The organism is Devosia sp. Z6_126 (assembly GCF_058133495.1).
The window spans coordinates 780,463-895,805 of record NZ_JBYUNO010000002.1; the positions used below are offsets into that span (position 1 = coordinate 780,463).

At 63.2% G+C, this 115,343-nt stretch carries 96 protein-coding genes (2 of these 96 only partly in view); 40 read left to right on the top strand and 56 right to left on the bottom strand.

Translation table 11 applies throughout. From position 1 onward, the window contains the following. Positions 1-726: the 3' portion of an FAD/NAD(P)-binding protein gene (locus AC3YOG_RS10905; RefSeq protein ID WP_489935073.1), read on the top strand. Its footprint begins 615 nt before the window's first position; the window shows 726 of its 1,341 coding nt (coding positions 616-1,341); its start codon lies beyond the left edge, outside the window; its stop codon occupies positions 724-726. A 16-nt stretch (positions 727-742) separates the two neighbouring features. Here the strand turns inward: AC3YOG_RS10905 and AC3YOG_RS10910 are convergent, their stop codons facing one another. Beyond that, positions 743-1,759, bottom strand: coding sequence for an ABC transporter permease (locus AC3YOG_RS10910; protein ID WP_127752476.1), 1,017 nt, complete (start codon positions 1,757-1,759; stop codon positions 743-745). A 12-nt stretch (positions 1,760-1,771) separates the two neighbouring features. Continuing rightward, positions 1,772-2,503 (bottom strand): ATP-binding cassette domain-containing protein, encoded by a 732-nt coding sequence (locus AC3YOG_RS10915; protein ID WP_172122859.1) that lies wholly within the window; start codon positions 2,501-2,503, stop codon positions 1,772-1,774. 291 nt (positions 2,504-2,794) lie between these two features. Between AC3YOG_RS10915 and AC3YOG_RS10920 the strand changes: the two genes are divergently transcribed. Beyond that, a complete protein-coding gene (locus AC3YOG_RS10920; RefSeq protein ID WP_127752474.1) occupies positions 2,795-3,781 on the top strand; it encodes a substrate-binding domain-containing protein in 987 nt (328 codons plus the stop codon). 135 nt (positions 3,782-3,916) lie between these two features. After that, on the top strand, positions 3,917-4,948 hold the full coding sequence (locus AC3YOG_RS10925) for a hydroxyacid dehydrogenase (RefSeq protein ID WP_489935074.1): 1,032 nt from the start codon (positions 3,917-3,919) through the stop codon (positions 4,946-4,948). A gap of 4 nt (positions 4,949-4,952) precedes the next feature. On the opposite strand, the gene scpA is transcribed toward AC3YOG_RS10925, so the two are convergent. From scpA to AC3YOG_RS10960, 7 genes are all read right to left on the bottom strand, one after another. Further along, on the bottom strand, positions 4,953-7,088 hold the full coding sequence (gene scpA / locus AC3YOG_RS10930) for a methylmalonyl-CoA mutase (RefSeq protein ID WP_489935075.1): 2,136 nt from the start codon (positions 7,086-7,088) through the stop codon (positions 4,953-4,955). A gap of 234 nt (positions 7,089-7,322) precedes the next feature. Then, positions 7,323-9,341 (bottom strand): acetyl-CoA carboxylase biotin carboxylase subunit, encoded by a 2,019-nt coding sequence (locus AC3YOG_RS10935; protein WP_489935076.1) that lies wholly within the window; start codon positions 9,339-9,341, stop codon positions 7,323-7,325. Beyond that, a complete protein-coding gene (locus AC3YOG_RS10940; protein WP_489935077.1) occupies positions 9,338-9,772 on the bottom strand; it encodes an endonuclease domain-containing protein in 435 nt (144 codons plus the stop codon). The genes AC3YOG_RS10935 and AC3YOG_RS10940 overlap by 4 nt, the downstream gene beginning before the upstream one ends. Positions 9,773-9,831: 59 nt before the next feature. Then, positions 9,832-11,364, bottom strand: coding sequence for an acyl-CoA carboxylase subunit beta (locus AC3YOG_RS10945; protein WP_489935078.1), 1,533 nt, complete (start codon positions 11,362-11,364; stop codon positions 9,832-9,834). Positions 11,365-11,367: 3 nt separating this feature from the next. Next, a complete protein-coding gene (gene hisD, locus AC3YOG_RS10950; protein WP_489935079.1) occupies positions 11,368-12,696 on the bottom strand; it encodes a histidinol dehydrogenase in 1,329 nt (442 codons plus the stop codon). Between the two features lie 44 nt (positions 12,697-12,740). Next, on the bottom strand, positions 12,741-13,694 hold the full coding sequence (locus AC3YOG_RS10955) for an NAD(P)-dependent oxidoreductase (protein WP_489935080.1): 954 nt from the start codon (positions 13,692-13,694) through the stop codon (positions 12,741-12,743). Between the two features lie 3 nt (positions 13,695-13,697). After that, on the bottom strand, positions 13,698-14,687 hold the full coding sequence (locus tag AC3YOG_RS10960; RefSeq protein WP_489935081.1) for an oxidoreductase: 990 nt from the start codon (positions 14,685-14,687) through the stop codon (positions 13,698-13,700). A gap of 431 nt (positions 14,688-15,118) precedes the next feature. Here AC3YOG_RS10960 and AC3YOG_RS10965 point away from each other — a divergent pair, with 431 nt between their 5' ends. Beyond that, a complete protein-coding gene (locus AC3YOG_RS10965; RefSeq protein ID WP_489890373.1) occupies positions 15,119-15,676 on the top strand; it encodes a hypothetical protein in 558 nt (185 codons plus the stop codon). A gap of 67 nt (positions 15,677-15,743) precedes the next feature. On the opposite strand, the gene AC3YOG_RS10970 is transcribed toward AC3YOG_RS10965, so the two are convergent. Then, positions 15,744-16,847, bottom strand: coding sequence for a M24 family metallopeptidase (locus tag AC3YOG_RS10970; RefSeq protein ID WP_489935082.1), 1,104 nt, complete (start codon positions 16,845-16,847; stop codon positions 15,744-15,746). Positions 16,848-17,145: 298 nt separating this feature from the next. On the opposite strand from AC3YOG_RS10970, the gene AC3YOG_RS10975 reads away from it, so the two are divergent. From AC3YOG_RS10975 to AC3YOG_RS10990, 4 genes are all read left to right on the top strand, one after another. Next, positions 17,146-17,337, top strand: coding sequence for a hypothetical protein (locus tag AC3YOG_RS10975; RefSeq protein WP_127752452.1), 192 nt, complete (start codon positions 17,146-17,148; stop codon positions 17,335-17,337). Positions 17,338-17,410: 73 nt separating this feature from the next. Continuing rightward, positions 17,411-18,145 carry a DUF4336 domain-containing protein gene (locus tag AC3YOG_RS10980; protein ID WP_489935083.1) on the top strand — a complete coding sequence of 245 codons (735 nt, stop codon included), beginning with the start codon at positions 17,411-17,413 and terminating at the stop codon, positions 18,143-18,145. A gap of 492 nt (positions 18,146-18,637) precedes the next feature. Further along, the gene (locus AC3YOG_RS10985; protein WP_489935084.1) at positions 18,638-19,384 is read left to right on the top strand and encodes an SDR family NAD(P)-dependent oxidoreductase; all 747 of its coding nucleotides are present in this window, start codon (positions 18,638-18,640) and stop codon (positions 19,382-19,384) included. A gap of 26 nt (positions 19,385-19,410) precedes the next feature. Then, a complete protein-coding gene (locus AC3YOG_RS10990) occupies positions 19,411-20,202 on the top strand; it encodes a DUF2243 domain-containing protein (protein ID WP_489935085.1) in 792 nt (263 codons plus the stop codon). 501 nt (positions 20,203-20,703) lie between these two features. Here the strand turns inward: AC3YOG_RS10990 and AC3YOG_RS10995 are convergent. After that, a complete protein-coding gene (locus AC3YOG_RS10995) occupies positions 20,704-22,170 on the bottom strand; it encodes a xylulokinase (protein WP_489935086.1) in 1,467 nt (488 codons plus the stop codon). Between the two features lie 112 nt (positions 22,171-22,282). On the opposite strand from AC3YOG_RS10995, the gene AC3YOG_RS11000 reads away from it, so the two are divergent. From AC3YOG_RS11000 to AC3YOG_RS11015, 4 genes are all read left to right on the top strand, one after another. Beyond that, the gene (locus AC3YOG_RS11000; protein WP_489935087.1) at positions 22,283-23,224 is read left to right on the top strand and encodes a substrate-binding domain-containing protein; all 942 of its coding nucleotides are present in this window, start codon (positions 22,283-22,285) and stop codon (positions 23,222-23,224) included. Positions 23,225-23,284: 60 nt separating this feature from the next. Next, a complete protein-coding gene (locus AC3YOG_RS11005) occupies positions 23,285-24,787 on the top strand; it encodes a sugar ABC transporter ATP-binding protein (RefSeq protein WP_489935088.1) in 1,503 nt (500 codons plus the stop codon). A 4-nt stretch (positions 24,788-24,791) separates the two neighbouring features. Next, positions 24,792-25,757: an ABC transporter permease gene (locus AC3YOG_RS11010; protein WP_489935089.1), complete on the top strand. Its 966-nt coding sequence runs from the start codon at positions 24,792-24,794 to the stop codon at positions 25,755-25,757. A 94-nt stretch (positions 25,758-25,851) separates the two neighbouring features. Continuing rightward, positions 25,852-26,811 (top strand): UDP-glucuronic acid decarboxylase family protein, encoded by a 960-nt coding sequence (locus AC3YOG_RS11015; protein ID WP_489935090.1) that lies wholly within the window; start codon positions 25,852-25,854, stop codon positions 26,809-26,811. A 16-nt stretch (positions 26,812-26,827) separates the two neighbouring features. Here the strand turns inward: AC3YOG_RS11015 and AC3YOG_RS11020 are convergent, their stop codons facing one another. The 3 genes from AC3YOG_RS11020 to AC3YOG_RS11030 all read right to left on the bottom strand — a co-directional run bounded on the left by AC3YOG_RS11020 (position 26,828) and on the right by AC3YOG_RS11030 (position 30,841). After that, positions 26,828-28,132: a UDP-glucose dehydrogenase family protein gene (locus tag AC3YOG_RS11020; RefSeq protein WP_489935091.1), complete on the bottom strand. Its 1,305-nt coding sequence runs from the start codon at positions 28,130-28,132 to the stop codon at positions 26,828-26,830. A 130-nt stretch (positions 28,133-28,262) separates the two neighbouring features. Next, positions 28,263-28,403, bottom strand: coding sequence for a hypothetical protein (locus AC3YOG_RS11025; RefSeq protein ID WP_164854759.1), 141 nt, complete (start codon positions 28,401-28,403; stop codon positions 28,263-28,265). A gap of 290 nt (positions 28,404-28,693) precedes the next feature. Further along, positions 28,694-30,841 (bottom strand): GumC family protein, encoded by a 2,148-nt coding sequence (locus AC3YOG_RS11030; protein WP_489935092.1) that lies wholly within the window; start codon positions 30,839-30,841, stop codon positions 28,694-28,696. Positions 30,842-31,087: 246 nt separating this feature from the next. Here AC3YOG_RS11030 and rfbA point away from each other — a divergent pair, with 246 nt between their 5' ends. The 7 genes from rfbA to cysN all read left to right on the top strand — a co-directional run bounded on the left by rfbA (position 31,088) and on the right by cysN (position 38,484). Further along, positions 31,088-31,960 carry a glucose-1-phosphate thymidylyltransferase RfbA gene (gene rfbA, locus AC3YOG_RS11035; protein ID WP_489935093.1) on the top strand — a complete coding sequence of 291 codons (873 nt, stop codon included), beginning with the start codon at positions 31,088-31,090 and terminating at the stop codon, positions 31,958-31,960. Positions 31,961-31,971: 11 nt separating this feature from the next. Then, positions 31,972-32,523: a dTDP-4-dehydrorhamnose 3,5-epimerase gene (gene rfbC, locus AC3YOG_RS11040; RefSeq protein ID WP_489935094.1), complete on the top strand. Its 552-nt coding sequence runs from the start codon at positions 31,972-31,974 to the stop codon at positions 32,521-32,523. 29 nt (positions 32,524-32,552) lie between these two features. Beyond that, positions 32,553-33,611 (top strand): dTDP-glucose 4,6-dehydratase, encoded by a 1,059-nt coding sequence (gene rfbB, locus AC3YOG_RS11045; RefSeq protein ID WP_489935095.1) that lies wholly within the window; start codon positions 32,553-32,555, stop codon positions 33,609-33,611. 3 nt (positions 33,612-33,614) lie between these two features. Beyond that, positions 33,615-34,496, top strand: coding sequence for a dTDP-4-dehydrorhamnose reductase (gene rfbD, locus AC3YOG_RS11050; protein WP_489935096.1), 882 nt, complete (start codon positions 33,615-33,617; stop codon positions 34,494-34,496). 325 nt (positions 34,497-34,821) lie between these two features. Beyond that, complete coding sequence (gene cysQ, locus AC3YOG_RS11055) at positions 34,822-35,646, top strand: 3'(2'),5'-bisphosphate nucleotidase CysQ (protein ID WP_489935097.1); 825 nt, start codon at positions 34,822-34,824, stop codon at positions 35,644-35,646. 88 nt (positions 35,647-35,734) lie between these two features. Next, entirely contained in the window at positions 35,735-36,586 is an 852-nt protein-coding gene (gene cysD, locus AC3YOG_RS11060; RefSeq protein ID WP_489935274.1) for a sulfate adenylyltransferase subunit CysD, read from the top strand. Further along, positions 36,586-38,484, top strand: coding sequence for a sulfate adenylyltransferase subunit CysN (cysN, locus tag AC3YOG_RS11065; protein ID WP_489935098.1), 1,899 nt, complete (start codon positions 36,586-36,588; stop codon positions 38,482-38,484). The genes cysD and cysN overlap by 1 nt, the downstream gene beginning before the upstream one ends. A 61-nt stretch (positions 38,485-38,545) precedes the next feature. On the opposite strand, the gene AC3YOG_RS11070 is transcribed toward cysN, so the two are convergent. From AC3YOG_RS11070 to AC3YOG_RS11100, 7 genes are all read right to left on the bottom strand, one after another. Next, positions 38,546-39,322 carry an L-fucose dehydrogenase gene (locus AC3YOG_RS11070; RefSeq protein ID WP_489935099.1) on the bottom strand — a complete coding sequence of 259 codons (777 nt, stop codon included), beginning with the start codon at positions 39,320-39,322 and terminating at the stop codon, positions 38,546-38,548. Positions 39,323-39,324: 2 nt separating this feature from the next. After that, positions 39,325-40,602, bottom strand: coding sequence for an L-fuconate dehydratase (locus AC3YOG_RS11075; RefSeq protein ID WP_489935100.1), 1,278 nt, complete (start codon positions 40,600-40,602; stop codon positions 39,325-39,327). Between the two features lie 84 nt (positions 40,603-40,686). Next, the gene (locus AC3YOG_RS11080) at positions 40,687-41,631 is read right to left on the bottom strand and encodes an ABC transporter substrate-binding protein (protein ID WP_489935101.1); all 945 of its coding nucleotides are present in this window, start codon (positions 41,629-41,631) and stop codon (positions 40,687-40,689) included. A 96-nt stretch (positions 41,632-41,727) separates the two neighbouring features. After that, positions 41,728-42,732, bottom strand: a complete 1,005-nt coding sequence (locus AC3YOG_RS11085; RefSeq protein ID WP_489935102.1) for an ABC transporter permease — start codon at positions 42,730-42,732, stop codon at positions 41,728-41,730. Continuing rightward, on the bottom strand, positions 42,729-44,258 hold the full coding sequence (locus AC3YOG_RS11090; RefSeq protein WP_489935103.1) for a sugar ABC transporter ATP-binding protein: 1,530 nt from the start codon (positions 44,256-44,258) through the stop codon (positions 42,729-42,731). Before AC3YOG_RS11090 ends, AC3YOG_RS11085 begins: the two co-directional genes overlap by 4 nt. Then, positions 44,255-45,142 carry an amidohydrolase family protein gene (locus AC3YOG_RS11095; protein WP_489935104.1) on the bottom strand — a complete coding sequence of 296 codons (888 nt, stop codon included), beginning with the start codon at positions 45,140-45,142 and terminating at the stop codon, positions 44,255-44,257. Before AC3YOG_RS11095 ends, AC3YOG_RS11090 begins: the two co-directional genes overlap by 4 nt. A 12-nt stretch (positions 45,143-45,154) precedes the next feature. Further along, on the bottom strand, positions 45,155-45,904 hold the full coding sequence (locus AC3YOG_RS11100) for an SDR family oxidoreductase (protein ID WP_489890357.1): 750 nt from the start codon (positions 45,902-45,904) through the stop codon (positions 45,155-45,157). 110 nt (positions 45,905-46,014) lie between these two features. On the opposite strand from AC3YOG_RS11100, the gene AC3YOG_RS11105 reads away from it, so the two are divergent. Continuing rightward, a complete protein-coding gene (locus tag AC3YOG_RS11105; RefSeq protein WP_172122816.1) occupies positions 46,015-46,791 on the top strand; it encodes an IclR family transcriptional regulator in 777 nt (258 codons plus the stop codon). Between the two features lie 5 nt (positions 46,792-46,796). Here AC3YOG_RS11105 and AC3YOG_RS11110 read toward each other — a convergent pair whose 3' ends face one another. After that, positions 46,797-47,252, bottom strand: a complete 456-nt coding sequence (locus AC3YOG_RS11110) for an RbsD/FucU family protein (protein WP_489935105.1) — start codon at positions 47,250-47,252, stop codon at positions 46,797-46,799. Between the two features lie 232 nt (positions 47,253-47,484). Between AC3YOG_RS11110 and AC3YOG_RS11115 the strand changes: the two genes are divergently transcribed. The 3 genes from AC3YOG_RS11115 to cydB all read left to right on the top strand — a co-directional run bounded on the left by AC3YOG_RS11115 (position 47,485) and on the right by cydB (position 50,619). Then, a complete protein-coding gene (locus AC3YOG_RS11115) occupies positions 47,485-47,922 on the top strand; it encodes a DUF1236 domain-containing protein (protein ID WP_489935106.1) in 438 nt (145 codons plus the stop codon). Positions 47,923-48,194: 272 nt separating this feature from the next. Then, positions 48,195-49,619, top strand: coding sequence for a cytochrome ubiquinol oxidase subunit I (locus AC3YOG_RS11120; RefSeq protein WP_489935107.1), 1,425 nt, complete (start codon positions 48,195-48,197; stop codon positions 49,617-49,619). Beyond that, entirely contained in the window at positions 49,615-50,619 is a 1,005-nt protein-coding gene (cydB, locus tag AC3YOG_RS11125; protein ID WP_172124891.1) for a cytochrome d ubiquinol oxidase subunit II, read from the top strand. Before AC3YOG_RS11120 ends, cydB begins: the two co-directional genes overlap by 5 nt. A gap of 109 nt (positions 50,620-50,728) precedes the next feature. On the opposite strand, the gene AC3YOG_RS11130 is transcribed toward cydB, so the two are convergent. The 6 genes from AC3YOG_RS11130 to AC3YOG_RS11155 all read right to left on the bottom strand — a co-directional run bounded on the left by AC3YOG_RS11130 (position 50,729) and on the right by AC3YOG_RS11155 (position 58,192). Continuing rightward, on the bottom strand, positions 50,729-53,728 hold the full coding sequence (locus AC3YOG_RS11130) for a DEAD/DEAH box helicase (protein ID WP_489935108.1): 3,000 nt from the start codon (positions 53,726-53,728) through the stop codon (positions 50,729-50,731). A 397-nt stretch (positions 53,729-54,125) separates the two neighbouring features. After that, the gene (locus AC3YOG_RS11135) at positions 54,126-55,163 is read right to left on the bottom strand and encodes a sulfate/molybdate ABC transporter ATP-binding protein (protein ID WP_172122812.1); all 1,038 of its coding nucleotides are present in this window, start codon (positions 55,161-55,163) and stop codon (positions 54,126-54,128) included. 17 nt (positions 55,164-55,180) lie between these two features. After that, the gene (gene cysW, locus AC3YOG_RS11140; protein ID WP_172122811.1) at positions 55,181-56,035 is read right to left on the bottom strand and encodes a sulfate ABC transporter permease subunit CysW; all 855 of its coding nucleotides are present in this window, start codon (positions 56,033-56,035) and stop codon (positions 55,181-55,183) included. Then, positions 56,019-56,882, bottom strand: a complete 864-nt coding sequence (cysT, locus tag AC3YOG_RS11145) for a sulfate ABC transporter permease subunit CysT (RefSeq protein ID WP_172124889.1) — start codon at positions 56,880-56,882, stop codon at positions 56,019-56,021. The genes cysW and cysT overlap by 17 nt, the downstream gene beginning before the upstream one ends. Positions 56,883-57,123: 241 nt before the next feature. Beyond that, positions 57,124-57,591, bottom strand: coding sequence for a group III truncated hemoglobin (locus AC3YOG_RS11150; protein WP_348983130.1), 468 nt, complete (start codon positions 57,589-57,591; stop codon positions 57,124-57,126). Beyond that, positions 57,584-58,192, bottom strand: a complete 609-nt coding sequence (locus AC3YOG_RS11155; RefSeq protein WP_489935109.1) for a helix-turn-helix transcriptional regulator — start codon at positions 58,190-58,192, stop codon at positions 57,584-57,586. Before AC3YOG_RS11155 ends, AC3YOG_RS11150 begins: the two co-directional genes overlap by 8 nt. A gap of 242 nt (positions 58,193-58,434) precedes the next feature. Between AC3YOG_RS11155 and AC3YOG_RS11160 the strand changes: the two genes are divergently transcribed. The 8 genes from AC3YOG_RS11160 (at position 58,435) to AC3YOG_RS11195 (ending at position 67,965) form a co-directional block, all read left to right on the top strand. Continuing rightward, positions 58,435-58,974 (top strand): flavin reductase family protein, encoded by a 540-nt coding sequence (locus tag AC3YOG_RS11160; protein ID WP_489935110.1) that lies wholly within the window; start codon positions 58,435-58,437, stop codon positions 58,972-58,974. Positions 58,975-59,048: 74 nt separating this feature from the next. Continuing rightward, positions 59,049-59,324, top strand: coding sequence for a DUF6894 family protein (locus AC3YOG_RS11165; protein WP_127752425.1), 276 nt, complete (start codon positions 59,049-59,051; stop codon positions 59,322-59,324). An 87-nt stretch (positions 59,325-59,411) separates the two neighbouring features. Further along, positions 59,412-60,371 carry a class 1 fructose-bisphosphatase gene (locus AC3YOG_RS11170; protein WP_127752424.1) on the top strand — a complete coding sequence of 320 codons (960 nt, stop codon included), beginning with the start codon at positions 59,412-59,414 and terminating at the stop codon, positions 60,369-60,371. A gap of 159 nt (positions 60,372-60,530) precedes the next feature. After that, a complete protein-coding gene (locus AC3YOG_RS11175; RefSeq protein ID WP_489935111.1) occupies positions 60,531-61,721 on the top strand; it encodes an AGE family epimerase/isomerase in 1,191 nt (396 codons plus the stop codon). A 66-nt stretch (positions 61,722-61,787) separates the two neighbouring features. After that, positions 61,788-62,576 (top strand): SDR family oxidoreductase, encoded by a 789-nt coding sequence (locus tag AC3YOG_RS11180; protein WP_127752422.1) that lies wholly within the window; start codon positions 61,788-61,790, stop codon positions 62,574-62,576. 241 nt (positions 62,577-62,817) lie between these two features. After that, positions 62,818-63,366 carry a PadR family transcriptional regulator gene (locus AC3YOG_RS11185; RefSeq protein ID WP_127752421.1) on the top strand — a complete coding sequence of 183 codons (549 nt, stop codon included), beginning with the start codon at positions 62,818-62,820 and terminating at the stop codon, positions 63,364-63,366. A gap of 13 nt (positions 63,367-63,379) precedes the next feature. Continuing rightward, complete coding sequence (locus AC3YOG_RS11190) at positions 63,380-64,648, top strand: efflux RND transporter periplasmic adaptor subunit (RefSeq protein ID WP_489935112.1); 1,269 nt, start codon at positions 63,380-63,382, stop codon at positions 64,646-64,648. A gap of 11 nt (positions 64,649-64,659) precedes the next feature. Further along, positions 64,660-67,965, top strand: coding sequence for an efflux RND transporter permease subunit (locus AC3YOG_RS11195; RefSeq protein ID WP_489935113.1), 3,306 nt, complete (start codon positions 64,660-64,662; stop codon positions 67,963-67,965). 95 nt (positions 67,966-68,060) lie between these two features. Here the strand turns inward: AC3YOG_RS11195 and AC3YOG_RS11200 are convergent, their stop codons facing one another. From AC3YOG_RS11200 to AC3YOG_RS11235, 8 genes are all read right to left on the bottom strand, one after another. Further along, on the bottom strand, positions 68,061-69,959 hold the full coding sequence (locus tag AC3YOG_RS11200) for an ABCB family ABC transporter ATP-binding protein/permease (RefSeq protein ID WP_489935114.1): 1,899 nt from the start codon (positions 69,957-69,959) through the stop codon (positions 68,061-68,063). Further along, positions 69,959-70,282: an ArsR/SmtB family transcription factor gene (locus tag AC3YOG_RS11205; protein WP_127752417.1), complete on the bottom strand. Its 324-nt coding sequence runs from the start codon at positions 70,280-70,282 to the stop codon at positions 69,959-69,961. Before AC3YOG_RS11205 ends, AC3YOG_RS11200 begins: the two co-directional genes overlap by 1 nt. A 99-nt stretch (positions 70,283-70,381) precedes the next feature. Beyond that, entirely contained in the window at positions 70,382-72,427 is a 2,046-nt protein-coding gene (locus AC3YOG_RS11210) for a LysM peptidoglycan-binding domain-containing protein (RefSeq protein WP_489935115.1), read from the bottom strand. A gap of 174 nt (positions 72,428-72,601) precedes the next feature. After that, entirely contained in the window at positions 72,602-74,218 is a 1,617-nt protein-coding gene (gene cimA, locus AC3YOG_RS11215; protein ID WP_489935116.1) for a citramalate synthase, read from the bottom strand. A 6-nt stretch (positions 74,219-74,224) separates the two neighbouring features. Then, a complete protein-coding gene (locus AC3YOG_RS11220) occupies positions 74,225-74,707 on the bottom strand; it encodes a GFA family protein (RefSeq protein WP_489935117.1) in 483 nt (160 codons plus the stop codon). Next, positions 74,700-75,191 carry a GFA family protein gene (locus AC3YOG_RS11225; RefSeq protein ID WP_489935118.1) on the bottom strand — a complete coding sequence of 164 codons (492 nt, stop codon included), beginning with the start codon at positions 75,189-75,191 and terminating at the stop codon, positions 74,700-74,702. Before AC3YOG_RS11225 ends, AC3YOG_RS11220 begins: the two co-directional genes overlap by 8 nt. Continuing rightward, a complete protein-coding gene (gene cysS / locus AC3YOG_RS11230) occupies positions 75,188-76,627 on the bottom strand; it encodes a cysteine--tRNA ligase (protein WP_489935119.1) in 1,440 nt (479 codons plus the stop codon). The genes AC3YOG_RS11225 and cysS overlap by 4 nt, the downstream gene beginning before the upstream one ends. A 194-nt stretch (positions 76,628-76,821) precedes the next feature. Further along, complete coding sequence (locus tag AC3YOG_RS11235; protein ID WP_127752412.1) at positions 76,822-77,835, bottom strand: fumarylacetoacetate hydrolase family protein; 1,014 nt, start codon at positions 77,833-77,835, stop codon at positions 76,822-76,824. 147 nt (positions 77,836-77,982) lie between these two features. On the opposite strand from AC3YOG_RS11235, the gene AC3YOG_RS11240 reads away from it, so the two are divergent. Beyond that, positions 77,983-79,134, top strand: a complete 1,152-nt coding sequence (locus AC3YOG_RS11240; protein WP_489935120.1) for a DUF2865 domain-containing protein — start codon at positions 77,983-77,985, stop codon at positions 79,132-79,134. Here AC3YOG_RS11240 and gltX read toward each other — a convergent pair. From gltX to AC3YOG_RS11255, 3 genes are all read right to left on the bottom strand, one after another. Then, positions 79,079-80,410 (bottom strand): glutamate--tRNA ligase, encoded by a 1,332-nt coding sequence (gltX, locus tag AC3YOG_RS11245; RefSeq protein ID WP_489935121.1) that lies wholly within the window; start codon positions 80,408-80,410, stop codon positions 79,079-79,081. The two genes, AC3YOG_RS11240 and gltX, sit on opposite strands and share 56 nt — an antisense overlap. Beyond that, positions 80,407-82,074, bottom strand: a complete 1,668-nt coding sequence (locus AC3YOG_RS11250) for an NAD+ synthase (RefSeq protein WP_489935122.1) — start codon at positions 82,072-82,074, stop codon at positions 80,407-80,409. Before AC3YOG_RS11250 ends, gltX begins: the two co-directional genes overlap by 4 nt. Before the next feature lie 117 nt (positions 82,075-82,191). Further along, complete coding sequence (locus AC3YOG_RS11255; protein WP_489935123.1) at positions 82,192-83,229, bottom strand: hypothetical protein; 1,038 nt, start codon at positions 83,227-83,229, stop codon at positions 82,192-82,194. 137 nt (positions 83,230-83,366) lie between these two features. On the opposite strand from AC3YOG_RS11255, the gene AC3YOG_RS11260 reads away from it, so the two are divergent. Then, positions 83,367-83,861: a response regulator gene (locus AC3YOG_RS11260; protein ID WP_489890541.1), complete on the top strand. Its 495-nt coding sequence runs from the start codon at positions 83,367-83,369 to the stop codon at positions 83,859-83,861. A gap of 13 nt (positions 83,862-83,874) precedes the next feature. Here the strand turns inward: AC3YOG_RS11260 and AC3YOG_RS11265 are convergent, their stop codons facing one another. The 5 genes from AC3YOG_RS11265 to rpiA all read right to left on the bottom strand — a co-directional run bounded on the left by AC3YOG_RS11265 (position 83,875) and on the right by rpiA (position 90,043). Next, positions 83,875-85,776, bottom strand: coding sequence for a PAS domain-containing protein (locus tag AC3YOG_RS11265; protein ID WP_489935124.1), 1,902 nt, complete (start codon positions 85,774-85,776; stop codon positions 83,875-83,877). A 102-nt stretch (positions 85,777-85,878) separates the two neighbouring features. Next, the gene (locus AC3YOG_RS11270; RefSeq protein WP_489935125.1) at positions 85,879-87,255 is read right to left on the bottom strand and encodes a class II 3-deoxy-7-phosphoheptulonate synthase; all 1,377 of its coding nucleotides are present in this window, start codon (positions 87,253-87,255) and stop codon (positions 85,879-85,881) included. A gap of 75 nt (positions 87,256-87,330) precedes the next feature. Further along, positions 87,331-88,704, bottom strand: a complete 1,374-nt coding sequence (gorA, locus tag AC3YOG_RS11275; protein WP_489935126.1) for a glutathione-disulfide reductase — start codon at positions 88,702-88,704, stop codon at positions 87,331-87,333. 90 nt (positions 88,705-88,794) lie between these two features. Then, entirely contained in the window at positions 88,795-89,298 is a 504-nt protein-coding gene (locus tag AC3YOG_RS11280; RefSeq protein ID WP_164854754.1) for a DUF2059 domain-containing protein, read from the bottom strand. A 46-nt stretch (positions 89,299-89,344) separates the two neighbouring features. Beyond that, positions 89,345-90,043, bottom strand: a complete 699-nt coding sequence (rpiA, locus tag AC3YOG_RS11285) for a ribose-5-phosphate isomerase RpiA (protein WP_489935127.1) — start codon at positions 90,041-90,043, stop codon at positions 89,345-89,347. A 155-nt stretch (positions 90,044-90,198) separates the two neighbouring features. Between rpiA and moaA the strand changes: the two genes are divergently transcribed. Beyond that, on the top strand, positions 90,199-91,212 hold the full coding sequence (moaA, locus tag AC3YOG_RS11290) for a GTP 3',8-cyclase MoaA (RefSeq protein WP_489935128.1): 1,014 nt from the start codon (positions 90,199-90,201) through the stop codon (positions 91,210-91,212). Here the strand turns inward: moaA and AC3YOG_RS11295 are convergent. The 3 genes from AC3YOG_RS11295 to AC3YOG_RS11305 all read right to left on the bottom strand — a co-directional run bounded on the left by AC3YOG_RS11295 (position 91,199) and on the right by AC3YOG_RS11305 (position 92,733). Next, positions 91,199-91,603, bottom strand: coding sequence for a VOC family protein (locus AC3YOG_RS11295; RefSeq protein ID WP_489935129.1), 405 nt, complete (start codon positions 91,601-91,603; stop codon positions 91,199-91,201). The genes moaA and AC3YOG_RS11295 overlap by 14 nt on opposite strands. Positions 91,604-91,605: 2 nt before the next feature. Next, a complete protein-coding gene (locus AC3YOG_RS11300; protein ID WP_489935275.1) occupies positions 91,606-92,085 on the bottom strand; it encodes an Lrp/AsnC family transcriptional regulator in 480 nt (159 codons plus the stop codon). A gap of 126 nt (positions 92,086-92,211) precedes the next feature. Then, positions 92,212-92,733 (bottom strand): thermonuclease family protein, encoded by a 522-nt coding sequence (locus tag AC3YOG_RS11305; RefSeq protein WP_489935130.1) that lies wholly within the window; start codon positions 92,731-92,733, stop codon positions 92,212-92,214. A 125-nt stretch (positions 92,734-92,858) separates the two neighbouring features. On the opposite strand from AC3YOG_RS11305, the gene AC3YOG_RS11310 reads away from it, so the two are divergent. Further along, positions 92,859-94,385: a sensor histidine kinase gene (locus AC3YOG_RS11310; protein WP_248306941.1), complete on the top strand. Its 1,527-nt coding sequence runs from the start codon at positions 92,859-92,861 to the stop codon at positions 94,383-94,385. A gap of 22 nt (positions 94,386-94,407) precedes the next feature. Here the strand turns inward: AC3YOG_RS11310 and cobT are convergent, their stop codons facing one another. Then, positions 94,408-95,424: a nicotinate-nucleotide--dimethylbenzimidazole phosphoribosyltransferase gene (gene cobT, locus AC3YOG_RS11315; RefSeq protein ID WP_489935131.1), complete on the bottom strand. Its 1,017-nt coding sequence runs from the start codon at positions 95,422-95,424 to the stop codon at positions 94,408-94,410. A gap of 59 nt (positions 95,425-95,483) precedes the next feature. Between cobT and AC3YOG_RS11320 the strand changes: the two genes are divergently transcribed. Together AC3YOG_RS11320 and AC3YOG_RS11325 are read left to right on the top strand one after the other, a co-directional pair. After that, positions 95,484-96,290: an adenosylcobinamide-GDP ribazoletransferase gene (locus tag AC3YOG_RS11320; RefSeq protein ID WP_489935132.1), complete on the top strand. Its 807-nt coding sequence runs from the start codon at positions 95,484-95,486 to the stop codon at positions 96,288-96,290. A 64-nt stretch (positions 96,291-96,354) separates the two neighbouring features. Continuing rightward, positions 96,355-97,041 (top strand): retropepsin-like aspartic protease family protein, encoded by a 687-nt coding sequence (locus tag AC3YOG_RS11325; RefSeq protein ID WP_489935133.1) that lies wholly within the window; start codon positions 96,355-96,357, stop codon positions 97,039-97,041. Here the strand turns inward: AC3YOG_RS11325 and dusA are convergent. Then, positions 97,038-98,075: a tRNA dihydrouridine(20/20a) synthase DusA gene (dusA, locus tag AC3YOG_RS11330; RefSeq protein ID WP_489935134.1), complete on the bottom strand. Its 1,038-nt coding sequence runs from the start codon at positions 98,073-98,075 to the stop codon at positions 97,038-97,040. The genes AC3YOG_RS11325 and dusA overlap by 4 nt on opposite strands. 139 nt (positions 98,076-98,214) lie before the next feature. Between dusA and AC3YOG_RS11335 the strand changes: the two genes are divergently transcribed. Beyond that, positions 98,215-99,606, top strand: coding sequence for an FGGY-family carbohydrate kinase (locus tag AC3YOG_RS11335; RefSeq protein ID WP_489935135.1), 1,392 nt, complete (start codon positions 98,215-98,217; stop codon positions 99,604-99,606). On the opposite strand, the gene AC3YOG_RS11340 is transcribed toward AC3YOG_RS11335, so the two are convergent. From AC3YOG_RS11340 to AC3YOG_RS11350, 3 genes are all read right to left on the bottom strand, one after another. Then, the gene (locus AC3YOG_RS11340) at positions 99,590-100,504 is read right to left on the bottom strand and encodes a DMT family transporter (protein WP_489890328.1); all 915 of its coding nucleotides are present in this window, start codon (positions 100,502-100,504) and stop codon (positions 99,590-99,592) included. The genes AC3YOG_RS11335 and AC3YOG_RS11340 overlap by 17 nt on opposite strands. 138 nt (positions 100,505-100,642) lie before the next feature. Further along, complete coding sequence (locus AC3YOG_RS11345; protein WP_489935136.1) at positions 100,643-103,162, bottom strand: beta-mannosidase; 2,520 nt, start codon at positions 103,160-103,162, stop codon at positions 100,643-100,645. Between the two features lie 181 nt (positions 103,163-103,343). Continuing rightward, on the bottom strand, positions 103,344-105,194 hold the full coding sequence (locus tag AC3YOG_RS11350) for an ABC transporter ATP-binding protein (RefSeq protein ID WP_489935137.1): 1,851 nt from the start codon (positions 105,192-105,194) through the stop codon (positions 103,344-103,346). A gap of 269 nt (positions 105,195-105,463) precedes the next feature. Here AC3YOG_RS11350 and pepN point away from each other — a divergent pair, with 269 nt between their 5' ends. Beyond that, a complete protein-coding gene (pepN, locus tag AC3YOG_RS11355; protein ID WP_489935138.1) occupies positions 105,464-108,100 on the top strand; it encodes an aminopeptidase N in 2,637 nt (878 codons plus the stop codon). Between the two features lie 301 nt (positions 108,101-108,401). Next, on the top strand, positions 108,402-109,925 hold the full coding sequence (locus tag AC3YOG_RS11360) for a sensor histidine kinase (RefSeq protein WP_489935139.1): 1,524 nt from the start codon (positions 108,402-108,404) through the stop codon (positions 109,923-109,925). Between the two features lie 4 nt (positions 109,926-109,929). Here the strand turns inward: AC3YOG_RS11360 and AC3YOG_RS11365 are convergent, their stop codons facing one another. From AC3YOG_RS11365 to AC3YOG_RS11380, 4 genes are all read right to left on the bottom strand, one after another. Further along, on the bottom strand, positions 109,930-112,812 hold the full coding sequence (locus AC3YOG_RS11365; protein ID WP_489935140.1) for a bifunctional [glutamine synthetase] adenylyltransferase/[glutamine synthetase]-adenylyl-L-tyrosine phosphorylase: 2,883 nt from the start codon (positions 112,810-112,812) through the stop codon (positions 109,930-109,932). A 48-nt stretch (positions 112,813-112,860) separates the two neighbouring features. Then, positions 112,861-114,267 (bottom strand): HAMP domain-containing sensor histidine kinase, encoded by a 1,407-nt coding sequence (locus tag AC3YOG_RS11370; RefSeq protein ID WP_127752388.1) that lies wholly within the window; start codon positions 114,265-114,267, stop codon positions 112,861-112,863. 3 nt (positions 114,268-114,270) lie between these two features. Continuing rightward, positions 114,271-114,942 (bottom strand): response regulator transcription factor, encoded by a 672-nt coding sequence (locus tag AC3YOG_RS11375; protein ID WP_127752387.1) that lies wholly within the window; start codon positions 114,940-114,942, stop codon positions 114,271-114,273. A gap of 66 nt (positions 114,943-115,008) precedes the next feature. Further along, positions 115,009-115,343, bottom strand: partial view of a Do family serine endopeptidase gene (locus AC3YOG_RS11380; RefSeq protein WP_489935141.1) — the end only. It continues 1,201 nt past the right edge of the window; only the last 335 of its 1,536 coding nucleotides appear in the window; its start codon lies beyond the right edge, outside the window; its stop codon occupies positions 115,009-115,011.

The following is a 115,343-nucleotide window of genomic DNA, read 5'->3' on the forward strand; positions in this document are numbered from 1 at the left end:
CGCGGCCCAACGCTCGTCGTGTCGCGCAATGGGCTGCTGCCCAAGGGGCACAGCGATATTCCCCCGCTCAGCATCGCGGAGGCCGATGTGCCCTTTGGCGCGTCCCTGCCCGAATTCATGGGCTGGTTCCGGGGCCTTGTGGCGCAGACCGAAGCGAATGGTGGCGACTGGCGCAGCGTCGTTGATGGCCTTCGCCCTTATAACCAGCGCATCTGGCAGAGCTGGTCCGATCACACGCGTCGCCAGGCGCTGCGCCATTTGCGGCCGTGGTGGAACATTCACCGCCACCGGCTGCCACCTGAGCTGCATCAGCGTCTCGAGGAAGCGGTCACCGAGGGTCAGGTGAGCCTCGTCGCGGCCGAGTTTGTCGGCATCGACCGCGCTCCAGAAGGGGTCCGTGCCACCATCCGCCGCCGGGGCACGCAGGAGCGCGAAACGCTCGATATCGCCCGGGTCTATGATTGCGGCGGGGTGAGCGTCGATGTGCTTTCGAGCTCCAATCCGGTGATCCGGGACCTGGTAGCAAGCGGCGCCGCCCGTCCGGATCCGCTCCATATCGGGCTTGATGTCAGCCCCGACTGCTTTGTGGTCAATGCCGAAGGGCAGCCCTCGCGGCACCTGCTGGCGCTCGGTCCGCTGACGCGCGGGCGGTTCTTCGAGATCGAGGCCGTGCCCGATATCCGGGTGCAAGCCGCCGCGATCGCGCGCAAGATCCTCGAGAGTTAGGGGCTTCCCTGCCCCGCTACTCGCTGGTGTCCTTGTCGCGCAGCTTGTTGAAGGCGACGGCGAGCACGATGGCCGAGCCCACAAAGGTGCCCTGCCAGAACGTGCTGATCCCCAGGAGGATCAGGCTGTTGCGGATCACCTCGATCAGTGCCGCGCCCATCACCGCCCCGAGCGCCGAGCCGCTGCCGCCCGAAAGATTGGCGCCCCCGATCACCGCGGCAGCGATCACCGTCAGCTCCATGCCGGTGCCCAGCCCGGTGCTGACGCCGCCGAGCCAGCCCACTTCGAGAAAGCCCGTGAGGCCCGCGGTGAAGGCGGCGAACATATAAACCGAAACCTTGACGGCGCGGACCGGAATGCCGGTGAGAACAGCGGCATGTTCATTGCCGCCGATGGCCAGCACATGGCGGCCCCATTTGGTCCAGCGAAAGGCAAAGCCGGTGACCAGCGCCAGGGCAATCATCACCAGCAGCGGATTGGGCACGGGGAGCCCAAAGAACACCACCGAGCCGCCGCCAATGGCAAACAGCAGCCCCTGGTCGGGCCCGAATTCGTAGATCAGCTTGTTGTTGGACAGCACCATGCCCAGCGAGCGGGCGATCGACATCATGCCCAGCGTCACCACGAAAGGCGGCATGCCCAGAACCGCGACAAAGACCCCGTTGACGAGGCCGATCAGCAGCGCTGCCCCCAAAGCTGCCGGCATGGCGATACCCAATGGCAGCCCGCTGGCCATCAGCGTGCTGGTGACAATGGCGGCGACCAGCACGGTCGAGCCCACCGAAAGATCGATCCCTCCCGTCATGATCACCGCCGTCATGCCCAGCGCGATGATGCCGACAAACGCAAAATTGCGGGTGACGTTAAAGAGGTTCTGCGCCGTGCCAAAAGTCGAGGTGTAGAGCGACAGGAAGAGGCAGGCCCCGAGGGTAGCGACCACCACCCAGAACACTTGCCGGCTAAGCAGCCAGGGCAGGAAACCGCGATGGGTTTGCTGGTCGATCGCGCTCGAAAGGGATGAATCGGCGGCCATCTCTGTTGCTCCCTAGACCTGTTCGATGGCGCCGGTGATGAGGCCGGTGACCTCCTGGGGCGAGGAGTCGGCGACGCGCTTGTCGCCAACCTTACGCCCCCGCCGCAGCACGATCAGCCGGTCGCAAACTTCGAAAATATCGGGGATGCGGTGGCTGATCAGCACTACGGCCATGCCCTGGTCCTTGAGGCGCCGGATGAGGTTGAGCACTTCGGCCACCTGGCGCACGCTGATGGCCGCCGTCGGCTCGTCCATCAGCACGATCTTGGGGTTGGATAGCCGCGTTCGCGCAATCGCCACGGCCTGGCGCTGCCCGCCCGACATACGCCGCACCACATCGCGCGGCCGGGTTTCGGACTTCAGCTCGGCAAACAGCTCCCCTGCCCGCCTGTACATGCCGCGATAATCGAGAATGCCAAAGCCATTGGTGAGCTCGCGGCCCATGAAGATATTGGCGGCCGCGGTCAGATTGTCGGCCAGCGCCAGGTCCTGGTAGACGATCTCGATTCCCTTGGTGCGCGCGTCCTTAGGGCTATGCAGATCGGTCTTTTGCCCATCGATCCGGATTTCGCCGCTGCTCGGGTGGAAGTTACCGGCGATGATCTTGACCAGCGTCGACTTGCCCGCGCCATTGTCGCCCACCAGCCCCACGCATTCCCCTGCATTGAGCGTGAGGGAAACATCACTCAGGGCCTGGATCGCACCATAGTGCTTGGACACGTGGTCCAGCTCCAACACGCTCATGCCATCGCTCCTCGCCCCGGCGGTTTGCCCGCCTCCTTTGCCGGCAAGCTTAGGTTGGCCCAGTCGGGCACGTCAATGCTCCTGCTCGGCTGAGCCAAGCACAACCGCTCGAACTAGCCAGTTGACTTCGCGCTTGCGGGTACTAAGCATTGTATTGTGAGGAGGCTGGCGGCTTTTCAGCCAGTTGAAGACCCCGACTTTATTGAAGCCGACTGAGGAGCGGGCGTGTTGCCCGTGTCTGCTTATTGTTGCGGGCCAACGAGCCCGAGCTGAGAATATGGGAGTGAGACAATGAACACCAAACTGTGGCTGCTGCTCGCCGGCAGCGCCCTCGTCATGGCCTGCAATCCGGTCATGGCGCAGGACAAGAAAGAACTCGCCATCGTCGTCAAGGGCCTCGACAATCCCTATTTCGAGGAGATGCACCAGGGCTGCGAGTTGTGGAACGAGGAAAACCCGGATTCCGAATATATCTGCACCTATACCGGCCCGGCCCTGTCATCGGATGAGGCGGGCGAGGTCCAGATCGTGGACGATCTGCTGACCCGTGGGGTGGCTGCGATGGCGATCTCGCCCTCCAATGCACCCGCCATGGCGAACTTGCTGAAACAGCGTGCCCCCACGATCCCGATCATGACCATCGATGCCGATCTGCTGGAAGCCGATGCATCGCTGCGCAAGGGCTTCATTGGGCACTCCAATTATCTGCTGGGCGAGGAAATCGCCAAGGAGCTGATGGCGCTCAAGCCCGAGGGCGGCACGGTCTGCTTCCAGCTCGGCAATGTGGCGGCGGCCAACATCAATGAGCGCGTCGCCGGCGCGCGCGACACGCTCGCGGGCGCCGAAAACACCGACCGCCTCACCGGCCAGGGTGGCTGGACCGAAGTGGAAGGCTGCCCCGTCTACACCAATGACGACTCGGCGCTGGCCAATACCCAGCTCACCGACGTGCTGACCGCCAATCCCGATATCGACGCCCTCTTCCTCGTTGGCGGCTGGGCCCAGTTCAGCCCGCAGGCCTATACCCAGGTCACCGACCCGATCATGGACAAGCTCCAATCCAAGGAGATCGTGATCGTATCCTCCGACTTGCTCGACACCCAGGTCCAGGCGTTCAAGCAAGGCCGTTCGCACGCCAATGTGGCCCAGCAGCCCTTCGAGATGGGCCACCAAGCCCCTGACCTGATGATCAAGCTGATCGAAGGCGAGCCGGTGGAAGAATTCACCTATCTCGAATTCAACAAGTGCACCCAGGCCGATCCCGGCGCCTGCCAATAGTTCAGCCCAGTGATCGCCGTGGCGGGGCGCTCCCGGAGCGTTCCGCCGCCTGCCTTTCTCTCAACAACCGGCAGACCGGGTGTGACCGTGGCGGCGAGCGCGCCCCGGCACGCCTTTGCCTCGCCATGGTGCCCTATGCCCTCCCACGCCAAACCCCTCATCATCAGCGCGCCCCATCCCCGCAGCATCGATCTCATCTTCACGCCCGAAGCGCGCGCCGCGCTGTTGGCCCGCTATCGGGTGCTCGAGATCGAGCCAACCGCGCTCGATGCCGTCCCCGGAGAAAGTCTCGCCGCGGCGCGTTATATTCTGGGTCAGCCGCCCATCTCCCCGGCGGTTCTCGACCAGCTCACCAATCTGCGCTGCGTCTTTAATGTCGAAAGCAATCTCATCAACAACATGCCCTACGACACGTTGTTCGAGCGGGGCATCCATGTGGTCACCACCGGAGCGGTGTTTGCCGAGCCGGTAGCGGAGCTGGGCCTCGGCCTGGCGCTCGATCTGGCGCGCGGGATCAGCGGCAATGATGCGGCCTTCGGCACCGGCACCGAGCTTTGGGGTGGCGACGGCAACCGGAGCGCCCGGCTGCTGAGCGGCTCGGAGATCGGCATTATCGGCTTTGGCGATCTGGGCCGCACGCTCAACCGGCTCCTCGCCGGCTTTCGCGCCCGGGTTCGCGTGTTCGACCCGTGGCTGCCACCATCGCTGCTCGAAGAGCATGGCGTCGTGCCGGCGACGCTCGACGACGTGCTGACGCAAAGCGACTTCGTGTTCGTCGTCGCTGCCGTAACCTCGGAAAACAAGGCGTTCCTTGGCGCCGAGGCCTTCAACAGCATGCGCCCGGGTGCCGCGTTCATCCTTCTCAGCCGCGCCGACGTGGTGGATTTCGAGGCGCTGATGGAGGCGGTGCGCAGCGGTCATATCCGGGCGGCAACCGATGTCTTCCCCGAAGAGCCGCTGCCCCTCGATCATCCCGCCCGCAGTCTTGAGGGACTGTTGCGCTCGGCGCATCGGGCGGGGGCCCTCGATATCGCCTTCAAGCGCATGGGCGACATGGTGCTCGAGGATATGGCGCTGCTCGATCGCGGCCTGCCGCCGCTGCGCGGCAAGCGGGCGGAGCGCGAAACGGTGTCCCGCATGCGCTCGAGGCCCGTCGACAAGAACTGACCGGTTAGCGGTTGCTGAGCCGGCCCTCGATCTGGTCCAGGAGGGCAAAGGCAGCGGACAGCACATTGGTGCCGGGGCCAAAAATGGCCGCCACGCCAGCATCCAGCAAGAAGGCGTAATCCCCTTCCGGGATCACGCCACCCACGATCACGGTGGTGTCGCCAAGTGCCCGCTCGCGCAGGGCCGCAATCAATTCAGGCACCAGCGTCAGGTGCCCGGCCGCCAGCGACGATACGCCAACGGCATCGACATCGAGCCTGGCGGCATCATCGGCCACCTCCTGCGCCGTCTGGAACAATTGCCCCAGATGCACCGCGAAGCCCAGATCGGCGAAAGCCGAAGCGATGATCTTGGCGCCGCGATCGTGCCCGTCCTGCCCCATCTTGGCCACCAGCAGCGAGGGCGCCCGGCCCCGGCTCGCCTTGAACGCAGAAACGCGCTCGGCGACGGTGCTGTATTCGGGGTCGCCCTCGTAGCTGGCGGCATAGATGCCTGAAATCACCCGGTTGGTGGCGGAGTGGCGGCCAAACACGTCCTCCAGCGCAGCGCTGATTTCCCCGAGGGTCGCGCGGGCGCGCGCCGCGGCAATGGCGGCCTCGAGCAGATTGCCTTCATCCATGGCCGCCATCTCCCGCAGGGCCGCGAGCATGGATTGGCACAGGGCCTCGTCACGGGTGCGGCGCACCTGCTCCAGGGCCGCGACCTGTTCGTCACGAACCTTGGCATTGTCGATCTGGCGGGTGGCGAGCGGCTCTTCGGCATCAAGCCGGAAGCGGTTGACGCCCACGATCACGTCCTCGCCGCGGTCAATGCGGGCCTGGCGCTGCGCGGCCGCCGTTTCGATGGCGAGCTTGGGGCCACCGCTTTGTACGGCCGCGGTCATGCCGTCCATGGCTTCCACTTCCCCGATCAGCGCCTTGGCGCCGACCACGAGTTCGGCCGTCAGCGCCTCGATATAAAACGAGCCGCCCAGCGGGTCGACCACATCGGTGATGCGGGTTTCGTGCTGGAGGATCAGCTGGGTGTTGCGCGCGATCCGGCTGGAAAACTCGGTCGGCAGGGCAATGGCTTCATCAAAGGAATTGGTGTGGAGCGATTGCGTGCCGCCCAGCGTGGCCGCCAGCGCCTCGATCGTGGTGCGGATGATATTGTTGTGCGGGTCCTGCTCGGTCAGCGACACGCCCGACGTCTGGCAATGGGTGCGCAGCATCTTGGAGCGCGGGTCCTTGGCCCCCAGCCCCGTCATGATCTCGCTCCAGAGCTGGCGCGCCGCCCGGAGCTTGGCGATCTCGAGAAAGAAGTTCATGCCGATGCCGAAGAAAAAGCTCAGCCGCCCGGCAAAGGCGTCAATATCGAGCCCGCGCCCCTGCGCCGCCCGCACATATTCGATGCCGTCGGCCAGCGTATAGGCGAGCTCCTGCACCGCCGTCGCCCCGGCCTCGTGCATGTGGTAGCCCGAAATCGAGATCGAGTTGAAGCGCGGCATGTGCCGGGCGGTATAGGCGATGATGTCGCCCACGATCCGCATGGAGGGCTCGGGCGGATAGATATAGGTGTTGCGGACCATGAACTCCTTGAGAATGTCGTTCTGGATGGTCCCTTCGAGTTTTTCCTGCGGCACGCCCTGCTCTTCGGCCGCCACGATAAACATCGCCAGCACCGGGATCACCGCGCCATTCATGGTCATCGACACGCTCATCTGATCGAGCGGAATGCCGTTGAAAAGCGTCTTCATGTCCTCGACGCTGTCGATGGCCACCCCCGCCTTGCCGACATCGCCGATCACGCGAGGATGATCGCTGTCATAGCCGCGATGGGTCGCGAGATCGAACGCCACCGACAGCCCCTTTTGCCCGCGCTCCAGCGCCTGCCGGTAAAACTCGTTGGACTCCCGGGCGGTGGAAAAGCCCGCATATTGTCGGATCGTCCAAGGCCGGTTGGCATACATGGTCGCCCGAATGCCGCGCGTAAACGGCTCGGCGCCCGGCACCTCGTCCATTTGAGGCGCGTCCTCGGCGAAATACACGGGCTTGACCGGCGTGCCGCCATAATCCCGGTTAAGCGCCGCAACAGGCGTGTCGCGCAGTTCCTTTTGGGCCAGGGTAGCCCAGTGGGTGAAGTTAGCTTTGGCGTCAGACATGATTACCCCCAATACGTGCCCACTCCGTCTCCAGGACAGGAAGACGAGGGAGCCGCAGGCGGAGTGCGCGTGATAACCGGATGATGGAGAGGGCCTCCCTCCCCCTTGAGGGGAGGGTCGGGGTGGGGGTCCTTCGGTTCACCACGGAGCGCCCCCCTCCCTCATTCCCTCCCCTCAAGGGGGAGGGAGGCGGCGGCAATTGCGGCAGCGGTGCAGTCCAGACCTGCATGTGCATCACACCGCCTCGAATTCCATGATCACCGCGTCCACTGCCAGCACCGCGCCGGGAGCGGCGTGGATTTTGCTGACCCGGGCGCGCTTTTCGGCCCGAAGCACGTTTTCCATCTTCATCGCCTCGACGATGGCCAGAGTTTGGCCGTCTTCCACCACCTCGCCCTCGGCCACGTCGATGCGCACGACTTGGCCGGGCATGGGGCAGAGCAGATAGCGGCTCATATCGGGCGGCGTCTTGACCGGCATGTATTTGAGCAGGGCCGCGACATGGGGCGGCAGCACCAAAAGCTTGAGGTCGGCCCCCCGATAGCGGATGCGGCAGCCCGATGTGGTCGGCTCGACCTTCAGCACTGCCGTTTCGCCGGTCGGCCACTCGATGGTGGCGAGGCTGTCGCCGGGCTGCCAGGCAAAGCTTGCGGCGGTCAGCGCCGTATCAAAGAGGTTAAGCTCCCAGCTGCCGGCCGGATCGAGCCGGTGCAGCTTGACTGGCACCTGTTCGCCCTCGATCACCACCACCCATTCGCCATAGACTTCCACCGCCCCGCCAATGGGGGAATGGGACACGAGCCCCTTGCGGTCCTCCTCGGTCAGCCGCAGCATGGCCGCCGCTGCCGCCACCTCGATCAGCCGGCCGCGTGGCAATTGCGCACCGGTAAAACCGTCGGGAAATTCCTCGGCAATATAGCCGGTGGTCAGCCGCCCCTCGCGAAAGCGCTCCTGGTCCATGACGGCGGAAAGGAAGGGCAAATTGTTGCCCACCCCTTCGACCTCGAAACTGTCGAGCGCCACCGCCATGGCTTCCACGGCCTGCAGGCGTGTGGGCGCCCAGGTACAGAGCTTGGCGATCATGGGATCGTAGAAGGTCGAGATTTCCCCGCCTTCGAACACGCCCGTATCGTTGCGCACCACCAACTCGTGGGTGTGGCTTTGCGCGGGCGGGCGATAGCGCGTCAGCCGCCCGGTCGAAGGCAGGAAGCTGCGGTAGGGATCTTCGGCATAAAGGCGTGATTCGATGGCCCAGCCATCCCGTCGCACCTCGTCCTGCGTCAGGGGCAGCGCTTCACCATCGGCGACCCGCAGCATCAACTCCACCAGATCCAGACCCGTGATGAGCTCGGTGACGGGATGTTCCACCTGCAGGCGGGTGTTCATCTCGAGAAAATAGAAGTTGCGCTCGGCATCGACGATGAACTCCACCGTGCCCGCGCTCGTATAGCCCACCGCCTTGGCCAGCGCGACCGACTGCTCGCCCATGGCCCGGCGCGTCGCCTCATCGAGAAAGGGCGACGGCGCTTCCTCGATTACCTTCTGGTTGCGCCGCTGAATCGAGCATTCCCGCTCGTTGAGATAAAGCACATTGCCGTGGCTGTCGCCGATCAGCTGGATTTCGATGTGGCGCGGTTCGGTGACGAATTTCTCGATGAAGATGCGATCATCGCCAAAGGACGACGCCGCTTCCGACTTGGAGCGCTCAAAGCCCTCGCGCGCTTCGGCATCGGTCCAGGCAATGCGCATGCCCTTGCCGCCACCGCCCGCCGAAGCCTTGATCATCACGGGGTAGCCGATGGATTGGCTGATCGACACCGCCTCCTCGGCATCCTCGATCAGCCCCATATGCCCGGGCACGGTTGACACCCCTGCCTCGGCTGCGAGCTTCTTGGACGTGATCTTGTCACCCATCGCCTCGATCGCGCGGACTGGCGGGCCGACAAAGATGATGCCTGCGGCCTCGAGGGCCTCGGCAAAGCGCGGATTTTCCGACAAGAACCCATAGCCAGGATGCACCGCCTGCGCGCCCGTCTGCTGGCAGGCCGCGATGATCTTGTCGATCTGGAGATAAGAGTCCCGCGCCGGCGACGGCCCGATATGCACGGCCTCATCGGCCATCTGCACATGTAGGGCATCACGGTCCGCATCGGAATAAACCGCAACCGTCGCTATCCCCATGCGCTTGGCTGTTTTGATGACGCGGCAAGCAATCTCGCCCCGATTGGCGATGAGGAGTTTGGTGATGGTCATTGCTGGTCCTCATCAGAAGTCATGTGGGAGCTGTCCAGTGCACCGGCGCGGCTCCCTCCCCCACGCGGGGAGGGCTGGGGTGGGGGGCTGGATGGCAAGGTTTCGAGAAAAGAACTCAGGACCTGGAACACACCATCGGGATTGCTGGTCACCTCATCGTTGGTAAACCGCAGAACCGTAAAACCCCGGCCCCGTAGATAGTCATCGCGCACCGCGTCCTTTGCCTGCGCCCGGTCGGATCCATGGGTGTCGCCATCGATCTCCACGACCAAACCGGCTTTGAGGCAGGCGAAGTCAACATAGTAGCTGCCCAGCAATTGCTGGCGTCGAAATGGCCAGCCGGCCTGCCGCAGCGACCAGGTCAGTTGCCAAAAATCCTGCTCGGCATAAGTGGCGTTGCGCCGGAGCTTCCTTGCGAGATGCTTGGCCATCCATCCCCCCACCCCGTCCCTCCCCGCGAGGGGGAGGGAGCCGCGCCGGTGTTCCCCCCTCACAGCGGAATATTCCCATGCTTTTTCCGCGGCGCATGGCTTTGCTTGTGCCTCAATGTCGAAAACGCCCGGATCACCCGCCGCCGGGTGCCGTGGGGCATGATGACGTCGTCGATGAAGCCGCGTTCGGCGGCGACGAACGGGTTGGCGAAGCGCGCTTCGTAGTCCGCCGTGCGCTGGGCGATCTTGTTCTTGTCCCCCAGCTCCGAGCGATAAAGGATTTCCGTGGCGCCCTTGGCGCCCATCACCGCTATTTCCGCCGAGGGCCAGGCATAGTTCACATCGGCCTTGATGTGCTTGCTCGCCATCACGTCATAGGCCCCGCCATAGGCCTTGCGGGTGATGACGGTGACCAGCGGCACCGTGGCTTCGGCATAGGCGAAAAGGAGCTTGGCGCCATGCTTGATGATGCCGCCATATTCCTGCGCCACGCCCGGCAAGAAGCCGGGCACATCGACAAAGGTCAGCACGGGGATTTCAAAGCAGTCGCAAAAGCGGATGAACCGGGCGGCCTTCTTGCTGGCCGAAATATCGAGGCACCCCGCGAGCACCAGCGGCTGGTTGGCCACCACCCCCACCGGATGGCCATCGAGCCGGATAAAGCCGCAGAGGATATTGCCGGCGTGATCCTTGCCGATCTCGAGGAAATCGCCCTCATCGGCAACCTTCTCGATCACTTCGCGCATGTCATAGGGCTGGTTGGCGCTGTCTGGAATGATCGTATCGAGCGAAGGATCATCGCGGTTGAGCGGATCCTGGGTCGGGCGGCGCGGCGGCTTCTGCCCGGCCGCGAGCGGCAGAAAGCGGAAGAGGCGTCGCACTTCGAGCAGGGTTTCGATGTCGTTCTCGAAGGCCGCATCGGCCACCGAGGAAATCCTGGTATGGGTGGAAGCGCCGCCCAGTTCCTCTTGGGTCACGCTTTCATTGGTGACGGTCTTGACCACGTCGGGGCCGGTCACGAACATATAGCTGGTGTCCTTGACCATATAGATGAAGTCGGTCATCGCCGGGGAATAGACCGCTCCGCCCGCGCAGGGCCCCATGATCACCGAGATCTGGGGAATGGCGCCCGAAGCCTGCACATTGCGCCAGAACACATCGGCATAACCGCCCAGCGAAGCCACGCCTTCCTGGATGCGGGCGCCGCCGCTGTCGTTGAGCCCGATTACCGGCGCGCCATTCTGCATCGCCAGATCCATGATCTTGCAGATCTTTTCGGCATGGGTTTCCGACAGGGAGCCGCCAAAGACGGTGAAATCCTGGGAAAACACATAAACGAGGCGCCCCTCGATCGTGCCCCAGCCCGTCACCACACCATCGCCGGGGATCACCGTTTCACCGATGCCGAATTCGGTCGCGCGATGGGTGACGAACATGTCGTATTCTTCGAAACTGCCGGGATCGAGCAGCACATCGAGCCGTTCGCGCGCCGTCAGCTTGCCCTTGCCGTGCTGGGTGTCGATGCGCTTTTGCCCGCCTCCCAGTCTGGCTCCGGCCCGCTTGTGTTCAAGTTCGGCAATAACGGCTTTCATGGCTTACTCGGCTGCTTGAGTGCGCGGCGCTGCGGCAGTGCCGTAGGGCAGATTGCGGCCACCATAGCGCCTCACGCGCAGATTGGCTTGCTCGGCGTGACCCACAAAACCTTCCAGCATGGACAAGCGCGAGCCATATTCGCCGATGGCTGCCGAGGCCTCGTCCGTGGTGACCTCCTGCCAGGTGCAGGTCTTGAGGAACTTGCCCACCCATAGCCCTCCGGTGTAGCGCGCCGCCTTCTGGGTCGGCAGGGTGTGGTTGGTGCCGATCACCTTGTCGCCATAGGCGACATTGGTGCGCGGGCCCAGGAACAAGGCGCCATAATTGCTCATATGGTCGCGGAACCAGAGGTCACGATCGGTCATCACCTGAACGTGCTCGGAGGCGATGCGGTCGGCCTCGGCCAACATCTCCTCGTAGCTATCGCAAACGATTACCTCGCCGAAATCCTCCCAGGCCTGCCGGGCCACCGGGCCGGTGGGCAGGATGCCCAGCAGGCGCTCGATCTCGCGCATCGTCTCGTGGGCAAGTGCCAGCGAATTGGTCAACAGGATCGCCGGCGAGGTCGGACCATGCTCGGCCTGGCCCAAGAGGTCAGTGGCGCAGATTTCGCCATCCACCGTGTCGTCGGCGATGACCAGGGTTTCGGTCGGTCCGGCAAACAGATCGATCCCCACGCGGCCATAAAGCTGGCGCTTGGCTTCAGCGACAAAGGCATTGCCGGGGCCGACCAGCATGTCGACGGGATCGATGCTTTGCGTGCCGATGGCCATGGCGCCGATCGCCTGGATGCCGCCCAGCACATAGATTTCGTCGGCACCGGCCATGTGCTGGGCGGCAACGATCGCCGGGGCGGGCTTGCCGTTGAAGGGCGGCGCACAGGTGATGACGCGCGCGCAGCCTGCCACCTTGGCCGTTATCACCGACATATGCGCGGAAGCCAGCAGCGGATATTTGCCGCCCGGCACATAGCAGCCCACCGCGTTGATGGGCACATGCCGATGCCCCAGCGTCACGCCCGGCAGGGTTTCCACTTCGAGATCTTGCAGGGTCGCGCGCTGCTTTTGGGCGAAGTTGCGCACCTGGGTTTGAGCAAATTCGATGTCGTGCAGGTCCTGCGGCGTCAGCTGGGCGAGGCAGGCGTCGATCTCGGCCGGGGTCAGGCGGAAATCGGGCCGATCCCAGTTGTCGAAGCGCGCCGACAGTTCCCGCACGGCAGCATCGCCGCGCTGTTCAATATCGGCCAGGATGGTTTCGACCGTGCTGCGCACCTGCCGATCGGCGGCGGCGCGCTCCTCGAGGTTTTTTCCGCGCTTGAGCCATTGGGGCATGGTGCATCCTTGTGGAGGGAGAAAGGGAATAAGCGGGCTGGCGCTCAGTAGCGCTCGGACGGGTCGACCAGACCTTCGAGCTCCTGCCCGCGCATGAACCGCTCCAGATTGGCGATGAAGAACGCCGTGGTGCGGCGATTACTCTCGGGCGAGCTGCCCGAAATGTGCGGAGACAGGCGCACCCGGGGATGGGTGTAGAGCCAGTGGCCTTCCGGTGGCGGCTCGGGATCGGTGACATCGAGGGTGGCGCAGGCCAGCGGCCCATCGAGCGCGGCGCGCAGCGCCTCGGTGTCGATCACCGCGCCCCGGCCGATATTGATGAGATGGGCGCCGGACTTGAGCGCGGCAAAGGCGTCTGCATCGAGCATGCCGCGGGTTTGCGGCGTCAGCGGCGCGCAAAGGGCAATATGGTCAGCGCGGCCAAGGAGATCTGGAAGCGAAACGATCTCGACACCGTCCATGCCGCTGGGGCCGGGCGAGCGGCGGGTCGCCAGCACCGTCATGCCAAAAGGCAGCGCACGCTCGGCAACGGCCCGGCCGATCTCGCCAAAGCCGATGATCCCGAGCGTGCTGCCATGCAACTCGCCGAGCTGGTGGTGCCGCCAGACACTGCGCGCATCGGTCCAGATCTCGGGAGTGCGCTTGGCGACGCTCAGCATGGCGGCCAGCACATATTCCGAGATCGGCACAGCCGAAGTGCCCCGGCTCACCGTCACCTTTGGCACGGCAAACACCCAGGCCGGGTATTTGTCGATGCCGGTGGAGCGCAGATGCACCCAGCGCAAATTGAACGGCCAGCCGGCGGGCTCAGGCATGTCGGGATGGAGGCCTACCGCGGCGCTGTCCTGGCTGACCAGCAGCACGTCAGCCCTAGGCGGCACCTGCCAAGCGGTGTGCGGCGTCGGCTCGAGGGCGTCAAAGCGCACGCCTTGGGGCAGTTCGGCGGCCACCGAAACGGCCAGCCGCTCGCCGTATTGGTGGGCGATAACCAGGGTCATCGATCAGCGGTTCCGCACCAGAACGCGGCCCTTGACCTGGCCGGCGAGGATCCGCCCGGCCGCATCGGGCAGCCCGTCAAGCCCGATCTCCTCGACCATGGCCCCATACGCGGCCAGATCCAGCGTTTGGGCGATGCGGGACCAGGCCGCGATGCGCGCCTCATAGGGCTGCATGACGCTGTCGATGCCCAGCAACGAGACTGCACGCAGGATGAAGGGCAGCACATTGGTGTTGAGCTCGATGCCGGCCGCATTGCCGATCGCGGCAACCGCGCCACCATATTTGACCTGCTTGAGCAGCTTGCCGAGGATGGGGCCGCCGACATTGTCGATGGCCGCTGCCCAACGCGCCGATTCCAGCGGTTTGTCGGGCTGGGCGAGGAATTCGTCGCGCGCCAGGATGCTGGCAGCGCCCAGCGCCTTGAGGCTGTCGCCATGCTCGGGCCGGCCCGACAGCGCCACGGCGGTGTAGCCCAACTTACCCAGCAGCGACAGCGCCACGGTCCCCACGCCACCGGCCGCGCCGGTGACCAGAACTTCGCCGGCGTCCGGCTTTAGCCCCGCCGCTTCCAGCCGGTTGATGGCGAGCATGGCGGTGAGCCCGGCCGTGCCCACGATCATGGCGTCGCGCGTCGTCAGTCCTTTGGGTAGCGGCACCAGCCAATCGGCATTGACGCGGGCGCGCTGGGCATAGCCGCCCCAATGGGCTTCGCCCACGCGCCAGCCGGTCAGCACCACGGGGTCGCCCGCCTTGTAGCGGCTGTCTTCGCTGTCGCGCACGGTACCGGCAAAATCGATACCCGCGACATGGGGATAGTTGCGCACCAGCCCCCCTGCCCCGGTCAGGCACAGCCCGTCCTTGTAGTTGAGCCCGGCCCAATCGACATCCACAGTGACATTGCCTTGGGGCAAGCGATCGTCGGTGAGCGTCTGGAGCGCCGAGGAAACCTTCCCATCAGCGCTGCGGTCAGTGACGAGGGCCTGAAAACTCATGAAAACATCCTTGTTGTTCGGTGCGCATCGTCAAGGAATTTCGGCCTGAGCTCCTGCGCCAGACAGGATAGGTCAGGATTGCTGCAGACAACGACTATAGCCTTGCGTCAGCAGCAGGCCAGCGGGGCGGCGTATTTTATTGTCCACTCACCATCGGGCATTAGACCGGTGGCTCCAAGGCCGTAACACCCGCCTCCATTGGTCGGCAGCGGCCTGTGCCGTGGCGGCCGCATCAACCCTGCCGGGGTGTGTAACGGTATGGCAACGGGACGCCAGGCAAAGACCTTGGCAGCATGCCGGTGGGGGTAATTTGCCTTGGTTTTGACCGAACCATCTGAGATGCTGGGTGAGCCAGGCTTGCAGTAAGGAGTTTTCGTTTGGGACGCGTGATCAGCTTTGCGGTTTGCAGCTTGCTTGTGGGGGCTTTGGCGATGCCGGCTCTTGCCCAGGAAGTGGAGGTTCCCGCTCTCGACAAGAACGGCAATGTGTTCCTGTTCGGTGGCGTTTATTCCAGCGAATCGGTCGGCGAAACCTTCAACTTCATCGCCACCGATTATCAGGACGCCTATATGCTGGGCGCCGGCTATCAGCACTTCTTCCTTGGGCAGGAAAACGGCTTCCGCCTCGGACTCGAGGGCGGCGCGGCCGTGCGCAAGGGCCCCGATTTTGCCGGCGAAGTGTGGGCAGGCGTCGTGGCGCGCTCGGACGGGTTCATCAACACCGACAAGATCAAGATCTCGGCCAGCATCACCGGCGGGCTGTCCCTGATCACCAATCCGCTCGATGTCGAAGTGGTGCGCGAGCTAAAGCGCGATGGCGACAGCACGTTCCTGTTCTACATGGCCCCGGAGCTCAGCATCTCCACCCACGACAATCCGGATATGGAATTTTTCTGGCGCCTGCAGCACCGCTCGGGCGGCTGGAATACGCTTGGGCATATGGGCGAAGGCGCCAATGCCAATACGTTAGGCGTGCGCTGGTCCTTCTAGGCGCGCCGTCAGTGCCGACCAAATGGGGAGAGCGCCCGGCGCCCTCCCCTTTTCTTTGCCCCTTCGCTCAGGCGCCGCCGGCAATCGCCGTGCGCGGCAGATCCGACAAGATCTCCGCCACGCCATTGCGGATGATGACGATCTCTTCGAGCCGCAGCCCGAACCGGCCCTGCAGATAGATTCCGGGCTCGATGGAAAACACCATCCCCTTTTCCAGCACCGTGTCGGAGGTTGCGGTGATGTAGGGCGTTTCGTGGATGTCGATCCCCAGCCCATGCCCAGTGCGGTGCAGGAAATTGGGGCCGTAGCCAGCCGCGGTGATCACATCGCGGGCCGCCTTGTCGACCTCCCGCGCCAGGACGCCCGGCGTGGCCGCGGCAATCGCCGCCTCCACCGCCCGGTCGAGCACGGCATGGATCTCGTCAAACCCGTCGGGCGCCGTCCCGAGGTAACCCACTCGCGTCATGTCTGAGGGATAGCCGCCGATGCGGGCGCCGGTATCGATCAGCACCGCATCGCCCGCCTTGAACTGGGTGTCGCCGGTGTGGTGATGAGGGAAAGCGCCATTGGGGCCAAAGCAGATGCTGGTGAATTCGCGCGCCGCGCCATGGTCCTTGTAGAACTGCCCGATCACATCGGCCACTTCGCGCTCGGTGATCCCGGGCCGCAGCGCGGCAAAGCCCGCGAGCATGGCGGCGTCGTTGAGCACGGCGCTGGCTTTGAGCGCGGCATATTCCGCCTCGTCCTTGCGCGAGCGCAGATAGCTTACCGTATCGCCGGTGAAGCGGCGCTGGGCGCCCGGCAGCGCATCGAGCACCAGCAGCGCGAAATCGGCGCGCATGGTTTCATCGAGCACGACCGAAGCGCCGCTGCGCGGCACGCCCGTCGCCGCCAGCAGCTGCTGCAGTGCAGCGTCGGGGCCTTCCGCATCGGCCCAAGGGAAGAACGGCAGCTCGGTATGCTGGCGGGCGCTGTCGACATTGAGAGCCGGCATCAGAAAGCCAGCAAAGCTCTGGCTGACCATCAGCAGCACCGGGCGCTCGTCGCCATGGGGCGACAGATCGGCCAGATACAGCATGTGGCTGGAGGGGCCGATCACCACAAGATCGGTGCCGGTCGCAGCCATCCGCTCGCGCAGCCTGGCCATACGGGTGGAAAGAACGGGATTCATCGAGGGCGATACTCGTTTGCGGGAGAAACCTGGCTCCAAAAGGAGCGCGATGGGAATGGCTACTACACCGCTGCGCGCGTGGCCACCACCCGTCACGTCCTGGCTAGCGGCCGCGCTGGTCACCTCATCGCCACCCCAATGTTGTGATTTTCCAATGGCATAGAAAAAACGAGGCTGGGCGGCGGTTCCCGGGTTGTCAACACTCTCGCCCGGCAAACTTTCTCGATTTCCCAAGAAACCGGCCGAAACCACCAGCCACCCTCTGCGTTGTCGGGCGCAATGTTCAAGGGTCGGGTTCTTGCTGGTTTACTACAAAAGGCACGTCATCGTGGTTCTAGCAGACAAGATCCTGACAGCAGAAGTGACCGAACAGGCCACCCGCGCCTTGCTGCCCACCAAGGTTTCCGCTTCCTATGAAGAAGGGCTCGACCTCGTGGTCGAGCGTGCCAAGGCGCTGGTTGATCTTTACACCTCGCCCGCGCCGCGCTGAGGTGCTCCAGGTAAAGCGGCGCGACCTTTGCGGCGCGGGGGCGTTCTCCCACCTCACCACTCCGGAGGTCCGCATGACGAGCGTTGCTTATCTGCCCATCAACGAGCCCAAGCCCGTCGCCCCAGATCTCTGGATCGTCGATAGTGGCCCCATGCATCTGGCCGGCATGCCCATTCCCCTGCGCATGACGGTGATCCGGCTTGGCAATGGGGAGCTGGTGCTCCATTCACCCACCCAGTTCAGCTTTGAGCTGCGCGCCCGGCTGGAGACAATCGGCCGCATTGGGCATCTGGTGGCGCCAAACACCGTGCATTGGTCATTCATGAAGGAATGGCAGGAGCATTATCCCGGCGTCGTTTCCTGGGGTGCCCCGACCCTCAAAGAGCGGCCGGCGGTGCAAAAGGCCGATCTAAAGCTCGATCGGGTTCTGGAAGACGGGGCGCCTGGCGAATGGAACGGCGAGATTGAAGTGGTGGTGGTGCGCGGCGGCGCGATTGCGGAAGCCGCCCTGTTCCACCGCGCCTCGCACAGCCTGGTGCTCACCGATCTGGTGGTCAATGTGGAGCCCGAAAAGCTGCCCCCGTTGATGAAGATCGGCGCCAAGCTGGTGGGTTCGGCCGCGCCCGACGGCAAGGCGCCGGTTTATGCGCGTGCCGCCTTCAAGGCCGGTGGTGCGGCGGCATCGGCGGCCGCGGCGCGGCTGGTCGCGCTGGATCCGGAACGGGTGATCTTTGCCCATGGCCGCTGGTTCGAGCAGAACGGCAAGCAGCAATTGCAGCAATCGTTGCGCTGGCTGCTGCCCGCCTGACGCCTAAGCGCATGATGGTGCGGTCGGCGCCCACGGGCCAGCGCCGTCGCGCAAGGCCCTTCCGCCCGAAGATGCCGGCTTCCGCCTGCTGCCCCGCGGGGGAAGTTGCTAGGATAGAGCCTAGGCTGCGCTCCACGAAATACACGTGGTCCACCGGCTGGTCGGGCTCGGCTAGAACCGCGCGCAGCGGTAGTTGAACCGGCTCGAGCATGGGGCGCAATCACCGCAAACTCGGCGACCGGAAGCAGGGCGAGCAGACGGTTGAGGATGGTGGACTGCTGCAGTTTCATTGGCTCTCATCCTGGGTCAAGAGCAAACGACGTCTCTCAACCATTCACGCGGACTGACAGACGAAGGGTTATCCCCTCCACCCCATCCGCCGCCCCTTCCCGTTGCGTACGCCAGCAGACAGTGGACGGCCCCTGCCGGGTGTTGACAGCCAGTGCCGCAAGGAGGGAATTGGGAGGGTCAAACAAGCCGGAGGAGCAAGGCATGAACCAGATCGATTTGCGCGAACGCGTGGCTGTGGTGACGGGCGGGGCGCAAGGGTTGGGCTTTGCCATTGCCCAGCGGCTGGTCGCCTCGGGCGCCCGCGTGTGGTTGTGGGACATGAACAGCGAACTGCTGGAAGCGGCGCGCACCGCATTGGGCGGCGCCACCTCCACCATCACCCTCAACATCACCGACTACGACGCCGTGGCCGCTGCCGTCGCCCAGGTCGAGCGGGACGCTGGCAGCCTTGATATTGTCGTGCATTCCGCCGGCATTGCCGGCAAGAACGCCCCGCTCGACGAATACGAGCTCGATGAATGGCGCCGGGTGATCGATATCGATCTCAACGGGGCCTTCCACGTCAATCGCGCGGTGCTGCCGGGCATGAAGGCGCGCAATTACGGGCGCATCGTCAACATCGCCTCCATCGCCGGCAAGGAAGGCAATCCCAATGCCGCCGCCTATGCCGCTGCCAAGGCTGGTGTCATCGGCATGACCAAGGCCGTGGGCAAGGAAGTGGCCAAATACAATATCGCAGTTAATGCCATCACCCCCGCAACGGCCAAAACCCGCATCCTCGATGAACTCAAGCCCGAGTTCATCGATTACATGCTCAGCCGCATTCCGCGCGGCCGGTTCCTCGAGGTCGAGGAAGCCGCCAATATGGTGGCCTGGCTGGTGTCGGCGGAAAACAGTTTCACCACGGCGGCGGTGTTTGATCTGTCGGGTGGCCGCGCAACTTACTGAGCCACTCTCAAATCCGGAGGCAAGGAATGGCACAGGCGATGGCGGCAACCGAAGGCAGGAACCTGGGTGGGCGCCTCGGCTGGGCCGGCTTTGCCATCGGCTTCGGGCTCGGCGGGTTCTTTGACGGCATCCTGCTGCATCAGGTGCTGCAATGGCACCATCTGCTGAGCGGGCTCAAACAGGCCCGCCAGGACCTGCGCGTGTTGGTGATGACCGACGGGCTGTTCCACCTGCTCATGTATATCGTGACCGCCATTGGCCTATGGCTGCTGTGGCGCTCGCGCCAGGCCTTTGCCGAACCGGGCGCCGACCGGCTGCTGCTTGCCATGGCCCTCCTCGGCTTTGGCACCTGGCATATCATCGATGCCGTCCTCTCCCATTGGCTCTTGGGCATTCACCGCATCCGCATGGATGTGGACAATCCCCTGTTCTGGGACCTGCTCTGGCTCGCGCTCTTCGGCATCATTCCCTTTGTCGCCGGCCTGTTTCTGCGTCGCCGTCCCACCGGCGGGCGCCGGGTGATGAGCTCGCCCCTGGCCCTGGTTCTCGCCGTCGTCGTCGCCGCTCCCCTCGCCGCCCTTCCGGCGCCGGGTCAGGACAGCGTCATGGTAATGTTCCGCCCCGGCGTTACTCCCGGAGAGGCGCTCACCGCCATCCAGCAATCAGGCGCCCGGCTCCTTTGGAGCGATCCTAACAACCAGCTCTGGGCCGTCGACCTCTCCCAGGGCGGCAACACCACCGCCCTCTACCAAAACGGCGCGCTCCTCGTCAGCAACTCCATCCTGCCCCTGGGGTGCCTGGACTGGTTCCGGGTTTAGGCGGGCAATTGCACAGATAGAGGTGCTCATGCCGGGGGTGGGGGCCCATCAGTGATCACCAGAAACACCCCCTCCCCAGCCCTCCCCTCAAGGGGGAGGGAGGCTAGACTGCCGACATTGAGACTGAAGAACAAAAGAGTTCAGGGCTGCAAACACACACCGGCCCCTTCACAAACGCGAACCGTCCCCTCCCCCTTGAGGGGAGGGCTAGGGTGGGGGTGCAGGCGTCGGGGCGCGAGTGGAGTTTTGTGTGGAGCGCCCCCGATTTCGAGGGCTTAAGCAACCACCCACCTCGTGGACGGGCCTGAACCCCCACCCCATCCCTCCCCTCAAGGGGGAGGGTGTGCATCGGGGCACTCGGTCTGGGTACCACCCCCGCGCTTTAAGGCTGTTCCACAAGAACAATCCTCCTGGCTCATGCCTCCCCTCCCCCTTGAGGGGAGGGGCCGGGGGTGGGGGTCCATCAGTGACCCACCGCACCACCCCACCCCGTCACTGAGACTACGAAACCGGGGCACGCCCCTCAAACCCGCTATTGAACCCGCGTAAATCCTCATAAAGCCGCCGGTACTGCCCCAGGCGCGCAGCATGGTAATCCGCCATCCCCCGATCCGGCTCGAACACCCGGTCGAACCGCACCAGCCGACGCACGACTTCGGCGAGCGGCGTGCTCGCGTCCTGCGATTGCCCCGCCAGAATCGCGGCGCCCAGCGCTGCCGATTCGGGCGCCACGCAGCGGCGCAGGGGCGTTTCCAGCACATCGGCACGGATTTGGCACCAAAGGTCCGATTGGGCGCCGCCCCCGCCAATATTGATGACCTCGGGCTCCACGGCGCTCGATTGGCGCAGCGCATCAAAAGCCAGCCGCACCGCATAGGCCACACCTTCAAGCACGCCGCGCGCCATTTCGGGCGCACCTGCACTCGGATCGAGCCGGGCAAAGACGCCCCGGGTTTGCCCGTCCCAAAGCGGCGCCCGTTCCCCCTGCAGATGCGGCAAAAACAGCGGCACCGTTCCCTTCGCACTTTCTGCCAGCGCCGCGGTCTCGGCCGGGCTGCGCCCCAGCACTCCGGCAAACCACCCCAGCGCCGCGCCGCCCATTTGCGTGGGCGCGGCATGCATGACGATCCCCTCATAGGGCGGAAACAGGATCACCCCGGGGGTAGGCACCACGGTTGCGGACACGATCCCGGCAATCTCGCTGGTGCCACTTTGATACATCGCATCGCCATTGCCCACGACCCCGACGCCGAACATGCCGCCCCAGGCATCCATGGCGCCCACGACCACCGGGGTGCCCGCACAGGGCAGCCCGGCCCGCACCCGTCCGGCTACGGTGGTAAAGCTCGCCAGCGGCGGCAGCTTGGCAGCGGCGCCGGGCACGAGATCGAGCAGATCAGCGACATAGCCCTGCTCATTGACCATGCCCACGGCCGAAACGGGATCGCTCACCACGGCTCCAGTCAGCTGCAGCACGCAGAAATCCTTGGGCAGCAGCACATGCGCTGTCCGGGCATAAAGCGCGGGATCGACGCGCCGGACATAGGCCATGCGTGACAGAGCATGGCTGGCATCGATCGGCACCGGGCCGCCAAACCAGGCGAGCTTCTGCTCTGGCGTTACCTGCGCCTCGAGCGCGGCCGCATCGGGGGCGGTGCGCGTATCCTGCCAGGTGATCGCGGGCAGGAGCGGCTCTCCTGCGCCATCGACGAAGACGTGGGTGTTGACCTGGCTGCAGATGCCGATCGCCTGCAACCCGCTCAAATCATGTTCGGCGGCAAAGCGCTCGAGCGCGGCAAGCACGCCGGCCATCCAGTCGCGCGGGTCCTGCTCGGCATGGCCTGGTTGCGGGCGGTGGGTCGGGTGCGCCTGCGAAAACGCCGCCAGCCGCTCGCCCCCTTGCCCGATCAGCACGGCCTTGGTGGCGGTTGTCCCCACATCCACGCCGATAAGTGTGCTTTTCGCCACGCGCCGGTCCTCAAAACTCTAGCCGATCTCTGGGCTCTCCCATATGGTGCCGGCGAGAAAAAGGAAACACGCGCGGGCCCTTGCGGCCCGCCGCATTGGGGGACACCAGCACATGACCATTACCCGGGCCACGACGCGGCGCCTGCTCGCCGGCACTGTTTTGCTTGCCGCCAGCCTTGGCGCGGGCGCTGCCCTCGCCCAATCCAAGATCGCGGTGATCACCCCCTATCTCGCCCAGCCCGGCACGCAGTTCTATGTGGAAGCCTTTGAGGCGGCCGCAGAAGGCAAGGATTGGGACGTCAATGTGATCGACACCGCCGGCGACGTCGCGGCCGTGATCAGCCGCATGGAAGACATGGTCAACCAGAACGTTGATGCCATCGTGCTCAATGTCGATCCGACCCAGGTGACTGCGGGCCTGCGCGCCGCCGAGGATGCCGGCATTCCGGTGATCGGCATGGATGCGGGCTCCGATCCGCTGCTCGTCACCAATGTCACGAGCAATGGCTACGCCATGGCCGCCGAAACCGCCGCCTATGTCGCTGACCGGATCGATGGCGAGGGCAACATCGTCATGTTCGTCTTTGAAGCCTTCCCGCCGGTCCAGGTGCGCGGCGTCGTGGCCGATGCGGTGTTCGGCAACTTCCCCGATATCACCGTGCTCGATCGCGTCACCCCCGATGTGTCCGATGGCGGCATTGCCGATTCGCGCGCCAAGATGGAAGCGATCCTTGCCGCCAATCCCGAGCCGGGCAGCATCAAGGCGGTCTGGGCCGCCTGGGACCAGCCGGCGCTGGGCGCGCTGCAGGCCATCGAGGCGGCCGGGCGCGAGGGTGAAGGCATTGTCGTGACCGGCATCGACGCCAATCCCCAGGCGCGCGACGCCATCCGCGCCGGCGGCAATTTTGAAGCCACCGTCGCCCAGGATTTTGCCGGCATCGGCACCGCCGCCGCGGACGCCGTCGAGCGCGTGCTGGCGGGCGAAGAGATTGTCCAGGGCGTCATCTATGTGCCCTCCAAGCTCATCACCTCGGCCAATGTGGGCGAGGAATAAACGCTGAGCCATCCCCTGCCCGGCGACCCAGCGCCGCCGGTTCCCTCCTCCCTGCCCCTGTTGCGGTTGCGCGGCGTCGCCAAGGCCTATGGCGGCGTGCCCGCCCTGCGCGGCGTCGATCTCGATCTCGGCGCCGGGGAAATCCATGCGCTGATGGGCGAGAACGGGGCGGGCAAATCCACCCTGATCAAGATCCTCGCCGGCGTCGTTGCCCCCGACACCGCAGAGATCCTGCTCGACGGCGCGTCGATCCGCATCGGCAGCCCGCGTGAAGCCTATCGGCTGGGCTTTCGGTTCATCCACCAGGAATTCAATGTCGTGCCGGCGCTGTCGGTGGCGGAAAACATCTTTCTGGGGCGCCCCTATCCGCGCCGCGCCGGTGCCTTTGTAGATTGGCGGCGCCTCAACCAGGCCGCAAGCGAAACCCTCGCGCTCCTCGGCATCACCCATCTCGATCCCGCCACCCCGCTCGGGCGCCTCTCGCTGGGCGACCAGATGCTGGTGCGCATCTCCGCCGCCTTCATCGGCGAGGCCAACGCGCCCGCCCGCCTTTATGTGCTCGACGAGCCTACCGCCGCCCTTAGCCGGGGCGAATCCGAGCGCCTCTTCACCGTGCTGCGCCAGCTGCGCGCCCGGGGCGCTGCCGTGCTGTACGTTTCCCACCGGCTCGATGAGGTCATGGCCATCTGCGACATGGCCACGGTGATCCGCGATGGGCGCAGCATCGATACCGGCCGCATTGCCGATATCACCCATGACGATCTCGTTTCCCTGATGATCGGCCGCCGCGTCGAAGAGGCCTATCCGCCGCGCACCACCGCCCCGGGGGAAGCCGTGGTGCTCGCCGCCGAGGCGCTCACCCCGCGCGGCGGCAAGCCGCTGAGCTTTGCGGTCCATGCCGGGGAAGTGCTGGGGATCGCGGGCATCGCCAATGCCGGCCAGCGCGAATTGCTGCGCACCCTGTTTGGCGATCTTGCGGCGAGTGGCGGCACCATGCGCCTCGATGGCGCCCCTTATCGCCCCCGCAGTCCCGCCGACGCCTGGCGCGCCGGGGTCAGCTATATCCCGCGCGAGCGGCGCTCCGAAGGCCTCGTCCTCAGCCGCCCCATTTTCGAGAACACCACCCTGCCCCATCTGGCCGACCATAGCCGCTGGGGCACTTTCCTCACCCCGCGCCACGAAATGGCGCTGGCCGCCCAGCAAGGGGAACTTGTGCGCCTCAAAGCCGCCGGGCCCCGGCAGCGGGCGCAGGAGCTCAGCGGCGGCAACCAGCAGAAGGTCATTTTTGCCAAGGCGCTGGTGGGCAATCCGCGCCTCCTGCTGCTTGACGAGCCCACCCGCGGTGTCGATGTCGGCGCCAAGTTCGACATCTATGCCATCATTCGCGCCATGACCGCCCGTGGCATGGGCGTGGTGCTGGTCTCCTCCGACCTGCCCGAGCTTTTGGGCATGGCCGACCGCATCGCCGTGATGCGCGAGGGCGCCATCAGCGACATCCTCCCCGCCTCAGCGCTCGACGAGGAAAAGCTGCTCAATCTCTGCTACGGCCGCGCCACAGGATAATTCGATGCTCACCCTCCTTCGCCGCTATGGCACCCTCCTTGGCTTCGCGCTGATCCTCGTCACCTTCTGGGTCCTGCTGCCGGACACCTTCATGTCTGCCCGCAACTGGCTCAACATCAGCCAGCAGATGAGCATGCTGATCGTGGTCGCCGCCGGCATGACTGTTGTCATGGTGATGGGCGATTTCGACCTCAGCGTCGGCTCGATGGCGAGCCTCGCCGGCATTGTGGTCGCCATTCTGTTCACCTTTGGCGTGCCGATCTGGGCCGCCGTGGGCATTGGCCTCCTCGTCGGCGTCGTGGGTGGGGCGATCAACGGCGCGCTGATCGCCTATGTCGGCATCCTCCCCTTTGTCGCGACCCTTGCCACCCTCACCATGCTGTCGGGCGCCGCTTTCGTCGTCAGCGGCGGCAAGACCATTTCGGGCCGCGCGATCCCTACCGAGTTCGGCGATTTCGCCCGCGGCGGCCTGCCGCTGGGTGAATGGGGCGGCGTTGCCATCGCCATCCCGAACCTTACGCTCCTCGCCATTGCCGTGGCCGCGCTGGCCTGGGTCCTCCTCGAGCAGACCACTTTTGGCCGCCGGCTGTACGCCATGGGCGGCAATATGGAGGCGGCCCATCTCAGCGGCGTGGCCGTGCGCAAGCTCAAGCTCATCGCCTTTGCCCTCACTGGGGGCTCGGCGGCCCTCGCCGGCATCATGTATGCCAGCCGCGTCGCTTCCGCCAACCCGACCCAGGGCAGCGGGCTTATGCTCAACGCCATTGCCGCGGTGTTTCTGGGCTCCACCCTTTCGGAGCACGGCGAGCCGCGCCTGCTCTACACCATCGTCGGCGTGCTGATCCTCGGTATCCTAGACAACGGTCTCACCCAGCTCAGCGTCGATAGCTATGTGCGGCAGATCCTTGTCGGTGGCATTATTCTCCTCGCCGTTTCAGCCAGTTCGCTTAGCCGCCGCGTGCGACGCTGAACTCGCGCGCGGCCCGCGACACGCAAAAGTCCTTGCTGGCGCTGCCCGGAGGCTTTACGCGCAAGCTACAAACCTTGAATTTGACGGAGTCTGCATGAGCAAGCGCATTTTGGTCACGGGTGGCGCCGGGTTCATCGGCTCGCATCTTTGCGCAAAACTGCTCGACGAAGGCAATGAAGTGCTGTGCGTCGACAATCTCTTTACCGGCCGGCGCCGCAACATCGAAGCCCTGCTCGACAACAAGCGCTTCGAGTTCATGCGCCACGACGTGACCTTCCCGCTTTATGTGGAAGTGGACCAGATCTACAACCTGGCCTGTCCCGCTTCGCCGGTGCACTACCAGTTCGATCCAGTGCAGACCACCAAGACCAGCGTCATGGGCGCCATCAACATGCTCGGGCTCGCCAAGCGCCTGCGGGTGCCGGTGCTGCAGGCCTCCACCTCGGAAGTCTATGGCGATCCGGAAGTGCATCCCCAGCACGAAGGCTATTGGGGTCATGTAAACCCGATCGGCCCGCGCTCCTGCTATGACGAAGGCAAGCGCTGCGCCGAAACCCTGTTCTTTGATTATCACCGCCAGCACGATGTGCAGATCAAGGTGATCCGCATCTTCAACACCTATGGCCCCAACATGCACCCGGCCGATGGTCGCGTCGTGTCCAATTTCATCGTCCAGGCGCTGCAGGGCAAGCCGATCACCGTTTACGGGACCGGCAACCAGACCCGCTCGTTCTGCTATGTCAGCGATCTCGTTGAAGCCATGCACCGCATGATGAATACGGGACCGGAGGTCACCGGCCCGATCAATACCGGCAATCCGGTGGAGTTCACCATTGGCCAACTGGCCGAGCTTGTGGTGGAGCTGACCAATTCAGGCTCCAAGGTCGTGTACACCGATCTGCCGGTGGATGACCCCAAGCAGCGCAAGCCCGATATCAGCAAGGCACGCGACGTGCTGGGCTGGGAGCCGAATGTGGCGCTGCGCGAGGGTCTGGAAAAGACCATCGCGTTTTTCCGCGACACCATCGAGCAGCAGCCACTGGCCGCCGAATAGGCCCGTGCGGGCGCCCTTAGGGGCGCCCGACACTCGCATAGCGGAAGCCGGCCGCTTCCACTTCCTTGCCGCGATACACATTGCGCAGGTCCACAAGGGTATGGGCGTTCATCGTCCCCTTGAGCCGCTCGAGATCGAGCGAGCGGAACTCGCTCCACTCCGTCACCAGCACCAGGCAATCGGCGCCGTCTGCCGCGTCATAGGCATCCCGCGCATAATGGATGTCGGGCATCATCGCCTTGGCCGCTTCCATGCCCTCGGGGTCATAGGCGCGGATCTTGGCGCCCGCATCGAGCAGTGACTGCACGATGGAGAGCGATGGCGCGTCGCGCATGTCGTCGGTATTGGGCTTGAAGGTCAGGCCCAGCACTGCCACAGTCTTGCCGCGCACTTCCCCACCCATCGCCGCGATCACCTTGCGCCCCATGGCGCGCTTGCGCCCGTCATTGATGGCGATAGTGGTTTCCACCAGCCGCAAGGGCGCCTCGTGGTCCTGGCCGGACTTGGCGAGGGCCGACGTGTCCTTGGGAAAGCACGAGCCACCATAGCCCGGTCCGGCATGGAGAAACTTGGTGCCGATCCGGTTGTCGAGCCCCATGCCGCGCGCGACGTCCTGCACATTGGCGCCGACCTTTTCGCAGAGATCGGCCATCTCGTTGATGAAGGTGATCTTCATCGCCAGAAACGCATTGGCGGCGTATTTGATCAGCTCGGAGGTGCGCCGACCCGTGAACATCAGCGGCCCCTGGTTGAGGTAAAGCGGGCGATAAACCTCGGTCATCGGCTCGCGGGCCCGCTCGTCCTCGATGCCGATGACGATGCGGTCGGGCAGCTTGAAATCATGGATCGCCGCCCCTTCACGCAAGAACTCGGGGTTGGACACCACCACGACATCCGCATTTGGATTGGTCTCGCGGATAATGCGCTCGACCTCGTCGCCCGTACCCACCGGCACGGTGGATTTGGTGACAACGACGGTAAAGCCCGTCACCGCCTGGGCGATGGAAGCGGCTGCGGCATAGACATAGGAGAGGTCGGCATGACCGTCGCCATTGCGCGCCGGCGTTCCCACCGCAATGAACACCACATCCGCATCCCTGACCGCTTCGGCGAGGTCCGTCGTAAACAGCAGGCGCCCGGCGGCGGCATTATCCACCACCAACTGGTCGAGACCGGGTTCGAAAATCGGGATTTCCCCGCGCTTGAGCGCTTCGATCTTGGTTTCGTTCAGATCAACGCAGGTCACCGTATGGCCAAAATCGGCAAAGCACGCGCCGCTGACCAACCCCACATAACCGGTTCCCACAACAGCAATATGCATCAACAATCCCCACGCAACAGTGAGGGATCACTTAGCAGAGCCAGAGTACCGGTAGAAGTGTCGCTGTTTGCGGGCGGGCTATGCCGTAGTTTCGCCGTTTGGGCGGGAACCGAATGGGACCCCCGTCGGGCTAAAAGAACAGCTGCAGCACGGCCCAAAAGCCAATGATGCAAAGCGCCAGCACGATCCAGCTCAGGGCCACAAAGCCAAGTACGATCCAGCCTCGCGCAATGGGCAACCGCTCTCGTTTGCTCAGGGCTTGCGTCGTCATGCCCGGTTCTCCGGCCGTTTCGGACGGCGGCTTGGCTAGGGCATGAGGATCCGGCTTAATCATTAAACTTGCGTTAACCCCCGCTGCGGCTGACTTGGTGCAGGTGCTGAGAACAAAGTGCCCATTGGGCATGGCCTCGGCGTGCGCGCCACCAAAACCCGGCTGAAACGGTTGGCTAAACAGTGCCGGTCCGAGAAGCGCGCGCGGCTTGTTTCGTTACTTAGGTAATTCTATCAAGATACGCGAAGACCCGCAACATTGCCGCCCCGGGCTGACCGGCACGATTGGGCTCAAGCCGGATCGACATAATAGCCGCCATAATGGGCCTCATAGCGCGAGCGCGGCACCTCCTCTCCGTTGAGCACGACCAGTACGGGCGCACCGGGCCGCACCGCTTCATCGAGCGCGGCGAGCCCCTTCTTGGCATCAGTCTGTGGCGTGCTCGCCCAGCGCACCACAAAGATCGCCGCCGTGGCAAAGCGCGCCAGATAAAGCCCGTCCACCACCGGGGCGAGCGGGGGCGAATCGATCACCACGACCTCGAAGGACTCCGCTGCCGCCTCGATTAACCGCCGGAAGCCGCCCCCCGCTACCAGCTGGTCCGTCGGAATATCGCTGCGCCGGGCGCCCATCAGCACGGTTAATTCAGTGTGCGGGTCTTTGCGGATCAGCGAAGCAATGCTGAGGCTTTCACTCTTGTCAGCCAGGAAGTCGAGCAATCCCTCGGATGGCTCCAAGTCAAGCGCCTTGTGGATACTGGGCTTTCTCAGATCCCCGTCAATCAAGAGGGTCAAGCGCCCCGCCAGCGCATAGGAGCGCGCCAGCGCTAGGGCGGCAATGGTCTTGCCTTCGTCGGGCAGCGTGGAGGTTACCACCACAATCTCGCTGGTGCCGGGTTTGGTGTTGCCGGCGAACTGGTCGATCGAGCCCTGGATGCGGCGCACCGCTTCCGAGAACGCCGACAAGGGCGCATGGACCAGTGCATCGGCCGGCGCCGTGATGCCCCGGCGCCCCGGCTTGTGCATTGGGAGTGCAGCCGCCACGCGGTGGCGCAGCACCGCCTCGGCTTGCTGCTCGGAGGTGAAGCCGCCAAGAAAATTCTCGTAAAGAAAGGCGCAGCCGACGCCGAGCCCCAGCCCCGCAAATGCCGCAAGAAACAAAGTTGTCCCCGGGTTGGGAAAGCTGGGGCGGGTCGGCTCAAGTGCGGGCGACACGATACGGCTATCGGCGACCTGCAGCGACGCCTGTGCATCCAAATCCTGGACGCGCGCCAGCAGCATTTCATATTGGCGTCGTGCCAGTGCCGCCCCTTGCTGGAGTTCATACATGCCCGTGACCACGTCGGCGGGCAATTGGGTGCCTAGCACATTCTGGCGCATCTGCTGGCGCAGCACCTGTTCGCGGCCCTCGGCCCGGGTCATCTGGGTGCGCAGTGTGCCAAGCGCTGCGGTCGCGGTTTGCTGCAGGCGGCCTTCCACCTCATCGAGTTGCGAGCGCATTTGCGGGAAGGCGGGTGACTCCGGCGCCGTCGTGGCGAGCGAGGCGCTGATCTCCACCCTTTCGCGCTCCAGATCGCGCAACGCATCCGAGCCCAGCAGCTCCGCGCTGCCCTGCCAATCGGCCAAAGCTACCTGCCGGGACAGCTGATCCGCCAGGCCCGCTTGCTGGCTCCGCTCCGCCTGCAATTGGTCGATCTGCGCACGCAACTGTGCAATTGTGCTTCCCGCGCCCTCGGCATCGATCCGGATAAGGTTGTCGTCAATGAACTGGTCGAACGCACCCTCACTGGTAAGGATGGCAGCCCGCCCCTGGTTGATGCGCTCCTGCAGCACGTCGCGCGACACAAGCGTGCTGTCGATCTTGCCGCGCACCTGCTGCTCGATATAGGCCTCGGCCACCGCATTGGCGAGTTGCGCCGCGGCGGCGGGATCGCTCGAGCGCGCCTCGACGGCAATGAGATAGGTCAGGCCCCGCCGCTCCGCACTCACCGCCGCGCGCAGCGTGTTGAGCACCTCGCCTTGCGCCTCGCGGCCCTCCGGGGCGAGCGGTCCCAGGCGCAGAAAGGCCATGATGCTGTCCCGCAGCCCCGGCCCTGGCGCAAATTGCGGGTCGGCGAGCAGGTTCTCGTCCTCGATCACCTGCAGCAGCACCCGGTCGGAGCGCACCAGCTCCACTTCGCTTTCCACCCGCGCATTGTCGCTGCCGGCCGTGGCCGACTGATTTTGCGGGTTCAGCAGATCCTTGCTCGCCGGATCCACCTGTACCAGCGCGCTCGCGGTATAAACCGGCTGCAACAAGAGGCTCACCAGCACCGCCCCACCCGCAACGAGGGCTGCGATCAGGAGGATCAGCCGCATTTGCCGCCGCAGCAGCCCCACAATGGCGCGCACATCGATGGGAGCGTCCTCGGCCGGCACTCCCTGGCTGAACATGGTCATGCGCGCTTCCCCCAGCGGCGCGCCTTGCCCCACGCGCCCGTGCCGGACGCACGGCTCCAGCACCACCCCATAGTGTCCTACGGGTTTAGACTTACAAGCCTTTTCTGCGCCTCCGGCGCGGCAATCTAAGCAGATTGTTGTAGGGGGGCGCGCGCCTTCGCTCCTCCTGGTTAGCGCGGCTCAATTGACCCCACTCGGTGGCCCGTACAGCCTTGCTGCAGGCGGGGGCGCTGGGGACCAAAGACCATGAAGGGCATCATTCTGGCGGGCGGCAGCGGCACGCGGCTTTATCCGGTGACCCAGGCCGTTTCCAAGCAGCTGATGCCCGTCTACGACAAACCGATGATCTATTATCCGCTGGCCACCCTGATGCTGGCGGGCATCCGCGATATCTTGCTCATCACCACCCCCGATGACCAGGCCAGCTTCCAGCGCTTGCTCGGCGATGGTGCGCAGTGGGGTCTCTCCCTCCACTATGCCGTGCAACCCCAGCCCAATGGTCTCGCCGAAGCCTTTGTGATCGGTGCGCAGTTCTTGGCCGGCGGCCCTTCGGCCCTCGTGTTGGGCGACAACGTGTTCTACGGCCACGGCCTGCCCGAATTGCTGCGCTCCGCGGTGTCGCGGCCAACTGGCGCTACCGTCTTTGCCTATCATGTGGCCGATCCCGAGCGTTACGGTGTGGTGGAATTCGATGGCGCCATGCAGGCCCTCTCGATCGAGGAAAAGCCGCGCCTGCCCAAGTCCAACTGGGCGGTCACCGGGCTCTATTTCTACGACAGCCAAGTGGTCGACATTGCCGCCAATCTGTCGCCCTCCCCGCGCGGCGAGCTCGAGATCACCGATGTCAACCGCGCCTATCTCGAGCGCGGCCAGCTCGCGGTCGAGTTGATGGGGCGCGGCTATGCATGGCTGGATACCGGCACCCCCGATAGCCTCCTCGATGCCTCCCAATTCGTCGGCACGCTGGAAAAGCGCCAGGGCGTCAAGATTTCCTGCCCCGAGGAAGTGGCCTTTCGCATGGGCTATATCGATCACTGCGCCCTGCAGCGCCGCGCCGAAGCCTTAGGGAAAAGCGATTATGGGCGGTACCTGTTCAAGATCCTGGCCGAAGCGTGCTGAGGCCCGGCTCTATGCAGATCCAGAGCCTCGCCATCCCAGACGTCAAGATCATCACGCCCGTGCGCCATGCCGATGAGCGGGGCTTTTTCTGCGAAGTCTACAACCAGGCCGCCCTCCTCGCCCACGGCATCGATATTCCCTTCGTGCAGGACAACCACTCCCTCTCGGTGCCCCAGGGCACGGTGCGGGGCCTGCATTTCCAGACGCCGCCCTTTGCCCAGGCCAAGCTGGTGCGGGTGCTGCGCGGCGCCATCATCGATGTGGCCGTGGATCTGCGGCGTGCCTCCCCCACTTTCGGCCAGCATGTGAGCGCTGTTCTCACCGCTTCCGAGGGCAACCAGATCCTCGTGCCCATCGGCTTTGCCCATGGCTTTGCCACGCTCGAGCCTGATACCGAAATCCTCTACAAGGTCAGCGCGCCCTATTCGCGCGAGCATGACAAGGGCTTGTTGTGGAACGATCCCGCCCTCAACATCCCCTGGCCGGTCGCGCCCGAAGCGGCGGTGCTGTCGGCCAAGGATCGGGCGCAACCGACCCTGTCGCAAATCGGCAATCCGTTCTAGGGCGCCGCGGGCGCGAAGGAGGCAAGACCATGCGGGTTCTGGTAACGGGAGGAGCGGGCTTTATCGGCTCGGCCGTGGTGCGCCATCTGGTGCTCGAGCGCGGATATGAGGTGCTCAATGTCGACAAGCTCACCTATGCCGGCAATCTGAGCTCCTTGCGTGCCGTCGAGAACCATCCCGGCTATCGCCTCCTGCGCGCCGATATTGCCGACCGCGCCGCCATGGCCGAGGCCTTCACCAGCTTTGCGCCCCAGCGTGTCATGCACCTGGCCGCCGAAACCCATGTCGATCGCTCCATCACCGGAGCCGCCGATTTCATGCAGACCAATGTCATGGGCAGTTTCGCGCTGCTGGAAGCGGCGCGGGCACACTGGTCGGCGCTCGAGGGCGAAGACAGAGAAAAATTCCGCTTCCTCCATGTCTCGACCGACGAGGTTTATGGCTCGCTCGGGCCTGAGGGCCTGTTCAGCGAAACCACGCCCTATGATCCCTCCTCCCCCTATTCGGCGTCGAAAGCCGCTTCCGATCACCTCGCCCACGCCTGGCATCGCACCTATGGCCTGCCGGTCGTCGTTTCCAACTGCTCCAACAATTACGGCCCGTTCCACTTCCCCGAAAAACTCATTCCCTTGACCATCCTCAAGGCGCTGCGCGGCGAACCCCTCCCGGTCTATGGCAAGGGCGAGAATGTGCGCGATTGGCTTTATGTGGAGGACCATGCCCGCGCCCTCGACCTCATCGCCGAGCATGGCCGCCCCGGCCAGACCTATAATGTCGGCGGGCGCAATGAGCGGCGCAATATCGATGTCGTCACACGCATCTGCGTGGTGCTCGACACGCTGCGCCCCGAAACCGCACCCCATGGCGAGTTGATCCAGTTCGTCGAGGATCGTCCCGGCCACGACCAGCGCTATGCCATTGATGCCACCAAACTCGAAACCGAACTGGGTTGGCGGGCAGAGGAAACCTTCGACACCGGGATCGAAAAAACCGTGCGCTGGTATCTCGACAACAGCTGGTGGTGGCAGCCCCTCGAAAACCGCTATGCCGGCCAACGCCTGGGCGTCATCGCCGGCGGCAAGGCCTGAGCCATGCGCCTGCTTGTTACCGGCAGCAAAGGCCAGCTGGTCACGGCCCTGCTCGAGCGCGGCGCCGCCGCCGGGGTCGAGATTATCCCCGTCGGGCGTCCTCAGCTCGACCTCGCCGACCCCACCACCATCGCGCCCGCGATCGCCGCGGCAAAACCCGATGCCATCATCTCGGCCGCGGCCTATACCGCGGTTGACAAGGCGCAAAGCGAGCGCGAGCTGGCCTTTGCCGTTAATGCCATCGGGCCAGGTGCTGTTGCCGGAGCCGCTGCGCAGCTGAACCTGCCGGTGATCCATATCTCCACCGACTACGTCTTCAACGGCGCCGCATCCCGGCCCTATCGGGAAACCGACCTTACCGCGCCGCTCGGCATTTATGGTGCTTCCAAGCTGGCCGGCGAACACGCCGTGGCCGCCGCCACCCCCAACCACGCCATCTTGCGCACCGCTTGGGTGTATTCCCCTTTTAGCGCCAATTTCCTCAAGACCATGCTTCGCCTTGCCGCCGAGCGCCCCGAAATCAATGTTGTCGCCGATCAGCTGGGCAACCCTACCGCCGCTCTCGATCTGGCTGATGCCATTCTCCAGGTCGTGGGCAACCTCGTCGCCAGCCCTGATGAGGCGCTGCGCGGTATCTTTCATTGCGCCGGCACGGGCGATGCCAGCTGGGCCGATTTCGCGACCGAAATCATGGTTATCTCGGAAGGCCTGGGCGGCCCCGCCGCCACCATCCACCCCATCCCCACCAGCGCCTATCCGACCCCTGCCCCGCGTCCCGCCAATTCGCGTCTCGATTGCAGCAAGCTGCGCGCGACGCACGGCGTTGTCATGCCCCCCTGGCAGCAATCCACCCAGCACACCGTTGAGCGGCTCCTTCGTGCCTGAACCATGCCCGCTCATCCCGCCATTGTTGCAGCGCGGCGCCACCGCGATCCCAATCCGCGCTCCGCATCAAATGGGGACAAGTTTCTACAGCTGGCGCCCGGGGGAGGCACAACCGGCCACGGCCGCGCACCCATTGTTCAGGCCCAGTGCGCCGCTCGCCCGGCGGCCGAAATTCCATGCCGCGCCGGAATGGCAAACCAGGGCTTGGTGCTGCTCCGCCAACTTGACAGCCCCGCGGGGCAGGTCTTGATGCGGGCACGAACCTGCATTGCGACCACCAGCCACTGCCCCACTCCTGCCCCCTTGAGGGATCAACGATTGCGCCATGACTGAACCCAGCCTTGATGCCCTGCTCGATCTTGCCCTGGCCGCCGGGCGCGAGATCATGGCCGTTTATGGCGACGGCCCGATTGCGGTTGCCGGTAAGCCCGATGGCACGCCCGTCACCGAAGCGGACAAGCGCGCCGAAGCCGTGATCCTCGCCGGGCTCAAGCGTCTGGCGCCTTCCATCCCCGTAGTCGCGGAGGAAGAAGCCTCTGCTGGTCGCATTCCCCCCACGGGCGAGAAGTTCTTTCTGGTCGATCCGCTGGATGGCACCAGGGAGTTCATCGCCCGAAATGGCGAGTTCACCGTCAATATCGCCCTGATCGAACGAGGCATCCCGGTCCTGGGCGTGGTGTTCGCACCCGCGCTCGGGCTCATTTACGGCGGCGCCCATGCCGAGGCGATCGCCGGAACGGTGGTTGATTTCACCATCGCCGAGCGCCACCCCATCCGGGTGCGCCCGGCCAGTGGTCCCGCCATTGCCGTGGCCAGTCGCTCGCATGCGACACCCGAAACCGACCGATGGCTGGCCGGCCATGATGTGGCCTCCTATGTCACCCGCGGCTCATCGCTCAAGTTCTGCATGCTGGCGGCCGGCGAAGCCGATATCTATCCTCGCTTCGGGCGCACCATGGAATGGGACACTGCAGCGGGTGACGCCGTGCTGCGCGCCGCGGGCGGCATCGTCACCCGCCCCGATGGCAGCCCTTTTTTGTACAACAAGCGCAATCAGGCCGATGACGTCGATTTCGCCAATTGCCCTTTCATCGCCTTTGGCGATCCCAAACTTGTTGCCCGATCGGCCCTGGCCCCTTTGGGCCAGTGATCGGCGCCACCCCCCCCCCCGGAGCTTTTACGTGTCCGACCCCAAAGTGACCCATCTCAAGCGGCTCGAAGACGAGTCCATCCACATCATGCGCGAGGTGGTGGCCGAGTTCGCCAACCCGGTAATGCTGTATTCGATCGGCAAGGACTCCTCGGTCATGCTGCATTTGGCGCAGAAGGCCTTCTTTCCGTCCCCGCCCCCCTTCCCGCTCCTTCATGTCGATACGACCTGGAAGTTCCGCGAAATGATCCGCTTTCGCGACGAAGCGGCCGCGCGCGCCGGCATGAAGCTCATCGTCCACACCAATCAGGATGGCCTCGCCCAGGGGATCACCCCGTTCACTCACGGCTCCTCGCAATATACCGGGGTGATGAAGACCGATGCGCTCAAGCAGGCGCTGACGCTGCACAAATTTGACGCGGCCTTTGGCGGCGCCCGCCGCGACGAAGAGAAAAGCCGCGCCAAGGAGCGCATCTTCTCCTTTCGCACCGACAACCACGGCTGGGATCCCAAGAACCAGCGCCCCGAGCTCTGGAACCTCTTTAATGCCCGGATCAAGCCGGGTGAATCGATCCGGGTATTTCCGCTCTCGAATTGGACCGAGCTCGACATCTGGCAATACATCCTCAAGGAAGCCATCCCCATCGTGCCGCTCTATTTCGCCGCCGAGCGCCCGGTGGTGGAGCGCGGCGGCCAATGGATCATGGTCGATGACGAGCGCCTGCCGCTCAGCGCCGGCGAACAGCCCCAGCTCAAACGCGTCCGCTTTCGCACCCTTGGCTGCTATCCTCTGACCGCCGCCATGGAATCCGACGCCACCACTCTCCCCGAAATCGTCGAGGAAATGCTGGTCGCGCGCACCTCGGAGCGCTCCGGCCGGCTGATCGACCATGACGAGTCCGGCTCGATGGAAAAAAAGAAGCGCGAGGGCTATTTCTGATGAACGAACTTGCAGCCCCCGGCAGCGATTTCGCGCAATACCTCACCCGCCACGAGGAAAAGGACCTGCTGCGCTTTTTGACCTGCGGCAGCGTCGATGACGGCAAGTCGACCCTGATCGGGCGGCTGCTCTTTGATACCAAGCTCCTGATGGAAGACCAGCTCGCTACTCTCGAGCGCGACTCGCGCAAGCACGGCACCGTGGGCGAGGACATCGACTTCGCCCTCCTCGTCGACGGGCTCGAAGCCGAGCGCGAACAGGGCATCACCATCGATGTGGCCTACCGGTTCTTCGCCACCGACAAGCGCAAGTTCATTGTCGCCGACACCCCCGGCCACGAGCAATATACCCGCAACATGGCGACCGGCGCGTCCACCGCCGATCTGGCCGTGATCCTCATCGATGCGCGCAAGGGCGTTCTCACCCAAACCCGCCGGCATTCCTTCATCGCCTCGCTGCTGGGCATCCGCAACATCGTGCTGGCCGTCAACAAGATCGATCTGGTCGATTACTCACAGGACGTCTTCGACCGCATCGTCGCCGACTATCAGAGCTTCGCGGCCGGGCTCAATTTTGCCGCCATAACGCCCATTCCCCTGTCCGCCCGCTTTGGGGACAATGTCATGGCCCGCAGCGCCAATCTGGGCTGGTACACCGGCCCTACACTGGTGGAGCATCTGGAAAGCTTACCGGTGGGTACGGCTGCGGCAGACGCACCTTTCCGCATGCCGGTGCAATGGGTCAACCGGCCCAATCTCAACTTCCGCGGTTTCGCCGGCACGATCTGTTCAGGTACCGTTCATCAAAATGGCGAGATTGTGGTTTGCGGCAGTGGCCGCACCTCGCGCATCCGCTCCATCGTTACTGCCGACGGCGAGCTGGCCAGTGCATCTGCCGGCGCAGCCGTCACCCTCACCCTTGAAGACGAGGTCGACATCTCCCGCGGCGACGTGCTGGCAGATGCCACGCAACGCCCTGAAATCTCTGATCAATTTGCCGCCCACGTCATCTGGATGAGTGACGAGCAACTCAATCCCGGCCGCTCCTACTGGATCAAAATCGGCACCCGCACGGTCAGCGCCAGCTTCACCGAGATCAAGCACAAGACAGACGTCAACAACTTCAGCAAGTTAGCCGCCAAAACCCTTGAGCTCAACGAAGTGGGCCTCGTCAATCTCTCGACCCAGGAACCCGTCGCCTTCGAGCCCTACGCCCTCAACAAAACCATGGGCGGCTTCATCGTCATCGACCGGCTATCCAACCTGACGGTCGGCGCGGGGATGATCGAATTCGGCCTGCGCCGCGCCACCAATATCTATTGGCAAGCCCTTGACGTATCAAAGGAACTCCGCGCTTCCGCCAAGGGCCAAAAGCCGGTGGTACTGTGGTTCACCGGCCTCTCGGGCGCCGGCAAATCCACCATCGCCAACCTCGTCGAGAAGCGCCTCGCCTCCCTGGGCAAGCACACCTACCTGCTCGACGGCGACAATGTCCGCCACGGCCTCAACCGCGATCTTGGCTTCACCGAAGCCGACCGGGTGGAAAACATCCGCCGCGTCGCCGAAACCGCCAAACTCATGGTCGACGCCGGCCTCGTCGTCCTCGCCTCCTTCATCTCCCCCTTCCGCGCCGAGCGCAACATGGCCCGCGAAGCGCTCGAGCCGGGCGAGTTCATCGAGATCTTTGTCGACACCCCGCTGGAAGTGGCAGAAAAGCGTGATCCCAAAGGCCTTTATGGCCGCGCCCGCGCCGGCCTGATCAAGAACTTCACCGGCATCGACAGCCCCTATGAAGCGCCGGAGCACCCCGAACTGGTCCTCGCCGGCGGCACGCGCGATCCCAGCGACCTCGCCGAAGAAGTGGTCGCCCATCTGCAGGCGAAGGGCTATCTCGATTAAAAAAGAATAATGGGGGCGAACCACTCGGACCTGCCCTCTTCGCATTCCAGCTAAGTCCTTGTTACATCAAGGCGCGGTCGAGATGGGTATAGCCGCCATCGACGAACAGCCACTGCCCCGTCGTGTGGCTTGCCCGCGGCGACAAGAGGAACACCACCGTATCGGCGATCTCCTCGGCGGTGGTCATGCGCTTGCCCAGGGGAATGCGCTCGGTGATCTCCTTGAGCCGCGCCTCGGGATCGGCCGCCGACTGGATCCAGTTGGCATACATGGGCGTCATCACCTCGGCGGGGATCACGGCATTGACCCGGATGCCGTCATTGCGCAGCGATGCCGCCCATTCGCGCGTGAGGGAAAGCTGCGCCCCCTTGGCCGCGGTATAACCGCTATTGTTGCCCTGCCCGGTCAGCGCGGTCTTGGAGGAAATGTTGACGATCGCGCCCTTGGTCTGGCGCAGCGCATCAAGGCAATGATGGGCCAGCGTATAGTAGTGCGTAAGGTTCTTTTCGAGCGAAGCCCGGAAGGCGTTGGGCCCTGCTTCAAGCCCCACGCCATCATTGAGCCCGGCATTGTTGACCAAGCCGTCGATGCGGCCATAGCTCTTGAGCGTTTCGGCAACGGCGGCCGCGCAGGCCGCATCGTCGCTCAGCTCGAACTTGATCAGCCGCGATCGGGGCGAGAGCGCGAGCAGATGATCGCGAAAGTCCTCGGCAAGCTCGCTGCGCGCGAAGATCACGGGAATGGCCCCTTCGGCGGCAAGGCCGAGGGTGATAGCCCCCCCAATGCCGGCGCCGCCGCCGGTGACGATGAAGACCTTGTCTTTGAGCTGCAGATCCATGCTCAGTTCCTGAACTGATAGGTTTGAAGGGAAGCGGGCTTCATCTCGATGGAAAAACCCGGTGCCGTGGGCGGCATATAGGCGGCGTTCTCGATCACGCAGGGATCGAGGAAATGCTCATGCAGATGATCGACATATTCGATCACCCGCCCCTCCTTGGTGCCCGACACGACGAGATAATCGATCATGGACAGGTGCTGCACATATTCGCAAAGGCCCACACCCCCGGCATGCGGCCACACCGGCAGATCGTATTTGGCTGCCATCAGCAGGACGGCCAGAACCTCATTGAGCCCGCCAATGCGGCAGGCATCGATCTGGACGATGTCGATGGCGCCGTCCTTGATGAACTGCTTGAACATGATGCGGTTCTGGCACATCTCGCCGGTCGCCACCTTGACCGGGAAGACCCCCTCGCGAATCGCCTTGTGCCCTGAAACATCATCGGGGCTGGTGGGCTCCTCAATGAAATAGGGCTTGAAGCGTGAGAGGGCATTGACCCACTCGATGGCTTCGCCGACTTCCCACACCTGGTTGGCATCGATCATCAGGAAGCGGTCAGGTCCCATTATCGAGCGCACGATTTCGAGGCGGCGGATATCGTCGTCACGATCGCGCCCGACCTTCATCTTGATGTGGTTGAAGCCTTGCTCCACCGCTTCGGTCGCGAGGCGCGTCAGCTTTTCGTTGGAATAACCCAGCCAGCCGGCGCTGGTGGTGTAGCACTGATAGCCCTCGGCCCGCAGGGTCGCCATGCGCTCGGCCTTGCCCGCTTCCGCCTTGCGGAAGATCGCGAGGGCCTCCTCGGGCGTGACGGCATCGGTGAGATACCGGAAGTCGATGATCGAGACGAGCTCTTCGGGGCTCATCTCCCCCACCAGCTGCCAGACCGGTTTGCCGGCCTCCTTGGCGAGCAGGTCCCAGACGGCGTTGACCACCGCGCCGGTCGCCAGATGCATGGCGCCCTTATCGGGGCCGATCCAGCGCAATTGGCTGTCGCCGGTCACATGCCGCCAGAAGCGGCCGGGATTTTCGCGGATCCAGTCGAGCTCCAGCCCCATGATCCGTGAACGCAGGGCCTCGATGGCGGCGCAGACAACTTCATTGCCCCGCCCGATGGTGAAGGTCAGGCCATGGCCGGCCAGCTCTGGGGCGTCGGTTTCGAGGATCACATAGGCGGCCGAGTAATCGGGATCGGGGTTCATCGCGTCCGAGCCGTCCAGTTGCTCGGAGGTTGGGAAGCGCAGGTCGAGCACCTGCAGATTGACTATCTTGGTCACGAAAAACTCCGAAGGAAGGCGCTTGGCCGAAGATCCATGCCGGAGGCGAAGCGCCCCCGGCAGGTAGGTGCAGGGTCTTGGCCCCTAGTTGTAGAGCACCGCCGCGATCTCGGGATCGTTCATGTTGCTGGCGTCATAGAAGAAGAAGCCGGTGTCGATCACGTCGGGCAGTTCGCCGCCATCGAGCGCCGTCACCGCCGCCTTGACGGTTTCATAGCCGATGCCCACCGGGTTCTGGGTGATGGCGCCGGCCATCAGCCCGCTTTCAACCATCCCCTTCTGGGCCGCACCTGAGTCAAAGCCGATCACCACGACCTGGCTGCCCAATTCCTGCTTGCCATTGGCAACACCGATCGCCGAGCCTTCATTGGTGCCGAAGATGCCCTTGAGGTCCGGATTGGCGAGGAGGATCGACTTGGTGATCTCGGTCGATTGCAGCTGGTCGCCGCCGCCATACTGAACCGACACGATCTCGATATCCGGGTAGGCTTCGGCAATGCGGTTGACGAAGCCATCGCGCCGATCAATGCCGGTGCGGCTGGTCTGGTCATGGGCGACAACGGCGATCTTGCCAGAACCGCCGATCAGTTCGGCCATCTTGTCAGCTGCGAGAGCTGCGGCCGCGACGTTGTCGGTGGTTGCGGTGGTCAGCGGGATGTCGCTGTCGACACCCGAGTCAAAGGCGATCACCGGGATGCCGGCATCCTTGGCCTGCTGCAGCAGTGGCGTTGCCGCCTGGCTGTCGAGCGCCGCAAAGCCGATCGCAGCGGGATTGCGCGACAGGGCGGCTGCCAGCATGTCGATCTGACGATCGACCTGGGTTTCATTGTCCGGGCCTTCGAAGGTCACGGTCACGCCCAATTCTGCACCGGCCTTGTCGGCGCCGGCCTTCACGGCCTGCCAAAACTGGTGCTGGAACCCCTTCGAAATGAGCGCGATTTCGCGCGTTTCCTGCGCAAAGCTGGCACCGCCTGAAACCAAGAGAGCAAGGGCGCTGATTGCCCCAAGCAGGGTACGTCTGGTCGTCATGTTTTCCTCCCGAAGGGATCTGGTTATTTGCTGTAGCAAGAGGCGTTGCTCGCCTTCTTGGTGTTGGCGCCGGCGGCGCGATCGCTTGCTCGGCGCCTATAATTTGCGGCGCCGCAGGATATCGGCGTAAACGGCGAGAATGATGATGAGCCCGGTGACGACGGTCTGCCATTCCTGCGCGACCGAAAGGATACGGAGGCCGTTGGCGAGCACCGAGATGATCAGCGCGCCGATCAGGGTGCCCAGCACGGTGCCCCGCCCGCCGCTGAGCGAAGTGCCGCCAATCACGACGGCCGCAATGGCATCGAGCTCATAGCCCTGCCCAAGGGCGGGCTGGGCGGAGTTGAGGCGAGAGGCGATCAGGAGGCCGGCAATACCAACAACGCTGCCCGCCAGCGCATAAACCCCAATTTTCCAGCGATCGACATTGACGCCCGACAGGCGCACCGCCTCCTCGTTGGAGCCCAGCGCAAAGGTATAGCGCCCGAGCGCGGTCTTGCTGAGGACAAAGCTGATGACGATGGCGACAAGGAACAGGATCAGCACGCCATTGGGCACCGGCAGCGCCGGGATCACCGAGCCGATCAGCGAGCCCTGAGCGATCTGGGTGAAGCCGGGCGTGTTGTTGAAATAGATCGGCTTGGTGCCCGAGATCACCAGCGACAAACCCTTGAGGATCAGCATCATGCCCAGGGTCGCAATAAAGGGCGGCACTTTGAGCTTGGCGATGATCGTACCCGAGATCAGCCCGCTCGCGGTGCCCGCCAGAATGGCGCCGACCACCCCAATGGGCAGCGGCAGGCCAAGATTGGTGAGGAGCACACCGGCGATCACCGCGCAGAAAGTCATCAGCGTACCCACCGACAGATCGATGCCGCCGGTGATGATGACGATGGTGGCGGCAATGGCGAGCACGCCATTGACCGAAGTCGCCTGCAGGATCGCCAGCACATTGGCGGTTTGGAGGAAATTGGGTGAGGCAAGGCTGAACACGACGAGAAGCGCGATCAGACCGGAGAAAGCCAGCAGCTTGTGGTAGGCGCCCGATGAGCGGATGCCCGCAAGCAGGGCTGGCCGGTCGGCAGTGCCGCTTGTGCTCATGATGCAGCCTTTCGCTCGAGTTCATCTGCGCCTACGGCACTGGGCCGGAGCGTTGCCAAACGCATGATATCCTGCTGCGGGGCACCCGGGGGTAGAAAACCGGTCAGGCGCCCCTCGCACATCACCGCAATGCGGTGGCTGAGGCGCAGCACTTCGGGCAGTTCCGAGGAGATGACGATGATCGCACGCCCTTGCGCCGCGAGGGCATTGAGCAGCTTGTAGATCTCGGACTTGGCCCCGATGTCGATGCCGCGCGTTGGCTCGTCAAAGATCAGGATGGGGCAATCGCGCAGCAGCCATTTGGCAATGACCACCTTTTGCTGGTTGCCACCCGACAAGAGCCGCGCTTCCTGCGTGTCGCAGGGCGTCTTGATCGCGAGCTGCTTGATGAAACCCTGCGCCGTCTGGCGCATCGCGCCGTCCCGAAGCACGCCCGCAGCGCCCGTGAAGCGCTTCAAGGTCGCCAGCGCGATGTTGTTGCGCACGTCCATTCCCGTAGCGAGGCCGAAATGCTTGCGGTCTTCCGACAGGTAACCAATGCCGGCGCGCACCGCATCCTGGGGGGAGCGGATACGGACCGGCTTGCCTTCGACAAGGATCTCGCCCGCCTCGATCGGGTCGGCGCCGAAGATGGCGCGGGCCACCTCGGTGCGCCCGGCCCCCATCAGCCCGGCAAAGCCGAGGATCTCGCCCTTGCGCACGGAAAAGTTCACATCCCGGATTTCGCGGCCACGGGTAAGATTGCGCACTTCGAGCGCCACCGGCGCTGCCTGCGTATCGGGCACCACCGCGGTTTCGTTGCTGAGAGTACGGCCCACCATCATCTGGATGATGGTTTCGATCGGCGTTTCGGCGGCTGGAACCGTGCCGACATATTCGCCATCGCGCATCACGGTGACGCGGTCGGCAATGCGCTTGAGCTCGTCCATCTTGTGGGAGATGTAAACGATCCCCACCCCTTCAGCCTTCAGCCGCCCGATGATGGTGAAAAGCTCGTTGATCTCGGCGTCGTTCAGGGCGGCGGTCGGCTCGTCCATGATGAGAACGCGCGAGCGATAGGACAGCGCCTTGGCGATTTCCACCATCTGCTGCTTGGCGATGGTGAGGCTTTCCACCGGCACGCGCGGATCGAGCGCCAGGTTCATGGAGCGGAAAATGGCCTCGGCCTGCCGGTTGAGGGCGCTTTCATCGAGCAGCAGCCCCCGGCGCGGTTCGCGGCCAATAAAGATGTTCTGCGCCGCTGTGAGATCCCGCATCAGCGCCAGTTCCTGATGGATGATGCTGATGCCCAGCGCCTGCGCTTCCCGCGGACTGCCAATGCTGGCGGCCTGGCCATCGACGAGGATTATCCCTGCATCGGCGCTGTAAACGCCGGACAGGATTTTCATCAGCGTCGACTTGCCGGCGCCGTTTTCTCCCATCAGCGCATGCACTTCTCCCGATAGGAGTTCGAACTGGGCCCCCCTGAGCGCCCGTACGCCCGGGAACGACTTGTCGATCCCGGTCATGGCCACAAGGACGCTCACGCCTTAGCTCCCTCTGGCAAGCTATAGAACCGGGCGGCGTTGCCGCCGAGAACGGCCGCTTGTTCCGTTTGGGAAAGGTCGGCAAGCAGATGGTCGGTCACCTCGGTCCAGAACGCGAAAGGCGCCGCCAGCGTCAGCACTGGCCAATCCGAGCCCCAGAGCAGCCGGTCAGGGCCGAACCAGTCCAGCAGGCGGTCCAGCACGGGTTCGAGCGTTTGCACCGCCATCTCGACGGTGCTGCGTTGCTCGGGCGCCGTTTCGGTGAGGAGCCCCGAGAGCTTGCAGCAGATACGCGGGTCCTGCGCGAGTTCAGCCATGCCGTTACGCCACAGCGCGTGGCGAGGATCGTCTGCAGGGGCCGCGAGCGGCGGCTTGGCGGCATGGTCGATCACCACCGGCAGATCGGGGTAGCGGGCAGTGAATTGCCGCAGCGATGCGAGATTGCGCGGCAGGACCAGGGCATCGAAGGTCAGGCCATGCTCGAGCAGAGCCTCGATGGCGTCTGGACGCGGACGCGTCGCGATCCAGTCGGCCTCCTCGAGATCCTGCAGCATGGGGCGGACCCCCTTGAACAGGGGGAAAGTGGCCAGTTGCGCGATCGTTTCGGCAGCATCTTGCGCCGCCAGGTCTACCCAACCAACGACTCCGCCGGCGCCTGGATCGGCAGCGGCGACGTCCAGCAGGAAGCGGGTTTCAGCGACCGTAGGAGCCGCCTGAACCAGGATGCGCCTCTCGATGCCCGCCTTTTGCGCGAGCGGGTCGAGGTCCTGCGGGCCCCAATCACGATAAATGGGAGCTAGGGCGGCGCTGTCTGGCTGCAGCCAGCCATAATCGCCCCGCCCCAATTGCCAGAAGTGACAGTGGGAATCGATGCGCCCGGACATGATCTGAGCGGCCTAGATCGTTACGCCGCCGTCGACGACGACCGCCTGACCGGTGACGAAGCGCGATTCATCGGACAACAGGAACACCACCATGGGGGTAATGTCATCAACAGTGGCCAAGCGCCCCATGGGCTGGCGGGCGATGAAGTCCTTTTCGGCCTGCACCGGGTCGGCAGCGCTGGCGATGCGGCTGCGCAGCGAGGGCGTATCCACGGTCGCGGGGCACAGCGCATTGCAGCGCAGGTTCTGCTTAACGAAATCGGCGGCAATGCCCTTGGTCAGGCCGATCACTGCAGCCTTGGTGGTGCCGTAAAGGAAGCGGTTCGGGAAACCCTTCACCGAGGAGGCCATCGAGGCCATGTTGAGGATGGCGCCACCGCCGGTCTGCTTGCCGCGCTCCAGCATGCCCGGCAGGAATGCCTGGATGGTGTGGAACATGCTCTGCACATTGAGCGAGAAGCTGAATTCCCAGTCCTCGTCGGTGCAATCGAGCACGGTGCCGTTGTGAACATAGCCGGCGCAGTTGAAGAGGCCATCGAGCGGCGGCAGCTGAGCGGCCAGCGCCTTAATGGCCGCACCATCACGCATGTCGAGCACATGGGTGGTGATGGCCGCATTCTCGACTTCGAGGCTCGCGAGCCCTTCGGCATTGATGTCAACGGCGATCACTTCAGCGCCCTGCGCCGCGCAGGCCAGCGCACTGGCGCGCCCCATGCCCTGAGCCGCCGCCGAAATGAAGATCCGCTTGCCTTGCAGCCGCATATTGATTGCCCCCTCCAGTTCAATCTCGGACGCCGACGCGTCTCATATACAAATCATGTGTTCACAAATGAACCAAACCTGCAATAGAAAACAAGGGAGGGGAGCACGCCATGACCAAATCTGCTGCTGCGCTTGCGGATGAGCGCGAGGACCGTTATCGCGCCCCGGCGCTGGACAAGGGCCTCGATATTCTGGAGCTGCTCTCGGAGCAGGCGGGCGGCTTGACCCGCGGCGAGATCGTCAAGGCGATGGGCCGCAGCCCGGGCGAAATCTATCGCATGCTCGAGCGGCTCGTCGTGCGCGACTATGTCAGCCGCTCGGCTGAGGGCGATCGCTACGCGCTGACGATGAAGCTCTTTGTGCTTGCCCATCGCCATCCCCCCGTGCGGCGGCTGGTGGCTCGGGCCATGCCACTGATGGACGGCTTTGCCCGGGAGATCGGGCAATCCTGCCACCTCGTGGCGCCGGACGCCGATAGCGGGATTGTCGTGGCGCAGGCCAGTTGTCCGGGCAATTGGGAATTTGGCATCCGGGTAGGCACCCATCTCGACCTGCTGTCCACCGGGTCAGGACTGCTGCTGCTGGCGTTTCAGGACCCGCATACGCGCGAGGAACTGCTGGTGCGCTGGGGAGGCACTGACAAGCCGGCGCGGCTACTCGACAGCGAAAAGGTACTCGCGGCGTACAAGGCGCAGGGCTTCCGCGTCGGACAAAGCCAGCAGCTGGTGGGGGTGGAAGACATCAGCGTGCCTGTGCTGTCGCCGGACGGCTTTGCCATTGCCGCCCTCACCTGCCCGTTCCTGCAGCGGCTGGACGGCACAGCACCCAATGCCAGTGCCGCGCTCGCCAGCCTTAAGGCTTTGGGTGAGAAACTATCCCTCAGCTAAGACTTTCAGCTGTTGGGCAAGACTTCGTCAGGGCCAAGCACACCTTTGCGGATGGCAAAATCGGCATAGGGCCGGCGCTCCTGCGTCCAGATCACAGCGTAAGCCTGCTTGGCCCGCTCGTAAAACGCATAGCGTTCGATACCGATCATGCGGAACTCGGTGCCTTCCAGCAACTGCATGACCTCCGCCTGCACCGGCACGATCTCGTCGGGCGCGCCGACCACTTCCATCCGGGCGACAGCATCGGTGACATAAGTGTCGATCGGCATCACCGAAAGCACCGCCTGCACCGCCCGCACAATGCCGCAGTCCATGCGGATCGCCCGCCCGAAGACCGTATTGCGCGCCACCGAATCGGCCGGGAAGTTGGAATCGGCGATGATCAGGTCGTCGCCATGCCCCATCGCTCGTAGTGCCAGTAGCGCCTCGGGGCTCAGCAGTGGATCAATCCCTTTTAGCATTCTTGATGTCCTTGGTGGTTGCAGCGTCGCAGCATGCAGTCTGGCCCGGATCTTGGCGGACAACAATGCCACCCTTCGGAAGAAGGAAGGCATAACCATCCCACCAGGCATCGCGCGACAAAGGAACCGAGTTCAGGCTGGGCCGTTCTGTCTGCCGCGGGGCAAGAGCGCAGTTTTTACGGCGCGAACCAAGGTGCACGAATGGGGCACCGGAACAATTTGGAGTATAACAATGAAGAAGATTCTCTTGGCTTCGGTGGCTGTTATCGCAATGGGCGTGAGCCCGGCATTTGCCCAGATCCTCAAGAACAACACGGATGCTGGCGCAGCTGTTGGAGCGACCTCAGGCGGTGTTGCTGGCGCCGTTGCCGGTGGGCTGATCTTCGGGCCGATCGGAGCGATCATCGGCGGCTTTACGGGCGCCACAATCGGTGCGGAAGCCGGCGTCGAGGCCAGCGACATTGATTATGTCCGCCTCAACCCAACCGAGCCAGTGGTCATCGATGGCGACGTCGACGTTGGTTATGTGGTTCCAGAAACCGTCGTGATCGCTCCGGTCGAGGGCCGCGACAATCTCGGTTACTTCTACACCGAAGATCGCGTCTACTTCGTGGATCTGGGCAGCCGCTCCGTGATCTACTCGCCTGGTACGGTGGTTGCGGGCCAGTAAGCCCGTTTCAAGATCGGGAGCGGACCAGTCCGCTCCCCTTCCCGAAAGCCGCCCCCTCCTCCCGGGCGGCTTTCCTGTCTTTGGACCATATTGGAGGTCCACACGCGAACATGCGGGCCGTTTTGCCGCGGCCCCGGCGGATTGTGCTGCTGCGCACTTGGTGCCTACATACCGATCAGGCACCGCGCTCCGGCACCAGCTTCTTTCCCGAAAACGGGGGCGTTGGAGCTGGGCTGAAATAGAGTAGTTCGGCGTCTTGGCGGAGCGTTGTCATGACCTATGGCCTTACAGCAGAGCTCCTGGCGCGCATCCAATTCGCGTTCACGGTATCATTCCACTTCATCTTTCCCGCATTTTCCATCGGGCTGGCCAGCTTTCTTGCCGTCCTCAATGGTCTCTGGCTGTGGAAACGGGACCACGCCTATCTACGCCTGTTTGAATATTGGAAGACCATCTTTGCCGTAACCTTCGGCATGGGCGTGGTTTCAGGCATCGTGATGAGCTACCAGTTCGGCACAAACTGGTCCGTGTTCTCCGACCGCGCAGGCGCGGTTATTGGCCCCTTGATGGGCTATGAAGTGCTGACGGCGTTCTTCCTTGAAGCCGGTTTCCTCGGCATTGCTCTGTTTGGCCGTCAACGCGTGGGCGATACGCTCCACATGGTTGCAGTGTGTGCCGTGGCGTTGGGCACCCTGATCTCCGCTACCTGGATCACCTCAGCCAACAGCTGGATGCATACTCCGGCAGGCTACTCCGTCGCTGAGAACGGCATCTTCCTCCCCGAGGATTGGTGGGCGATCATCTTCAACCCCTCGTTCCCGTATCGTCTCACTCATACCGTGCTCGCCGCCTATCTCACCACCGCATTCACCGTCGGTGCCGTGGGGGCCTGGCATATGTTGCGGGACAGATCGAACCGTCAGGCACAGATCATGTTCTCCATGGCCATGTGGATGGCGGCCGTGGTCACCCCATTGCAAATTTTTGCTGGCGACCTGCAGGGGCTCAATACGCTCGAGTATCAGCCAGCGAAGATCGCCGCCATGGAAGGGCATTATGAGACCCATACCGACGGCGCGCCGCTGATCCTGTTCGGGATTCCGGACGACAAGGCTGAAACGACCCATTTCGCAATCGAGATTCCCAAGCTCGGCTCGCTGATCCTGACCCACAAGCTCGACGGGGAGGTCAAAGGCCTCAAGGAATGGGCACCTGAAGACCGTCCGCCAGCCTTGATCCCGTTCTTCACCTTCCGGATCATGGTCGGCATCGGCTTTCTGATGCTCGGCATCGGGCTGTGGTCACTATGGGCGCGCTGGCACAAGACCCTTTTCACCAATTCATGGCTGCATCGCGCAGCGCTGGTAATGGGACCGTCCGGCTATGTTGCCGTGCTCGCGGGCTGGTACACCACAGAAGTTGGCCGCCAGCCCTACACTGTTTACGGCGTTATGCGCACCGCCGACAGCTTGTCACCCGTAGCGGCACCGGCAGTAGGCGCCTCTTTGACCGCGTTCATCATCGTTTACTTCGTCGTTTTCGGCGCGGGCGTCTTCTATCTGTTCCGGTTGATGCGCCGGCCGCCGATCCTAGAGGAAGATCACGAGCTCGACAAAGGCCCGCATCGCGCCTCCGGAATCATGCCCGGCCCCGCGCAGGAAGACCCGATCCGATCAGGAGGCGCCGGTGCCAATTGACCTTGATCTGCCAACAATCTGGGCCGGGATCATCGCCTTTGCGGTGCTGGCCTATGTGGTGCTGGACGGCTTTGATCTCGGGATCGGGATCCTGTTTCCCTTCTTCCCCAAGCGGCACGACCGCGATGTGATGACCAATTCCGTCGCCCCGGTATGGGACGGCAATGAAACTTGGCTGGTGCTGGGCGGCGGCGGGCTGATGGCGGTGTTCCCGGTGGCTTATGCCACCGTGCTGCCGGCCCTCTACATGCCGATCATTCTGATGCTGCTCGGCCTGATCTTTCGCGGCGTTGCCTTCGAGTTTCGCTGGCGCACCCATCGCGGCTCTGCCTGGTGGGACAAGGGGTTCTGGATCGGCTCCACCTTGGCCGGGTTTACCCAGGGCATTGCGCTGGGTGCACTGGTGCAAGGTATCCGGGTCGAGGGGCGCTCCTATGCTGGAGGCTGGTGGGACTGGCTGTCGCCCTTTTCCGTGCTGTGCGGCGTCGCTGTTGTGGTTGGCTATGCCTTGCTGGGCGCAACCTGGCTCAACCTTAAGACCTCGGGGGAACTGCAGGCCCATGCGCGCAAAGTGGCGATGTGGTCGGGCGCGGGCCTGCTCGTGCTGATCGGCGTGGTCTCGCTGTGGAGCCCCTTCATCAACCAGGTTTACTTCGAGCGGTGGTTTGGCTGGCCCACGATGTTGTTTTCGGGCGTGGTTCCCCTGCTGCTGGCCGCCTGCGCCTTTGCCCTTTGGCAGGGGCTCGTAACCGACAAGCACTTGCAGCCCTTTCTCGCCGCGTTGGGGCTGTTTGTGTTGAGCTTTGCCGGGGTCGGCATCAGCTTTTACCCCTATATCGTGCCGGGCAGCTTTACTATCGAGGAAGCCGCGGCGCCCGATAGCTCCTTGCTTTTCCTGCTGGTTGGCGCTGTTGTTCTGGTGCCAATTATCCTGGCCTACACCGCCTATGCCTATTGGGTGTTTCGCGGCAAGATCGACCCGGAGGAGGGCTACCATTGACCGGCCCCCGTTCAAGGGCCAGCCAATGGTTGTGGTTCGTTGGCCTGTGGATCGCGGGGGTTGCGGCTGTGACCGCTCTTGGCCTCGTGATCCGATTGTTCCTGGCCACCTAGGCGGCCAGGCTTTCCAGCAGTTCACCAATGATGCGCACCCGCTCGGCGGGTGTTTGCGTTTCCTGGCGCGAGATGAGCCGTCCATCGCTCAACTCCAGTACGCCTCCGCTTTTTTTGGCGAGCCTCTGGGCGCTGCGTTCCGGGGCGGTCAAGGCGATCGCCAGGGGGCCGGCTTCGATCTTGCTGATGCCCAAGGCAGGCGCCGCAATGGCGATGCGACCCGCACCCAGGAGGGTGCGGGTCGCCTCAGGCAGTTCGCCGAAACGATCCGCCAGTTCATCGGCAAAGGCATCCACGGCTTCGGTGGTGCGCAGCCGCTGCAGCCGGGCGTATAGATTGATGCGAACCACGGCTTCCGGAACGTAGTCGGGCGGGATTGAGCCGCTGCCACCCAGATTGAGATGAATGGGGCCGCTGTGTTTGCCGCCCTCCCCCTTGGCGGCGGTGACGGCGCGCTCCAGCAGATCTTGGTAAAGCCCCGCCCCGAGCAACTTCATATGTCCGGCCTGCTCGTCGCCAAGCAGATCGCCGCCGCCGCGCAGGTCAAGATCACGGGCACTGATTTCAAATCCCGAGCCCAGGCGGTCAAAGGCCTCAAGCGTCGAGAGACGGGCCCGTGTAGCTTCGGGGATCTCATCGTTGGGATCGGTGAGGAGATAGGCGATCCCCTGGGCCCGGGCCCGACCCACGCGACCGCGCAACTGGTGCAGCTGCGATAGGCCGAAGCGGTCGGCGTGCCAGACCAGCATGGTGTTGGCGCGCGGCACATCGAGACCACTTTCAATAATGGTGGTGGCCAGCAAGATATCCCCCACCCCATTGGCGAAATCCACCAATACCCGGTCAATCTCGGCCGGGGGCAGATCGCCATGGGCGATCGCCACCGTGAATTCCGGGACGATGCGGGCCAGTTCCTCGGCGAATGGAGGAATATCTTCGATGCGCGGCACGACAATGAAGCTTTGCCCGCCGCGTCGCCGCTCGCGCAACAAAGCGGTGCGCAACGAGCCCGCATCAAAGGGCGCGAGGAAAGTGCGGATGGGCCGGCGGCGAGCGGGAGGGGTCGCTATAATGCTCACATCCTGCAAACCCACCAGGGCCGCCTGGAGGGTGCGCGGGATCGGCGTCGCGCTCATCATCAGCACGTGCAGATCGAGTGCGAGCGCGCGCAACTGGGCCTTAAGCTTGGCACCAAACCGCTGCTCCTCATCGATGATCACAAGGGCGAGGTCCTTGAACGCCACGTCCTTGCCCACCACGGCTTCGGTTGCCACCAGGACCTGAACCTCTCCGCTCGCAAGCTCTTCCCTAACCGCCTTGCTCTGCGCCGGCGTCAGCAAACGCGAGAGTTGGGCAACCTTGATGTCGGTGCCCGCGAAGCGCCGCTCGAAGCTTTGCAGGTGCTGGCGGACTAGCACCGTTGTGGGAGCGACCAGAACCACTTGCCGGCCAGCCAAGGCCGCTGCCGCGGCTGCTCGCAATGCGACTTCAGTTTTGCCAAACCCTACATCGCCACAGACCAGACGGTTCATCGGCCGGCCGGAAGCCAGGTCCTCTAGCACTGCGTGGATCGCGGCCGACTGATCAGGTGTTTCTGGGTAGGGGAACCGGGCTGCAAGCCGCGCAAAAGCTGCCGCGGGGGGTTCGATCGGCTCGGCCGTGGCCTGTGCCCGGGCCTTGGCCGCTGCCGCCAATCCCTCCGCGGCGGCATCAATCTGAGCGCTAACTTCCGCCCGCCGATTCTTCCAGGCATCGGTGTGCAGCCGGTCCAGTGTGACAGCCTCGGCGTCGGCGCCATAGCGCCACAACCGACCGAAGTCCTCCACCGGCACCAGCACGGACGCACCGCCATGGTATTCCAGGCGCACGGTGTCTTGCCCGCCCCCTTCTACCTCGACACGATCAAGGTCACGCAAAATGCCGACGCCATAGTCCTCGTGCACTACCACGTCGCCGACCCGCAGCTCGGTTTGGCCCAGCAGCACGGCAGCATCGGTTTGTTCCGCGTCGGCAAGGCGGGTGCCCAAGGCGTCAGGGGCGGCGATGAGAACAAGGTTGTTGGCCCGGTCCACAAAGCCAGCGTCGAGGTCGAAGGGCAGTGCCAAAGGCTGGTCCGTTGGCTCCGCGTCTACATCGTGCCAGGTGGCCAGCAGCTTTGGCGAGGGCCCGCGGGAGCGGCGCAGCATTGTTCGCAGCCGCTCCAGTTCGCCGTCGGTGCCTGTCAGCACTACCCGTTGCCCACCCTCCAGCTGCTCGCGCGTGAAGCATGCAAAGGCGCGGGATGGATTCCGCTCCAAGGTAAAACGCGGTGCTGGCTCGAGCCCTTCCAGGTCGAGCTCCTGTAATTGGCGGCTGGCGAGGGCTGTGGTCCACTCCTTCGCGGAGAGGTAAAGCGCCTCCGGAGGCAGCGGCCTTGATTCAGCGCCGAAGTCAGTTGCGGCTTGGTGGGCTTCCCTGATCTGCTCGATCAAGGTGGGCGCGCGCTCCGCCGCAATCTCGCTGACCCAAAGGGTGGCGTCCGGAAGGTAATCGAAGACCGTCTGCAGCCGCTCGTATTGCTGCGGCAGCCGATGCTCGGCGCCGGCGAGCCGCTCGACATCATCGCCGATCAATTCAGAGGCGGCCCCCAAAAGCAGCTTGTCCTGTTCCTCTTCGGTCCGCTGGCTGCGCGGATCATAGGCAAAAATACTCTCGATCCGATCGGCTTCGTCGAGCATCAGGCGGAATGGGGCCTCCCCGTCGGCTGGAAAAATCTCGATAGCGCCGCCCCTGAGCGCAATCTCGCCGGGCTCATCGACCCGGTCGTCAACTTCGTAACCAGCGCGCCCGGCAAACGCTTCGAACGCTTGCCGGTCCAGCGTTTCACCGCGGCGCAGTTCAAGCACACAGCCGCTGACGGCTTCAGATGGCGGAACCCGCTGCAACGCGGCATCCACCGACGTTACCAGGACGCGGGCCCCGGCCCGTTCACCCAGGCACTGCCGAAGGGCGGACATCCGTTGGCCCATGCTCTCATGGCTGGGGGAAGACCGGTCATAGGGGAGGCAATCCCAGGGAGACAGCAACAGCACCTGGGCCTCGGGGGCAAAACTGCGCAGTGCTCGAGCGGTTTCCTCAGCTCGACGCTCACTCGAGACAATCAGCAGGACCGAGCTGTTCGCACCAAGCGTGGCCGCCAGGCGGAACGCGGTTGCGGCGGCGGGCGGCTGCCGGGAAGGCCCCGATCGAGCTTGCTCAATAGATGCTGGATTGCCCCGAGGGGCGAGCCGGCGCGAGGGAATAGCCTCGGCAGCAGGGGTGGTCATGGGAAGGTCACTCGAAACAACTGGACTCCGGCAACGCGGGTGAGGTGACCGTGTTCCCCCCATGCCAACTCTTGTTTCGATCGCAGCGTCAGGTGGCGGGGAACAGCTGCCAGCGGCGCGGCCGGAAGGTGAGCTGGCTGCGTTCACCAGCCGGATGATCAAAGGGAAGGTCCAGTTCCACCTTCTGGTTGGCCGGACCGAGATCAACTTCAACCCGTCGTGTTCCCCCGACGCGGCGGCTGGTGTGCACCGTGCCAGCGAGCGTCGCATCGCCTTCCACCAGATCCACGTCGTGCGGCCGGAAGAACATGCGCGCCGGACCGGGCTGCACCCCAGGAGCAGGCACGCCGATCGCGCGACCGGCAACCAGCAGTTCCCCTTTGTCCACCGTCACCGGCAGTTCGCTGGACTCCCCGATAAAGCCGAACACAAAGGGCGAGGCGGGGTGATCATAGACCTCATCGGGGGTGCCCACCTGTTCGATGGCCCCCTGGCTCATGACGCAAAGGCGGTCAGACAGCTCCAGCGCTTCCTCCTGGTCGTGCGTCACAAAGACAGTGGTATGACCGGTGCGGTCATGCATTTCCCGCAGCCACCGACGCAGCTCGCGCCGGACCTGTGCGTCGAGCGCGCCAAAAGGTTCATCGAGCAGCAATACGCCGGGCTCAATGGCCAGGGCGCGGGCGAGAGCCACGCGCTGGCGCTGCCCGCCCGAAAGCTGATTGGGGTAGCGCTTTTCGAGGCCGGAAAGCTGGACGAGATCGAGCAGCTCCATGGCGCGACGTCGAATTTCCCCTGCTGGCGGTCGCGTGGCTCGTGGGCGCACCTTGAGGCCAAAGGAGATGTTTTCGAGAATGGTCATGTGCCGGAACAGCGCATAGTGCTGGAACACAAAGCCGATATTGCGCTCCTGCACCGTCTTTTCCGAGGCGTCCATGTCGCCAAAGAAGATCTTGCCCTGGCTCGGCATTTCCAGCCCAGCGATCAAGCGCAACAGCGTGGTCTTGCCGGAGCCGGAGGGCCCCAGCAAGGCGATCAACTCGCCTGAACGGATATCGAGCGACACGTCCTTGAGCGCGGCAAAGCCATCGAACTCCTTGCGAACATTGCTAACGCGAACTTCCATTAAATCTCGATCTCCGATCAGTGGCCGCTGGCGGCGATTTCATCGCCAAAGCGCCATTCCAGGGCGGTCTTGAGCACGAGCGTCACGAGGGCCAGCATGGCCAGGAGGGACGCCAGCGCAAAAGCAGCCGTGGCATTGTACTCGTTGTAGAACATTTCGACTTGCAGCGGGATGGTCGTGGTTTGGCCGCGGATCCGACCAGACACCACCGCAACGGCACCGAACTCGCCCATGGCGCGGGCGTTGCAGAGCAGCACGCCGTAGAGCAGTCCCCATTTGATGTTGGGCAAGGTGACGCGCCAGAAGGTCTGCCACCCATCGGCACCGAGCGACAGCGCCGCTTCCTCATCCCCCGTGCCTTGATCCTGCATTAAGGGGATCAATTCCCGGGCGACAAAGGGGAAGGTGACGAAGATGGTGGCGAGGACAATGCCCGGCACGGCAAACAGCACTTCGATGCCGTGGGACTTTAGCCACGGGCCCAGCAGGCTGCCGCCACCGAACAGCAGCACATAAACGAGGCCCGAGATCACGGGCGACACGGAGAATGGCAGGTCGATCAGCGTGATGAGGAAGGCCTTACCCTTGAACTCAAACTTGGCGATAGCCCAGGAGGCGCAGATGCCAAAGACGACATTGAGCGGCACTGCAATCGCCGCAACCAGCAGGGTCAAGCGGATCGCAGCCTGCGCGTCCGGGCTGCTTAGCCCCGCGAGGTAGGGGCCAAACCCGGCCCGGAACGCTTCCGAAAACACTGCCACCAGCGGCAACAGCAAAAACAGCGCCATGAACAGGACGCTGATGACGATCAGCGCGAGCCGGACCCCGATGCTTTCTGAAATGGGGGAGTGTCGGCTAATTGCCATAGCCATACCTCGCTCGGCTCCAGGCCTGGATCAGGTTGATGGCAAAGAGGAGGGCAAAGGAGATCAGCAGCATCACGGTCGCGATCACGGCGGCGCCGGTATAGTTGAACTCTTCCAGCCGAATGACGATCAGCAGCGGCGCAATTTCGGAGACAAAGGGAATGTTGCCGGCAATGAAGATCACGGAGCCATATTCCCCTACCGCCCGGGCGAATGCCAACGCAAATCCGGTGAGGATGGCTGGCGTCAAGCTCGGCAGCACGACGCGCGTGATGGTCTGAAAGCGATTAGCCCCCAGGGTGGCACTCACCTCTTCTACTTCGCGGCTGACCTCCTCAAGGATGGGCTGGATGGTGCGCACCACGAAAGGCAAGCCGATGAAGATCATCGCAATGATGATGCCCGTCGGCGTATAGGCGACCCGAATGCCCAGCGGCGTGAGCAAGGCGCCAACAAAGCCGTTCGGCGCGTAGATCGCCGTCAGGGCCACCCCAGCCACCGCCGTTGGGAGGGCAAAGGGCAGGTCAACCATTGCGTCGAGGAGCCGCCGACCCGGGAAGCGATAGCGTACCAGGACCCAGGCAATCAGCGTGCCGAAGATCACATTCACTACCGCGGCAAACAGCGCGGTCAAAAAGCTGACCCGCAGTGCTCCCACCACCCGCGGATCAACCGCTGCGGCCCAGAACACGCCGAGCCCCTGCCCGGTGGAGCGCAAAACGAGAAAGACCAGCGGCACGAGGATTATCAAGGAGAAATAGGTCAGCGTGAAACCGAGGGTCAGGCCAAACCCGGGGATTACGCTGGACTGACGGAAGCGCCAGCGGGCGCGCACCGGTGTCGTTGCCGTCAGCGTACTCAACAAGGAGCCCCGCCACTGGTAGCGGGATCACGCTGGCTAACACCGCTGGCGTTTATCGGAAAATCGATACTCATCTCGCGCCCCCGTGCCGTTGCGCGGAAAACCTAGCGGGTCGGTCGGGATTAACAAGCCTTTACCTGCCGCATTGCAGGAGCGTCTGGAAAAATAATACTCGCGGGGGCCGCCCCGGCAGCACGCGGCGACCTTGACCTCCTCGGGCAGCACGGCCGCACTAAATTTCTTCGCGCTGCAGCGGACCCATAGTGGTGATGTCCTCACCCCGCCGCATGGCGATGTTCATGCGGAAGCTGTTCCCGACCCGCTCGGAGCGTTCGATGAAGACTGCAGCGATCTCAGCGGGGCAGATCCGCACAACCGTTTGCCGAAACAACCGCAGCCAGCGCTGGAAGTGCACGTCGGAAAGCTCGGGAATGGCGATGTGCTTGGGCAGCGGCCGTCCGCCATAGCGCCCCGTGCCCAACAGCATGGACGACCAGAAATCCGCGATGAGTTCGAGGTGCCGCGGCCAGTGGTCCTCGGGGATGAGGCGGTTGAAGACCGGCCCGATCAACGGGTCGGACCGGGCATCGGCATAGAATGCGTTCACCACGCGTCGGATCAGTGCCTCGTCCAGACCCACCGGCATGTCCCAGCCGATGCGGGACAGCCTAGCGCTTGCGGGAAACTCTGTATCAGACATCGCGTAACGCCGGGCGAATGGAATAGGAGCAGCGCCGGCCGCCCGAGACGATGTGCTCGGTTCGCTCCACTTGAGCACCCTCCCCTAGCACATGGCGGAACACATCGAGCTCGGCCCGGCAAAAACCCTGGCAGGCCGTGGCGGCGGCGCAAATCGGGCAATGGTTTTCCAACAGCAACAGGCTGCCGTCCTCCTCCTGGCGCCACTCCGCCATGTAACCTTCATCCGAACGGAGCCGGGCCAAGGTGGCAACTTTCTCGCTGAGGTTTGCCTTGTCAAGCATAGCCTCGTGGTAGGCTGCGGTTGTCGCCATCTCCCGGCCCGAGATCACGGTGTCGAGTGCCGTCTCACCCAACTGGCTGCGGATCAATTCAAGCAATTGCACTGTCAGCGCCGCATGCGTGTCGGGAAACCGCGCCATGGCTTGGGGAGTGAGGCTCCAGTTTTGACCAGGCCGACCCACACCCTTCGGCTCGCTGGTAGCGCTGACCAAACCCTGGTTTGCCAGCTTGAGCAATTGTTGGCGAGCCGCTTCTGCACTGGTGCCGAGCAGCGCACCCAAGGCTGCGGTGCTCAGCGAGCCATGCATCTTTATAGCCATGAGCAGCCGATCCCCTGGGCTGCGAGGGGACCACTGGTGGTCTTGCATGTCGTGGCTTGACATCGGGGGCGAGCGGGTTTTCAAAGGATCTACTTGGAAAATACCCGGAACCAGCGCTTAGATCAAGCTCGCTCCGGAATCGGCAGCCCGCCAAAGCGGCTCACGCCGATCCAACAGATGGAACCGGCGCGTGTGCGCGAGGATTGCAGTAGGACGGACGACGGCAAATGGTGGACGGCTGGATGGCTGACTTTGACTATCCCGACGCCTTGCGTCTCCGCGCCCCCCGTCGCCCCACAGTAGGCGATGCCGAATTTCGCGCCGCCATGGCCGCGATGGCATCCACGGTCCATGTGGTGACGGCACGGCGCGGCGAGGAACGCGTCGGACGCACGGCAACCTCCATGCTGTCACTGTCGGCGGCGCCGCCTTCGATCCTGGTGTCCATCGACATGGTGAGCCGGCTGGCCGATGTGATCGCCAAGACCGGTGGGTTCTCCCTTGCCATGCTGGCCGATGATCAAAGCGAGATCGGCAATGCTTTTGCGGGCCGGATGGACCCGCTGGATCGCTTCGCCTCTGGACAATGGGGAAGCTGGCCTTCGGGCAACCCTATGCTGCTGGGCGCCGTCACTGCCATCGACTGCGAAGTGATCGGCGCCATTGAGACGGGTACCCATGTACTGTTTGCGGGTGCGATCATTGAGGCGGAAACGACCACCACGCGCCCGCCTTTGCTTTGGCAGCGGCATCACTACCATTCGTTAACAAGACACCAATAAGCGTTGCATGCAGGGTATGGCTCGGCAACTGCCAAGCGCCGCCTGCATTTCCCTTTCACCCAGGGAGGTCCCCCTTGCCCCGCTTCTTTTTTCACTACCGCACCGATGACCGGTTGATCCGTGACCTTGATGGCAGCGAACACCCCGATCTTGATGCTGCCGAATTGCGGGCCGGCGAAATCGGCCGCGCCATTGTCGAGCGGCTGGCCGCCGAGGATGAAGACGCCGAGTTGCGCGGCTCGATCGAGATCACCGATGCCGCCGGCGCGGAGTTGCTTTATGTCGTGTTCTGGGCGGGACCGCCCCTTGCCCCCGGCGGCACGCCGTTCTATCCCACCACACTGCATTAACATCTCCGCCTTAGGCGAAAGTCTGCCTTGCCAGCCTCACGGAGGTTGCGACACTTGCAGCAAGCCCTACCAACCGCGAGTGCGCCAATGACCCAGACGCTTAAGCAGTGGCTTGCCACTGCCACCTCCAGCCCGGAACTCGCATGGGTTGTCGATACCGTGGCTGGAGCTTGTGCCGAGATCGCCGCAGTGCTGCGCCTGGCGCCGCTCGCGGGACAAACGGGCCTTGCGGGGGCCACCAATGTCCAGGGCGAGGCGCAAAAGCAGTTGGACGTAATCTCCAACGACATATTTGTCAGGCACTTGCGGGCAAATGCGGCTGTTTCGATTCTAGTGTCCGAAGAGTTGGATGAAGCGCTTCACCTGAACGATGAGGGCGGGTTTATGGTCGCCTGCGATCCACTGGATGGCTCGTCCAATCTGGATGTGAACGTCACCGTGGGCACCATTTTCTCCATCCTGGCCGTTGACCCCAAGGCTCCTGACCTGCTGCAACCCGGCACGCGTCAGCTTGCAGCGGGCTATGCCGCTTATGGTCCGGCGACCAGCCTCGTCTTGAGCTTTGGAGATAAGGTGGCGACCTTCGCCATTGACGCAAGCGGGCAGTTTGCCCTGGTTGAGGACGGGGTGTCCGTACCCTCAGCGTCAGCAGAATACGCCATCAATACGGCCCGTGCCCGCTTCTGGGACCAGGCCACCAGCGCTTATGTTGCCGAGAACGTCGCGGGCGAAACGGGTGTCGCGGGCAAGCGCTACAACATGCGCTGGATCGGCTCCATGGTCGCCGACATCCACCGCATCCTGATGCGCGGCGGCATTTTCCTCTACCCGCTCGATAGTGAAACTGCGAGCAAGGGCGGTCGCCTGCGCCTGCTCTATGAAGCCAACCCCATGGCGTTTCTTGTCGAGGCTGCGGGGGGACGCGCCACCACCGGACCCCAGCGGATCCTTGAGGTCCAGCCCACCTCCATCCATCAGCGCGTACCAGTGATCCTGGGGTCGGCCGAGGAAGTGGCGCGCGTTGAGGCGCATTACCAAAGGCTATAGAACTGGGTTTACGAGCGCGGGTGCGGCTCCTTATACATTCCCCAGAGGAGCCGGCCTCTGTGCGTCGGCTGGGGGAGCCAAATGAGCGAGACGCATCCGATTTTGCCACCGAGCAACAGAAGCCTTTGGAGCAACCGCCCATTCCATCGGCAGTGGTTGATGCGGCAGGCCAATGACCTTTTCGACTTTTTTGAAGGTGCCTCGATCAACGCCGCGGGCGGGTTCTTTGAACTAGATGACAATGGTCACCCGCTCAATGCCGACAACCCGGTGCGGGCAATCCACACCACCGCCCGCATGGTGCACTGCTTTGCGCTTGGGAGCTTGCTGGGCCGGCCGGGGTCGGACGAGATCGTTGACCACGGAATGCGCTATCTTTGGGAGCGGCACCGCGACAGCACGCATGGCGGCTATAGCTGGTCGCTCGACAATGACGGGCTCAAGGACAGCAGCAAGCAGGCCTATGGCCACGCCTTTGTGCTGCTGGCCGCATCGAGCGCCAAGCTCGCCGGCCACCCCCTTGCCGACCTCATGCTGGCTGACGTCACCGAAATCATCAACCGCCAATTCTGGGACGCTGAGGTCGGGGCGGTGCGAGATGAGTTCGGCGCCGACTGGTCCGCGATCAGCACCTATCGCGGCCAGAACTCCAACATGCACATGACCGAAGCGCTGATGGCCGCCTTTGAGGCCACTGGCGACCGCGCTTACCTGAACAAAGCCGAACGGATTGCCGAACTCATCATCGGCAAGCATGCCAGCGCACTCGATTACCGGGTGGCAGAGCACTTCACGCAGGACTGGGTGTTAGACAGGGATTACCTCGGCTCGGAGATGTTCCGGCCCTCCGGCACCACGCCCGGACATTGGATGGAGTGGTCGCGGCTGCTGCTCCAGCTTTGGGTGCTAAGCGACAAGCGCAACTCCTGGATGACCGAAGCGGCGCGCAGTCTCTTCCGCCAGGCCATCGAGCTGGGCTGGGACAAGCAGCATGGCGGTTTCTATTACACGCTGGACTGGAACAACCAGCCAGCGATGCGCGAGAAGCTCTGGTGGCCGGTAAGCGAGGCGATCGGTGCGGCGGCGTTCCTCTCTCATTACGATCGGGACCTCTATTTCCAGCACTGGTATCGCCGGTTCTGGGACTTTGCGGCCAATCACATGATCGACCATGAGCGTGGCGGCTGGCATTCGGAACTGACGGAGGACTTGCAGCCCACAACGCGCCTGTTCGTGGGTAAGCCTGATATCTACCATGCCCTGCAAGCCTGCCTTATTCCGCTTTATCCAGCGATCGGTTCGCTCTCGCATGCGATCATCCAGACCGACGATACCGCCGCCTTGACCTAGGTAATCGGGACCTGCCCTGCCACGTTTTGCCCGCTTCAAGCGTTAAGGGCAAAACGGAGAAAGCACATGACGCAGGATCTTTCGGGCAAGGTGGCGCTGGTGACTGGTGCCGGTTCAGGTATTGGCAAGGCCGCAGCGCTGACGCTCGCCCAAGCGGGCGCCAGCGTGGTGGTGATGAGCCGCACGGCCAAGGAGGTTGAAAAAACCGCCGAGGAGATCAAGCAGGCCGGCGGCACAGCCACGGCGATGACCGCCGACACCTCTGACGATGTGGCGATGGCAGAGCTGTTCAGCCAGTTGGTGCAGGAACATGGGCGCCTTGACATCGTCGTAGCCAATGCAGGCGTGAACGGGGTTTGGGCCCCCATTGCCGAGCTGAAGCCCGAGGAATGGGACAAGACCATCGCCATCAATCTGCGCGGCACTTACCTGACCATCCATTATGCGGTGCCGCACCTGATCAAGGCGGGCGGCGGATCGATCGTCGTGATCTCCTCGATCAATGGCACGCGCACCTTCACCAATCCTGGCGCCACCGCTTATTCCGTGACTAAGGCAGGGCAAGTCGCCATGGTGCAGCAACTGGCTGTAGAACTCGGGCAGCATCGCATCCGCATCAACGCGATCTGCCCGGGTGCCATAGAATCCGAAATTTCGGACAACACCGAAAAACGCAACAGCGAAGCGGCCGAAGTACCGGCTGAGTTTCCTGAGGGCGACATCCCCCTGACCGGCGGTGAACCCGGCGAAGCAGAGGACGTGGCTAACGCCATTCTGTTCTTTGCATCCGAGCAGTCGCGCCATATCACCGGCACGCCGCTCTGGATTGACGGGGCGCAAAGTCTGATCCGATAATTCGAGCTAAATCGTAGTAATTAAAGGGCGTGATCTTTGATCTTGCCCCTATTACATTGCCACTGGCGCCATAACGCCCTTGCGCACTATACAGGTGCTGCTTAGCCGGACGGCTAACAGCCATGCGAGGCCTTCTTAACTGGTTTGCGTCCTTCTGTCGCAATCACACTTGCTTTGCTTCTCCTCCCCCCTATATAGCTCCAGCATATATCGGACCTGAATAGGTCTGCTGGAGCCTTCCATGAACGTCAGAACCTTGTGCCTTTCGATCCTCTATGAGGGCGAAGCGACCGGATACGAGATCCGCCGCCGATGTGTGGAGGGTGAATGTTCCTATTTTATCGAAGCCAGCTTCGGCTCGATCTATCCCGCGCTGGCCAAGCTTGAAGAAGAAGGGCTCGTCACCAGCCGCACCGAGCAGCAAGAAGGCAAGCCGGCCAAGAAGGTCTATGCCATCACAATCGAAGGCCGCCATGCATTTGCCAAGGAGTTGGCAGAACCTCTCGGCGAAGATGTGCTGCGCAGCCCTTTTCTGCTGTTTGCCCGCTACGCCCATCTGATGCCGGCAGACCTTGTGGAGCAGCGCGGCTCTGAGTATCTGCAGCGCACCCTGGACTGCCGAAGCGGCATGGAAACTGCTGCTACCGAGCGCGAGATGAGCGCAGCCGATTGCTGGGTGGTCGGCTTTGGCCGGGCCATCATGGAAGCTTCGGAAAAGTATTTGCGTGCGCATATGCACGAGCTGATCGGCTTGGCGAAGACCGAGCGAAACAAAGACGCGGCTGAGTAAGGGGCTAAGTACGATGCGTGCATTCTTTTCCTTTGGGTTGGCCTTCGCCATTCTGCTGCTGGCCGGTGGCTGGCTGGCGACCGGTACTCTGGTGCAGGGCGGGCAAGGCCCTGGCAATGGCGTGCAGCCAATCGTTGCCGTCATCGAGGGCGAAGACCACGGTCCGATCCACACTGCTTTGGCCGAGGCTGGCGTCTTGGCCGAGCATCACGAGGCCGAGGTCGATCCCAAACTCACCATTGCACAACGTACCGAGGCGGTAACTGGCGCCAACGCGCCGGTTCAATCCGTACGTACGCAGACCTTCACGGCACAACCGATGACCATCCAAGTGCCGGTGCGCGGGCGCACGCAGGCCAAGTCCACGGTTGCTGCCGTCGCGGAAACAACCGGCACAGTGGACGTGGTGCATGTAACCAAGGGCGAGCGCGTCGAAGCTGGCGAGCTGCTGTGCACGCTCGATCAGGGCACGCGCGCCGCGGCCGTCGCTCAGGCCGAAGCCAGCTTGGCGCAAGCCGAGGCAGCACTGGCGCAAGCCGAACTCAATTATGCGACCAATGCCGACCTGCGTAAGCGCGGCCTTGCCGCCACAAACACGGCCAATGAAGCCGAAGTGGCCTTGGCCCAGGCTCGTGCGGGAGTGTCCCAGGCTCAGGCGGGCATTGACAATGCCCGCGAAGAACTGTCCCGGACCGAGATCAAGGCCAAGGTTGCCGGCTTGGTTCAGGACCCCGTCGCTGTTGCCGGTTCCATGCTGAGTGCCGGCACGCCTTGCGCAACCATCGTGCAGCTCAACCCTATCGTGTTCAGCGGCTCGGTGGCGGAAGGCGACATTGCCAGGGCTAAGACCGGTCTCGATGCAACGGTGACGACCGTCACCGGTGAGACGGTGGAAGGCAAGGTCAGTTACATCTCTTCGGTGGCTGACGACGCCACCCGCTCGTTCCAAGCCGAGATCGAGATCCCCAACGAAGACTTCGCCATTCGCGACGGCATCACCGCACGCGCAATCGTCAACGTCGGAACGGTTCCGGGGCACCTGCTGCCACAATCTGTCCTGACGCTGGATGATGATGGCGTATTGGGCGTGCGCACAGTGGAGGACGGCAAGGTGGCCTTTTATCCCGTCACTGTGGTCAGCGACACCCGCGACGGTGCCTGGGTGAGCGGCCTGCCGGAAACGGCAGAGGTGATCACTGTAGGCCAGGAAAGCGTAACCACCGGCGACCAGGTGCAGGCGACTCCCGCCGACACTGCAAGCGCTGAAGCGACCGCCAGTTAAGGAGCGCATCCATGCTCGACTTCATCGAACGCATTCTGCGGATGCCCCGCGTCGTCCTTACGATCATGGTGCTCGTGCTCGGCGCGGGTTCGGTGGCCTATGTCTCCATGCCCAAGGAAAGCTTCCCGGCTATCGAGATTCCCTATCTGTATGTGTCGATCACGCAGACTGGTGTGTCGCCGGCTGACGCCGAAAATCTTCTGGCCAAGCCGGCCGAAGAAGAACTGGCGACCCTAACGGGACTGGAGAACATCACCACAACCTCGACAACCGGGCACGCCTCAGTGCTGCTCGAGTTCGACATCAACACGGACAAGGACCAGGCCCTTGCCGATACGCGCGCCCGGATGGATGCCGTGCGGGCCAAGCTGCCAAGCGAAGCCGACGATCCGACCGTCACCGAGATCGATTTCATCGGCCCCATCATGTCGGTGGCTATATATGGCAGCGCCCCCGACAAGGAGATGATCCGCCGCGCCGAGGAACTGCAAGACGCGCTCGAGGCCCTTGGCGACGTGCGCGAAGTGACCCTGTCAGGCGCTCGCGACGAGCAGCTCGAAATCCGCATCGACCAGACCCGGCTTGAAGCCTATGGCCTCACCGCTGGCCAATTGCTGGATTCGCTGGCGCGCAACAACATGGTGGTGCCTGGCGGTACCTATAATTCCGGCCAAGGCGCCTTCAACATCGAAGTGCCTGGGCTGATCACCACGGCACAGGACGTTTATGACCTGCCGCTCAAGACCGACGGCAATACCGTGGTCACCTTCGGCGATGTGGCGACCATCACCCGGTCGCTGGCTGACGCCACCGAATATACCCAGGTGAACGGCTCTCCAGCCCTGATCCTGAGTGTCGCCAAAAAGACCGGCACTAACATCATCGACGTATCCAATCAGGTGCGCGAAACAACCAAGAATGTTGCGGCCAACTGGTCGGGCGGTGTTGGCTATAGCTTCTTCCTCGATCAGGCGGAAACCACCACCAACCTATTCCGCTCCCTGGAAGCGGCCGTGCTCACGGCCGTGGCGCTGGTGCTGATCACCTGTATCGCGACGCTGGGCCTGCGCCCTGCCCTCATGATCGGGTTGTCGATTCCGCTCTCGTTCATGATGGCGTTCCTCGTGGCCGAAATGCTGGGCATGACCATCAACATGATGGTGATGTTCGGTCTCGTGATCGCGGTGGGCGTTCTGGTGGACGACCCCGTGGTGGTCGTTGAATATGCCGAGCGAAAACTGATGGAGGGCGTTCCCAAGAAGGAAGCCTTCATCATGGCGATGCGCAAGATGTTCGTGCCGGTGGTAGGCGCTACCGCCACGACCCTGGGCGCCTTTATCCCGCTCCTGTTCTGGCCGGGCATTATCGGCAAGTTCATGAGTTACCTGCCCACGATCGTGATCATCGTGATGGTCGCGTCCTTCATCTCGGCGCTGATCTTCATGCCGGTGATTGGCTCGGTGATCGCCTCGACCCATGTGGACGAGAAGGAAAAGGCCAAGGCCGACCTGGTGATGTATCCCGAGAAGTTCGACGCCAAAAAGGTAAGCGGCGTTACGGGCGTTTATGTGCGGCTGATGGAAAAGCTGATGCACTGGCCGATCCCGACCTTGGCTGTCGGGTTCGGCATCATCGTCGGCATCTTTATCCTGTACAGCAACAACCCCACGGGAACTGAGGCTTTCCCTGCCTCCGAGCCTGAGTATGCCACTGTGGCGGTGGTCGGCCAGGGCAACTACAGCCCTGAAGAAGTACGAGACATGCTGGTCGAGGTGCAGGACGAAATCCTGCATGTTCAAGGCATTCAGGACGTCATCATGCAGTTCGGCGATACCGGCGCCGCAGGCACGATGCCGCCCAATACCCTGGGCAACTTCCAGCTGCAGCTGACCGATTGGAGCGAGCGGGTCCCTGCCGAGCAGATCTTCGGCGATATTCGCCAGCGCGTGAGCTCCATAGCCGGGCTCGACGTGCAGGTGCTGCCGCTCGAGAACGGCCCGCCGGCGGGCAAGGACATCAATATGCGGGTGGAAAGCACCAACTATGATGACCTGCTACCCGTGGTCACTGCCATTAGCAACGAGCTGGCCAGCTGGCCCGAAACCGTTGACCTGGAGGACGGTCGGCCTTCGCGCGGTATCGACTGGCAGATCACCATCGACCGCGTGGAAGCGGGGCGTTACGGGATCGGCGTGCGCGAGCTGTCCCCCTATGTTCAGCTGATCACCTCCGGCGTAAAGCTCGGCACCTATCGTGACGCGGAAACCGGCGACGAGCTCGACATCCGCGTTCGCCTGCCCGAGGACGAGCGCACCTTCGATGCCTTGGAAAGCATGCGTATTGCTACAGCCCAAGGCCTGATCCCGGTGTCGAACTTCATCGACCGTCAGCCGGTGCCTAAGGTCGCCAATATCGAGCGGCGCAACCAAGTCTACGTGATGAACGTGGCCGCAGGTCTTAACAACCTTCCCGAAGGCGTTTTTCCGGCTGACAAGGTGGCTGAGCTGCAAGCCTGGATCGGCGAGCAGAACTTCCCCGAAACCGTCAATGTCGCATTTGGCGGGGCTGAAGAGCAGATGGGCGACGCAAACGCCTTCATCGTGCAGGCGATGGGCATGGCCATGGCCATCATCTTCTTCGTGCTGCTGCTCGAGTATAACAGCTTCTACCAGGTGTTGGTGACCCTCTCGACAGTCGCCATGTCGGTCGCGGGTGTGCTTTTGGGCATGCTGGCGACGGGGATGACCTTCTCTGCAATCATGACCGGCCTGGGGATTGTGGCCCTGGCAGGCATTGTGGTGAAGAACGGCATCGTGTTGATCGACACCTATAATGACTACCACCGGCATCAAGGTGTCGAGGCGGTCAGGGCTATGTTGCTGACTGTCGGCCAGCGTGTTCGCCCGGTGCTGCTCACCGCGTTCCTCACAGCCTTGGGCGTGATCCCGATGTGGGCGAATGTGGAGTTCGACTTCATCCGCCGTGAGATCGTGATCGGGGGCCTTGCCGGCTCGTGGTTCATCCACCTATCCGCGGCCCTGGTGTCGGGCCTGTTCTTCTCGACCCTGCTGACCCTGATCATGGTGCCGGTGATGATCACCGCCCCCAGCGTGATCAAGCAGCAGATGGGCTCGATCTTCTCCCGGTTCGGCCGCCGCAAGACCGCCGTGGCGGTGCCAGCAGGGTTCGACGGCATGGCCGTGGAAGTCCCAGAGGAAGCCGATGGCGCCCGCCGCTACATCGTCTCCAAGGACGCTGGCCTCAAGGAAGATGGCGCCAACGGCCCGCGCGTCGACCGACGGGACGCAGCCGAATAGCCTCGGCTCTGAGAAACACAAAAAGGCCCGCAGCGATGCGGGCCTTTTCTTTGTTAGGACGAAAAGCTTGGTGCCGAAGCTGGGACGACCCTGCCCTATTCCGCCGCCGGCGCCACAGTCTTGACAAAACCATCGGGGTCGTTGGCGGTCTGCCGCAGCTTTTCTTCGGCCTCGGTGGCTTCGCGCTGGCGGTTCCACATCTGCGCGTAAAGGCCACCTTGCGCCAGCAGATCGCGATGATTGCCGCGCTCGGCGACGGTGCCACTGCGCAGCACGAGGATTTCGTCCGCATTGATAACGGTGGAAAGCCGGTGGGCGATCACGACCGTGGTGCGATTGGCCGAAACGATGTCCAGTGCCGACTGGATGTCGCGCTCGGTCTTGGTGTCGAGGGCCGAGGTCGCTTCATCGAGGATCAGGATCGGGGGCGCCTTGAGAATGGTGCGGGCAATAGCTACGCGCTGCTTCTCGCCGCCCGACAGCTTGAGGCCACGCTCGCCAACGGGCGTGTCATAGCCTTTCGGGAGCGTTTCGATGAATGGCCCGACCTGGGCCATTGCGGCGGCCTTGCGGACCTCTTCATGGCTGGCGCCGGGGCGGCCATACTCGATGTTGTAGCCAATGGTGTCGTTGAACAGCACCGTATCCTGCGGCACCATGCCGATGGCCGCTCGGAGACTATCCTGCGTGATGTCGCGTAGGTCCTGCCCATCGATGGTGATGGCGCCGCCCGTCACGTCATAGAAGCGATACAGCAGCCGTGAAATGGTCGACTTGCCAGCACCTGTCGGTCCAACGATGGCGACGGTCTTGCCCGCCGGAACCTCAAAGCTCACATCCTTGAGGATCGGCCGGTCGGGATCATAATGAAAGCTGACGTGATCGAAGCGAATGACCGGGCCCGTCACCACCAGCGGCTTGGCATTTGGCTTGTCGACGATTTCGGCGGGCTGCTCGAGAAGTTTGAACATCTCCTCGATATCGGTCAGGCCCTGCCGCAGCTCGCGATACACAAAGCCGATGAAATTCAGCGGCCGATAGATCTGCATCAGGAAAGTGTTGAGCAGGACAAAGTCACCCAAAGTCAGGGTGCCGTTCATCACCCCTTTCACCGCCATGACGCTGATGATGATGAAGCCGGCATAAAAGATCACCGCCTGGCCGAAGTTGAGCACGCCAAGCGAGGTCCAAATCCGGATCGCTGAGCGCTCGTAACCGGCCATGGCGCGGTCGTAGCGTTCGGCCTCCATCTTCTCATTGCCGAAATACTTCACTGTTTCGAAGTTCAGCATGCTGTCGATGGCCTTGGAATTGGCATCGGTGTCGCTGTTGTTCATGTCCCGGCGAATAGCGATACGCCAGTTGGACGCCTTGATGGTGAAGTAGAGATAGCCCCAGATGGTCACCACGAGGATGCCGAGATAGCTGACGCCGAACATGTAGACAAAGATCACCGCGGTGATCACGAACTCCACCAGGGTCGGCACGATATTGAGCATGGTGAAGCGTACGATGGCTTCGATGCCCTTGGTGCCGCGCTCGATCACCCGGCTCAGACCGCCCGTGCGGCGCGCCAGGTGGAAACGGAGCGAGAGTTGGTGCACGTGATTGAAGGTGCGGTAGGCCAGTTTACGCACGGCATTCTGGCCAACGCTGGCGAACAACACGTCGCGCAATTGCTGGAAGCCAGCATCGATGATGTTGCCGAGACCATAGGCGATCACCAGCACAATTGGGACAGCCAGGCCCATGACCAAGGTGTTGTTCGGCTGGGAGCCGTCGAGGCTGTCGACGATACCTTTATAGGCGAAGGGAATAAGCGTCGTTGCGACCTTGGACAGCAGCAAAGCCGCAATCGCCAGCACCACCCGCAGCCGCAAATCAGGCCGATCCGCTGGCCACATATAGGTCCACAGATTGCGCACTGTGGCGAACACAGAACCCTCGTCCGCGTTTACGGACGATTTTGCCTTCCGGCTTTGATCAACTGACATCAGACTGGTTCCGTTTCCCGGATAGCTGGGACCACGGGCGCAAGACCCTCCAGCATGCTTGCATAAGCACTTCCAAGCGCCTGCAGGCGATCATGCTGCACCACATAGCAGTTCCGGGTGCCACGTGGCTTGCGTTCGATCAGCCCGGCATCAAGCAACACCTTGATGTGCTGGGAGACGGTGGACTGTGCCAGCGGCAAGGATTCTGTGACATCGGCGCAGCAGCATTCCCGCTGCTGCTCCCGTGCCAGGATACGCAATATGCTGAGGCGGACCGGATGGCCGAGCGCCCGCATGATGGTCGCGAAATCGTCGTCTTGCATGAAGGCCACTTCTTTGATCGTCAACAAGCGATAGAAGATGGTGTGCTACGGCGCAAGGGCAATTGCCTGCGGCTTACCGAGCAGAAGCGGCCCTGTCCGCTACTGCTCCCCGGCGGGCAGATCAAACACCTGGCCTGGATAGATCCGGTTGGGATCGCGAATCTGACCATTATTGGCCTGGTAGATCGTCGTGTACTTGATCCCGGCACCGTAGACGCGCCGCGCAATCGTCCAAAGGTTATCACCGCGCCGTATGATGGCCTTGCCAGAGGCAAAACGCTGCTCTTCGGCATTGCCTACCTGGACCCCAACCATAGTTGGCACCTCGTCTGGTGCGGCCGGGCCGGGCGCCACCGTCGAAGGCCGGGGAGAGGCAGCGACGGCCGGAGCGGATGCGGGCGTCTCCACCGTTGGGGACGCAGCAGAAGGCGCCGCAGGGTTGGCCGCCGACACCTGGTCAGCCATTGGCTTTGTCGCCAGAGTGGTATCGGGGCGTACCGCCGCATCGGCGGGACCTGATTCCGCCGCGCTTCTTGCTGAGGCAACGGAGGCAGCCGCGGCCGGAGCCTCAGCCGCCGCCGGTTGAGGGTTTACAGCGGCAGCACTTGATGAAGCGGTTGTGGGGGGCCGCTCACTGGCAGGAGGGTTGGCGACCTGCGGGGCCGAGGAGCCTGCTTCTGCTACCGGCCCAGGCTGCTGCGTATTGACCGGTGCCTGTTGTACTGTTGCGCCCGCTGAAGGTGTTGGCGCTGCGGTCGGGCTTGCTGACGTCGGACGAGGCGCCTGGGCTACTGCCGTCGGCGCGGCCGCAGTGGGGACCTCGAGAACGAAATTCACTTCTGCTCGCGCCGAAACACTCGCATCGGCGGGGTCGAGGAGATCAACGCGAATGCGTTGATTGGCCTTGGTCAGTACATTACCGCCCTCCACCAACCAGCGACCGTCCGAAACTATGGCGTCGGCAATGAAGACGTCATCAACATAAAGCCGCACCGTGCCACCCTCCGGGCCAGCGCCGGCGAAAAATGCCCGCTCCCCTTCGACTTCAATGGCATCAATGCTTGGCTGCGTTGGTGCAGAAAGGGGTGACGGTTCCTCGCCCGGCTGAACAGATGGAACGGAGGGCGTTGCCGCCACAAATGGCTCTGGTGCAGCGGCCCCAGATGGTGCTGTCGACTGGAGGACGGCGGCGACTTGTGGGTTAGCTGGCGCCTGCGCAGCGAAGGGTACCGCCGTTGGAACCGTTGCTCCCGGCGAACCGGGAACCGTGCTGCCACTCGGCAATGGCGGGGCTCCAGCAAGTCGGTCTGAGTTTTGCGCCGGAGCCATCACGGGCTCGGGCTGACCCGGCAGTTGGGCGGTGGGTTCTTGTTCTGGAGCGGCAGCGATCTCGACAGGCGGTGCCGTCGTGCTCGCACCAATGGGCAAGGTGCCGGGCGTGGCGACGGTCGCGGCTTGAGCTTCCGGCTGAGCATCGGCCGGCGCAGCTGGAGGTTCTGCCCGAGATGCGGCGGCAGATGGACTGGGTGACGTCGCCGCGGCAGGCGTTTCCGGAGTCGCGGCCGCCGGCTCTTTCACGGACTGGGCCACAGCGCTTGTAGTCTCGGCGCCCGCAATGGGGCGTTCAAGGCCCTGCAACACTTCGCTAGCTTGACCTGGTGTACTGGCTACGACCAAGGGCTCAGCCGTGCGGGCCTCGTCAATGACAACCACAAAGGACTGGCCCGACTGCCCCTTCTCGCCAACTTCGGCGAGGGTGAGTTCAGTTCCGCCCGGAGGGAGCGGCGATTCAGGCACCAGCACCCAATCGCCGCTTGCCTCAACGTTGGTCCGGCCAATCGACGCGCCATCGGAAAACACTTCAACTTCGCTACCAGGCTTGCCACTGCCAGCGATCACCACCGAACCATCGGGCTCCGCGCGAAGCAAACCAAAGTTCGCGGCAACCACGCTGTCGGCGGGGGCCGGGGGCGTTTGGCTAGACGCATTAGGTTCCGCTGGCGTCTCTATTGCCGGAGTGGGCTGAGTCGGAGCGAGCGCGACCGCCTCCGTGGCAGGCGTGGGGGCGGAAACATCGGTCGTGGCCACGGCTGGGGCTGGCAGAATGCCGGCATCGCTCATCTTGCCGCGAAGACAATGGCCCATTCCATCGCTGCTGTTGAAACAAGCAACCAGCGAGGGCCCCGAAAGGACACCGACAACAACTACGAGCGTGAGCGCAGCGGCGCCAATGGTGAGCGCGAGTGCCTTGTTCGGGACGGGGTCGGCCAGTTTGTCCTCCAGGACGATTGGAACTGCGCCGCTCTATGGGCAGCCCGGTTAGGCAGTCTTGACGGCCTTGGCGGCTGTGGCCTCAGTTTTCAAGAGCTTATAGGTAATAGATTCATACAACGCTTCAAAAGAAGCATCAATGATATTGGGCGACACGCCAATCGTGTGCCACCGTTCGCCCGTGCCATCGCGGCTTTCCACCAGCACACGGGTGACCGCGCCCGTGCCCCCGTCCAGAATACGAACCTTGAAGTCCACCAGCACCAAGTCCTCGATCCGGCTGGAGAATTTGCCAAGATCCTTGCGTAGGGCGAGGTCAAGCGCGTTGACGGGGCCATTGCCCTCGGCCACCGACATCAACAATTCGCCATCGACCCGGATCTTGACCACCGCCTCGGTGACCGTGACCTCTTCGCCCTGAGCATTATGGCGCCGCTCGACACTGGCGCGATAGTTTTCGACAGCAAAGAAGTTGGGCAAGGTGCCCAATACTTCTCGCGCCAGCACGGCAAAGGATGCATCGGCCCCGTCATAGGAATAACCACGCGCCTCGCGTTCCTTGACGGTGGCCAATAGCCGCTCGAGGCGCGGGTCATCCTTGGAGATGGCGATTCCGTGACGGGCAAGCGCCGTCAGCAGATTGGAGCGGCCCGCCTGCTGGCTCACCATGATCGAGCGCTCATTGCCCACGCTTTCGGGCGGAATGTGCTCGTAGCTGGAAAAATCCTTTGCCAGGGCCGAGGCATGAATGCCCGCCTTGGTTGCAAAGGCGGAGGCGCCGACATAGGGCGCTTGCCGGGCCGGTGCGCGGTTGAGCCGATCATCGAACGCTCGGGAAAGCTGAGTCAGGCGCTCAAGGCGGCCCGCATCGATGCCCGTTGCGAACCGATCCGCGTAATGGGACTTCAGTAAGAGCGTAGGGATGATGGTGACGAGATTGGCGTTGCCACAGCGCTCCCCGATGCCGTTGAGCGTGCCCTGGATTTGGCGAACACCTGCTTCCACGGCGGCTAGCGTGTTCGCCACGGCCTGGCCGGTATCGTCATGGGCGTGGATGCCGAGCTTGTCGCCTGGGGCCACCCCAAGAACCGCTGTAACGATCTCGCGGATTTCGGCGGGCATGGTGCCGCCATTAGTGTCGCACAGCACCACCCACTGCGCGCCAGCCTCGAGCGCGGTGCGCACGCAAGACAGCGCATAGTCCGGGTTGGACTTAAAGCCATCAAAGAAGTGCTCGCAGTCAACCAGAGCTTCCTTGCCGGCCGCAACAGTTGCCACCACGGTTTCGCTCAGATTGGCGAGGTTTTCCTCCAACGTGATTTCCAGCGCCGTTTCCACCTGCCGGTCCCAGGCCTTGGCGACAAAGCACGCAGCTTCGGCGCGCGACTGCAGCAAACCCTGTACCCCTGGATCGTTGGCAACGGAGCGCCCGGCCCGCTTGGTCATGCCAAAGGCGGTGAACCGGGCCTTGTTGGTGCGCTGTTCGCCAAAGAACTCTGTGTCCACCGGGTTCGCGCCGGGATAGCCGCCCTCGATGTAATCGACGCCAAGCTCCTCGAGCAGAGCCGCAATGGAAATCTTGTCCTCCAGCGAGAACTCGATGCCGGCGGTCTGGGCGCCATCCCGCAGGGTGGTGTCGTAGAGATAAAGGCGGTCTTTGGACATGGAACTCTAGTGCTGTTCGGGCCAGGTGGCGGTGTCGTGATCGGGGTGCTGGTGATTGCTGGCGGCAATCCTTGCAGCGCCTTCAGCGTCTTCCGCTTCGCTAGGCGGGCAATCAGGCAGGCCGCCCAGCGCAGGCACCCAGCTGATGCGGCTTTCAGTGCCGTGCTGGTCGAGGGGCGGGAAGGCTTCGGGATGGTCCAGCGAGCCGATCGACACGGCGATCCGGTCGCCCTCGGTGTAGCGGAAGGTCAGCGGCGTGCCGCAACGGGCACAAAATCCACGCTCGGCGTGATCGGACGACATGAAGGTGGCGAGTGCTCCCCGCGTCAGCTCCCAGGTTGAGCGGGCGCCGCCCACGAGTGGCGCATAGAAAGCGCCGAAGGCCTTCTGGCACATGCGGCAATGGCAGATATGGGCGTTGCTCGGGCTCTCGGTGAACCGATAACGCACCGCCCCACATTGGCAGCCGCCGCTCCAGCTTTCACTCATGTGAACTCTCCCGCGGTGGCCAATCCGAAGTATCGTGGTCCGGATGCTGGTTGGAGTGGATGCCGGCCAGGAAGTCGCGCCACTCGTCGCTGTTCTCAGTGCGCACTGGCAAGCCGGTCAGATCATCAAAGAAGGGCAGCTTGTCGTGCAGGTTGACCTGCAACGCCGGGGTAGCAACCGTCGGGTCATCGAAAGCACCGATCGCCAATTCAAGGCCAAACCGGGTTTCATAAGCGAGCGGAGTGCCGCAATCGCCGCAAAAGGCGCGACGCGCCGCGTTGGAGCTCTGGTACCATTTCGGCTCGCCCCGGCTCCAAACCGCATCATGCGCGGTGACCAGCGGCCCGAAAAAGCCGCCAAACGCCTTCTGGCACATGCGGCAGTGGCAGATGGAGGGGCGCCCCAGCAGCTTGACGCGGAACCGCACCGCGCCACACTGGCAACCTCCGGCATGCGCCTCGATATTGCCTTCCGAGCTGATCATCGCTTGAGCTCCCATTTGGTGCGACGCTCGCGGCTTTGTGGGTCCTTGTAGTCCATCAGCGCAATGCCCTGCTCGGCCAATTCGCTGCGGATGCGGTCGGCCTCGGCAAAGTCCTTGCTGTTGAGGGCGGCCAAGCGCGCAGCAACGGCAGCCGCAATATGCGCCGGCTCTTCTTCGCTACTCGCGGCCAGCAACCCATCAAGGCTGAAGCCGAGGAAGCGCAGCGTTGCCGCAAGGCAATGCCGGGCATCGCCCTCCCCGCGGTTCGCCCGCTTGGCGATGAAGTCCAGCGCCACCGAGGCGCGATGGAAGTTGAGGTCCTTGGCCAGTTCGCCGACAACGCTCGCGTCAGGCGCGGCGCCATCCTCCACCGCCACGCCCCCAGTGGCGCGCTGCCAGTCGCGCAGCTTGGTTTCGGCTTCTTCCAGCCGCCGCACGCTGAAATCGATCGGCTCGCGATAATGGGTCATCAGCATGGCGAGGCGCAGCACCTCACCAGGCCAGCGCCGGCCGCCGAATTTGTCGGTGGCGAGCAGCTCGTTGATGGTGACGAAATTGCCCAGGCTCTTGGACATTTTCTGCCCTTCAACCTGGAGGAACCCGTTGTGCATCCAAAGCCGCGCCATTTCATAGGTGCCGTGAGCACACCGCGACTGGGCGATCTCGTTTTCGTGGTGCGGGAAGATCAGGTCTAGTCCGCCGCCATGAATGTCGAAGACTTCCCCGAGATAGGCAGCGCTCATGGCGGAGCATTCGATGTGCCAACCCGGGCGCCCACGCCCCCATGGGCTGTCCCAGCCCGGCTCATCGGCGCTCGACTGCTTCCAAAGGACGAAATCGGCCGGGTTCTTCTTGTGCGTGTCGACGGCGACGCGCGCGCCAGCGAGGTTGTCCTCCAGATTGCGCCCGGAGAGGCGGCCATAATCGGGCATGGAGGTGGTATCGAACAGCACCTCCCCGGCCGCCTCGTAGGCATGGCCCTTGGCAATGAGCTTTTCGATCAGGCTGACCATATCGGGCTTGCCATCGGGGCGCGGCAGCACAAAATCGGTCGCCCGGGGCTGGTAGGTTGGCTCCAGCGTGCCCAATTCCTCGACATCGGCCGCGAACTGCGCGGCGGTTTTTTCCGTCACCTGCCGGATGGCCTCGTTGAGCGGCAGGTCGGGATAATCGCGTGCCGCCCTCGCATTGATCTTGTCGTCGACATCCGTGATGTTGCGGACATAGGTGACGTGCTCGGCGCCATAGATGTGGCGCAGCAGGCGGAACAGCAGATCAAAGACGATCACCGGCCGAGCATTGCCGATATGGGCGAAGTCGTAGACGGTGGGGCCGCAGACATAGAGCCGCACATTGCTGGCATCGAGAGGCTCGAAGAGCTCCTCCCGGCGCGTCAGTGTGTTGTAGAGCGAAAGCGGCGGCAGTCCCGAGTTCATGTTGACGTCCTGGCCATGCGGATGGGCACTGGCTGCGGGCGCTTCGAGTATCGGGTTTTTTGGATAAAGAAGACCGCGCTGCCAAATCGTGGTTAGCAGGTAATAACGCAGCCGTTAATCGGATTAACGTTGATCTTCATGGCGCCACCTTCGGCCCAAGCCGCCGCCAAATCAAGCCCTTCGTGAAAATTCGATCAAGCCGGCCGCTCGAGCAGGGTCACCTGCTGATTGATTTCGCCAAATGGTGCCCGGCCCGCCCCATCGATTGCCGCAATCCGCAGGCTGTCGCCCGGCTGCAGAAACGGCGTGCGCGCCCGCCCGAACTTAGTCTTTTCGACGGTGCGCAGTTCGGCAAGACAGGCAAAGCCGATGCCATCGCGCTTGGTAGGCAGGCTCTCGTCATGCCGGTTAGACACGGTGCCCGAGCCGACAATGGTGCCGCCGGCAAGGCTGCGCGTGCGAGCGGCCTCCATGATCAGGTCGGCGAAATCGAACTGCACGTCCCGTCCGGCATTGGGCTGTCCGATCAGATTGCCATTGACCTCCACCCGAAGCGGCAGGTGCAGACGGTTGTCCCGCCAGGCGTCGCCCAGGGCGTCGGGTGTCAAGGCGACGGGGCCGAAGCTGGTTGAGGGCTTCGCGTGGAAAAAGCCGAACCCGCCCTGCAGGTCCTCGGCCACCAGCCTGCGCAAGGATACGTCGTTGCAGATAGTGACCAGCCGAATGGCAGCGGCCGCTTGCTCGCGGGATGGCTGCATCGGCACGGGGCCGATGATCACGGCGATCTCCGCCTCAAAGTCGAGCGCCAGATCGTTTTCCGGCACGACGATCGCCGCGGTCGGCGCCAGCAGCGTATCCGAACCCCCCTGATACAGCAGGGGTCGGGTGGATTGCAGTTCGGCGTCCTTGCTGCCTCGCAGTGTGCGGACGCGTTCGAGATGGCTCATATAGCCCGAGCCATCGATCCACTGATAGGCGCGTGGGAGCGGCGCGAGCGCTTGGCTGGCCTCGAACACCTGACCGGCAATCGCACCCGCGTTCAACTCGGACGCGAGTGCCGCCAGCTGAGGAGCCGCGTTGTCCCAGTCATCGAGCGCCGCCTGCAGATGGGGCGCAATGCGGCCTGCGGCAACACAGCGCTGCCCATCTGCGGAAACCACCACCAGCTGGCCATCGGGGCGACCATTTCTAAGGGTAGCAAGCTTCATCGTGGCGCAATCTCCCGCTCGAGTGTTGCGCCAGCGCTATCACGCCATCTAGCCGGGGACTATAGTGTTGCCACCAGATCGGCGCTGGCCTATGCGGCTTTTGCAACGCCGCCGCTTCCAGCCGCAAGCAAGGACCACGCATTGACTTTGAGCAGAACAACCCTGCGCCCGTTTCTCCTTTTGCTCGTGGCAGCTGTCTGCCTGCTGCTCGATGTTGGCACGGCGCATGCGCAGGCCGCCGCTTGCGCCCGGCTGGAAGATTCGCTGCGGCAATTCGATCGGAACGCGGACTTTCAGCAACGGCAGGGCAATTCGCGCTCGGCCCGTCGCCTCGCTGATCAGGTGCAGAGCGCGGAAAGCCGTTACATCCGCGAAGGCTGCAATGATGACGCGCGGGCTGGCCGCACTCTGTCACCGCGCTGCCAGAGCATTGGACGCGATGTGCTGGACTTACGCGAACAATATGCCCAGGTCTCGCAGTCGGTGAATAGCGCCGGTGCCGTGGCCCAGCAGCGCGAAGCCATCCTGCAGGAACTGGCCCGCTTTGGTTGCGGCGCCGGGCGCGGCTCGAGCGCCGACTTCTCGCGCGAGCGGCAGTCGATCTTTGATCGCGTGTTCGGCACTACCACCCAGGGCGATTTCACCGATGGCGACCTGGTCGACGATGGCGCTTATTGGGGCAGCCAGGGCTCCAACACTGTGCGAACCCTCTGCGTGCGGTTGAGCGATGGTTACTTCTGGCCCATCAGCTACGCCACTTTGACTGATTATGTCGGCAATGACGCCCAGCAATGCCAGGCGATGTGTCCCAACACACCGGTGGAACTCTATTTCTACGACAATCCGGGTCAGGAAGTTGAGCAGATGCGCAACGTCAGCGGCCAGCCTTATTCCGCCTTGCCCACCGCGTTTAAATATCGCGAGGCGGTGGATATGCAAAGCAGCTGCCGTGCTACCCCGGCTGGCGGGGGCACGATCCGGAACGCCGTATCAGCTGACGGCCAGAACCGGACCATCGCTGAAGTATCAGGCGTGAGCTTCCCCCTGCCCCCGCGCGATCCGCGCCGGCAGATGCCAGCAGCCGTCGCGCCGGTCGAGGCGCCATTGCAAACGGCCACGCTGATCGATGTTCCTCTGCCGCGGCCGCGTCCTGCCGGCCCCGGCGAGACCCCGGTCACCCGGCCTGCGCCGCAAACCGCCGAAGACAAAAGCCTGCGGCTGGTTCAGTTCGGCGACAAGGTGGTCAGGGTAGTCGGTCCAGACACGCCTTACGCCCAAGCAGCGGCAGCAGGCTCTTAAGCTCGGGCCCATCGTGGCGACCGGTCAGTGCAAGGCGGAGGGGCAGGAACAAGCCCTTGCCCTTGCGGCCGGTCTGGGCCTTTACGGCCCCCGTCCACTCGCCCCAGGTCTCGATTGACCAGGGCTCAGCTGGCAGCAACTCGCGCGCGGCCACGAGGAAGTCGCGGTCTTCCTGCGCGATCACCGGCTGCACCGGGCCGCGGATCAGCTTGGCCCATTCCACCACATCACCGAACTTGGCCAGGTTCTCGCGCAGCACCAGCCAGAGCGGCTCGCTATCGAGACCCAATTGCGCCAGGCGCGGCTGCGCTTCGGCATAAGGCATGGCGTGCAGGATACGCGCGTTGAGCGTGTCCAGTTCAGCCGGATCGAACCGGGCCGGTCCATGCGAGATGGCCGCAAAATCCAGTAATTTAGCGACGGCGTCCAATGAGGCATAGGGTTCCACAGGAATGCTCGTGCCGGTCAGCGTCGCCATGATGGCCACCGCCAGCGGCTCATAGCCTTCCTGCCGGAAGTCCGCGATCGACTGGGAGCCAAGCCGCTTGGAAAAGCCCTGTCCTTCGGCATCGGTCAGCAGATTGTGGTGCCCGAACTGCGGCACGGCCCCGCCCAAGGCTTCGAAGATCTCGATCTGGGTGCCCGTATTGGACACATGATCCTCGCCGCGAATCACATGGGTGATGCCCAAGTCGATGTCATCCACCACTGAAGGCAGGGTATAAAGGTAGGAGCCATCCTCGCGCACCAGCACCGGATCGGACATGGAGGCGGTGTTGACGGTCTGCGGCCCCTTGATCAGGTCATCGAACTGCACCGGCTTGCCATCGAGCTTGAAGCGCCAATGCGGGCGCCGTCCTTCGGCCTCGAGCCGCGCGCGATCTTCGGCCGTGAGTTTTAGCGCCGCCCGATCATAGATGGGAGGCTTGCCCATGGCCCGAGCCCGCTTGCGCCGCCGATCCAGCTCGTCCTCGGTTTCGTAGCAGGGATACAACCTACCCGCGGCGATCAACTGCTCGCGCGCCGCCTCGTAAAGCGCCGCCCGCTCCGATTGGCGCACCAGCAGATCGGGCTTCACGCCGAACCACGCCAGATCCACCTCAATGCCGTCGGCGAACTCACGGGTGGAGCGCGCCGCATCGGTGTCGTCCATGCGCAGCACATAGCGACCGCCATGCTGGCGAGCAAAGAACCAGTTCAGCAGCGCCGGCCGCGCATTGCCCAGGTGAATGCGCCCCGTGGGTGAGGGGGCCCAGCGTACAACAGGTGCGCTCATGCGCCGGTCCGATCGCGATAGCCGTTGGTGATGGGGTAGCGGCGCCCCATGCCAAAGGCACGCCAGGTCAGTTTGGGTCCGGGCGGCGATTGCCTGCGCTTGTATTCGGCAATGGTGATGAGCCGGTCGATGCGCTGCACCAGCGCCAGATCATGCCCCTTTGCTGCGACTTCGGCGATCGACAGCTCGTCCTCGACCAGACCCTCGATGATGGCATCGAGCACCGGATAGGGCGGCAGGCTGTCCTGGTCCGTCTGGTCGGGACGCAGTTCGGCGCTGGGAGCCTTGTCGATGATGTTCTGGGGGATAACCGGGCCCGCCGGTCCCAGGCAATCACCCGGCAGGTGCTTGTTGCGCCAATCCGCAAGCTTATAGACCTGCATCTTGAGCATATCCTTGAGCGGGTTGAAGCCCCCGTTCATGTCGCCATAGATGGTGGCGTAACCCACGGCCATTTCCGACTTGTTGCCCGTGCTCAGGAGCATCGAGCCCAGCTTGTTGGACACCGCCATCAGGATCACGCCGCGCATGCGCGACTGGATATTTTCTTCGGCAAGATCAGCGGGGCGGCCGGCGAAAATCGGGTCGAGTTCCTTGAGCGCCTGATCCACCGGCCCACCGATAGCAACGACGTCATAGCGCACGCCCAGCAGTTCGGCGCATTGCTTGGCGTCCACAAGGCTTGCCTCGGAAGTGTAGTGATAGGGCAGCATGATGCAGTGGACATTCTCGGCGCCAAGCGCATCCACCGCCATCGCCGCCACCACCGCGCTGTCGATGCCGCCGGACAGCCCCAGCACCACCTGCTTGAAGCCGTTCTTGCGGACATAGTCGCGCAGTGCCAGCACGCAAGCACGCCAAGGCGCTTCCTCGGCGGAAAGCTGCGGCTTGATCTGACCCTCCACGCAGGTCCAGCGCCCGTCCCGGCGCTCCCAATCGGAGAGGATGAAATCGGGTGCGAAGGTCTCGCCGCGGAACACCAGCTTGTCCCCGGGCTCCATGCCAAAGGAGGCGCCATCATAGACCAGTTCGTCCTGCCCGCCGATCTGGTTGAGATAAAGCATGGGCACATCGTCTTCGGAGGTGCGGGCGCGCACCAGCCGGTCCCTGACTTCGTGCTTTTGCATCCAATAGGGGGAGCCATTGGGGCAAAGCAGCATTTCGGCCCCAGCCTGGATCAGATGCTGGCACACCCAGGGGTGCCAGATGTCTTCGCAGATTGGCAACCCCATCGGCACGCCCTTGATCGTCACTGGCAGCGGGAGCGGTCCGGATGTGAAATAGCGCTCCTCGTAAAAAACGTCGTTGCGCGGCAGTTCGCGCTTGAAGCGGATGGCAGTGATCTCGCCCTTTTCGGCGACGAAAAGCGCGTTGTGGAAGCCGGTTTCCGCCTGCCAAATGGTGGGAATGATCAGCGCCACATCGGTGCCGGCCGTGTCGGCTGCCAGATCCTGCGCCGCCTTGATAGCATCGGCCACGAATTGCGGCTTGAACAGAAGATCGTCCGCAATATAGCCGGTCAGGAAGAGTTCGGAGAGCAGCAGGATATCGGCTTTTGCGGCCACCGCCTGCGCCAGCGCGCCACGCGCCAGCACCAGGTTTCCATCCAGATCGCCCACTTTGGGATTGAGCTGAGCAAGCGCGATACGCAGGTGGTCGGTCACGATATAGGCCTATAGCTGACGCGGATACGCTCCCTCCAGGGCGAACGAAGCGCGCGCAAGCCTTACCCACTCGCCCCCGGCAGAACAAGCCGGTAACGGCTGATCACGGCCGATGGTTCAGAAGCGGCCGGCCAGCTCAAACAGGGCGCCGTAGCGGAAGAATGAAAAGGGATTGTTGGTCGAGATATAGGACTGCCGCGAAAGATTGGGCGCCGTGTATGCCGGGTCCGCTGGCGTGCCATCGGGTTCGAAGGACGGCTGCGGCGGCGTCACCGTTGCAGTGTCGAAGGTCGCGTCGTACTCACCTTGGAGATAGGAAGCCCGGCCGCCGATCCGAACCGTCAGGTTCTCGGTTGGGTGAAAGCCAACCATTAACTTGCCCGCAGCGCCATAGGCGTAGCCACCGACGCTGGCCGCCGAGGCGAGGAAAGTGTTGCCGCCGAAATCTTCGGGCACCAGGTCCAGAGTCCCGAGAGTACCGTCCACCCATGCATAGGGCAATGCTGCAGCTTCTGCAGTGATGTCGAAAGCATCCGCCACTTCGAAGCGGCTAACTAGGCCGATCTTGGCCGCGTGGATGTCGAAGTTGTTGGGCTCGCTGTCGAACCCTATGGACCAGTCTCCAGTGGAACTGGACCAGGCGATGTCGCTGGCTGAACGAGCCGTAGTGAACGAAGCGCGGCCGGTATCGGGCGATTCATTGAAGTATTGGTAGCCGATCACAGCCCCGACGCCAAAGCTCTCATTGCCGAACGGCATCATGCCGAAGTCAGCACCGACATAGCCCAACCGCGCGCCAGGGAGATCGAAGGTCCCCCCGATGCCATCCGTGGAGTAGTCCCCGCTCGTAGCAAAGGCGTAACCGACATTGGCCTCCAAGAAGGAGCGCGTGCTGTCGTCATCGATGCGGACAAAGGCCTCCCCCGAATGGGAGGTGCTTTTGATGTCCTGCTCGTAGCCCTGAAGGGACAAGGATTGCTCGCCGAGCGAATACCAGTAGCGCACGCCCGCTTCGAAACGCAGCGGATTGTCTTCGCCAATCTGCCAGTTGGTGGGATAGGCGGTCCGCATTCCCCCATAGCCGTAGTCAGCCGCAGTTGCCGGCAAGGCAACGCTTCCGGCAAGCAGGGAGGCAATGGTGAGGGTGCGCTTCATCGGAACCTCTGAGACCCGGGCCGTTCAGCCCAACGCCACATTGATGCCTCATTAGGGTTAACAGTCCGCTAAGTGAAGACAGAGACTTTTCGCTAACTATCTTAAGGTGTAATCGGGTATAGGGCTGGCGGCGACCAATCACGGCGCAACCGAAGCCGGTCGAGCGAGTTGCCCTCCAGTACCCGACGAGAGTTTGCGTGATGAGTTGCAGAATACTGGTAGTTGAAGACGAGATCTTCGTTGCCACCGAAATCGAGCATGTCATCGCGGAAATGGGGCACCAGCCGGTGGGCATTGCTGCCGACCAGCGTACGGCCCTTAGCCTCGCGGCAACGACTGACGTTGCCCTCGTGGACCTCAATCTTGAGGATGGTCCTACCGGGGCGGCCATTGGCCGGGCTCTCAGCCAAACTCATGGCGTCACCGTACTGTTCATGACGGCCAACCCTTCGCAGCTTGGCACCGGCATTCCCGGCACTCTGGGCGTATTGCCCAAGCCGGTCACGGATAAGGAACTACGGGACGCTGTCGGGTATGCCGTGGCTCGGCGCCAGGCGCAGGAAGCTGCCCCGCCCCGTCGTTTACAGCTGTTTGATTGGCTCGACCCAACGCCCGAGCCTACGAAGTGCTGACCAAGCCGTTGCTCTAGCTCTGCAACCGCCCGGAGCGGCGCAGAGCCGTAGCAGGAAGGTCGACCTCGACCCTCAGCCCGTCCGCTTCCCAGATCCGCTCGACCTTGCCACGCATCTGGCCTTCCACGCTCAGGCTCACGAGGCGTGAGCCGAAACCTTCCAGTCGCCTCGCGCCATCAAGAACCGGACCGCCCCGCTCCTTCCAGGAGAGATGGTAGCCATCCTCGCTTACCCGGCCTTCCAGCACCACCTCCCCATCGGCAACGCTCAGCGCGCCGTATTTGGCGGCATTGGTGCCCAGCTCATGGAACAGGAGTGCAAGTGGAGTAGCCGCGCCATCATCGATCGGAGCGTCCTCACCGCGGAAGCTGACCCGCGCGGTACCCTCCCGGTGGTAGGCTTTCAGGAGGCGCTCGATCAAGGCCCAGAGTGAGCCCTGGTGTTCGGTGTCCTGTAAGCGGGCAGCATGGGGCCGGACAAAATCATGCGCCTCGCTCAGAGCGAAGATGCGCTGGCGCAGCTGATCGGCAAAGGGCTTGATCTCCGGCTGGCTGCGCGCCGACAGGCTGATGATGCCGGTCAATACCGCAAAGATGTTCTTGATTCGATGGCTCAGCTCCTGCGCCACCAGGTCCCGCTCGGTCGCTGCAAGCTTGGTCTCATGGATATCGGTGAGGGTGCCGAACCAGCGTATGATACGGTCCTGGCTATCACGGATCGGCAGCGCCAAACCCAAGGTCCAGCGGTACTCGCCGGTATGATGCCGCAGTCGGTACTCGATCTGGTATGGCTCGCCCGTTTCCAGGGAGTTGCGCCAGATCGCCCAGGCTCTCTGCTGATCATCGGGGTGAAACAGGTTGTTCCAACCTTCCCCATCAGTGGACCCTTGCGGCACTCCAGTGAACTGGTACCAGCGGTCATTGTAATAGTCGTGAAAGCCGTCAGGCAGGGTCGACCACACCATCTGTGGCATGGCATTGGTCAGGGTGCGGAAGCGCAGCTCGCTTTCCGCCAGCGCGTCCGACGCACGGCGCTGCTCGGTGACATCCACCACGACCCCGGGGAAGCGGATGGCATTGCCATCGTCGCCCAAACGCGTACGCCCCGAGGCGATAACCCACCTTATCGTCCCATCAGGTCCAAGCAGGCGATATTGCGAGCGGAAGGGTGAGCCGTCTGCCAAGGCCGCCCTGATCTCGACGCCGACCCGTTCCACGTCCTCGGGGTGAATGGCCTGCATGAAGCCTTCAAGCGCGATCCCGGTCTTGGCCGTGGCCGCATCGAGATTATACATGGTGGCGAATTTTTCGTCGGCGGTGACGCTGTTGGCCACAATGTCCCAATCCCAGGTTCCCACCAGGGTTGAGCTGTTCAAGGCAAGCGACAGTCGCTCCTCGCTGCGAGCCACGGCACGCTCCGCCAGCACTCGGGTGGTCGTTTCCTGAACAATGCAAAGCACCGCCAAAGGGGTGCCGTCTTCCGCCAGCACAGGGCTATAATGAAGGTCCAGCCACACCGCTTCAGGCGTGCCGTTGCGATTGAGGAGAAGTTCCTGCTCCTCGAGATGCAGGGTTTCCCCGCGCAGTCCCAAGTCAATCTTGTGGCGGTTGAACTCGGCAATTTCAGGCCAGGCTTGTTCGGCGGGAAGTCCGAAGATGTGTGGGTGCCGTTCGCCGGCGAACACCGCATAGGCGTTGTTGTAGATCAGGATGCCCTGAGAGCCGATCAGCATGGCCATTGGGGTGGAGGTCGCGAGCATGACCCGGACTGCCCCCTTTAGGCTTTCCGGCCAAGCTGGAATTGGACCCAGCGGGTTGGAAGCCCAATCATAATGATTGATCAGTTTGATCGTCGGGTCCAGTTCGAGGCGGGCGCGCACCTCTGGCGTTGCCGCAGGGAACAGGGATCTTGGCATGAACGACTTTCAGCAGGGTCAGCGAAGCGCTGGCATAGGACAGCAAGCCTGCCCGCCGATCAACACCTGCTCGGTGACGATCGTCGGGTGATCACGCGGCTGTTACTCGCCCGCGAGTGCGTGCTGGCGCGGCGGCTTTTGCGCGTGCACTTCTTCAGCGACCAGGAACGCCAGTTCAAGCGCTTGGCTGGCATTGAGGCGAGGGTCGCAATAGGTGTGGTAGCGGTCCGAGAGCGAGGCTTCGGTGACGGCAGAAACACCGCCCACACATTCGGTCACATCATCTCCCGTCATTTCGATGTGGACGCCGCCGGCATAGGTGCCCATCTCGCGATGCACTTCGAAGAAGGAGCGAACTTCCGAAAGGACACGGTCGAACGGCCGGGTCTTATAACCGGTTGAGGCCTTGATGGTGTTGCCGTGCATCGGGTCACAACACCAAACAACGGTACGCCCGGCGCGCTGCACGGTTTCGATCAGCCGCGGCAGATGCTCATGCACCTTCTCGGCGCCAAAACGGCAGATCAGCGTGATGCGGCCAGCCTCATCGGTCGGGTTCAAGCGATCGAGCAGCCGCAGCAGGTCTTCGCTCGAGAGCGATGGGCCGCACTTGATGCCGATCGGGTTGTGGATGCCGGCGAAATATTCCACATGGGCGCCATCGGGCTGCCGGGTGCGATCGCCGATCCAGAGCATGTGACCCGACGTGGCGTACCAGTCATTGGTAATGGAATCGCGGCGGGTCAGCGCTTCTTCATAACCAAGGAGAAGCGCTTCATGGCTGGTGAAGAAACTGGTCTGACGCAAGGCCGGGGTATTGTCCGGGTTAAGGCCGAGCGCGGCCATGAAGGTGATGGCGTCGTCGATCTTGCGCGCTACTTCCTCGTAGCGCGGATACCAGTTCGAGCCCTTCATGAACCCGACGGTCCATTCATGGATGCGGGTCAGTTCGGCATAGCCGCCCGAGGCAAAGGCACGCAGCAGGTTCAGCGTTGCCGCCGATTGCCGATAAGCCTGCAGCATGCGATCGGGGTCGGGTAGGCGGGCCCCTTCGGTGAACTCGATGGCGTTGATGATATCGCCGCGATAAGAGGGCAGTTCCACCTCATCGATCACTTCAGTATCGGCAGACCGGGGCTTGGCGAACTGGCCGGCAACGCGCCCGACCTTGACCACGGGTTTGGAGGCGCCATGGGTGAGCACCACGGCCATCTGGAGAAACACGCGGAAGAAATCGCGGATATGGTCGGCGCCGTGCTCGGCAAAGCTTTCGGCACAGTCCCCGCCTTGGAGCAGGAAAGCTTCGCCGCGCGCGACTGCCGCGAGCTTGGTCTTGAGGTCCCGTGCCTCGCCGGCAAATACCAGCGGCGGAAAGGTCGCCAACTGGCGCTCGGCTTCGGCCAGGGCAACCGGATCGGGATAGGCGGGCACCTGCAGGATGGGCTTGTCGCGCCAGCTGCTGGGGGTCCAAGTGGTCATGGGTTGTCTCGCTTTCCCGCTATCCCGATAGGGGCGGTCTACCAAGGCCACGCCGGCCTGCCAAGCCTTATCGGCTCAGACCTTGGCGCCGTCCCGGTAAACATAGGTCGGGCCCTTGAAGGTCACCAATTCTTCGGCCGCGGTGGGATGAACGGCAATGGCCCCGTCGAAGTCGGCCTTGCTGGCGCCCATGCTCATCGGAATGGCCACAAGCTGAATCATCTCCCCTGCCCCCGGCCCCAGAATGTGGCAGCCCAGCACCTTGCCACCATCGGCCTCGGTGATGAGCTTGAGGATCATGCGCTCGGTCCGCGTCGAGAGACTGTTCATCATCGGGCGGAAGCGCGCGATATAAACGTCGATATCGCCATGGGTCGCCGCTTCAGCCTCGGTCAGGCCAATGGCGCCGAGTTCCGGCTCGCTGAAAACCGCCGTCGGAATCAGGGAATGATCCACGGCCATGGGATTGTTGTTGAACACGGTCTCGGCAAAATACCAGCCTTCGCGGATCGCAACCGGCGTCAGCGCCGCCCGCCCGGTCACGTCGCCCACAGCATAGATGGATGGGCAGGACGAGCGCGAATATTCGTCCACCGCAATGGCGCCGCCAGCGGTCAGCTCGACACCGGTCGTTTCGAGACCCAGCCCCTCGACATTGGGCCGCCGACCCACAGCAAACATCACCGCGCCATAGGGCGCCGTCACCCCGTCGCTGAAGGTCGCCGCAATATTGTCCCCCTGCTGCACCAGCGATTTGATCGTGGTCTGGTAAATCAGCCGGATGCCGCGCTCCTGCAGTCCGGCCTCCAACCCGCGCCGCAGGTCGTCGTCAAAGCCGCGCATCACGCAATCGCCGCGATAAACAATGCTGGTGTTGACGCCAAGTCCGGCAAAGATGGTGGCAAATTCCACGGCGATATAGCCGCCGCCTGCGATCAGGATCGAATGGGGCAAGCGCGGCAGGTCGAAGACTTCGTTGGAGGTGATGGCGAGCTCGGCGCCTGGAATATCGGGAACAATGGGCTGCCCGCCGGTGGCAACAAGGATATGGCGCGCCTGCAGATCGCGATTGGACCTCAGCAGATGCACGCCACTGGGCCCGGTCACCACCGCCCGATCCTTGATCACCTCGACGCCGGGGTTTTCCAGATTGGTGGTGTAGGCGTGCTCGAGGCGGCTGATTTCCTTTTCCTTGGCAGCCACAAGCGTGGGCCAATCAAAGGAAGCATCCACCTGCCAGCCAAAGCTGGAGGCGATGTCGAACAGCTCGTTGAAGCGGCTGGCATAGACATAGAGCTTTTTGGGTACGCAGCCCCGGATCACGCAGGTCCCGCCAACGCGGAATTCTTCGATGATAGCGGTTCGCGCGCCATAGCTGGCGGCCATCCGTGCGGCGCGGACGCCGCCGGAGCCCCCGCCGATCACGACCAGATCATATGCTTCGCTCATTGCAACGCCCCACAAGTACCGCCCCTAAATATGGAGCGGCGCATTGCATACAAAAAGACCCCGCACAAGGCGGGGTCATATGCGTCTGGATCAGATCTCGACGCCATTGGCGCGAAGCTCGCTTCGCACCTTGGCGAAGAACTCACGCTGCACATTGTTGGTGAACACCATCAAGACCCGTTGCAGGTCGGTATTCAGTTCTGAATTGGCTTGCGCCAGCTTCTGGCCGACTGGCGATTCGTAGAAGGCGACGATCTGCTGCAAGTCTTCGTTGGTGAAGCGCACCGCATAAACGCGGGCAAACTGGTCCATCAGTTCGCCCTTGCGGCCCTTGTACTCCTCCAACACCTTCGAAATGGCCTTGTCGGTGGCGTCGACCAGTTCTGGGTTCTGCTGGATGATCTGGCGCATGGTCTGCACGCCAGTTTCGACCAGGGTCACTTCATAGATAGCGGAGCGGTCCGTCAGTTCCACATATTTGCGCGCCAGCGCCAGTTGCTCAGGCGGCACTTCCTGGGCCATGGCGGGAGCGGCCAGAGCAAACAGCCCGGCGCTGAGTGTCACCGCGAGCAGCGCTTTAGCGCGCCCAGTCAAACCCCGTTTCGTCGAAAATGCCATCCTGATCGAACCTCGCTGTTGGTCAGTCCCCGCGCTGCATGGTTCTTACGCCATCCGGCGTCGCCACATAAGCGGTTTTGCACATGTTAAGAAAAAGCCCATGCTGCACCACCCCTGGTATGTCAAGGAGATCGCGCGACAGCGCTTCTGGCGTCGAAATGCGGCCAAAACAAGCATCAACGATCAGGTGACCGCCATCCGTATGGTAGGCCTGACCGTCGGCAGTACGGCGCAGCTTGGCTTGGACCTCGGCGCCATGGGCAGTCATTACGGCGTCGAGGGCTCGCATGGTGGCGCCAAAACCAAAGGCGTTGACCTCCACCGGAAGTGCAAACCTGCCCAATTGCTCCACGACCTTGGAGCCATCGGCAATCACGATCATTGCATCCGAGGCCGCCGCTACGATCTTTTCGCGCAGCAACGCCCCGCCGGCGCCCTTGATCAAATTGAGGTGGGGGTCGATCTCGTCGGCACCGTCGACGGTGAGGTCAAGGCGATCGAGATGATCAAGGTCGCTGAGCGCGATGCCGAGGCCCATCGCCTGCTCGGCGGTGCGCTCCGAAGTGGGCACGCAGATGCACTCGAAACCCTGGGCCACTTTCTCGCCGAGCAGATCAACAAAGTGCCAAGCGGTCGAACCGGTGCCCAGGCCGAGCCGCATGCCGGGTTGAACCTGCGACAAGGCCATGCGAGCCGCTTCTCGTTTCAGATCATCGCTCACCGGCACATCCCCTGCTTTTGCGGCGGTGATGCCGGGCAATACTGCCCCGTGTCAACCCAGACCAAAGCAGGTCGCCAGAGGGATCAATGCTGCGGCCCAAGCAATTCCGGGCGAGCACGCTTTGAAATGAGCGCGAAGACGATTAGGTTGGCGCCATGACCAGCCCCGTCTCCGTTGCGCGACCGCTTGTTGATCGCTTCGGCCGCCATATTTCCTATTTGCGCATCTCGGTCACGGACCGGTGCGATTTCCGCTGCGTTTATTGCATGGCGGAAAACATGACCTTCCTGCCCAAGCGGGAAGTGCTGAGCTTTGAGGAAATCGAGACCATTGCCGCCGCTTTCGTGCAACGCGGCGTCACCAAGCTGCGCCTGACGGGCGGCGAACCCCTGGTGCGGCGCGACATTCTTGATCTGGTGCGCAGCCTGGCCCGACATCTCGAGCATGGCCTTGAAGAGCTGACCATGACCACCAATGGCAGTCAGCTCAGCCGTTTTGCCGGCGACCTCTTCAAGGCGGGCATGCGGCGGATCAATGTGTCCCTCGATACCCTTGATCCGGACCGCTTTGCGCAAATCACTCGCCGCGGCCGGATGGCCGATGTGATGGCCGGCATTGACGCCGCGCAAGCGGCGGGCCTGCAGATCAAGATCAACATGGTGGCGATGCGCGGCGTCAACGAAGACGAGATCGAGCCCATGATGGAGTGGGCGCATGGCCGGGGCATGGGCCTGACACTGATCGAAGGCATGCCATTGGGGGAAGTTGGGCTCGACAGGGTCGACAGCTATCTGCCCCTGCGTGAGCTACGCGACCGGCTGGCTCGCCGCTGGACCTTGAGCAAGCTCGACCAGCGTACCGGTGGCCCCGCCCGCTATCTGCATGTCGCTGAAACTGGGGGCGTTCTGGGCTTCATCACCCCGATGAGCCACAATTTCTGCGAAAGCTGCAACCGCGTGCGCCTGACCGCGACGGGCCAGCTGTTCTTGTGCCTGGGACAGGAAGATCAGGTTAATCTGCGCGAAGCGCTGCGCGAGGGCGGTGCTGAAGCGCTCGATGCCGCACTGGACCATGCCATGCTGATCAAGCCCAAGGGCCATGACTTCGTCATTGACCGGGCCCGGCCCGAACCGGCGCTGGGGCGGCACATGTCGGTTACGGGCGGCTAGCCGCCCGTTCCGCGAGTTCGACGATGATCCCATCGGGATCACGGCAGAACGCCACCCGCTTGAACACGTCCTGATTATGCGCGAGCCGCGGGCGCTCGATGATCTCGATCCCCTCCTGTTCGAGCCGTTGCACCACCGGATCGATGTCGGAAAAGGCAAAGGTCATGTGGCGCATACCAGCCGTTTGCGGCGGCACATCTCGGGCTCGGGTCACCGGCTCGGCCGGCGCGAAGATTTCAAGCATGCCGCCGCCGGCATCGAGGAACGCTACTTCGCCTGAGGACGCCGACTTGCGCAGATGCACGCGCAATCCCAGCAGATCGCAATAGAACCAGACGGTGCGATCAAGATCGCCCGACGTCATGCCGATATGTTCAAACCCCTCAAGCATGGCTATTTGTCATCGTCGACAACAAGGGCAAAGTCCAGCGGCAAGGCCGTCGTGTACTTGATCTGCTCCATGGCAAAGCTCGAGCTCACATCGGTCAAGGCGATCTTGGTGATAAGCTTTTTGTAGAAGGTGTCGTAGGCGGCAATATCGGGAACCACGATGCGCAGGAGATAATCGATGTCCCCGCTCATGCGATAGAACTCGACCACTTCGGCAAAGTCTTCCACCACCGCTGCGAATTTGCGCAGCCAGCCCTCGCTGTGCTCATTGGTCTTTACCGACACGAACACTGTGACACCGGCATTGACCTTTGCGGGATCAAGTACGGCGACGCGCCGCTTAATCACACCTTCCTCTTCCATTTTCTGGATGCGGCGCCAGCATGGGGTGGTGGACAGCCCTACTTTGCGGCCGATCTCGGCGACGGGCATGGTCGCGTCTTTCTGCAGCAAGGTCAGTATTTTACGATCGATCTTGTCCAGTGCCATGTCGCCCCCGCGAAAACCTATTCCAGCATGGGCCGCTTTGCCGACCCAATTTAGGTTATTAACTGCCACATCCCGGCGGCCCTCGCAATAATCTTGCGTACCAGTGGGCCTGCTGCCCTTCTAGAAGAAGGGGAGCCAGTCCCAGACGGCTTCAGGGCGATCCTGCTGGTCGCGCCATTCGCGCGGCGGCACAAATGACCCCGCCCAAATTCCTCGGCTCGCCGATCGAGCCGCGCTTTGCTGGCGGTCGTAATCACCAGAAGACAGGGCCCAACCTTCAGCGACGAGGGTGGCGCCCAGATCCTCATCACCAATGGCGCATCGCGCCAACAATCGATCATACTTGTCGCGCCCCTCGGGGCGGCAGTCGAGCTCACCGGAGCGTAGCAGTTCGGCCATGCGATCGCGTGCCGCCTGCCCGCAAGGCCAGTTCTCCCCCGCGCGAAGGCAGGTCTGGCTCAGTTCCGGGGCATCAACGCCGAGAAGGCGCACGCGTTGATCACCCAGGCGGAAGCTGTCGCCATCGCTGGCGCGCCCTGCCCCGCTGACAGGTGGGAGTTCCGGCTCCAGCCATGCCGCCAGCACGGCCACTAGGGCCAAAATCACCACAGCGAGGAGCGAGCCGCGTCGTCCGGCGAACACTCGCCTTCGCCTTAGATATCGATTCAGGATTTCACCGCCCGTTAACTACGCCATCGCTACTGTTCAGCTGTGAGCGTAGCGAATGCGTTTCTGGTTCGCATCACTTAGTACCGAGTAAGAGTTCAATGCCGTCCTGGGCCACGATCGACGCTGACGTCCGCTCGCTTATGGGGCGTGACACCAAGCGCAACGCACAAAAAACCGTGCTGGATGCGCGCCAACGCCTGACGTCCAGTTCGGGCACTCGCGCAGCGTTCGACTTCGAGCTGCTGCATGACTATGCCAGCGCCCGGCTTGCTGCGGCATTGCCAATGGCCGCCATCGTGGTCATCCTGTCCTTTGTCTCCAGTTTCTGGGTTCCGCCGCTCTTTGCCACCCTCTGGGCAGGGACGGTGCTGATCAGCCTTCTCGTGATCGTGCTGGTCGCGCGGCGCTTCAAGGCGAGCGATCCCGCCAAGTTCAATGCCGGTCAGTGGACGGCAAGCTTTGTCGCCTGCGAAACCGTTTATGGTTTGGCCTGGTCGCTGCTCGCCCTGTTCACCCTGGTTGCCAGCCCCGAGAGCCTGACGCCGGTGATGTTTGCCATGGTGCTGGTGAGCGTCGCGGCCAATGCCGTGGCCACCCACACCCTGCCGCCCGCCACCTTGATGAGCACGCTGCCGGTCACGCTCACCGTTTCGATCAACCTCATTGCCCTCGGCGGCACGCTCAACTTCATGCTCGCGGCCGTTGCGGTGTGTGGCGAGGTTTTCTTTGTTTATCTCGCGCGCCAGCTGCACGCGTCCGAACTCGAGACCGTCACCCACCAGGCGGAAAAAGACACGCTGATCGGCGAACTCGAAGAAGCCCGGCACATGTCCGATGAAGCACGGCGCCATGCCGAGCAGGCCAATATCGCCAAGTCGCAGTTTCTTGCCACGATGAGTCACGAGCTGCGCACGCCGCTCAACGCCATTATCGGCTTTTCCGAAGTGCTGCAGTCCGAATTGCTGGGCCCCCATCAGGTGCCGCAATACAAGGAATATGCCGGCGACATTCACGCCAGCGGCCAGCACCTGCTCAATCTCATCAACGAGCTGCTCGATCTCAGCCGCATCGAGGCGGGCAAATACGAGCTCAACGAGGAAATCGTCTCGCTGGTCGATATCGCTGCCGATTGCCGCCGCATGATGGAACTGCGCGCCAAGGCCAAAGGCATCGAGCTGGTGTTCAATGTCGGCAACAACCTGCCCCGGCTGTGGGGCGATGAGCGCGCCATCCGCCAGGTGATCCTGAACCTGCTCAGCAATGCCATCAAGTTCACGCCTCAGAACGGCAAGATCACCCTCGTCGTGACGCGCAGCGGCGATGGCGGGCAGCTGATCTCGGTCAAGGACAACGGCCCCGGCATTCCCGAGGATGAGATTGCCACCGTCCTCTCCTCCTTCGGGCAGGGCTCGCTGGCGCAAAAGACTGCCGAACAAGGGGCGGGGCTTGGGCTGCCGATCGTCCAGAAGATCATGGAACTGCACCAGGGGCGCTTTGATCTCTTCTCCAAAGTGCGCTTCGGCACCGAAGTGATCGCGACCTTCCCCCGCGCCCGGGTCATGGACGCCCTAGCGCCAGTGGTGCAGAAAAAAGACCGGCTGCAGATTTATTCCGAAGCGGGCTGACCCGCTTCGGCGCCCTTGGCCCTCAGGCGCGGTCCGTGACCGCCGCGCTCTCGAACGTCGCCATGTTGTTGTGCAGGTGCAGCGCGGTCTTGGCCAGCACTGCGGCTAGGGCGGCGCCACTCCCCTCCCCCAGCCGCATCCCAAGATCGAGCAGCCCGGTTTGCCCCATGGCTTCAAGTGCCCGGCGGTGCCCCGGCTCGGCCGAAACATGGGCAAAGAGGCAATGATCGATCGCATTGGGATGCACGGCATGGGCGATCGCCGCCGCTGACGTTGCCACAAAGCCGTCCACGATCACCGGCACCTTTTGATGGCGCGCGGCAATGATCGCCCCCAGCATGGCCGCGATCTCGCGGCCGCCAAGCCGAGCGAGGATCGCCAGCGGATGATCCAGGTCGCTCTTGTGCAAAGCCAGCGCGCGGTCCACGGCATCGGCCTTGCGCGCCAAGCCGGCATCGTCCACCCCGGTGCCGCGCCCCACCCAGTCGCGCCCGCTGCCGCCGTATAGGGCCGCATAGATCGCAGCCGCCACGGTGGTGTTGCCGATGCCCATTTCCCCGATGCAGATCAGGTCGGGCTTGCCAGCGATCGCTTCCATTCCATAGGCGATGGTTGCCGCGCACATCTTGTCGTCGAGCGCCGCGGTCTGCGTGATGTCGCCCGTGGGCAGTTCCAGCGCCAGTTCGAACACGCGCAGATTGATCTCGTGCAGGGCGCAAATCTGGGAGATCGCGGCGCCCCCTTCGGTGAAATTCGCCACCATCTGCGCTGTCACTTCGCGCGGAAACGCCGATACGCCCTGGTCGGTCACCCCATGATTGCCGGCAAAGATCGTGACCATGGGGTTGTCGAGCCGCGGCTTGGCCCGCCCCTGCCAGCGCGCCAGGAACTCCACCAGCTCCTCGAGCTTGCCCATCGAGCCCGCGGGCTTGGTCAGGTGTCGCTCGCGCTCGCGCACCGCGCTCACTGCCTGCTCGTCGCCTTCCGGCAGGATCGTCAGCAGTTCGAGCACATCGGCATAGGCTGGGTGTAGGGGCATGGAGAAACCGGACAACGAGTGGTAGGGAAGGCCGGACTTCTGGCGCAGATGGGAGCGAAATGCAATTGAACGGAGCGCGACCGCGCCGCTGGCACGCCGTGCCGGCCGATCTGCTGATGGCCATCCGCTTCTTTTCGCGCCTGCCCACCGGATCTGCACCCCATGAGCTGCCACAGCTCGATCGCATGGCCCCGGTCCTGCCGCTCGCCAGCATCCTGATCGGGCTTGCACCGGCTTTCACGCTCTTTGTCGCCCCGCATTTGGGCATGCCGCCCTTGCTTGCCGCCGCTCTTGCCGTTGCCGTGCTGGTGGTTGCCGGCGGCGCCATGGCCGAGGATGCGCTGGCTGACAGTGCCGACGGGCTGTTCGGCGGCCAAACTGTCGAGCGCCGGCTCGAGATCATGAAGGATAGCCGGCACGGCACCTATGGCGTCGCTGCCCTTTGCCTTTTGCTCCTGATGCGGGTCGCGGCGCTGGCGAGCCTTGCCGCTGTCGATCCGCTTGGAGCCGCCACCCTCTGGCTAGAGGCGCAAGTGCTAGCCCGCTCGGGAGCATTGTGGCTCGCCGTGGCCCTGCCACCCGCCCGGCGCGACGGTGCCTCGGCCACGGCCGGGAGTCTCAGCGGTCCTGCGTTTGCCATAGGGCTGGCCCTCGCCCTGGTGCTGTTCACCCTCAGCACCTGGCCCTTGGGCAGCTGGCTCCCTCCCCTCCTCGCCGCGCTGCTTGCTGGCGTCGCCACCGTTGCCTGGGCGGGGCTTTGCCGGCGTTTGCTGGGCGGTCAAACCGGCGACGTCGTGGGTGGCCTCGTCGCGCTCCTCGAGATTGTGGTGCTCGCGGTTCTCGTGTGCTTTGCCGCCGGGCCTTGAAATCGCCCCCGAGTTTTCCTTTATGCTGTGAGATGATTTGCACAGCTAGGAACAGGGCGCAGGCATGATCTTTATCGGCATCGCCCTTCTGGTTGCTGTTGGCTTGGCCGCTCTCGTGAGTAGTGATGCGGGTGCCCTTCTGGGCCTCACCCAGGCGCAAACAGCTCAACTCCTGCCCCTCCTGATCCTGCTCGTTGTTTTTGCCGGCGGCGCCTTTGGCAGGCGCCGGCGCGCGTCCGAACTCTTTGGCGCCATTGGTCTATGGGTCGCGATCTTCGCAATAGCGGCAGTCTCCTATAGCTATCGCGATGAGCTGGTGGGCATTGCCGGGCGGGTCGCCGGCGAGTTGCGCCCGGGGGTTGCCGTCGTGGATGCCGAGCGTGGTACCGCCACCTTCCGGCGCGGAATGGGCGGACATTTCGAAATCGCCGCCACGATCAACGGTCACACCACCCCGATGATCTTCGATACGGGCGCCAGCGCGGTGGTCTTGACCGAAGCCGATGCGGAAGCCGCCGGTATCGACACCAGCCGGCTGCGCTATTCCATTCCCGTCGCCACCGCGAACGGCACTGGTCAGGCAGCGCGGGTGCGGCTCGATCAGATCGAAGTGGGCGGCATTGCGCGCGAGGGGGTCACGGCCTTTGTGGCCGAGCGCAATGCGCTTGAGACCAGTCTCCTGGGCATGACTTACCTCGAAACCCTGAGCCGCTACAGCGTATCTCAGAATTCGCTGGAACTGGTCGACTAGCCAGCCATCCGCAGGGCCGAAGCTTCGAGGGCATCGAGCGCGCGCAGGATGACGCCTTCGTCCGCCCCTGCCCGACAGGCATCCACACTCAGGATCTGCCGGAACTGCCGCGCCCCCGGCAGTCCATTGGCCAGGCCCAGCATATGGCGGGTCACCGCATTGACCCGCATCCCGGTGGCGCGCTCGCGGGCGGCATAGTCCGCCATTGCCTGCATTACTTCGGCAAGCCCGGGCGTCGGCTCGCTGGCGCCAAAGAAGCGTTGATCCACCTCGGCCAGCAGCATGGGCGTATGATAGGCGGCCCGCCCCAGCATCACCCCGTCGGTATGGGCCAGATGCTCTTCCGCCTGTTCCAGGGTCTCGATGCCACCATTGATCATCACCGGCAGCGGCGACAACCGCGCCCGCAGCCGATACACCCGGTCATAGTCCAGCGGTGGAATTGTGCGGTTTTCCTTGGGTGACAGCCCCTTCAGCCACGCCTTGCGGGCATGCACGTAAAGGGCGTCAACTCCTGCTTCCACCATGGCGTCGGCGAAGCGATCCAAGCCGGTTTCCGTGTCCTGATCGTCGATACCGATGCGGCACTTGACCGTCACGGGCCGATCGGTGGCATCGCGCATGGCCCGCACGCATTGCGCCACCAGTTCCGGCTCGGCCATCAGGCAGGCGCCGAACCTGCCCGATTGCACCCGGTCAGAGGGGCATCCCACATTGAGATTGATCTCGGCAAAACCTGCCGCATCCGCAAGGCGCGTCGCGGCCGCAAGCTCGTGCGGGTCCGACCCACCCAGTTGCACGGCCACCGGCTGCTCAACCGGATCGAGCCGCAAGTGCCGGCTCGCATCACCATGCACCAGCGCCGCGCTCGTCACCATCTCGGTGAACAGCAACGCGCGCTTCGTCAGCAGCCGGTGAAAATAGCGACACCTGGGGTCAGTCCATTCCATCATCGGTGCCACGGAAAAGCGGCGAGCTTCGCGCAGCGAGACGGGTTCGGTGGGGACTTGTGCTGGCGAAAGGGCAGTGTTCATGGGCCCTATTTACGCGCTTGCCCGCGTTCTTCAACCGCCAAGGGCACACCGGGCCCTCAAAACTGCGTTGCCGATCGCACCAACTAGCGCGCTTCTATCTTCTGCAGTACTGCAGAAGGGTCTGCTTGGAACTGCTGCAATGCCCGATCCTCGACTGGTAGCCGTCATCGATATTGGCAAGACCAACGCCAAATTGGTGCTGATCGACACGGTGAACGCTGCACAAGTGGCGAGCCGCAGCACGCCCAACAGCGTGGTCCGCGACGGGCCCTACCCCCATGCCGATCTGGAGCGGCTTTGGTCCTTTATCCTCGCGAGCCTTCGAGCATTGCATGCCGAGCACGGCATCGAGGGCATTTCGATCACCACGCATGGCGCGACGGCGGCCCTGCTGTCCGGGAGCGAGCTGGCCCTCCCCGTACTGGATTATGAATATGCCGGGCCCGATGCCCTCGACACCCAGTACCGGGCTATACGCCCCGGCTTTGCCGAGACATTGTCGCCCAGCCTGCCCGGCGGACTGAACCTGGGGGCGCAGCTCTTCTGGCAAGCCCGCAACTTCCCCGACGCGTTTGCCGGCGTGACCCATATCCTGCCCTATCCGCAATACTGGGCGTGGCGGCTCACCGGGGTTCTCGCCAGCGAGGTCACCTCGCTTGGCTGCCACACCGATCTGTGGGCGCCGGCGCAGGGCAAGTTCTCATCGCTGGTGACCAGCCAGGGTTGGAAAAAACTTTTCGCCCCCATCCACCCCGCTGCCAGCATTATCGGTACGATCAAGGCAGAGATCAGCGCCCAAACCGGCCTGGCCGTAGACACGCCGGTCACCTCAGGCATTCACGATTCGAACGCTTCGCTGCTGCCGCATCTCGGTCGGAAGCAGGCGCCGGTCACGATCCTTTCCACCGGCACCTGGACCATCGCCATGACCATCGGAGGCAAGACCGAAGGGTTAGACGAGCGGCGCGACAGCCTCGCTAATGTGGACGCGTTCGGCCGGCCCGTACCCACCGCCCGCTTTATGGGCGGCCGGGAATTTGACGCTCTCGTCGGTACCTATGTCGAACCCACAAGCGCCGAGCTCCATGCGGTGATCGCCGGCGACATCCAGGCCCTGCCCAGCTTTGCCCCAGGGGTTGGCCCGTTCCCGGCGGCTACGGGGCGCTGGACAACCGATCCCGACGGCTTGTCGCCGGGCGAGCGATCGGCTGCCACCGCGCTCTATCTCGCCTTGGTGACGCAGACCTGCCTTGAACTCTGCGGGCTGGGCGAGGAGATCATCATCGAGGGCCCCTTTGCGCGCAATGGGCTGTTCGCGGCGGCGCTCGCCCAGCTCACCGGCGTGCCGGTCAGTGCTTCGGCCGACAGCACTGGCACCAGTCTTGGAGCCAGCATGTTGTTTGGCGGCGCTAAGCCGGGCTCGAGCCGCGGAAAGCCCATCGCCCCCTTGGCCCTGCCCCTATTGGACGCCTATGCCGCCACCTGGCGCGAGCGAGCCATGGCGGCCCGCCCCGTCAGCGTTGCTCGGTGACGGGACCCACGGGCTTGGACAAGGCCCGCTCGCGCAGCCAGATGTAAAAGCCGCTGCCGACAACAATGGGCGCGCCAAGCAAGAACCAGATATCAGGCGGCTGGTTAAAGACGATCCAGCTCAGCGCGGCGATGAAGATGATCTGCACATAAGAGAACGGTGCGAGGGTCGAGGCCGGCGCAAAACGATGCGCCACCGTCACGAACTGGTGCCCCAGGAAACCAATCACGCCGACAGCGGCAAAAACCACCCAATCGAGCGTTGTCGTTGGCCAGATCCAATCGGCGAAGGCGAAGGGCAACAGCAAAACCACTGCCACGGCGCCGGTATAGAACTGCTGGGTTGCGGCCGAATCGACACCGGCCAGGCGCCGGGTCAGCAGCACATAAGCCCCGTAGAACCCTGCCCCGGCGAGCGACAACAGCGTGGCCGGCTGGAAGGCTTCGCTGCCGGGATGGACGATGATCAGGATGCCGATGAACCCCACGCCAATGGCGGTCCAGCGTCGCCAGCCCACCTGCTCGTGCAGAAACACGACTGAGAGCAGGCAGATGATCAGCGGTGTTGTAAAGCCGATAGCGCCGGTGACCGTCAGTGGCAGATAGCGCACCGCCGTGAAGTTACACAGGCTCGATCCGAGCAGCGCGAGTGCCCGCACGATCTGGATCCGGAGATTGGCGGTGCGCACCAGATCGCGACCACCATTGGGCAGGTTGACCGCTGAAACAATCACGAGGTGCACGAAATAGCGGGCAAAGATGATCTGCATCGCTGGCAAGCCAACCAGGCCGAGCCATTTGGCTGAGCCATCAAGGCAGGTAAACAGCAGATTGGCGCACAGCACGAGGCCGATGCCAAACAGGCGGCGCTCCTCGAGGGGAGCAATAGTCGTCGACATGGAGCGGATCCGGAGCGCCGCAGGAGAACGCGGCATCGGCAGGTTGGCCGCACCCACCGCGCCCTGTCAACCATTGATCCGGGCGCGAACAGGGCTGAAGAGTCAGCCCCTTGCCACGAGACAAGGGGCTGGCCGGAGCTAGAAGGTATCTGCCAGCGTGCGGATGCTGAGCGTGGCCGCAAGCTCCTTGGCGCTGAACTTGCCGCCATGGCGAGGCGTAAAGCCCAGCACTGTGGGCCGACCCGGCAGCAGGGTGATGGCGTTGTCGGAGAAATAGCCGGGCTGATCGACCGTCACGGTGGTGAACAGGCCGGGCTTATCGGCCTCAAGGGTCAGCACCGGGCCGGCGGGGCCCTCGGCCCAGCTGGCCGACACCGCTACGGGCGGCAGCTCATAGGCCTTGTAGGGCTTGGGGAAGTAATCATTCTCGCCCAGCACCTTGCCGGCCGCATCGCGCCAGGTGAACAACAGGAACTCGTCGGCGGCGAGATCGGCAACGTCGAGCGTCGCCACAGCCATTGCAGCATCCGGGCCAACGGCGCTGCTGCCGGAGAACACCACTCGATCGCCCCCGCCGACCTTGACCGCCCGGACTTCGAGGCTGATCGTCACCTCGGCCGCGGTATCGTTGACGGCCTTGAGCACGATCTGCGTTGGCGCCGCACCCTCGACCGGCAGCCCGCGCGAATTGGTCTTGAGTTCTGCATGCCGGGGTACCGCGACGACGTTCACCGGCAAGAAGAAGCGCTTCGCCATATACTGCAGCAGCTTCCACTGCCCGCCGTAATCAAGGCTCGCCCAGCTCGCGACCGGCCAGATATCGTTGATCTGCCAATAAAGCGTGCCCATGCAGCGCGGCTTGGTCGAGCGCCAGTATTCGATGGCGGTCTTCATCGCCAGGCCCTGCTGGATCTGGGACAGGAACACCATCTGGTCGAAATCGCGCGGGAAGCGGAAGTAGCGCGTCATGGTTTCAAGGATGCGCGCATTGCCCCCGTCATTGCGCTGATGGTTCTCCATCACGGGCGAAGAGGGATTCCTGTCTTTCTGTTCAGAGAACGTTTGGATTACGTTCATCGAGGTGAACGACTGGAAGCCGAACTCGGAAGCAAACCGCGGATTGACCGTCCGATAGGCCTCGAAAGCCTTGGCCGAATGCCAGACATCCCAGTAATGCGTGTCGCCGCGGGTATCGGCATGCCAGCCATCCGAGAAATCGAGATAGCCCATCGAGGGCGATGACGGCCAGAACCGCCGCGCCGGATCCTCATCCTCGACAATGGTGCCGAGCATGTGGTTGAGCCGGTCATAGTTCGCCACGTAACGCTCTGGCGCAGCCCGCGTTTCCGGGTACCAGCCCAGCGAGCCGATCACCTCATTGTCCCCGCACCACAGGGCAATACAGGCGTGATGGGACAGTCGCCGCACCTGCTGGGTGACCTCCTCGCGCACGCTGGCCAGGAACGCCCGATCGGACGGATAGCTCATGCAGGCAAACATGAAGTCGTGCCAGATGAGGATCCCAAGCTCATCGCACAGATCATAGAAGCAATCGGGCTCATACTGCCCACCGCCCCAGATCCGCAGCATATTCATATTCGCGGCCTTGGCGCTGCCCAACAGATCGCGAATAACCTCAGGCGTAATGCGGCTCGGAATGGCATCCGCCGGGATCCAGTTGGCGCCCATCATGGTGATGTCGCGCCCATTGATGCGACACTTGAAGGTGTGATCGATCTCGTCGGGCTCGACTACCCATTCGAGCTGCCGCAAGCCAAGCTTGCGGGTAGTGCGCTCACCATCTAGTTCGGTTTCCAGCTCATAAAGGGGCTGCTCGCCCTGCCCAGCCGGCCACCACAGGCGCGGGTTTTCAATGCGAACACCATGGATGAGCAGGTTTTCGCCGCGGTGGACGGGCACGGTTTCGCGAATGCTCTGCCCATCGATTGCGTGGCTGATCGACACCTCGCCGGCGGCGAAGGCGAAGATGCGGGTGCGGATGGTCAGCTCGACAGCGCCGTCGCGATGCAGCTGATCGACCTGTACGCTTTCCTGCCGCGCGAGGCGCGAGCGGCGCAGCTGCATCGTGCCATAAACGCCGATCGGCATCAGGCATATGCCCCAATCCCAGCCGGCATGGCATTGGGCCTTGCGCACAAAATTGAGGTGAATGCCCTCCAGACCATTGGTCTGGTAGTTCTTGGTAAAAGGCAGCGGGAATGGATGCGCTTCGGCGCGCGCCTTGGCGACATCGCGCGTGACGGCAAATTGGATGCGCAGCGTGTTGCTGCCTTTCCGTACCTTACCGGTCACATCGATGTCATGGCGAACAAAGGAATTATCGGTGCGGGCGATCGCTTCGCCGTTGAGGAAAATGGTGGCGATGCAGTCCACCTCGGCCAGGGTCAGGGTCAAATAGCCATCGATATCGGCTGCACTTGCTTCAAAGCTGCGCTCGACCGACCATTCGGTGCGGTTGACCCACATGACCTCCTTCTCGTTCTCCCCGAAGTACGGATCGGGGATCTCCCCATTCGCCAGCAGGGCGCCATGTACGTCGCCAGGCAAGGTGATGGGAGCCGAGGTGTGATAGGTTGGCGAGGAAAGGCGGAATGTCCCTCCCAGTTCAAGCACAGAATAAGCGGCGGCAGTGGACATCCGTTTCCTCCCAGTAGACGTCGTTCAAAGCAGCGAAAGCGCCGCTGCAATCGATTTCAGCCTTCTACAGAGTCTGCCGGATAGCTCCAATGGGGGTGGTCTGGCTGTGCAAGACTTTTTGCTTCGAGGCGCAGAATAATCCTAGGAGCGCCGGCACGGGCACGACGGCACAGAGGCCGCTCTACTGAGCGGCCTCTTCGCTTTGGTCGGCTTCGATGAAGCCGCCGGATTGCCGCTGCCAGAGTTGAGCGTAAAGCCCGCCCTGCGCGAGGAGCTCGGCATGGGTGCCTTGCTCGACCACCCGTCCGCGATCGAGCACCACCAGCCGATCCATGGCAGCGATGGTCGAAAGCCGGTGAGCAATGGCAATCACGGTCTTGCCGCGCATCAGCAGTTGCAGCTGGCTCTGGATGGCCGCTTCCACTTCACTGTCGAGCGCCGAGGTGGCCTCATCGAGCACCAGGATTGGTGCGTTTTTGAGCAGCACCCTGGCGATGGCGATGCGCTGCCGCTGCCCGCCGGAGAGCTTTACCCCACGCTCCCCGACATGGGCGTCGTAACCCTTGCGGCCCTGGGCGTCGCTCAGGGTCTCGATGAAATCGGCGGCTTCTGCGAGTTCGGCCGCCTGGCGGATCTCCGCTTCCGTGGCATCGGGGCGGCCATAGGCGATGTTGTCGCGCACGGAGCGGTGCAGCAAGGACGTGTCCTGGGTCACTACGCCGATATTGGCGCGCAGGGAGTCTTGGGTAACTGTCGCGATATCCTTGCCATCGATCAGGATGCTGCCGCCCTGACGATCATAGAAGCGGAGCAGCAGGTTGACGATGGTGGACTTGCCCGCGCCTGACCGGCCGATCAGGCCAATCTTCTCGCCCGGACGGATATGCAGGTTGAGCCCCTCGATGACACCGCTGTTCTTGCCATAATGGAAGCTGACATTTTCAAAGCGGATGTCGCCAGTGACCTTGCCGATTGGCTGCGCCCCCTCGGCATCGGACACAACGCGCGGAAGCGAAATCGAGGCGATGCCGTCGCGCACCGTGCCGATGTTTTCGAACAGCGCCGACATTTCCCACATGACCCACTGGCTCATGCCCTGGAACCGCATCACCAGCCCCAGCGACACCGCCAAGGCGCCTGGGGACATCGTCCCCTGTAACCAAAGCCAGATGCCCGTGGCACCAACGAAAAACAGCAGCAGCGCATTGGAGAAATTCACGGCCACGTTGAGCACGGTGAACATGCGCATCTGCCGATAAACGGTGTCGAGAAAGCCATCCATGGCTTCGCGGGCATAACGCTCCTCCCGATTGGAATGGGAGAAGAGCTTAACCGTCGCGATATTGGTATAGCTATCGACGATGCGGCCCGTCATGGTCGAGCGGGCATCGGCCTGTTGCTCGGAGATCTTGCCGAGCCGCGGAATGAAGTACCACATCAACAGGATGTAGCAGACCACCCAGGCCAGAAATGGCAGTGCCAGCCGCCAGTCGGTCGCGGCGGCAAGCACAACCGCGCCGGTGAAGTAAACGCTCACATAGACCAGCATGTCGAGCAGCTTCATGACCACTTCGCGCACGGCGAGCGAGGTCTGCATCAGCTTGGCGCCGATGCGCCCGGCAAACTCGTCCTGGAAGTAGCTCATCGACTGGCGGATGAGATAGCGATGGCTCATCCAGCGAATACGCTGCGGGAAATTACCAAGAAGAGTCTGGTGCATGGTGAGCGTTGAAAGCAGCACCAGCCCCGGCAGCACGATAACGACGATCGCGCCCATGATGGCCAGCTTCCAGCCATCCGTGGCCAGGAAAGTCTGGGGGTCCGCATCGGCCAGCCAGTTCACCACATCGCCGATAAAGCCGAATAGCAGGATTTCGCCCGCCGCGATCAGCGCCGCGGTTACAGCCATCAAGCCGAGCCACTTCTTGGCGCCCCGGCTGTAGTAAAGGCAAAACGCGAGCAAGCCACGGGGCGGTTCACTGGGCTCTTCGACAGGATACGGGTTCAGACGTTGTTCAAACCAGCGCAACATGCGGCCACCCTTTTTCAAGCAAACAGACGTTCAAGAGCGCCCTGTCACGACGCTGACTCCCAAAAATAGAAGACGCTGGAACGTCAACCGGGGGAAATCTTGCGCGGGACGCCAGCCACATAACTGGTTTCCCTCCCCATTGACGTCCAATTTGACGTAGAAGGAGGGAGGCGGCCACGAGCCGCACTGATCGCATATCTAACCGAAGTCTGCTGTTGCGGCACGGCCACAATCGATTGAAGACTAAGGTTCACACCTGGACCGAAATCATGCGTACTGAAACCGAGCACACTATCTATCTCAAAGATTACGCGCCCAGTCCTTATCGCATCACGGCGGTAGACCTGGATTTTCGCATCCTCGAAGAGGGGACGCGCGTTCGCTCGCTGCTGACGATCGAGCCACGCCCGGACACGGCTGCAGGCACGCCGCTGGTGCTGGATGGCGACGGTTTGCGGCTGCAATCGGTGGCCCTCGACGGCTTGCCGCTGGTGGAGGCTGCCTATGCAGCCGATGCCAACGGGATGACTCTCGTCGAGCCGCCACTGCGTCGGTTCGTGCTGGAAACCGAGGTCACCCTGCGGCCGGAAAACAACACCAAGTTAATGGGGCTTTATCGCTCCAACGGGACCTGGTGCACGCAGTGTGAGCCCGAGGGCTTTCGGCGCATCACCTATTACCTCGATCGCCCCGACAACCTCGCCACATTCAAGGTGCGCATAACGGCGCCGGAGGCCGTGGCACCGGTGCTGCTCTCCAACGGCAATCTGATGGAGCGCGGTGACGCTGGCGACGGCCTGCATTATGCGGTTTGGGAGGACCCCTTCCCCAAGCCGGCCTACCTCTTTGCCCTTGTTGCCGGCAAGCTCGGCTCGATCAGCGACAGCTTCACCACCATGTCCGGCCGCAAGGTGGAACTGGCGATCTATTGCGAGCCAGGCAAGGAAGACCAGTGCGGCTGGGCCATGGACAGCCTCAAGCGCTCGATGGCCTGGGACGAGAAGCGGTTTGGGCGCGAATACGACCTCGACATCTTCAACATCGTCGCGGTGTCGGATTTCAACTTCGGCGCCATGGAAAACAAGGGCCTCAACATCTTCAACGATCGGCTGGTGTTTGCCCGGCCGGACACGGCCAGCGACGCCAATTACGCTTCGATCGAGCGCGTCATCGCTCACGAATACTTCCACAACTGGACGGGCAATCGCATTACCTGTCGCGACTGGTTCCAGCTTTGCCTCAAGGAAGGGTTAACGGTTTACCGGGACCAGGAGTTTTCCTCGGACGAGCGCAGCCGTCCGGTGCAGCGGATCCATGACGTGCAGAATTTGCGCGTGTCGCAGTTTCCCGAAGATGGTGGGCCGCTGGCCCATCCACCCCGCCCCGACCAATATCGCGAAATCAACAACTTCTACACGACCACCGTCTACGAGAAGGGTGCCGAAATCGTGCGGATGCTGGCGACCCTCTTGGGCGAAGCCGGGTTCCGCAAGGGCATGGACCTTTATTTCCAGCGGCACGATGGTGAAGCCACGACTATCGAGGCTTTCCTCGCGGTCTTCTCGGAAGCCAACGATATCGATCTGGAGCAATTCAAGATCTGGTATCTGCAGGCTGGCACCCCTCAGGTCACGGTTTCAGACAGCTATGATCCCATCAGTCGCACCTATCGGCTGACCCTCAAGCAACACACCGCACCAACTCCCGGGCAACCGGAGAAGTCGCCGCTGGTCATCCCTGTCAAGTTCGGCCTGCTCGGACCCAACGGAAGCGAACTAAGCTGGACGGGCGTATCTGGCGGAACGGTAAGCGACGACCTCATCATCCTCGACACCGAAACAGCCGTGATCGAGTTCAGGGGGGTCGCCAACCAGCCCATTCCTTCCTTGTTCCGTGGTTTTTCCGCGCCGGTGCAGGTCCATGCCGACCGGTCCGCGGCGGACAATCTGTTCTTGGCCCGGCATGACAGCGATCCGTTTAACCGCTGGGAAGCGCTGCAATCGGTCAGCACCGAGCTGATGGTGGCAGCTGCCCAAGGCAAGACTTGGCGCGATGAAGCGATCGCCGCACTGCGCGAAGCCATGATGGAGACGCTGGGTGACCCCGGGCTCGACCACGCCTTCAAGGCGCAGGCACTTGGTCTGCCCGACGAGTCGGTTGTTGCCCGAGCCATCGGCCGGGATGTAGATCCGGATCGCGTCCATCAGGTGCGCCAGGCTTTGATCGGCGCAGTCTTCGGACCGGTTGCTGCAATGCTGCAGGCCGCCTACGAGGGCCTCGCCATCACGGAGGCTTATGCCCCCACCACGGCGCAGTCCGGCCAACGCTCCTTGCGCAATCGCCTGCTGTCCCTCCTGGTCCAAGCGAGCCCCGATGGGGCCGCGCTCGCAGCCCGGCAGTACCATGAAGCCACCAACATGACCGATCGCCTGGCGGCGCTCGCGGTCAGCGGTTCGCAGTGGACCCCCGACGCCCCTGCCCTTCTAGCTGACTTCCGCCTGCGCTTTGCCGGGGACCTTTTGGTGTTCGACAAATGGCTCAGTGTTTCGGCCAGCGCCACCGATGATGGGGTGATCGAGCGCATGCGTACCATCCTTGCCGATCCCGGCTTCCCCAAGACCAATCCGAATCGCTTGCGCTCGCTTGTGGGGACATTTGCGATGGGCAACCCGACTCAGTTTTCCCGTGCCGACGGCGCCGGTTTCCGCTTCGTGACGGACTTCGTGGCGGAGGTGGATTCGGTCAACCCGCAGGTGGCTGCGCGGGTGCTGACAGGCTTCAGAATCTGGCAGAATCTGGAGCCAAACCGGCGCGAGGCAGCGCACGCGGCGCTCCGGCAGTTGCAGGCCTCGACCGAGCTGAGCCGCAACACGGCTGACATACTTTCCCGCATGTTGGGAAGCTAAATGCACGTTCCTGTGGAAGAATATTTCTCCGCCGCTAAGTGATTCAAGAGACTCGCCTTTTGGCGGCTCTCGCTTTAGCGCTGGCCGGAGAGGTATGGACAAGCTGCCACCGCCTGATTCATTGTTCGTTAAGGGTATCGGTCGGGGCAATTAGCCTCACATTACGGAGTTATTCATGCGGTCGGCGGAGCAATCCGGCGTCGGCGCTGATGGATTCAGCGTGGGCAAAGGTCAGAATTCAGCTCATCGGCCAGAAGGCGAGAACACCCATACAGGGTCACTTTTCCGCAAGGTTTCGCCCGTGACGAGGACCGTCGCACTCACCGCCATCCTGGCCGCGACGCTTTTCATTATCTATGACACGGCAAGGACCCTTGATGAGGCCCGTCGCGACCTGACCGCCATCGGCGCATTGATGGCAGACGAGATTGCCGCAACCACCGCTCCGTTGCCGCAGCTGCAACAAGCGGTAAGGCTGTCGGGCGGTGTCGTTCATGCGCGGCTACACGCCGATCCTTCCACTGCTCCCCAGAGAACGCTCGTCAGCGAGCAGTTCCCCGTTGGTCAGCACGGTATCTTGTTGCTTGAAGCCAATGAGGACCTGATATGGCCCGGCCTGCTGGTCCGGGCCCTGGCCGCCCTTGCCGTGGCTGCGCTGATGACAGGCCTCTCCTGGCGCCGCAGCCACTTCAACGAAATGCCCGATCGCATGCAGCGTTTTGTCTACCAGACCCTTGCTTCGGCTGTGCCGATGGGGATGGCGTGCTGGACCAAATCGGGCCAGCTGGTGGTCTGCAATCAACAGTACCGCGAGCGCCTGGACCTGGAGGGTACAAGCGTGACCTACCCCCAAATGGTCAAGCGACTGATTGCCGGCGGATACATGAAGCTGGTCAATGACGCGGACAACACCCGCTTGATGGAGCTGCATCGCGAAGACGGCAGCTGCATGCTGATCGAGGAACGTCCCTTGGGCGACGGCAATTTCCTTACGCTCGTGACCGATGTCACCGAGCGCAAGAAAGCCGATTCACTGCTGAACTCCATCCGGGAGGAGCAGCGGCTGCTCGCCCGCCGCTATCATGAGGAAAAGCTCAAGGCCGAGGCCGCCAGCCGCTCCAAGACCAATTTCCTGGCTCATCTCAGCCATGACGTACGCACGCCGCTCAACCACATCATCGGCTTTGCCGAACTGATGCGGCATGAGGCTTATGGCCCGCTCGGCGATCGCCGCTACAAGGATTACGTGCAGTCGATCAAGTCCTCTGGCGAACACCTGCTGGATTCCTTTGCGACCATTCTTGATCTCGCGGAGCTTGAAGGCGGGCAGAAGATGCTGCGCTCCGATCCACTCAGCGTGGACGAGCTCCTCGACGAGGTCGGGCAGCGCTTCCGTGGACAAACTGCGCGAGCCGGGCTGAGCTTTGTGCGCGGCGAAGGTAGCGGCGCGGTTGTGCATGGCGACCGCCTAGGGCTGTTGCGCATGATCGGCAATATCGTCGAGAACGCGATCCGCTTCACGCCGAGCGGGGGCCGAGTCACGCTGGCAGCCTTTGCTGCCCATGATGGCGTTGTTATTGAAATCACCGATACCGGGCTCGGCATGAACGAGGAGCGGCTGGCCAGTCTTTCCCAGCCTTTCGCCCTTGGTGACGCGACCTTCACTCGCGAAGGGGTTGGTCACGGCCTTGGCATTTCGATTTCGCGCGCCATTGCCGAGCTCAGCGGCGGGCACATGGCCATTGACTCCAGCCCTTCCCTGGGCACGACGGTGGCCATATCCCTGCCGTTGCGCAGCGAAGAAGGCATTCGGGCGGCCGAATAGGCATCTATAGGGCTGCGGCTCGCTCGTACCAGGCCTGCGCTGCGGCCGAGACCTCGGCGCGCATTTCAGCAAGATCCAGCTCAAGCCGGCTGAAATCGGGGTAGTGGGTCAGTTGCGCTAGCAATTCCCGGAAGGCCCCATTCCAGCCTTCCTCCTTGAACGGGTCGAGCAAGGCAGAGCTCATCACCTGGATCACTTCCGAATAAAGCCCATGGATCTGGGCGAGCCGTGTGCCGCTGGGCAGCAAGCCAAGCTCGTCGAGCCGGGTCAGCACCTCCGCCGTGAGCGCCTGCGGCAAGCCCAGTTGGGAGCCGACCGACAGGAACCCTGACTGGGCGATGAACTCCAGGTCCACCAGTCCGCCCGCCGCGAGCTTAAGGTCAAATGGGTGGCGGGGTGGCCGTTCCTTGGCCAGCAACGCCCGCATCGAACGAACATCCTCGATGACCTTGGCGGTGTCGCGCCGCGTTGCCAGCACCCGGGCCACGGCGTCGTTCATCTGTTCGCCGAAGGTGCCGTCGGCAAAGACTATGCGCGCGCGGCTGAGCGCGAGATGCTCCCAAGTCCAGGCATGTTCGAGCTGGTAATCCACAAAGCCGTGCAAGCTGGTGGCGAGCGGGCCGGCATTGCCGGAAGGGCGCAGGCGCATATCGGCCTGGTACAGCACGCCCTCTGCTGTCGGAGCGCTGATGGCGGCCACCAGCCGCTGGGTCAGCCGGGTGTAGTAATGGCTGGCACTGAGGGGTTTGTCGCCGTCCGATTCCACGTCGGGAGCATCATAAAGCATGATGAAATCGAGGTCGGAGGTGGCTGTCATCTCGCGGCTAGCCATTTTGCCGAAGGCTAGCAGCGCCACCCGGCCGTCCCTGATGCGGCCGTGGCGGCGCTCGAACTCGACCTTAACCGTCGCGAAAAGGCGGTTCAGCAGGGTTTCGGCCAAGGCCGTGAACTGCTCACCTGCACCCTTCGCGCTCACTGTGCCCGAGAGCAAGCCCGCGGCAATCAGGAATCGCTGCTCCTGTCCGATGATCCTGGCGCGATCGATGCTCTCCTCATAGGAGCGAGCTTCAGCCATGAAGGCATCGACCTTGGAAATCAGCACGTCGCGATGTGTGACTTCGCTGGCAAATGCGGGGTCGATCAAGGCATCCATGACATGGGTGCGGTGGATCACCGCTTCGGCCATGCGGGGGGCCGAGGCCATCATTTGCACCAGCAAGGTGCGCAGATCGGCATGAGTGCGCAGCAAGGCAAAGAGCTGCACGCCCGTGGGTAGGCGGGACAGGAAGTTGTCGAACCGCGCCAGCGCCAGATCAGCATTGCCGGCAGCGCCAAGCGTCGACAACAGCGCTGGGAGCAGCTCGGTCAAATGGGCGCGGGCAGCCGCTGCACGCGTCGCAGGGTAGCTGCCGTAATGCCACTTGCGAATAGTTGCGATCGCGAGATGAGGGTCAGTGAAGCCGAGCTGCGATAGGGTTTCCAGCGTGCCCGGGTCATCATCGCTGCCGGTAAACACTAGGTTGCCTTCAGCACTACCCAGGCTCTCCCCTTCGGTGAATAGCTCGCCATAGTAGGAAGATACCAGCTCGAGTGCGGCACGATACTCGGCCTGAAACCGCAGCAGGCTGTCCTCCCCCATGAGCCGGGCAATGCTGGCCAGATCGTCAGCATTGGTCGGCATGGTATGGGTTTGTTCATCCCGCAGCATCTGCAGCCGGTTCTCCACGGCGCGCAAGAACCAATAGGTGTGGCTCAACTCTGAAGCGGCCGTGAGCGTGATCCAATTGGCATCGGCCAGCGCCGCGAGTGCGAGGACCGTAGGTTTGGCGCGCAGGCTCTTGTCGCGCCCGCCGGCAATCAGTTGTTGGGTTTGGGTGAAGAACTCGATCTCGCGGATTCCGCCGCGCCCGAGTTTGACGTTGTGACCTTCCACGCGGATCTCGCCAACGTTCTTGGCAATGTTGATCTGGCGTTTCATAGCTTGGATATCGGCAATGGTCGCGAAATCGAGATGCTTGCGCCAGATATAGGGCGCCAGTTCCTTGAGGAAACTGGCGCCAACTTCCCCATCGCCGGCGCAAGTTCGCGCCTTGATCCAGGCGGCCCGCTCCCAGTTCTGGCCGCGGCTTTCGTAATAGGCAAGGGCCGCATCAACCGAGATCGCGACCGGGGTCGAACCCGGATCGGGCCGCAGCCGCAGGTCAGTGCGGAACACATAACCATCGGGCGTGCGATCTTCGATCAGTCCCATCAGCCGCTGCACAACGCGTGAATAGAACCTCGTCGCTTCGGCCGGCTCAGCTAGAACGCCTTTCTCCGGATCAAAAAACGCGACAATGTCGATGTCGGAAGAGTAGTTCAGTTCCTGTCCGCCATGCTTGCCCAGCGCGAAAAGGGCAAGGCCCGAATTGGCCGCCGTCGCTTCCTCGACTGGAATGGCCAGCAAGCCCCGGCCGGCAGCCTGGCGCATCAAGAGGTCCAGTGCGGCTTCAAGGGCAGCATCGGCAAGGTCGGACAGGGCAGCAGTGGTCTGTGCGGTGCTTAGAGCTCGCCCCGTTTCGGTGACCGCCGCCCACAAGGCGGTGCGCGCCTTGGCGCGACGCAGTATGGGCGCCAGCGCCGCTTCGTCGGCCGCGGTTCGCCCGGCCTCAGCGACATCATCGAGGATGGCATGAAACACTGAGTTTGGCACTTGCCCCAGCGCCTGAGCCAACCATCCCGCATTGGCTTGAGCTAGGCCCAAGAGATATGGCGCTGTTTCCAGCAAAGGGCCGAGGGCACTGGCAGCTACTGCCAGCGGAACGCGCTCGGCCTCGGGAAGGCTGCCGAGCCATTCATCGAAGCGCGGCGTTGGCGTCGGGGGCAGTTGTTGGAGGGCAGTAGCCATAAACCTATGTGATATATGGGACCTTTAGCCGCGGCAAGCCGGTCCCCGTCACCCTGCAGGCAGGTCGATGATCGCCCGCGCCCCAGGAGCATTGTCGGCGAGCCGGAAGCTGCCGCCATGCAGGCGCGCCACCGCGTCCACCAGCGAAAGCCCAAGCCCTGATCCCGGTTCAGACCGGCTTTTTTCCAGTCGCACAAAGCGCTCTACAACGCGCAGCCTATCTTCCTCTGCAATGCCGGGACCATTATCGGCAACCTCGATCAGGACCCGCCCGCGTTCTTCGCGCAAACTGATGGTGATCCGCCCCTGCCCGCCCTGCTCGGGCTTGGCATATTTCAAAGCGTTCTCGAGCAGGTTGACCATGGCTTGCCCAATCAGTTCGCGATTACCCTTCAGGCGAACGGATGGGGCAATCGCGGTTTCAACGGCAATTCCCTCGTCCTCGGCCACGGGGCCATAGAGCTCGGCTAGATCGGTTACAACGGCGCTGACATCGACCTCGGCGAATGCGCCCGATGGGGCACCCGCCTCCGCTCTGGCGATCATCAGAAGAGCGTTGAAGGTGCGGATCAGGCGGTCGCTTTCAGCAATGGTGGTTTCGAGTGCCTGCTCGCGGGTCATGTCGCTTGCCCCGGGGCGCAGTGCCGCCTCCGCCTGATTGCGCAGGCGAGTCAGCGGCGTCTTGAGGTCGTGCGCGACGTTGTCGGTGACTTCCTTGAGGCCCTGCAGCAACTGCTCGATGCGGTCGAGCATGGCATTGAGGTTGGTGGCCAGTCCGTCGAATTCGTCATTGCGCCGGGTGATCGGCACGCGCTCGGAGAGATTGCCCGACATGATCTTGGTTGAGGTATCGCGGATGGAATCGATACGCCGCAGCACTCTTCTGGCGGTGAGGCCCCCCGCCACCATGGAAAAGAAGATGATTCCGGCGACCCCCACGAGGAAACTTCGCACAATGATGGCCGAGTAGCCCCGCCGTTCCAGCACGTCACGGCCAACCACCAGCCGCAGCCCGTTGCTGAGTTCAAGCGAACGCACCACAGCAACGCCCCGGCGGGGACCCGCATCGGACTGGCCGTCGTCCCCCAAGGGGCTGGCCCGTTCATAGTCGAAGCTGTAAACGCCCGGCTCCACTAGCACTCCCGCGGGAATTTGCACGACATTGCCCAAGAGGTACTGGCCGGATGCGTCGCCCAGGAAGTATACGCCCGGGCCCGGCTGGCGCGACAGCCGGTCCACGGCTATGGCGAGGCCACGAAGCCCCTGGTTCGCATCGATCCGCTGGAACAAGCGCACTTCGCGATCGATATCATCTGCCTGCTGGCGCTGGATCTGCACGCTGGACTGCCAAGTAATAAAGCCCAGCAGCAGCACGGCAAACAGGATGAAGATCAGGATAAACGCGGCGGTCAACCGGACCGTGGAGGTGCGCCAGAGTTGGGCAAGACGGTGCACGCGCTACTCGCGGATCATGTAACCGGCGCCCCGCACCGTGTGGAGCAGTGGATTGGCATAGCCTTTGTCGATCTTGGCCCGCAGGCGCGACATATGCACATCGATGACATTGGTCTGGGGGTCGAAATGATAATCCCAGACATTTTCCAGCAGCATGGTGCGGGTCACCACCTTACCGGCATTTCTCATCAGGTATTCCAGTAGTCTGAATTCCCGCGGCTGGAGCAGGATAGATTCGCCATCCCGTTCCACCTTGCGTGACAGGCGGTCCAGCGTCAGGCCGCTAACCTCATAGGTCGTGGCGGCTTCAGAGGGGCTGGAGCGGCGGGCCAGCACTTCAACCCGGGCCAGCAATTCGGTGAAGGCATAAGGCTTGGTCAGGTAATCGTCGCCGCCCGCGCGCAGCCCGGTGACACGATCATCGACCTCGCCGAGTGCCGACAAGATCAATACGGGCGTATTGTCACCCTTGGCCCTTAGCGACTCGACAATGGAAAGACCGTCCCGGCGAGGCAGCATGCGATCAACGATCAGTACGTCGTATTCCATATCCGACGCCATGGCGTGGCCGGTTTCCCCATCGGTGGCGTGGTGGGTCACGTGACCGGATTCATCAAGCGCCTGGATCAGGTAACTTGCTGCCTCACGATCGTCTTCAATCAGCAAAATCTTCACCGTGACGCTCCCGGCGCAGCGCTGAGAAAAGGGTCCCGGAGCGGCTGCCCCGGGACCGTAGCGGGTTTATTCGCTTAGTGGCAGACCGATGAAGCGGGCTTCACCATCGCGGCTGGCCTTGACCAGGGCAGTATTGAGCCCGCGATCCTTGACGCCGGAAATGGCGGCTTGGAAATCCTCAACGGTTTCGACAGGCTTGTTGTCGACTTCGAGGATTGCATCGCCAACTGCAAAACCACGTTCCGCCGCAGGGCTTTCGGGATCAACCTCCTGGATCAGCAGACCGCCCGAGCCGTCACCATTGGGCACCAGGGTCAGGCCCTCGCTCGATTGCGCTGGCTGTTGCTCAGGAGTGGTTGGCGCCTGTTCGGTGTCGTTCTGGGCCGTTTCCTCGGTCAAGG

Coding starts and splice junctions, on each gene's coding strand:
- AC3YOG_RS10910 (WP_127752476.1), bottom strand. CDS start 1,759: ATGGCCGCCGATTCATCCCTTTCGAGCGCGATCGACCAGCAAACCCAT.
- AC3YOG_RS10915 (WP_172122859.1), bottom strand. CDS start 2,503: ATGAGCGTGTTGGAGCTGGACCACGTGTCCAAGCACTATGGTGCGATC.
- AC3YOG_RS10920 (WP_127752474.1), top strand. CDS start 2,795: ATGAACACCAAACTGTGGCTGCTGCTCGCCGGCAGCGCCCTCGTCATG.
- AC3YOG_RS10925 (WP_489935074.1), top strand. CDS start 3,917: ATGCCCTCCCACGCCAAACCCCTCATCATCAGCGCGCCCCATCCCCGC.
- scpA (WP_489935075.1), bottom strand. CDS start 7,088: ATGTCTGACGCCAAAGCTAACTTCACCCACTGGGCTACCCTGGCCCAA.
- AC3YOG_RS10935 (WP_489935076.1), bottom strand. CDS start 9,341: ATGACCATCACCAAACTCCTCATCGCCAATCGGGGCGAGATTGCTTGC.
- AC3YOG_RS10940 (WP_489935077.1), bottom strand. CDS start 9,772: ATGGCCAAGCATCTCGCAAGGAAGCTCCGGCGCAACGCCACTTATGCC.
- AC3YOG_RS10945 (WP_489935078.1), bottom strand. CDS start 11,364: ATGAAAGCCGTTATTGCCGAACTTGAACACAAGCGGGCCGGAGCCAGA.
- hisD (WP_489935079.1), bottom strand. CDS start 12,696: ATGCCCCAATGGCTCAAGCGCGGAAAAAACCTCGAGGAGCGCGCCGCC.
- AC3YOG_RS10955 (WP_489935080.1), bottom strand. CDS start 13,694: ATGACCCTGGTTATCGCCCACCAATACGGCGAGCGGCTGGCCGTTTCG.
- AC3YOG_RS10960 (WP_489935081.1), bottom strand. CDS start 14,687: ATGAGTTTTCAGGCCCTCGTCACTGACCGCAGCGCTGATGGGAAGGTT.
- AC3YOG_RS10965 (WP_489890373.1), top strand. CDS start 15,119: ATGCCGGCTCTTGCCCAGGAAGTGGAGGTTCCCGCTCTCGACAAGAAC.
- AC3YOG_RS10970 (WP_489935082.1), bottom strand. CDS start 16,847: ATGAATCCCGTTCTTTCCACCCGTATGGCCAGGCTGCGCGAGCGGATG.
- AC3YOG_RS10980 (WP_489935083.1), top strand. CDS start 17,411: ATGACGAGCGTTGCTTATCTGCCCATCAACGAGCCCAAGCCCGTCGCC.
- AC3YOG_RS10985 (WP_489935084.1), top strand. CDS start 18,638: ATGAACCAGATCGATTTGCGCGAACGCGTGGCTGTGGTGACGGGCGGG.
- AC3YOG_RS10990 (WP_489935085.1), top strand. CDS start 19,411: ATGGCACAGGCGATGGCGGCAACCGAAGGCAGGAACCTGGGTGGGCGC.
- AC3YOG_RS11000 (WP_489935087.1), top strand. CDS start 22,283: ATGACCATTACCCGGGCCACGACGCGGCGCCTGCTCGCCGGCACTGTT.
- AC3YOG_RS11010 (WP_489935089.1), top strand. CDS start 24,792: ATGCTCACCCTCCTTCGCCGCTATGGCACCCTCCTTGGCTTCGCGCTG.
- AC3YOG_RS11015 (WP_489935090.1), top strand. CDS start 25,852: ATGAGCAAGCGCATTTTGGTCACGGGTGGCGCCGGGTTCATCGGCTCG.
- AC3YOG_RS11020 (WP_489935091.1), bottom strand. CDS start 28,132: ATGCATATTGCTGTTGTGGGAACCGGTTATGTGGGGTTGGTCAGCGGC.
- AC3YOG_RS11025 (WP_164854759.1), bottom strand. CDS start 28,403: ATGACGACGCAAGCCCTGAGCAAACGAGAGCGGTTGCCCATTGCGCGA.
- AC3YOG_RS11030 (WP_489935092.1), bottom strand. CDS start 30,841: ATGACCATGTTCAGCCAGGGAGTGCCGGCCGAGGACGCTCCCATCGAT.
- rfbA (WP_489935093.1), top strand. CDS start 31,088: ATGAAGGGCATCATTCTGGCGGGCGGCAGCGGCACGCGGCTTTATCCG.
- rfbC (WP_489935094.1), top strand. CDS start 31,972: ATGCAGATCCAGAGCCTCGCCATCCCAGACGTCAAGATCATCACGCCC.
- rfbB (WP_489935095.1), top strand. CDS start 32,553: ATGCGGGTTCTGGTAACGGGAGGAGCGGGCTTTATCGGCTCGGCCGTG.
- rfbD (WP_489935096.1), top strand. CDS start 33,615: ATGCGCCTGCTTGTTACCGGCAGCAAAGGCCAGCTGGTCACGGCCCTG.
- cysQ (WP_489935097.1), top strand. CDS start 34,822: ATGACTGAACCCAGCCTTGATGCCCTGCTCGATCTTGCCCTGGCCGCC.
- cysD (WP_489935274.1), top strand. CDS start 35,735: ATGCGCGAGGTGGTGGCCGAGTTCGCCAACCCGGTAATGCTGTATTCG.
- cysN (WP_489935098.1), top strand. CDS start 36,586: ATGAACGAACTTGCAGCCCCCGGCAGCGATTTCGCGCAATACCTCACC.
- AC3YOG_RS11070 (WP_489935099.1), bottom strand. CDS start 39,322: ATGGATCTGCAGCTCAAAGACAAGGTCTTCATCGTCACCGGCGGCGGC.
- AC3YOG_RS11080 (WP_489935101.1), bottom strand. CDS start 41,631: ATGACGACCAGACGTACCCTGCTTGGGGCAATCAGCGCCCTTGCTCTC.
- AC3YOG_RS11085 (WP_489935102.1), bottom strand. CDS start 42,732: ATGAGCACAAGCGGCACTGCCGACCGGCCAGCCCTGCTTGCGGGCATC.
- AC3YOG_RS11095 (WP_489935104.1), bottom strand. CDS start 45,142: ATGTCCGGGCGCATCGATTCCCACTGTCACTTCTGGCAATTGGGGCGG.
- AC3YOG_RS11100 (WP_489890357.1), bottom strand. CDS start 45,904: ATGCGGCTGCAAGGCAAGCGGATCTTCATTTCGGCGGCGGCTCAGGGC.
- AC3YOG_RS11105 (WP_172122816.1), top strand. CDS start 46,015: ATGACCAAATCTGCTGCTGCGCTTGCGGATGAGCGCGAGGACCGTTAT.
- AC3YOG_RS11110 (WP_489935105.1), bottom strand. CDS start 47,252: ATGCTAAAAGGGATTGATCCACTGCTGAGCCCCGAGGCGCTACTGGCA.
- AC3YOG_RS11115 (WP_489935106.1), top strand. CDS start 47,485: ATGAAGAAGATTCTCTTGGCTTCGGTGGCTGTTATCGCAATGGGCGTG.
- AC3YOG_RS11120 (WP_489935107.1), top strand. CDS start 48,195: ATGACCTATGGCCTTACAGCAGAGCTCCTGGCGCGCATCCAATTCGCG.
- AC3YOG_RS11130 (WP_489935108.1), bottom strand. CDS start 53,728: ATGTCCGCCCTTCGGCAGTGCCTGGGTGAACGGGCCGGGGCCCGCGTC.
- AC3YOG_RS11135 (WP_172122812.1), bottom strand. CDS start 55,163: ATGGAAGTTCGCGTTAGCAATGTTCGCAAGGAGTTCGATGGCTTTGCC.
- cysW (WP_172122811.1), bottom strand. CDS start 56,035: ATGGCTATGGCAATTAGCCGACACTCCCCCATTTCAGAAAGCATCGGG.
- AC3YOG_RS11150 (WP_348983130.1), bottom strand. CDS start 57,591: ATGTCTGATACAGAGTTTCCCGCAAGCGCTAGGCTGTCCCGCATCGGC.
- AC3YOG_RS11155 (WP_489935109.1), bottom strand. CDS start 58,192: ATGGCTATAAAGATGCATGGCTCGCTGAGCACCGCAGCCTTGGGTGCG.
- AC3YOG_RS11160 (WP_489935110.1), top strand. CDS start 58,435: ATGGCTGACTTTGACTATCCCGACGCCTTGCGTCTCCGCGCCCCCCGT.
- AC3YOG_RS11170 (WP_127752424.1), top strand. CDS start 59,412: ATGACCCAGACGCTTAAGCAGTGGCTTGCCACTGCCACCTCCAGCCCG.
- AC3YOG_RS11175 (WP_489935111.1), top strand. CDS start 60,531: ATGCGGCAGGCCAATGACCTTTTCGACTTTTTTGAAGGTGCCTCGATC.
- AC3YOG_RS11180 (WP_127752422.1), top strand. CDS start 61,788: ATGACGCAGGATCTTTCGGGCAAGGTGGCGCTGGTGACTGGTGCCGGT.
- AC3YOG_RS11185 (WP_127752421.1), top strand. CDS start 62,818: ATGAACGTCAGAACCTTGTGCCTTTCGATCCTCTATGAGGGCGAAGCG.
- AC3YOG_RS11190 (WP_489935112.1), top strand. CDS start 63,380: ATGCGTGCATTCTTTTCCTTTGGGTTGGCCTTCGCCATTCTGCTGCTG.
- AC3YOG_RS11195 (WP_489935113.1), top strand. CDS start 64,660: ATGCTCGACTTCATCGAACGCATTCTGCGGATGCCCCGCGTCGTCCTT.
- AC3YOG_RS11200 (WP_489935114.1), bottom strand. CDS start 69,959: ATGTCAGTTGATCAAAGCCGGAAGGCAAAATCGTCCGTAAACGCGGAC.
- AC3YOG_RS11205 (WP_127752417.1), bottom strand. CDS start 70,282: ATGCAAGACGACGATTTCGCGACCATCATGCGGGCGCTCGGCCATCCG.
- AC3YOG_RS11210 (WP_489935115.1), bottom strand. CDS start 72,427: ATGGGCCATTGTCTTCGCGGCAAGATGAGCGATGCCGGCATTCTGCCA.
- cimA (WP_489935116.1), bottom strand. CDS start 74,218: ATGTCCAAAGACCGCCTTTATCTCTACGACACCACCCTGCGGGATGGC.
- AC3YOG_RS11220 (WP_489935117.1), bottom strand. CDS start 74,707: ATGAGTGAAAGCTGGAGCGGCGGCTGCCAATGTGGGGCGGTGCGTTAT.
- AC3YOG_RS11225 (WP_489935118.1), bottom strand. CDS start 75,191: ATGATCAGCTCGGAAGGCAATATCGAGGCGCATGCCGGAGGTTGCCAG.
- cysS (WP_489935119.1), bottom strand. CDS start 76,627: ATGAACTCGGGACTGCCGCCGCTTTCGCTCTACAACACACTGACGCGC.
- AC3YOG_RS11235 (WP_127752412.1), bottom strand. CDS start 77,835: ATGAAGCTTGCTACCCTTAGAAATGGTCGCCCCGATGGCCAGCTGGTG.
- gltX (WP_489935121.1), bottom strand. CDS start 80,410: ATGAGCGCACCTGTTGTACGCTGGGCCCCCTCACCCACGGGGCGCATT.
- AC3YOG_RS11255 (WP_489935123.1), bottom strand. CDS start 83,229: ATGAAGCGCACCCTCACCATTGCCTCCCTGCTTGCCGGAAGCGTTGCC.
- AC3YOG_RS11265 (WP_489935124.1), bottom strand. CDS start 85,776: ATGCCAAGATCCCTGTTCCCTGCGGCAACGCCAGAGGTGCGCGCCCGC.
- AC3YOG_RS11270 (WP_489935125.1), bottom strand. CDS start 87,255: ATGACCACTTGGACCCCCAGCAGCTGGCGCGACAAGCCCATCCTGCAG.
- gorA (WP_489935126.1), bottom strand. CDS start 88,704: ATGAGCGAAGCATATGATCTGGTCGTGATCGGCGGGGGCTCCGGCGGC.
- moaA (WP_489935128.1), top strand. CDS start 90,199: ATGACCAGCCCCGTCTCCGTTGCGCGACCGCTTGTTGATCGCTTCGGC.
- AC3YOG_RS11295 (WP_489935129.1), bottom strand. CDS start 91,603: ATGCTTGAGGGGTTTGAACATATCGGCATGACGTCGGGCGATCTTGAT.
- AC3YOG_RS11310 (WP_248306941.1), top strand. CDS start 92,859: ATGCCGTCCTGGGCCACGATCGACGCTGACGTCCGCTCGCTTATGGGG.
- cobT (WP_489935131.1), bottom strand. CDS start 95,424: ATGCCCCTACACCCAGCCTATGCCGATGTGCTCGAACTGCTGACGATC.
- AC3YOG_RS11320 (WP_489935132.1), top strand. CDS start 95,484: ATGCAATTGAACGGAGCGCGACCGCGCCGCTGGCACGCCGTGCCGGCC.
- AC3YOG_RS11325 (WP_489935133.1), top strand. CDS start 96,355: ATGATCTTTATCGGCATCGCCCTTCTGGTTGCTGTTGGCTTGGCCGCT.
- dusA (WP_489935134.1), bottom strand. CDS start 98,075: ATGAACACTGCCCTTTCGCCAGCACAAGTCCCCACCGAACCCGTCTCG.
- AC3YOG_RS11335 (WP_489935135.1), top strand. CDS start 98,215: ATGCCCGATCCTCGACTGGTAGCCGTCATCGATATTGGCAAGACCAAC.
- AC3YOG_RS11340 (WP_489890328.1), bottom strand. CDS start 100,504: ATGTCGACGACTATTGCTCCCCTCGAGGAGCGCCGCCTGTTTGGCATC.
- AC3YOG_RS11345 (WP_489935136.1), bottom strand. CDS start 103,162: ATGTCCACTGCCGCCGCTTATTCTGTGCTTGAACTGGGAGGGACATTC.
- AC3YOG_RS11350 (WP_489935137.1), bottom strand. CDS start 105,194: ATGTTGCGCTGGTTTGAACAACGTCTGAACCCGTATCCTGTCGAAGAG.
- pepN (WP_489935138.1), top strand. CDS start 105,464: ATGCGTACTGAAACCGAGCACACTATCTATCTCAAAGATTACGCGCCC.
- AC3YOG_RS11365 (WP_489935140.1), bottom strand. CDS start 112,812: ATGGCTACTGCCCTCCAACAACTGCCCCCGACGCCAACGCCGCGCTTC.